This window comes from Rhodococcus sp. NJ-530, assembly GCF_003860625.1.
Classification (GTDB): domain Bacteria; phylum Actinomycetota; class Actinomycetes; order Mycobacteriales; family Mycobacteriaceae; genus Rhodococcus_F; species Rhodococcus_F qingshengii.
Window position 1 is genome coordinate 4,370,001 of record NZ_CP034152.1, and the last position, 115,343, is coordinate 4,485,343.

Sequence of the window (115,343 nt, forward strand, 5' to 3'; positions counted from 1 at the left end):
AGTTCAAGGAGCACCCAATGTCTCGTCTTCTCTTCGTCAACATGCCGGTCAAGGACGTCGTCGCTACCCGTGCATTCTTCAGTGGCCTCGGTTTCGAGTTCAACGACATGTTCAGTGACGAGAACACTGTCTCGATGATCGTCAGCGATTCCGCCACCGTCATGTTCCTGAACGAACCCCGTTTCGGGGACTTCATCGCCGACGACATCTGCGACACGTCGAAAGCTCGTGAAGCACTGATGTGTGTGTCGGCCGACAGCAGGGAGGAAGTCGACACCTTCGTCGACGCGGCGATTGCTGCCGGCGGCAGCAAGTGGATGGAGCCCCAGGATCACGGCTTCATGTACGGACGCGCATTCCGCGACCTCGACAATCACGTCTGGGAGGTCATGTGGATGGACCCGGCTGCGACTGTTCCCCAGCAGTAACGCACAGCAACAGCAGTAACGAGCAGTCGCGCGGGTCCCTCCATACTGGGGGGCTCGCGCAACTCCTTGCCCCTACAACTCGGCAGGGCCCCTACAGCTCGGCAGGCAATCCGAACCGTGCGAACAGACTCAGATCGAAGAAACACGTCACGTGCGAGATCCCGGACTCGGTGACATCGAGAACGTGCAACTGGAAAGCGCGGTGAACACCATCGGGCTCGCGCATGTAGAGGCCGAACGCCGGCTGACCGTTCGCAGCGGTCGGAAGTAGGCGCATCGCTCCTGGTCCGTCGGCCGGGCATTTGGTTCCGATGAGTTGCCCGATTGCCTCGGGGCCCTGGTACCAACCCTCGAACGGAGGCATCTCCCAGATGGCTTCGCGCGTGAACAGTTCGACGATGGCCTCGACGTCGTAGCTCTCGAAGCTGTGCACGTAGTCGCGAAGCAACTTCCGGGCAGCCTCGGTAGTCGGTTCCACGAGATCGTCCTCGGTGGGTCCGATGTGATTGATCTGCGCGCGAGCCCGCTGCAGCAGGCTGTTTACCGCAGTGGTTGTGGTGTCCAGCGCCTCCGCAACTTCCGACGCCTTCCACTGGAGAACGTCACGTAGAACCAGAACCGCACGTTGGCGCGCGGACAAGTGCTGCAAAGCGGCAACAAGGGCGAGCCTGACCGAATCGCGATTGACGACCATGACGGCCGGATCATTGACGTCGCCCAACGCAGAATCGGCAATCGGTTCCAACCAGGCAATCTCGTTGCGCTCGATCAAATCGTCGGCCGGGTCCGAACTAGGTGCGCCGAGGCCGGTCGGGAGGGGACGCCTCGATCTCCCCTCCAGCGCGGTCAGGCAGGTATTCGTCGCGATGCGGTAGAGCCAGGTCCTGAGAGATGACTGGCCCTTGTAACCGTCGAACCCGCGCCAAGCCCGGATGAACGTCTCCTGGACCTGGTCTTCGGCGTCGTGAATCGACCCCATCATGCGATAGCAGTGCGCCAGCAACTCGCGGCGGTACGGATCGGCAAGAGTGAGGAAATCACTGTCCAACGCCTGATCGACTGTCATTTGTTCAGACTAGTGGCCGAGCGCCCGAAACACAGGCGTCGGCGAGAATTCGATCAGGCAGGCGCCTGCACCGCAGTCAACCTGGATCTCTTCCGGAGAACGAACCCCAGTGATTCGTAGAGTCTGATCGCATTCGTATTCGATTGCACTGCATGGAGAAATGGCAGCTCGCCGCGCTCGCGAATCCCGGCAGCGACGGCACGGATCAGCGTCGTACCCAGGCCTCGACCCCGAAAGTCGCTGTCAGTGCACACCGCACTGATTTCCGTCCATCCCGGAGGGTGCAACCGCTCCCCCGCCATGGCAACAAGTCTTCCGTCGACGCGAATGCCGTAGTAACTGCCCATCTCGACGGTACGAGGAAGAAACGGTCCTGGCTTGGTGCGCTCGATCAATGCCAGAATTTCGGGAACGTCGCCCGTTCCGAGAAGTTCGACCGACGGATCAACGGAGACTTCGAGTGCGGATCCGTCCATCTGCACCGAGCCGAACTGATCCACAACGTGCCACCCTTCCGGCGGGCGGTGATCAAATCCTCGCAAACCTACTGTGCCGCCAGGACCTACGAGTGTGAGTAGGTTCTCCCAGTCCTCGGCGTCCAATTCGGGCGGATGACCGACAAACGGCGCGACCGTCGGGTCGTATCGCGCAACTCTCCCTGCCCAGCGAGCGAATTGCGCATGATGTCCGCGAAGTCCTTGTCGCACAGGATCGTCCAGCGGATGGGTGTCGACATCCGTGTCAACTGTCTCGACAAACGACGCCAGGGTCGCCTCCGTGGTCATCGAACCTCTTCCTGCCCTATTTGCCTGTGATGGAGGCGAACGAACCTCCCCGCCCACCTCTATGACAACGCTAGGAACACTTGCTGTCGTAGTCGCCGGATAGAATCAAGATGATTCTGACCTCGACCTGTATTTCCGGCGTCAATCAGGGCTCGATTGCAGATCTGCACCAGGACATTCGTCGCGACGCCTCACCAACCGGAAGGCTATTTGGCATGAGCAACTCCGACCCGATCAGGTCCGCATTCGACCAGTTGCCCCTGAAGGAGATGGACGCTGCAACGCTGGTCTTCGCCATCGAGAGCGCCGTCGACGAGCTGGCGATCTCGGGTGAAACCCTACGGCTCGCCATGGAGGTCGCTACCCTTGCGCACCTCGATCAGTTCAGAAAGAACGGGATCAAGTCCGACGAGGATCCCTACATCGTTCATCCCCTACGAAATGTATTGCGGCTGCTTCGGTACGGGTGCTCCGATGTCGAGATCCTGAGCGCAACCGCGCTTCACGACACGGTCGAGGACCGACCACACGCCGTCATCGCGCTCCTCGGTGGCCAGACTGCAGACGACATGTCCGCATTCGAAGCGCAAGAACGTGCGTCAACACTCATCGCCTCGCGCTTCGGCCACAGAATCTCCGAACTTGTTGAGGCAGTGACCAATCCAATCGACTACCCACACGACAACACCACCGCCGGATATCAGGATCACGTCATCCGCGCGATAGCGGATCCCGCAGTGTTCCTCGTGAAGTTCAGCGACTTCGTCGACAACGCGGGAAGCGTGAAGTACCTGAACGGGACCGACAGACTGAGACTGGTCACGAAATACGAACCACTCGTGGAGCACTTCAAGCGGACTTCACTTGCTCTCGGCAACGCATTGCACCTCCCTCCCTCAGGACTCGACGCGATCGCAAAGCACATCGCAACCATCGAAGGCGATTTCTCGAATACGGTCCGACCGGACATAAAAAATACTCGCCAGTAGTACCGATCAGTAATAATCGAGCAACCCAGAGAATTCTCCGAATATGCGATTTTGTTACCAGCGAGTATTCACTTTCTTGCCGATTTCATTACCATCGTGATCCGTGTCACAAGTCCGAATTCCATTGCACCGCAATGATTTAACGCCATATGTGTAACCGTGGTTCACGTTGACTAATATTCTTCAATTCGCCCAGGTGACATGAGCGTCGACATACTGCATTCTTAGATAAACCAGGGATTCCCTGGAAGCAGACACAATATGTTGCTGATTCGTGATTGGAGCGGTTCTGAGTCCACGCCTGCAGGGTGGCGCACAAGGCACACAGTGTCTCAGCGCACACAGCGCTTCGGTGCACACAGTGCTTCAGCGCAGGGGACTCGACGAACCGGAAGGGCAATCACTTGCCGACGCGCAACCGGGGGAAACACAGCGCATCGCGGCGTAGTTCACGAACCGGGGAATCCGGGTATGTGGGACACGGTCGGCTCATATCGCAACGTACGTGACGAAGAATCTCATCAAGGACGGTGGCAGTGACAATGTTCAAACGAATCGCAGTGGTCAATCGAGGTGAGGCCGCGGTCCGGCTGATCAGGGCTGTACGCGAACTGAACGCCGAACACGACTACGGCATTCGCGTCATTGCACTGCACACCGAGGCCGAGCGCCGCGCCATGTTCGTCCGCCAGGCCGATGAGGGCGTGACCCTGCGCAGCACCGGCACCGGTAGCCCGTACCTCGACTACGCCGAACTCGAGCGAGCACTGCTCGCAGCCAAGGCCGACGCAGTCTGGGTCGGCTGGGGCTTCGTGGCCGAGGATCCCGCCTTCGCGGAGATCGTCGCGAAACTGGGCATCACGTTCATCGGCCCGAGCGCCGACGCGATGCGCCTGCTCGGCGACAAGGTTGCCGCCAAGATCCTGGCCGAGAAGGTCGGCGTACCGGTCGCCCCGTGGAGCGGCGGACCGGTCGAAACGCGCGCCGACGCTCGTCGTCATGCTCAGTCCATCGGATATCCCCTGATCATCAAGGCCCGAAGCGGCGGCGGCGGACGCGGTATCCGCAAGGTCTGGGCCGAAGACGAACTCGAAGTTGCACTCGAGCGCACGCAGGGCGAAGCAGAGCGGTCCTTCGGCGACCCCGTCGTCTTCCTCGAACGCCTTGTCACCGATGCACGCCACGTCGAGGTACAGGTCATCGCCGACAACCACGGCAATGTCTGGGCTCCGGGCGTTCGCGACTGCTCGATTCAGCGTCGCAACCAGAAGGTCATCGAAGAATCCGCCTCTCCCGTCCTGACCGAAGAACAGTCGGACCACCTCAAGAAGGTGTCCGCCGAACTGGTCAAGGCAGCCGGATACCAGGGCGCAGGCACGGTCGAATACCTCTACCAGCCCGAGAACAAGCTCTTCACGTTCCTCGAGGTCAACACCCGCTTGCAGGTCGAGCACCCGATCACCGAGGTCACCACCGGAATCGACCTCGTCAAACTGCAGATCCTGGTCGCCAGTGGTGACGAATTGGTCGGTGACTGCCCGCCCGCATTCGGCCACGCCGTCGAAGCCCGCCTCAACGCCGAAGACGCCGACAACGATTTCGCGCCGGCACCCGGCACCGTTCAGCTCCTCAAGTTCCCGCTCGGCTCCGGCATCCGGGTCGACACCGGCATCGCTGCCGGGGACGTCATTCCGCCCGACTACGACTCGATGGTCGCGAAGGTCATCGCGTGGGGCCGCAACCGCTCCGAAGCGCTTGCGCGTCTGCGCACCGCCCTTCGTGAAACCACTGTCGTACTCGACGGCGGCACTACCACCAAGTCGTTCCTCCTCGATCTACTCGATCGCGACGAGGTCATCTCGGCATCCGCGGATACCGGCTGGCTCGACCGCACGGGCGCCCTCACCGGCACCACTCGCCGCGCGGACGTCGCGCTGATCGCCACCGCCATCGATGCTTACGACGCCGAGGAGTCCCTCGAGCGTGCGGCCTTCCTCGCCTCGGCACGCGGCGGCCGTCCCCGCGCCAATCACGCGATCGGCCGTACCGTCGAGCTCAACTACCAAGGTCAGGCATACAAACTGACCGTCGGGCGTATCGGCCCGCACCGCTACCGCGTCGACGGAGACGCCGGAGACATCGAGGTCGACGTCGATCGTCTCGGTGACTTCGAGTCACGGCTGGTGATCGGTGATCGCCGCTTCCACGTCGTTTCCGTCGTGAGCCCGGCTCGCTATCTCGTCGAGGTCGACGGCATCAGCCACCAGATCAGCCAGGACGACGCCGGCGTAGTCCGCGCGCCGGCTCCCGCCGTAGTGGTAGCAGTACCGGTCGCGGTCGGCGACGACGTCGAAGCCGGATCCACTCTGGTCGTGCTCGAATCCATGAAGATGGAGACCGCGGTTCGCGCTCCGTATGCGGGCAAAGTGCGTGAGGTTCTCGCTACCGTCAACTCCCAGGTCGATGCCGGCGCACCGCTCCTGCGCGTCGACCAGGTCAGTGAGGAAGCTGTCACGGAGAAGGCTCCGCGAGTCCAATTCGATCTTCCCGCAGCAACTTCCGGGTCCGATACCCGCGCAGATGCATTGGCACAGCTGGAAGCACTGACCGCGATGATCAGTGGCTACGACGTCAGCGGCAAGCACGCAAACGCTGTTCTGGCCGAATACGACGCACTTCGCAGCGCACTCGAATCCGAGGACCGCGAACTGGTCCAGGCAGAACTGGCTGTGCTGACCACCTTCGCCGACATCTGCGAACTCTCGCGCAACAAGCCCACCTCGGGCGAGTCCGCGAAGGACGAGTCCGTCCACAGCCCCCGCGAGCACTTCCACACCTTCCTGCACTCACTCGACTCCGAGCGCGAAGGTTTGCCGGCGTCGTTCCGCACGAGACTCGAACGGGCACTTCGCCACTACGACGTCACCGATCTGGAAGATCGCCAGGCCGTCGAGGAAGCGGTGTACCGACTCTTCCTGGCTCTGCAGCGCATGGAAGCCCAGATCCCGGTCATTGCAGCACTTCTCGAAGGCTGGCTCGTCGGCGACAAGGCTCCCGGTTGCTCGGCGCAGGAGCTCAACGAGGTTCTCGATCGACTCATCGTCGCGACGCAGGTCCGCTACCCCGTCATCGGCGACGTCGCCCGCAACCTTCGCTTCCGGTTCTTCGACGAGCCGCGCATCCGCAAAGTTCGCGAAGACGTCTACGACGGAGTACGCGGCAACCTCGCCTACCTCGAAGAGCAGCCGGACGCTGCAGATTTCGACGAGCGAATCGCCAATCTCGTCGCCACTCCCGAACCGCTCCTGGACCTGTTGGGTCGAAAGATCGGCCTCGGCAACCGCGATGGCGGCCCTCTGCTCGAGGTCATCACGCGTCGCTACTACAAGATTCACTCGTTCGAAGACGTCCGCGTTTTCGAGCACGTCGACCGCCGTTTCGTAACCGGTAACTTCGACCTCAAGGGCGACGGGCTGCATCTGGTCTCGACGGTGGCCGAATTCGACGCTCTCGGTACGGCTCTCGACGACGTCGCCACGATCGCGCAGGATGCTCCATCCGGTCGCGGGCTGGTAGTCGACATCTACCTCGACTGGCCTGATCAGCCCGCCGACGGCGACGCGCTCGTCGAGACGCTGCGCACCGAACTCTCGCGCAACGAGACGATCACACGGTCTCGCCGCGCGACGGTGATCATCTGCAACCCGAACGGGGATCCGGTCCGGTGGGTCACCTTCCGCCCCGTCGACGGCGAACTGGTCGAGGACCACATCATCCGCGACATGCATCCGCTCACGGGTCAGCGTCTGGACATGTGGCGCCTGAAGAACTTCAACGGAAAGCGCCTCCCGGCTCCGGAGAACACCTACCTGTTCCACCTCTCGGCCAAGGAGAATCCGAAGGACGAGCGCCTGATCGCTCTGGCCGAAATCCGCGACGTGACACCGCAACTCGACGACGAAGGTCAGATGGTTGCACTCCCGGCCATCGAGCGCACGCTCGCTGCCTGCCTCGACGGTATCCGTCGTGCGCAGTCCCAGCGCGGCGACAAGCGTCGACTGGCAGCCAACCGCGTCGTGCTGTACGTGTGGCCGGTCGCCGACGTTCCCAGCGAACGCTTCTCCGTGATCGCTCAGAACGCAGCCCGACTGACCGTCGGCGCCGGGCTAGAAGAGATCACACTCATCACCCGCCTGAAGGACCGAAAGGGCGGCGCGCCCAAGGAAGTTGCGCTGCGATTCTCCTACCGCGCAGGTGCCGGTGTGGTCATCAACAAGACCACGCCTCCCACTGAACCGCTGCTCCCCCTCGACGCGTACGCCCAGAAGGTCCAGAGTTCGCGGGCACGCGGCACGGTGTACCCGTACGAGCTGATTCCGCTCCTGACCGGCACCAAGGGCACCTTCGTCGAGCACGACTTCGACGAAGCGGGCGTCCTGTCACCTGTCGAGCGTCCGTACGGTCTCAACAAGGCCGGCATCGTCGTCGGCCTCGTGAACACGCCGACGCCGCGCTATCCCGAGGGAATGACTCGTGTCGCGCTATTCGGTGACCCCACCAAGGCGCTCGGTACCGTCGCCGAGGCCGAATGCTCACGCGTCGTCGCTGCCATCGACCTGGCCGAGAAGTTGAACGCTCCGGTCGAGTGGTTCGCACTGTCCTCCGGTGCCACCATCTCGATGGAGAGCGGCACCGAGAACATGGACTGGGTCTCCCGCGGCCTGCGCCGGATCATCACCTTCACCCAGAACGGCGGCGAGATCAACATCGTCGTCACGGGCATCAACGTCGGCGCTCAGCCCTACTGGAACGCCGAAGCCACCATGTTGATGCACACCAAGGGCATTCTGGTGATGACCCCGGACAGCGCGATGGTGCTGACCGGCAAGCAGTCTCTCGACTACTCCGGTGGTGTGTCGGCCGAGGACAACTTCGGTATCGGTGGTTACGACCGCGTCATGGGCCCCAACGGCCAGGCGCAGTACTGGGCCCCCGACCTCACTGCGGCGTGCGAGATCCTGTTCCGTCACTACGCACACTCGTACCTCGCTCCCGGCGAACGGTTCCCGCGCCGCGCAGCGACGACGGACCCCGTCGATCGCGACGTGCGTAGCTTCCCGCACACCCACCCGTCGAGCGACTTCGAGACGGTCGGCGACATCTTCTCCTCGGCGAAGAACCCGGATCGCAAGAAGCCCTTCGACATTCGCACCGTGATGCGTTCGGTGGTCGACCAGGACCACTCTGTTCTCGAGCGTTGGGCCGACATGGCCGGCGCCGACACCTCGGTCGTCCTGGACGCGCACCTCGCCGGACATCCGGTCACAGTGGTGGGCATCGAATCCCGCGCGATCCCACGTAAGGGGCACTTCCCCGCCGACGGTCCCGACACTTGGACGTCGGGAACGCTGTTCCCGAACTCGTCGAAGAAGACTGCTCGCGCGATCAATGCTGCGAGCGGCAACCGTCCGATCGTGGTGCTGGCCAACCTGTCCGGCTTCGACGGTTCCCCGGAGTCGCTGCGCAACATCCAGCTCGAGTACGGCGCCGAGATCGGCCGCGCCATCGTCAACTTCGACGGACCGATCGTGTTCTGCGTCGTCTCCCGCTACCACGGCGGCGCGTTCGTCGTGTTCTCCGGTGCGCTCAACGACAACATGGAAGTTCTTGCTGTCGAAGGCTCGTTCGCGTCGGTACTCGGCGGCGCCCCCGCCGCCGCAGTGGTCTTCACCCGTGAGGTGAACACACGCACCAACAACGACCCGAAGGTGCAGCAACTGGAGGCAGACTTGGCAGCGGCCAAGGATGACACGGAGAAAGCACATCTGCGCGTAGAACTGAACGCTCAGCGCATCGCCGTCCGCTCCGACAAGCTCGGCGAAGTGGCATCCGAATTCGAAGCGATCCACAACATCCAGCGGGCCCGAGAGGTCGGCTCGGTGGATGAGATCGTCCCTGCCGCAGAACTGCGTCCGCAGATCATCGCAGCAGTCGAACGCGGCATGAAGCGCGCACTCGCGCAGTAAGTTTCTCCGCACGTCGAGCGGTCCCGCGAAATGCGGGGCCGCTCGATTTGTGTCCAGGCAGCGCCTGCGTCAGACGCCCTCGAGCGCCTCTCCGATCTCTTCGAGGACGTGATTGTGCTGCTCTGTTGCGAGCAGATGCCCCGCTGCAATGGTGACTGCCACGGGCCACTCGATGATCTCGAAGGCGACCATCAGTCCCATCACCGCAAAGTAGGCGATCTGCTCGGGTCTCGGAACAGGGATGGCACCGACGATCGGTAGCTCCAACTCGAAGCTCCGTGCCGAACGGACGGATTCGACTACCGCGCGGTGATCGACGGGGTTCGTGTGGTCGACGGTGTTCTGGGACATGTCACGATTCCTCAGGATTCATCTCGGGTCGCCCGGGAGTTCGGCGACGTGTCACTTCCAGCAGCGACGCTCACAAGCGTGTCCGATTCACCGGTTTCCGCTTCTTTGATTTCCACGTCGCTGATTTCCACGCTGTCGCGGGCGCTGACTCCCCCGGTTCGGGAGGTGTACGCAGTGCTCGTTCGCGTCGGGATCTTGCGAATCGTCGACTGACCGTTCGCGTTCTCCTCAGTTGCGGCAATCCGCTCCAACGCCCGCGGGGCCAGCGCCGCGAGCAGCGTCGCCGCCGACGCGCAGCCCACCGCTTGGCCCCAGGCGATGGGACCGAGCGGCGTGCAACCGAGAAATTGGCTCACCACGGGTGTGCTGACGAGCGTCGCCAGCGCCGCAGCGGATCCGGCAACGGTTGCGACCACCAGCGGACTGCGTGATTCGAGCAGCGTCTGCCCCAGTTGGGTGCCCACCAGGGCAACCAACGCCACCGTCGACGCTCGCCGCCTCCTACCGCTCGCCCGGGCCAGAAGCCACGCTGCCAGCGCACCGATTGCCGTGGCACCGCCGCGGACAGCGATCGTCTGCCACAACGCATGAGCGTCCATCTGTTCGGACTTCTCGGATCCGTTCTCGGACGGGGTGCTCACCGCAAGCGCGGCAGCGGGCAAGGCGTCCGTCATCAGATTGACCAGTAGCAACTGCCTTGCGTTGAGCGGTGATTCGCCGGACAACGCAGAACCGATCAGCGCGAATGCGACTTCACCCGCGTTGCCTCCGAGCAAAACCCCTACCGCTGATCTGACCCGCCGCCACAATTGACTGCCCTCGTCCAATGCGTCGGTCAGTCCGCCGACACGGCCGTCGAGGAGCACGATGTCTGCGGCGCCGCGCGCCGGATCACTGTCGGTCGACGCCACCCCGATTCCCACGCTGGAAACTCGGATCGCCGCAGCATCGTTCGCGCCGTCACCGACCATGGCGCACACCCGCCCGTCGGTCTCCAACGCTTGCACGATCTCGACCTTCTGCTCGGGTGTCACGCGCGCAAAGACGCTGCTGCCGCGGACCGCATCCCGTCTTTCGGCGCGAGAGAAGTTCTCCCAGTCAGGACCGGTGACAACATCCTCGCGTGCGACGTCCAACCCCAGTTCGGTGGCGACCGCGGCCGCTGTTGTCGGATGATCCCCGGTCAGCACGCGCACTTGCCGTCCGTCGCCTCGAAGTTCTCGAACAAGTTGCGTTGCTTCGGGTCTGAGCGTGTCCGAGAGTCCGAGAAGGCCGACCGCTTCCAACCCCTCGGAGCAACACTGTTCGAGAAATTGCGAGTCTTCGCCTGCGCGTCGCGCGTCGTGTTCCGACAACTCGCGCTGGGCGACGGCAACCACCCGCAGTCCGCGTCCGGCCATGCTTTGAACGTGCTTCGCCGACACAGCATTCGCATCTCGTCCTGCTTCGGTCACGAATTCCGGCGAACCTTTGAGTGCGATCCGCCTGCCGAGCAAAGCTGCCGAGTACGGCCGCCCCGACCTGAACGGAACGAGATTGTTCGCCTCGACGTCACCGAAAACCGAAGCATCGTCCAGAGCTTGCTGGGCTGCATCGACGACGGCAGCATCCGTCGAATGAAACACGCGATCGTCGCGACTTCCCAGGGCACTGCGCGCCGCAACTTCCAGAATCTCGCTTTCGTCCCAGCCGTCGACGCGTTCGACCGCGGCCACCCGTAGCTTGTTCTCGCTGAGGGTTCCGGTCTTGTCGAAGCAGACCACGTCGACACGACCGAGCGCTTCTATCGATCGTGGCGCACGAACCAACACTCCTGCTGCAGTGAGCCTTCGCGCTGCGGCCTGCTGAGCCAGAGTGGCAACCAGAGGCAGCCCCTCCGGCACGGCAGCCACAGCCACGGCCACACCTCCGGTGACGGCGCGGCGCAGACCGGTACCACGAAGCAGACCCGCGACTGTCACCAACGCCCCACCGCCGATACTGGCCGGCAGGGTCGCCCTCGTGAGTTCGCGAAGTCTGTTGGTCAGGCCCACAGCAGGTCCGGATCGGGACACACCGACATCGGCACGCCTGGTCACCGTTCGGGCTCCGATGGCCGTGACCACGCCACGACCAGATCCGGCAAGCACTGTTGTCCCTGCGTAGGCCATGCACCGTCGCTCGGCCAGTGGCATCCCAGGGGTCGGGTCGGTCTGCTTGTCGACGGGCAGGGACTCTCCCGTCAACGACGACTCGTCGACTTCCAGTGATTCGACGCTCAACAGGCGACAATCTGCGGGCACGATGTCCCCGGACTCGATTGCCACGACGTCACCGAGTTCGAGCGCGTCGGCCGCTGTCTCGACCGTGCCGTCGTTGGTTACTCGCCGAGCTACCGGTTCCTGAGTCCGCAAGAGCCGCTGCACCGCCCGCTCCGAATGAAGCCGTTGAACAGCGGACATCGCGGCATTGCCGACCAAGACCGAGCCGACCAGGACGGCGTCTACCGGTGAACCGAGGACTGCACTGGCAGCGGAGCCGGTCGCCAACACAGGCGTCAGTGGATCCGCCAATTCTGTTCGCAACGCCGACAATCCGTCACGGATCAACCTGAACCGTGCGGGCGCTCGCACACGAGCTTCCGCACGGTGCGGTGTATGTCGGATGGATTCGGATAGTTCGCGAACGACAGCATCACCGTCCATCTCATGCCAGGTATCGCTCGGAGTACCGACAGGGACGGGCGCTTCAATCACAGATCGGGACAAGGTGTATCCGGTCCACAGTCCCGCGGCCGAACCAGCTGTGATCGGCCCCGGCCCAGCCCCTCGAACTCCCGGAAGCATGATCAAGGCACCCAATGCCGAAGAACCTGAGGAGAGTTCGACACCGCGCCTCGTCGCTGTTCGAGCAGCCGGGAGCGCATGGACAACCCGCCACGCCCCGGCCAAGTCGGTGTGGATGTCGGCACTCACGTGCTCGCCACTCGGTGGTGAAATCCCGATGCGTAGCACTGCCTGTCCCGATATCGCCCTACTCGACACGATCGCAACTGTCCGACCCTCGGCCACCAACGCCGAGAGAGCCTCGCGCAGGCCGGCTTCGGCAGTCGATTGCGCCGGATAGAGCTCGTCGAATCCACTTCGCAGTGATCCGAGCCCGTCGTCGTCGATCGTGACGGCTGCGACCCCGGCCGCACGTATTTCGCCTATCAGTGTTTCCGCCAGACCTTTTCGCACGGGTCGCACGACCACTTCGGCGCCGCCGATGCGGTGCCTTCCCACTCCGACAGTTCCGTCGTTCAGAGCTTTCCTGGCTTGTTCCCACACTGCGACGCGATCCGACTCGGCCACCTCTCGTATGTCGGAAACCCGGAGCGAGTCGTCGAAGAGGACGCTCGGATCGACGAGGACGGTGTCAATACGATCGAGCATGCGTAGAGCCGCAGAGTCCGAAACGGCGGTGTGGTGCGTCCGACACAGACCGTATGACACACCAGCAGCGAATGATTCGCGCGACATCCGAAGCGGCCGCGGCGCCGAAACCTTGATACTCGTCGCGACGGTGTCACCGCCGGCGGACACGGTAGCCAGTGCAGCCCCGGCCGCCAGCTGAACCCCAGCGATCCTGTCGGCATAACGCTCCCCCGGACCACTCGGGTCAGGCCTCGTGGAAGCACCGCGACCGCCAGGTTCGAATGACCACACCCGCCGAGAGTTTCGCGCCGCCAGAGTTTCGCGCAGCAGCATCGTCCGCAGCCCGAAATCCACGCCCAATGACGCAGGCGCATAGGTCAGAACATCCGCGAACGACGTCGCCGACTCCAATGCGAAGTCGGTGAGCGAACGGCCAAGGCGCTGTTCGATTCGCCGACGCACCCGGGGTTGATAATTGATCGCCGACGCGGCCGCCGAGACATAGGCGGAACCTGGGATTCGCGGGGCACCGAATATCGATCCCGCTGCTGCAGGAATCATCCCCACACCCGCCAACGCGAGGGTGCCGGTCCGCAACGCCACGTCACTGACAGCGGTTCGCGGAATCGTCGAACCGCCCACCAACGCGAGTCCCGACAACGCCAGGCGCGGCGGCAAAGTTGCCACCGACACCGCACGCCGGGCCATCGCTGAGAACATCAGTGAGTGGATCGAGTGTGCGAAGAACTGTGAGTTCGATCCTGTGACCGGCCGGCCGCCTTGTGGGAGTTTCCGCTCGGTTCCTTCTTTACCTGTTCCGGCTTGCTCGTGCGGCCAACCGCCTTGACCTGGCGATCCGGCCGACCGCTCTTGCGATCCCATTCGTGGAGTACCAGGGCCGTGCCGCCGACTGCCAAGAGCACCGGCCATTCCACCAATCCCGCCGCACCCACGGCCGCCATCGTGAGAACCGCCGTCGGCGTCGAGGAACTACCCGCACGAATTCCGTCTCGGACACCCTCCGCCGATCCACGTATCCCGCCCGTCACTCCACCGATCACTCCACCGCCGACGGCTCCGGCCACCGTCGTCGTTGCGTCTGCCACACCACGAACGACGCGGGTGGCTTCGTCCACAATCATCATCGGACGCTCCTATCAGCAGTCCATCGAAGAATTCAGTATTTGAGGCCATACCCAACACGGACGGCGGCAATCACGATCCGATACATTTTTCGGCGAACCTGGCGAGGGCGCGCCATCGCCAGCGCCGTGAGAGGGTACGGTGCGGGATGCAGCGACCACCTTCATCGACGGGAGTTCCACACAGTGGCGATCATCGGAAATTCGGATCTCGACATCTTCCGACTCAGCTTGGGCGGCAACCCTTTCGGATGGACCGCGGACGAGAAGACGTCCTTCGAGATCCTCGACTCGTTCGCCGAAGCCGGTGCAAATTTCATCGACACCTCCGACTCGTACACGGCGTCGGCTCCCGGCAATTCCGGTGGGGAATCCGAAACGATCATCGGGAAATGGATCACCGATCGGGGACTGCAGAACGACATCGTCGTCGCCACCAAGGTGGGTAGCCATCCCGATTTCAAGGGCCTGAAGGCCGACAACATCGCGGCCGCAGCTGAGGCGTCGCTGCAGCGCCTGCAGACGGACTGCATCGATCTGTACTACGCGCATTTCGACGACCCGCAGACTCCGCTCGAGGAAACTCTCGAAGCCTTCAATGCGTTGGTCGTCGCGGGCAAGGTTCGCTATCTCGGAATCTCCAACTACAGCCCCGATCGCGTCCGGGAGTGGCTGCGAATCACCGAAGAGAACGGTTACGCCGCGCCGATCGCCCTGCAACCGCACTACAACCTGGTTCACCGCAAGTCGTACGAACCCGAACTTGCCCAGATCGCCACCGACAACAACATCAGCGTCTTCCCGTACTTCGCTCTCGCTTCCGGCTTCCTGACCGGAAAATACAAGACCCGCGCGGACATCGAAGGCAGCTCCCGCGAACGACTGACCGCCGGATACTTCAGCGACGCCGGACTCGACGTCGTCGCGGAACTGGCGACAATCGCGCAGGCACACGACAGCGAGATCTCGACCGTCGCGCTGGCCTGGCTGCTGACTCGACCAGGCATCACCGCACCGATCGCGAGCGTCAGCCGGCCCGAGCAGCTCCCGGCGCTACTGGACGCCCCGAATCTGGTGCTCTCGTCGAACGAACTGGACACGCTCGAACGGGTGTCGGCGGCAGTCGGAGCCTGAGATCAGGCAGTTTTGAGATGAGCGCCGAGGGCCGTGTTGTTGATCGTCCAGAACGACCAACCGTCATGGCTCTCGGTGTCGCCTGAGATGTGACCGGTGACGGCATTTGCGGCCGCGGTCGGATCAGGGAATCGGCGGCCTTCCATCGGTCCGCGCATGATCTCGACGACCTCGGTGGTTTCGTCGAAGCGCCCGACCCAGCGATATCCGTGGCAATCGGCTGTCATCTCGAGGCGATTGTCGACGACTTCGATCTCCTCGACACCGCTGGCGCGACGCTTCTTCGCGGCGACTGGCGACGTCTTACGCTTGGTCGCAACCGGGGTCTCGACGTAAATGCTCGGATCCTTGACCGCGGCCAAGCCCAGCGCATCCCAACGATCGTGACCGTGCACGACGCGCCCACGCGGAATCGCGTGATGGCCGGTGCGATTACGTCCGGGGCTGTCCATGATCCACAGGTCGACCTCGGCACGGATGTCGTCGGCGACCTCGTTGGAGGGCAACATGTAGAACTCGTGCGGATCTGCTGCCAGATCGACGAACACCCAGAACTCGGAGCGGGTGTCGTCACTCTCGAGCGACTCGTCCTGACGCCTGGCCTGCCAGTCACCGTCGAGCTTGGAACGCACGCGGACGATTCGGCTGACACCGTCAGCGCCCGTCACCTCGACGGGATTACGACGTGAGTGCGTGAGACGGACAGCCTTGCCCCCACGCTGCGTAGCTTCGGAAATGAACGCATTGATGCCGCGGCTTGCGGTGTCTTCCATGATCGACCTGTCTCGAGCGGGTACGCCCGCATCACCGGATCGGCATCGGGGTCGAGCATTGAGCGAAATCCCGGCCTTTACTTCGATCGTGTGGCCGGTCAGTACCCCCGACCTTACAGCTCCGGCGACGGCCTGACTACGGCGCCCGACGCTCGTTCCCAGAGGTCAGCAGTGCAATGTCCCCGTAAAGCGCCGCCCGGTGAGCGAACATCAGCTCTTCCACACCGTCGAATTGATCCCCGACGTAGTGCGTGTTTGCAGCCGAAAGTTCACGTGAGCCGGAGCGCGCAAGTAGGTCGTCGATCCGGCTGTCGAGGCTCGCTGCATGCGCAACCGCGCGCTGCGAACTCAACTGATCCTCGGCCCGTGCGACCAGGTCACCGATCCGCGCGAGGGCCGCCACGCGCTCGACCAGCTGGTCCCAGACCGCGCCGAGCGCTTCCCTGCGCGAAGCGATTCCGGCTCGGGTTCCCTCGTCGCGTGCCAGTGCAGCCGCGTCGTCCAACTCCGCAAGAATCGAACGCAGCGCGACGGTGTCGACCGCGATCTGGGTGATCTCGTCGGCCAGGTCGAGTTGGTTGCGTTGAATGACGAAGTGGTCGGAATGCCACGCGCTGGAGCTTTCGATCCGGTCGAACAGATTCCCGGCGAGGTAAAGCAAGGCGTCGTACTCACCGGCGCGTCCCTCGGGTTCTGAATCGACCAGTCCGTCGAGGACTTCCGCGATGCGCCTTCCGGCATCGGCGATGACACCGGTTCCCTGGACCTTCCCGAACTGGGCGGCGAGTTTGTCGAGTGCTGCGTTTCCACTGCTGGCCACGACACCGAGCCCCACCGGCAGCTTGGCTGGAACCGGTGTACGGGTGAGCCCGGCAAAGAGAGCCTCGCGTTGCTCGACGTCGAGATGCAGGCCGTCGCGCCGGTCCTTGCGGATGGCACGGACACTGCTCGCGAAGTGACGATTGGAATGCACGATCGCCGACCGCATCGACTGAACGCGCTTCTCGAGCGCCTGCACCCGTCGTTCGAGGACAACCTGAACAGGGCCGATGCGAGTCGCGAGCAGTCGACGTCTGGTGCGGGCCAGCTCGTCGGTGAGATACCGCAACTCCGAGAAGCCGCCGATCTCCGGGAACGAACGTCCGACACTGCGCCGGTTCGCCAGGATCGACCGCGTCGACTCGTCCGCATAGCCGCCGGCGATCAGCAGCGCGACATCATCGGACAACTCCGGCCGGTTCGACTCGACTGTCCCCGCCGCACACCACTCCCTCACTCGGGTGGAGATGAGCGTTCGCCGTTCGGTCACCGACGCCACGACAAAGACGTCATCAGTTCCGTCTGTCATCTCACGCCTCCTTGTGGTCGCCGGTTACCACTGTTCCAGAATCTGCCGACACGCGCCCGACCCCTGCGACCCAGCTCGACGCACACCTGCCATACCGTAGGCGGGTGACCTCCCTGCGATCAGACGCGCACGCAGGTCACTCGCGCGCATCGAAGACTGATCCAGCAGTTCAACCGCTGCTTCCCGACCTCGCGATCGAACAACTTCAGTCCTTGTTGCAGGTTCGTTCCTGGACTCTCGCGGAATGGTTCGCGATGGCCGACCAACGCGGATTCCTCGCGCCCGCTGCCAGCGTTCCGCTCTTCATGGAAGCCGCGCTGAAGTATCCCGAGCACCGCGAGGCGCTACTTCGCCTCGCCGGTCGACGCGGGCAGTACCTGGCGGAGCAGAACCCGGATTGGGCCCAGCTACGACGAATCGGATCACGCCGGGACGAGCTGTGGCTTTCGCCCGATCCGGACGACCGTACGGCCTGGTTCGATTACATACGTACGGTCGACCCGGAACTGGCGAGCGAAGAGCTCGAGATCGCTTGGGACGACGAGGCCACGGCAAGCCGGCTGCACTTCCTCGACCATCTCGACGTCGGGCTGGGTGAACACGACTACGCGCTCCTCGAGCGTGCACTCGACGATCCAGCCGTGCGGGTCCGTGAGCGTGCAATTCAACTACTACGGCAACTCCCCCGATCTCCGTTTGCCTCTCGAATGGTCACTCGGGCTCGGTCCTGGGTGCGGCTCGAGACGAAGCCCTTGCGGCCGCGCCTTGCCGTCCGATTGCCCGGCTCGCTCGACGACCTCGCATTTCGTGACGGCATCGAAGACGTCCACTACAAGAACAAGGGCATCCGGCGCTGGTGGTTACGGCAAGTCGTGACCGCCACTCCGCTGACGCTGTGGGAATCTATGGCCGGTTCGCCACGCGAGGCCCTCACCATCCCCATCGAGAAGCAATGGCGCGCAGTGATGATCGAATCATGGACTGCTGCAACCGTTCTCCAGAAGAACACCGCGTGGGCGTCGGCATTTCTGGAGCGGGACGGGCGCACGACCGACCGGAGAATCGTCGCCATCGCGGACCCACGCGAGCGCGTCGAGTACATCGTTGCCGGCCACGCGGACGAGTACCTTCTGGGCGTCGACGGCAGCGCACTACTCGACGGCATCGACCGCCCATGGCCCCTGGCCGTCGCCGAAAAGTTGTTGAACGCCTTGGAGAACGAAGCGATGGAGCATGCTGCGACGGGTGAGGACTTGGGCATCCACTCGCGTCACAGTCACTTTTCCACCCTGCGAAGCGTGCAGGCGCGCTTCCCTTTCGACGCCGTACCGCTTCTGCAGGACGCGGCGGCCCGAACGAGTGACCCCGGGTGGCAACACGCATTCACCGACAGCGCCGTCAACATCGAGCAGCGCCGACTCCGCTTGGACGTCCTGCGCAATCACCGCTGAACGACGAAGGGGCCGCATCCTTGGAACGGAATGCGGCCCCTTCGTCGTTCGTGAAAGATCAGACCACGCTGACCATCTCGTGATCAGCCACACCGGCGGCCAACACCCGAAGGTGATCTTCGGTGCTGCCGAGGGTGTGCTCGATGGCGACGAGTCGGCTCACGTAGTGCCCCACCGGGTACTCTGCGGTCATACCGATACCACCATGCATCTGGATCGCCTCCTGGCCGATGAGCCGAGCCGAACGCCCGATCTGCAACTTCACCCGCGAAGCGATCACTGGATCGACGACGCCGTCGGCAAGGGACATCGTTGCGTACAGACTCATGCTGCGTGCCAACTCGAGCGAGACGTACAGGTCGGCGGCGCGGTGTGTCAGTGTCTGGAACTTTGCGAGGGGAACCCCGAATTGCTTACGCGTCTTGAGGTATTCGGTGGTCAGGCGTAGCGCCTCTTCCATCGCTCCGACAGCCTCGGCGCACAGCGCGGCCTGCTCACGGATCTGCGCGGCCTGGATCAGAGCAGTAGCGTCACCGCCCTCACCGAGTGCTTCGGCCGGCGTATCGGTGAACTCGATCTGCGCCCCGCGCAACCCGTCGTGAGTGGCGTAGGACTTGCGTACCAAACCGGAGGCATCGCTCTTGACGAGGAACAGTCCGACGCCACCGCCGGGGAGCGCAGCGCTCACGACCAAGATGTCCGCCGTCGCGCCGTGGCCGACGGGATTCTTGATACCGGTGATGGTCCAGCCGCCGTCGACCTGGGCCGCCGCGGTGGCCCGTTCGGTTGCCGGCCAACGGATTCCGGGTTCCTGGTCGGCGAACGCGAGGAACGTGGTGCCCTCGGCCACTCCGGGAAGAATCGACGAACGCTGCTCTGCACTGCCACCTTCGGAGATGAGGCCGCCCGGCGTCACGACCGCGTCGAGTAGCGGCTCGGGTGCCAAGCGTCGACCGATCTCGGTCATGACCGCGCCGATTTCCACTGGGCCGGCGTCCATGCCGCCGTCGTCCTCGGAGAATGTCAGGCCGAGCAAGCCGACCTCGGCCAACTGCTTCCAGACCTGCGGGCTCCACCCGGGATCGGAGTCGATGATCGCGTTGCGCTTCTCGGCGTCGTAGCTACGCGCGAGGAGATCCTTGGTGGTGTCGCGGAGAAGTTTTTGTTCGTCGTTGAGTTCGAAGTCCATGCCACGCCTCACAATCCGAGGATCGAGGAGGCGATGATGCTGCGCTGCACTTCGCTCGATCCGCTGTAGATGGATACCTTGCGGTAGTTCAAGTACGTCGGGGCAGTGTGCTGCGCCCAGCTCGCGGAGGCGATGTCGCTGCCCGCGTCGTACGGCAGTGAATCAGGGCCGGCCACGTCCATCAGCAGTTCGACGCTCGCCTGCTGCAATTCGGAGCCACGAAGCTTGAGCAGCGACGACGCCGGGTTCGGCTGGCCGTCAGCGGAACTGGCTACCACCCGGAGCTGAGTGAGCTCGAGGGCAAGCAATTCGTTTTCGAGTTCGGCGAGACGAGCAGCGAAGAGCGGATCTTCGAGCAGTGTTCCGTTGCCGACCTTGACCTCGGCAGCGCGGGCCTTGGCCTGGGCCAGACGAACCTTCGAGAACCCGACGCGGGTGACACCGGTTCGCTCGTTGCCGAGCAGGAACTTGGCGTAGCCCCAGCCCTGGTTCTCTTCACCGACCAGGTTCTCTCCCGGAACGCGGACGTCCTCGAAGAACACTTCGTTGACCTCGTAGCCGCCGTCGATCAGCTTGATCGGGCGGACCGTGACGCCAGGCGTCTTCAGATCGACAAGGATGAACGAGATGCCGGCCTGACGCTTGGGCGCATCGGGATTGGTGCGCACGAGGCAGAAAATCCAGTCGGCGTACTGTCCCAGCGTCGTCCACGTCTTCTGGCCGTTGATGACCCAGTCGTCTCCGTCGCGGACCGCGCGAGTCTTGAGCGAAGCGAGATCGGAACCGGCCTCGGGTTCGGAGAATCCCTGGCACCACCAGATGTCGAGGTTCGCAGTCGCCGGAAGGAACTTCTCCTTCTGCTCCTGCGAGCCGAAGGCCGCGATGACCGGACCGACCATGTTGGCGTTGAACGCCAACGGTTCGGGAACCGACGCAAGCTGCAGTTCGTCGAGCCAGATGTTGTGCTGGACCGGGGTCCAGTCCTTGCCGCCCCACTCGACCGGCCAGTGCGGTACCGCCAGACCGTCAGCGTTGAGGATCTGCTGCGCCTCGACCATACGGTCGCGCCCCAACTCCTCGCCGTGGGCGTACGCCTCCCTGATGTCCGCGGGGATTTGCGTACGGAAGAACGTCCGCATCTCGTCGCGGAACGCTAGTTCCTCGTCGGTCAATGCCAGGTTCATCGGGATTCCTTCGCACTCGAAACCGGATTCATGTTCGGTTCGACCGTACCCCGACAGCTATGGAGGCGGAACAGGTACCGCAAAAGACGGCACTCGGGGCCGACCTCCTACACGGTTTTCAGGACCAACAGGTAACCCCCGCCCGCGGCGTCGATGCTTGTTTCGACATTCAACGCGGGAGCCAGACGCGACAACCGATCGATCAGCCAATCCGACGCTTCCTGGGCGTCGTCCTTGCCGGGGCAGCGAGCGACGGCGACGCGGCCACCCTTTCGCTCGAGCTGCTCCACGACCCCGATGATCGGGGCGGGATCCACGACGAACAGCCGATCCGGCCATTCCACAACAGGTTTGACCGCACCCTTCTTGGTGTTGCATGCGCGGTGCGCCAAGCGTTCGACGCCACCTTTGGTCTTGCCACCCTTTTTTGCGGTGTTGATGCTGTCGATACTCGGGCCGCGCGGATCATTGACGGACATGTCGGGATCGACCGGTTCATCACACAGCCAGCAGCGCCAGGATTCACGTTCGCCGACTTCTTGAAGGGTGCTCATGTGGCAACGGTACCGTGCGCACTTTCGGCTGTTACCGCTACCAAAAGTGCGCACGGGGGCCGAAGGCCCTACATGTCTGCAATCGCCTCCAGCGGCTTTGTCTTGGCCGCTCGGTTGGCCGGCCACAGCGCCGCCAAGACACCCACCACACCCGAGCCGATCAGCATTCCGACCACCTGACCCCACGGGATCGTGATCTTGTCGAGGCCCTGATCCGCGAGAGTGCTCACGAAGGCCCAACCGAACGCGATGCCGAGAACAACTCCGACCGCCGCGCCGTACACCGCGATGAGCACCGACTCGAGGTAGATCGTGCGTCGCATCTGTCCGCGCTGCATGCCGACAGCACGCAGCATTCCGATTTCTCGTCGCCGCTCGACCACCGACAGTGCCAGGGTGTTGATGATGCCCAGGATTGCGATCACGACCGCGAGTGCAAGCAGTCCGTAGAGGATCGCCAACAACGTGTTGATCTGCTGGCCCTGAGTTCCCTTGAACTCCTCACGATCCTGCACCTGGACGACGACGTACTTCTCCGTGGCCGTTTCGAGCTCGGATCGCAGCGTTGTCAGATCCGCGCCAGGCTTCGCCTTCACCAGAACCACGAAGTCCGGCAGACTCTCGGCCGGCATCAGCTTCCTGTACGCCTCGTCCGAGACGATCCACGAGCCGATCAGCTGGTTGTCCTCGAACACTCCCGCGACGACCGTCTGGTACTCGACGCCGCCGGGACCGGTCAACGTCTGGGTCGAGCCCACAGTCCAGCCCTTGTCGTCCGCAGTCGACTTCGAGACGAGCATGTTGTTGCCGGTCAGATCGACCGTGCCCTCGAGGATCTTGTATTCGAGCACGCCTTCGATCGGGCCGTCGAACGAAGCGCCCTGCTCGTCATCACCGTCGACCTTCGCACGCACTCCGTGCAACGACGTTGCGCTCTGCACGTCGGGCACTTGTCGGACCGCGTCGGCCGCACCTCGCGGCACGCCGATCGCGTTGGGACCGGTCAGGATGTAGTCGGCCGAAACACCCACGTCGACAAGAGCATTGATGCTCGCCTTGGCTGAGGAACCGAACACTCCGATGACCGTCACCAGCATCAGACCGAGAGTCAACGCGAATGCCGTTGCGGCCGTGCGACGGGGATTGCGCACCGCATTGGTACGGGCCAATCGCCCGATGGCACCGAACGGCTTGGCGAACACGGCACCGAGCGCGCCGACGATCGGCCGCGACAGCGCGGGAGCCCCGAGAAGCACCGCGATGATCAACGAGAACGCACCGAGCCCGACGATCAGCGCCGCGCCACCACCGGTACCGCGAGAGCCGAACACGAGCAGTGCCACACCGATCACGCCGAGAATCGCACCGATCAACGTCCGCACTCGCAGTGAGTCGCCGGTGGAGGCGAACTCCTCACGCATGGCCGCCACCGGCGGGATCTTCGACGCACGACGAGCCGGGGCGTAAGCGCTGAGCGTCGTGACGACGACGCCGACCACCAACGCGACGATGATCGTGCGGGCACCCACCTGGAGCGGGCCTTCCGGCAGACCGACGTCGAATGTGTTGAGGAGACTGCGCAATCCGTAGGCGAGACCGATACCGCCGAGCAGACCGATGATGCTGCCGATGAGTCCGACCACGAGCGCCTCGGTGACCACCGAACGGCCGACCTGCGCTCGGCTCGCACCGATCGCGCGCAGCAGCGCCAGCTCACGAAGACGCTGCGCCACGATCATCGAGAAGGTGTTGTAGATGATGAACGTTCCGACGAGTAGAGCAATCGCGCCGAACGCCAACAGGAAGTAGTTGATGAAGCTCAGCGCCGAGTCGACCTCGGCCTTGGTCTCCTCACGAACCTGGTCGCCGGTCTGCACCTTGAGATCGGGGAAAACCTGCTCGACGCGTTGCTGCAGTTCCGTCTGCGACACCCCGTCGCCCGCGACGTCGATGTACTCGACGTGTTGGCCGTCGGTGAAGAGTCCACGGGCCTGCTCGTCGGTGAAGAGCGCGCCGATGAACCCGCCGGTGTCACTGCCCGCCCCCTCGTAGATGCCGGACAACGTCACGTCCACGATTCCGCGGGCCGGTGCCAGAACCTTGGCGGAGTCCCCCACCTTCAGTCCGGCTCGCTCGGCGGCGCTGGTGTTCAGCGCGACCTGACCGGTCTGCGTCGGAGGCGCGCCCTCGACGAAGGTGTCGGGTTCGGCAATCGCCTGGCCCGGCGGTAGGTAGGACTGCCCGATACTCGGCGCGCCGCCGGTCTGAACAGCGCCGCCGTCTGCGTTGATCAGGACGATCTGTCCGCTGACAGCCGGCGCCACCGCTCGGACACCGTCGACTGCGGCAAGTTTGTCGACATCCTCGACCGGAACGCCACTGGTGTTGCGCTCTTCCATCGATACCCGGACGTCGACGCCCTGGGCGGTGTTCTCGAAGATCGAATCGAAAGTCTTCTGGAGGGTGTCGGTGAAAACGAACGACCCCGCGACAAAAGCCGTGCCGAGCACCACGGAGAGAACCGTCAGCGCAAGTCGCACCTTGTGTGCCGCCAAGTTGCGCAGGGAAACCTTGCGCATCGGCGAGTTACTTACCGAAGCCATGTGCTCAAGCCCCGGCTTCCACGTTCACGACCGCCTGCGGAGCGTCCAGACGCTTCATCCGGTCGAGGACCGAATCCGCCGTAGGCTCGCGCAATTCGTCGACGATCTTGCCGTCCGCGAGGAACACCACCCGGTCGGCATACGCCGCTGCCCGCGGATCGTGCGTCACGATCACCACGGTCTGGTTGAACTCGTCGACGGCCGCCCGCAGGATCGAGAGCACCTCACCGGAGGACTTCGAATCGAGGTTTCCGGTCGGCTCGTCGCCGAAGATGATCTCCGGCTGACCCGCCAGCGCACGCGCACACGCCACACGCTGCTGCTGACCACCCGAGAGCTCTCCCGGCCGATGATCGAGGCGATCCCCGAGACCCAGCTTGGTCAGGACGCTGTTCAACCAGGTCGGGTCCGCTTTGCGTCCCGCGATGTCGAGCGGCAACGTGATGTTCTCGAGCGCGGTCAGGGTCGGCACCAGGTTGAACGCCTGGAAAACGAAACCGATGCGATCGCGTCGCAATTGGGTCATCTGTTTGTCGGAAAGCGTCGTGAGTTCCGTGTCACCGATGAGAACAGAACCCGAACTGGCGGAATCCAGACCGGCGAGGCAATGCATCAGCGTCGACTTACCGGAACCGGACGGCCCCATGATCGCCGTGAACTCACCGCGGGCGAAATCTGCGGACACCGAACTGAGGGCGTGCACCTGGGTATCTCCGGTGCCGTAGGTCTTGGACAGGCCGACTGCGCGGGCCGCGACATCCTGGGCGTGCGAACTCATGATCGCCTTTCCTGTTCACTTCGGTGCTACTTTGCGGGCGTGACGGGCGCCCGTGAAAACACGGACGCCCGCAATGGTTGGTTCCATCCTGTCGGGTGGCGGGCGCGCCCGCCATCGGGGACCACCCTGATATCTGCGGCCGAGCCGGTCAGGGTCGGGGGAATGCGACCCCTCCTGCTTGTGCGCATTGACTGGAAACAGCGATACGAAGACCGGGCGCACATTAACCTTGTGACACCAATCACACGAGAGAGGCGGCCGAATGTCCGACGCCACCGCTGGAATCATTTTCGATCGGCTAGAGCACTGGGCGACGGTCAAGCCTGATCAAGCAGCGATGACCTTCCAAGGGACCGAATTCACGTGGGCTCAGTGGCGGGACCGCATCTTGCGTATCGCCGCCGCCCTCGCCGAATCAGGCATCGGTGCCGGCGACACTGTCGCGTTCGTCGACAAGAATCATCTGTCCTGTCTCGAAGTCACCTACGCCGCCTCACTACTCGGCGCCGCGAATGTCGTTCCCAACTGGCGACTTTCGAGCGAAGAGCTGGATTACGTTCTCGCGGACTGTGGCGCTCGCATTCTGTTCGTCGGCAGCGAACTACTCCCCCAGGTCGTCGCGATGCGAGACCGCTTGACGGCCGTCGAATCGATCTTCGCCGTCGGCGGTGAACACGACGAATTCGAGCCGTGGATCGACGAGGTCACACCGCTGCACTCCCGCCCCGAGGTGAGCCCCGATGCCACCGCTCTGGTTCTCTACAGTTCCGGGACGACCGGTCGCCCCAAGGGTGTCCAGCTCACGCATCGAAACCTGTTCGCGCACAGCAACAATGTCCTCGAAATCCTGCCGGCCCACGAGGATCACCGATTCTTGATCGCGATGCCGATGTTCCACGTCGGCGGAACGTGCTACGCCATCATGGCAATTCACACCGGTGGCCGCTGTTACTTCACGAGAGAAGCCGACGGACCGTCGATCTTCGCCGGTCTCGCCGCCGGAGCCAACATCGCCTTTCTCGTCCCACCGGTCATTGCCGGAGTCCTGGCCGCAGGCGAGCAGGCGGTCGCCGCCTTCAAAGCATTCAAACGCATCACCTACGGCGCCGCCCCCATGCCGCTCCCACTGTTGCGCGCGGCACTCGCAGCGTGGCCGGACACCGAATTCGTGCAGGTCTACGGCATGACCGAAATGGCAGGCGTCATTACCGCGTTGATGCCGGACGTTCACCGCGACGAGTCGCAGGTCGAGCGCATGGCATCAGCAGGTACGGCGATCCCCGGCGTCGAGATGCGCGTGGTGGACCCCGTCACGCTCGAGGACGTGCCCACCGGAACGACCGGTGAGCTGTGGTGGCGATCCGAACAGTGCACACCCGGATACCTGGGTAAGCCCGAGGCGACGGCCGAAACGATTACCGCAGACGGGTGGCTGCGTAGCGGCGACATGGGCCGCGCCGACTCCGGCGGGTTCGTCTTCATCGAGGACCGCCTCAAGGACATGATCATCACCGGCGGCGAGAACGTCTACTCCCCCGAGATCGAACGAGTACTGGTGGAGCATCCGGCAATCGCCGAGGTCGCGGTCATCGGCGTTCCCGACGACCGTTGGGGTGAAACCGTCAAGGCTGTCGTGGTTCTCACTCCCGAAGCGCAGATCGACGAAGCCGATCTGATCACGTACACCCAGGAACGTCTCGCAAAGTTCAAGTGCCCGACCAGTATCGACGTCGTCGAGATCCTTCCCCGCAATCCCACCGGAAAGATCCTCAAACGCGACCTCCGCAAACCGTACTGGGACAACCGCGAACACAAACTGGTCTGAGTTCGCGTGCTGTAATGGGGCGGTGACTTCGCGCCGCCCCACCACACCCAATCCGACCGATCCGTGCCCGTGCGGCAGCGGCAACGCGTTGGCCGAATGCTGCGGAAAGTACATCAGCGGTGAAGCGCACGCACCGACCGCCGAAACCCTGATGCGTTCGCGTTACACGGCTTTCGCTGCGATGGACGACGAATATCTCACGCGGACTTGGCATCCCGACCATCGCCCAGCCCAACTCGATCTCGACCCCGACCAGAAATGGCTCCGGTTGGAGATCCTGGACACCGAACGGGGCGGGCTGTTCGATTCCGACGGCGTCGTGGAATTTCGCGCTTACTACACATTCGGACGCGAGCGGGGAATGCTCCACGAACGCAGTCGATTTGCGCGAACAGAGGGTAAGTGGCTCTATGTCGACGGCGATATCGGTTAGGTAACTCCGGGCACCGCCGCCGCGGATCCCGATAACGCGAGCCCTACGATCGAGTCATGACAACGAACCGGACGAGATCATTTGCCGCTGTCGCTGCCATCGCAGTGGGCGTGAGCCTGACTGCCTGTTCGCAGGACGCGGAGACCACTCCCACGGCAGCCACCTCGGCCGTCACCTCGACCTCGACCTCGAGTGCAGCAGCGTCGACCACAGAACCAGTCCCGACGGACAGCTCCGACAAGACGTCGGCTGCGGGCACCGAATCCAAGCTCACCGTCGTCGACATCCGAGTGGGCGAGCACGACGGATTCGATCGTGTCGTCTACGAAATGGGCGGAACCGGCACACCCGGTTGGCGCGTCAAGTACGTCGACGCGGCGACGCAGGAAGGCAGCGGTAAGCCCGTGGACATCAAGGGTGCCGCAGTGATCCAGGTCCTGATCGACGGTTCCGCATATCCCTTCGACAGCGGAGTCGAGCAGTACTCCGGCCCCAACCCGGTCCCCGGCGTCGGCGGAGTCGTGACCGAGGTCAACGGGTCCAACGTCTTCGAGGGAGTCACGCAGTCGTTCATCGGCGTGACCGAGAAGCAGCCGTTCACGGTCACGACGCTCAGCAACCCTCCTCGCGTGGTGGTCGACGTGGCCCGCTGAGGCCGCACTTGACCTGAAGTTTGGTTGAGGTTCTACCTTCGTGTCGTACCGGCCACGTAATCTTCGTGGCCGGCGACCGGAGGGGCGAAGTCATGAGTATGGAAGTCACCGCGTGGAACGCGATGTACAACGCGATGCACGCGCAAGAAGATCGGCGCCCGTTCTCGAAGGCGACACTGAAGCGGATCGCGACGTTCGCAGTTCCACAGAAACGCAACCTCAGCTGGTACCTCGTACTGAGTGTCGTCACTGCTGCGCTTGCCGTGGCAACACCTGTCCTGGCCGGGCGCGTGGTCAACGCGATAGTCGGCGGCGACGCCGTCGACGTGGTCGTCAAACTTGCCGCCCTGATCGCACTGGTAGCACTTCTCGAAGCCGCTCTGGGACTGTTGACCCGGTGGCTCTCGGCCAGCATCGGCGAAGACCTGATCCTGCATCTGCGCACCACCGTCTTCGATCACGTCCAGAAGATGCCCATCGCGTTCTTCACCAGAACTCGAACCGGAGCACTGGTCAGCCGTCTCAACAACGACGTCATCGGCGCTCAGCGCGCCTTCAGCGACACCTTGTCCGGAGTGGTCAGCAATCTGGTCACCCTGGTGATCACGCTGATCGTCATGCTCGGGATCTCCTGGCAGATCACCGTCCTCGCGCTGCTACTTCTCCCGATCTTCGTCATCCCCGCACGGCGCATGGGCGCAAAACTTGCAGCACTCAATCGTGAAGCAGCCAACCATAATTCGCTCATGAGCACCCAGATGACGGAGCGGTTCTCCGCTCCCGGCGCGACTCTGGTCAAGCTGTTCGGCCGCCCGTCGCAAGAATCTGCGGAGTTCGCGGTTCGCGCCAGGCGTGTGCGCAACATCGGAGTCCGGACCGCAATGCTGCAGTCCGTCTTCGTCACAGCGCTGACGCTGGTCTCGGCCCTTGCTCTTGCCCTCGTCTACGGACTCGGCGGTTTCTACGCGCTGCGCGGACAGTTGGACGCAGGCGCCGTCGTGGCGATGGCATTGTTGTTGACGCGGCTGTACTCGCCGTTGACCGCACTGGCCAGCGCCCGGGTGGACGTCATGAGCGCCCTGGTCAGCTTCGAGCGGGTATTCGAGATTCTCGATCTGGCGCCGCTCATCACCGAGAAGCCCGATGCACGCACGGTGCCGCAGGGACCGGTGTCCGTCGAGTTCAAGAACGTCACTTTTGCATACCCATCCGCGGACAAGGTGTCTCTCGCGTCCCTGGAGGAAGTCGCGATCCTCGACACCCGCGGCGGCGAGGACGTGTTGCACGACCTGTCGTTCCGCACCGAAGCAGGACAGATGGTCGCCTTGGTCGGCACGTCCGGCGCCGGAAAGTCGACCGTGGCGCAGATGATTCCGCGCCTCTACGACATCGACTCCGGTTCGGTCGAGTTGGGCGGCGTCGACGTCCGAGACCTCAGTACCGATTCCATCCGGGAGACCGTCGGCATGGTCACGCAGGACGGGCACCTGTTCCACGAGAGCCTTCGATCCAACCTGCTCCTTGCGCGACCGGATGCCACCGAAGGGGATCTGCGTGAGGTTCTGGAGCGCGCACGGCTCACCGACCTGGTTGCGTCGCTGCCCGACGGACTGGAGACCGTGGTGGGTGAACGCGGTTACCGCCTCTCGGGCGGCGAGCGTCAACGCCTGACCATCGCACGCCTGCTCCTGGCCCAGCCTCGCGTCGTCATCTTGGACGAGGCCACCGCGCATCTCGACTCGACGTCGGAAGCTGCGGTTCAGGAAGCACTCGGCGAAGCACTCGCCGGGCGGACTGCGGTGGTGATCGCTCACCGATTGTCGACGATCCGTTCCGCGGACCTGATCCTTGTCGTCGAGGCAGGCCAGATCGTCGAGCGCGGCAACCATGAGGAACTGCTCGCGCGCGGCGGCCGCTACGCCGAGTTGTACCGCACGCAGTTCGACACCAACGCCCGGAAGAACGGCGCCCTCGCACCGACGCCGATCTGATACCGCGCAGCGCCTTGCCCCCCACACAGAAAACAGGCGCTGTCCTCCTCGCGGATGGCAGCGCCTGTTTCAGTCTTCATGACAGTCGTTGAAGCTGTAGGTCAGTCGTTGTAGCGATCGCGTCCGCCACCGCGGCGGTCGTCACGTCCACCACGATCGTCCCGGCCACCACGGTCGCCACGGCCACTCGGACGTCCCTGCGGCGGCCCGAAATCAGGCTGCAGCTGGATCAGGACGCCGGAGATGCGTGTGCGACGCAAAGCTTCGAGAGTCTCGTTGGAGAGGTCTGCCGGCAACTCGACGATGCTGTGATCCGGGCGAATGCTGATGTGCCCGAAGTCGCTTCGACGAAGCCCACCCTCGTTGGCGATGGCACCGACGATGGCACCCGGAACGACGCGGTGACGCTTGCCGACTGCAATGCGGTACGCGGCCAGCTCCTGGCCCTCGGGCCCACGCGAGCGCGGGGCCGGGCCATCGTCGAAACGACGGGGAGGACGTGGTTCACGAGGCTCGCGCTCACGACGCGGCGGTGCCGGCGGCTCGGGAGAAAGCAAGAATGCTTCGCCGTCGCGCGACTGCAACGCCAGAGCGGCAGCGATGTCGATGAGCGGAACGTCGTGTTCCTGGTCGTAGTCCTCGATCATCTTGCGGAACATCGCGAGATTCTCCGAGGCCAGGCTCTCGGTGATGGAGTCACCGAACTTGGCCACGCGCTGGGCGTTGACGTCGTCGACACTGGGAAGCTGCATCTCCGCAAGCGGCTGACGGGTCGCCTTCTCGATGGACTTGAGCAGATGACGCTCACGCGGGGCGACGAACAGCAACGCGTCACCCTGACGACCGGCGCGGCCGGTACGACCGATGCGGTGGACGTACGACTCCGTGTCATGAGGGATGTCGTAGTTGACGACGTGGGAGATTCGATCCACGTCGAGGCCTCGAGCAGCAACGTCGGTCGCGACGAGGATGTCGAGGGCGCCGTTCTTGAGCTGACCGATGGTCCGCTCACGCTGGGCCTGGACGATGTCACCGTTGATCGCGGCAGCCGAGTGCCCGCGGGCGCGCAGCTTCTCCGCCAGGTCTTCGGTGGCCTGCTTGGTACGGACGAAGATGATCATCGCCTCGAATGCCTCGACCTCGAGGACTCGGGTCAGTGCATCGAGCTTGCGCTGATGAGCAACCTGAATGTAGCGCTGCGTGATGTTCGAGGCGGTCGACGTCTTGGACTTGACGGTGATCTCGACCGGATTGTTCAGGTACTGCTTCGAGATCCGGCGAATCGAGCCGGGCATCGTTGCGGAGAACAGGGCGACCTGCTTGTCGCCGGGGGTGTCGCGGAGGATGCGCTCGACGTCCTCCTGGAACCCCATCTTGAGCATCTCGTCGGCCTCGTCGAGAACGAGGTACTTGAGATTGGTCAGATCCAGGGTGCCCTTTTCGAGATGGTCGATGACGCGACCCGGGGTACCGACGACGACGTGTGCGCCGCGGCGCAGGCCCGACAGCTGGACGCCGTAGCTCTGGCCACCGTAGATCGGCAGCACGTTGAGTCCGGGGATGTGCGCGGAGTACTTGCCGAATGCCTCGGCAACCTGAAGCGCCAGCTCACGCGTGGGAGCAAGCACCAGCGCCTGGGTCTGCTTGATCGACGTGTCGATCCGCGACAGGACTGGAACTGCGAAGGCTGCGGTCTTGCCGGTACCGGTCTGTGCGAGACCGACGACGTCCTTGCCTTCGAGCAGCGGCGGAATGGTGGCAGCCTGAATGGGCGAGGGCGACTCGTAGCCCACGTCTGACAGTGCCTTCAGTACCCGATCATCGATGTCGAGGTCGGCAAATGTTGGGGGTTCGGGGTCACGCTCAATATCACTCATTTGACCAGCAGTTTAGCGGATAGAGTATAGACACGACGACATACCGGGGGTGCTTTTACGACAGATCCACCCTCCCAGCGGGTTTCGCCTAGCGTAGGAAGCATGACCGAAGCCACCGCAGCCACCCCCTCCCAGACCGTTGTCGCGATTGCCCAATTCGCCCCGGGGACGGACAAGAAAGCCAACCTCGAATCACTGCGATCACTGGCTTCCGATGCAGCAGCACGCGGCGCGAAAGTTGTCGTGGCGCCGGAATACTCGATGTTCACCGCACCGAAGACGGATGAGCGTTTGATCGAGTCCGCGGAGGACCTGGACGGCGAATTCGGTTCGGCGCTGGCGTCGGTCGCCGCGGAGTTCGGAATCTTCCTCGTGGCAGGAATGAACGAGCGGATCGACGACGTGAGCAGAATCTCCAACACCCTCGTCGCGATGGACCCGAACGGCGAACTGGTGGCGACCTACCGGAAACTGCATCTTTACGACGCTTTCGGTTACCAGGAGTCGGCCGTGATCCGCGCGGGCGAGATCACCGAACCGCAGACTTTCGGGTGCGACGGCCTGACCTTCGGCCTCCAGACCTGCTACGACCTGCGCTTCCCGGAAGTCACCCGGCGCATCGTCGACGTCGGCGCAGACATCTTGCTCCTGCCCGCCCAGTGGGTGCCGGGGCCGCTCAAGGAAGACCACTGGACCACTCTCGTGCGCGCCCGGGCCATCGAGAACACGATGTACATCGCAGCGGCAGATCAGAGCGCGCGCGGCGGCGCGGGTGCCAGCATGATCGTGGACCCGATGGGCGTCGTGATGTGTTCACTTGGCGAGCAGGTCGGGGTCGCCACCGCACTCGTTTCGGCTGCTCGCATCGCCGAGGTACGCGAGAAGAATCCCGCTCTCGCGCTGCGGAGGTTCACAGTCTCGTCGCGGTGACCTGCAGCGAGTAGCGTCGAACTGGTCGGGGTTCGAGCTTCTCGAGGACAACGCAGTGACCCAGTATCGGGATCGATCTTCCGCCGGCAAATTTCTGGCCGGGCGGCTCGAGACCTTGCGTATCGACAAGCCCGTCGTTCTCGGACTCCCACGCGGCGGAGTTCCGGTCGCAGCCGAGGTGGCTGCGGCACTGAACGCTCCGCTCGACATCGTGGTGGTGCGCAAGCTCGGCAGTCCGTACAACCCGGAACTGGCGATGGGCGCCATCGGTGAGGGCGGCGTGCGGGTCCTCAACCACGACGTCATCGCAGCGGTTCGCGTCTCGAAAAGAGAACTCGTCGCCGTCGAACGCGACGAGCGAACCGAATTGGAACGGCGGGCGCATCTCCTGCGCGAGGGGCGGACCCCGGTTTCCCTCCACGGACGCACTGCGGTGATCGTCGACGACGGAATGGCTACGGGCGCGAGTGCCGCCGTTGCCTGCCGATGCGCGCGCACCGCGGGTGCTGCCTCCGTGATCGTCGCGGTCCCAGTAGCGTCCCCCGAAGCCATGAGAGTGATCGCGTGCTCCGCCGATCGGGTCGTCTGCCCCTTCGTTCCTGCCCTGTTAGGCGGCGTCGGTGCTGCATTCGAGGACTTTCATCAACTCAGCGACGACGAAGTGCTGTCCTTCCTCGCTTGAGTGCACACCTCTCCAGCCTGAGCACAGTCCAAGAGATCTCTGCGAATTTGTGATGTGTGCAACATTTCGCTCCTCGGTGCCGATAGCCCAAATGGAACAAAAAGAATTCGGCTTTCTGGAGGAACCGTGACCATCTCGACCGATACCGTCGACGCCGTCGCAGCTGCGTGCCGTGACCGCCTGGGCGACCCTTCCGCCTGGGTTGCGTCAGACGCTTATCGACAGAGCCTCGCCCTGTGCATCATCGAATCCGTTCAGTCCACGTCGGGTCACAGCGAAGTGACCGTCGTCGATCGCTACCTGGCGTACCGGAAAGCCCGCGAGGACAAACCCGTCACGGATGGCGCACGCGAACTACTCCGCACCTTCGAGGAAGCCGGCAGTTCGGACCAGTGGGCAGGCAAGATCGGCTCGTACAAGCGTCGCTACACGGCGACGGGTGTCCCGATCGAGGCACGGCACATCCAACAGGTCGCCGAGAAACTCCATCACTTGCGGATCAACAGCGTCGAGGACCTGCTGTCGGCCGCCGATTCCGACAACGCTCTCGACGCCGTTCACCATGCCTGGGTGGACGCGTGCGGAGACGGTTCCGAAGTGACCTGGGCCCACCTGTTGATGTTGGCCGGAATTCCGCACACCGATCTGGGGACCGCTGCCGACACCTTCATCAGCGCGACACTCGGCACCACCGAGTTGCCGGGAGACACCTCGGAGATCCTTGCAGCTACTGCAGAGCAACTCGGAGTGGATCCGGACCGATTGGACTACGCAATTCGGCGGTGGCTGTCCGTGCACGGTCGCACGCTCCAACACGTCGCCTGAGTACCTGTAAACAGGCGGTCACACTAAACTGCAGGTCAGCGCCCGACCAGTTCTACCGAATAGTAACGACAGTGCAAAATGACGACTAATGTGATGCAATGCACATCAGAAATGTCAGTAGTCACTGGAGGGGTCAATAGTGCGCGAGTTCTCAGTTCCACAGTCGTTCTCAATTCCGGAGAACGTATCCATGGCCGACTCCGTGTTCCGTCACGCCGAAGAAGACCCCACATTCGTGCCGTTCAAGAGGCCGTCGAACGGTGGATGGGTCGACGTCACTGCAGCTGAATTCGCGAAGCAGGTCTCCGCAGTTGCCAAGGGCCTGATCGCGTCAGGTGTCGAGCTCGGCGACCGCGTCGCTATCCTGTCAGCGACGCGCTACGAGTGGGTCGTTCTCGACTACGCCATCTGGACTGCGGGCGGATGCACCGTCGCGATCTACGAGACCTCCTCCCCTGATCAGGCGCAGTGGATCCTCGAGGATTCAGCGACAACACTTCTGGTCGTCGAAACGGCCAAGCACGCGGAGACTCACAAGGAAGTCACCGACGGCGCAGAAGCCCTCCGCGAGGTTCTTGTCATCGAGTCGGGTGCGATCGACGAGCTGTCCAGTCGCGGTTCGGCAATCACCGACGAAGAACTGCACACTCGTCGTCACCAGGTCACCGCTGCCTCGCCCGCGACCCTGATCTACACCTCCGGAACCACCGGACGCCCCAAGGGTGTCCAGCTGACGCACTCCAACTTCTACGCCGAGTCCAACGCCTGCCGCCTGGCGATGCCGGAGTCCATGGTCCCCGGCAAGAAGACTCTGATGTTCCTGCCGCTTGCCCACGTATTCGCGCGAGCGATCTCCTTCGGCGCTTTCGACGCCAAGGTCACCGTCGCCCACACGTCGGACCTGACGACGCTGCTCGAGCAATTCGCCGGCTTCAAGCCCAACTTCATCCTCTCGGTGCCCCGCGTGTTCGAGAAGGTGTACAACTCGGCTCGCCAGAAGGCAGTCGACGGCGGTAAGGGCAGCATCTTCGACAAGGCTGCTGCCACCGCCATCGAATACAGCGAATCCCTCGAAAAGGGTGGCCCCGGCCTGGCACTCAAGCTCAAGCACGCGGTATTCGACAAGCTCGTCTACTCGAAGTTGCGTGCAGCTCTGGGTGGCGAGTGCGAGCGTGCAGTCTCCGGTGGCGCAGCCCTCGGCGCGCGCCTCGGCCACTACTTCCGCGGCGTCGGCATCCCGATCTACGAGGGCTACGGACTCACGGAGACCAGCGCCGCAATCACCGTCAACACCTCGAGCGCGCAGCGCGTCGGCACCGTCGGCAAGCCGATCAACGGCCATGCAGCACGGATCGCCGAGGACGGCGAACTCCTCCTGCAGGGCCCGGTCGTGTTCGCCGGCTACTGGCACAACGAGAAGGCCACTGCCGAATCCATCGTCGACGGCTGGTTCCACACCGGCGACCTCGGCTCGATCGACAACGAGGGCTACGTCTCCATCACCGGACGCAAGAAGGAAATCATCGTCACCGCGGGCGGCAAGAACGTCGCACCGGCAGGCCTCGAAGATTCCCTGCGCGCGCACGCTCTGATCAGCCAGTGCCTCGTCGTCGGCGACGGTCAGCCGTTCATCGGTGCACTGATCACCCTCGATCCGGAGACTCTGCCCGGTTGGGTCGAGCGCAACGGCCTGCCCGCCGGCACCCCGATTGCCGATCTGGTGAAGAACGCCGACCTGATCGCCGAGATCGACTCGGCCGTTGCCGACGCGAACAAGAAGGTCTCCAACCCCGAGCAGATCAAGAAGTACACGATCCTCGAGGTCGACTTCACCCAGGAGACCGGTGAATTGACGCCGACGCTCAAGCTCAAGCGCAACATCATTCACGAAGCTCACAAGACCAAGATCAGCGACCTGTACGCCTGATCGATCGTCTTTCACGAGTCTGGCCCGGTTCGAATGCGAACCGGGCCAGACCCGTTTCACTGTCCGGCGGAGAGTAGTTCCTTTTCGATCTCGGATGGAAGGCCGTGCACCGCACGATCCTCCCGCTGAGTCGGCAGAGTTTCCCGCTGCATCCACTCCCAGGTATCGCGCACGGTGTCTTCGACGGGCCGGCACCGCAGCCCTGCTTGCCCCGCCTTGGCGGTGTCGGCTTCGAGGAAGCCCGCGAACTCACCCTCCTGCGGCACCCAACACGGAAGTTGTGTCCACGGCTGCGCTCCAGCGGCCGCCAGCCTGTCCTCGTCGATCCACACGAGTTCAGCGTCCGAACCGGTGGCAACCACGCACGCCTGGAGGAGTCCGGAGGTAGTGGTGTGGCCGGACGGGCTGATGACGTCGTATGCCCCGCTGATCCCGGCGGCCAGTCCGGACAGGACAAAGGTTGCGATGTCGCGGGCATCGACGTACTGCAACGGTCTGGTCGGCACTCCGGGAGCAACGACACGTCCGCCCGCCGCGATACGCTGCAGCCACCACGGCAACCGCCCGATGTCCTCGCGCGGGCCGAGGATCAACCCTGCCCTCGCGAGTAACGCGTCCGGGAAGGATTCCAGGACAGCGAGTTCGGCCCCGCGTTTGGCGGACGCGTAATCGCTGTAGTCATCGGAGGTCGCAGATGCGGCCACCACTGGTGAGGTCTCGTCTACGTGCAAGCCCCATTGGTAGACGGACCCACTGGAGATGTATGCGTACCGGTCGACGTGACCGAGTAAGACGCGCGCATTTTCCCCGATCACTCGGGGGCTACCCGACCAGGTGTCGACGACAAGATCCCATCGACGATCACCGAGCGCATCAACCATCGCACGCTGATCGGTGCGATCCGCGAACAGGACCTCCGCTGTAGGTGGTGGCGCTCCGGTGAGCCCACGATGGAGCACTGTCACCTCCCAGCCCCGGACCAAAGCGTCATCGACGAGAGCGTGGCCGAGGAACCGTGTTCCTCCGAGCATCAACAGCTTCATGAGGGCCATCGTCACTTGAAAAGCGTCGTGCGGCAACACGTTCGTCTGGTAGCGCAATTTCCGGCGACTGAGGCACGGACGAACCGCTCAGATACCTCGTCCGGGATTGAGAATGTTCTTCGGATCGAATGCGGCCTTGACTGCAAGCATCATTTCGCGTTCGGTCTGGCCGACCATGTCCGCCATGTACGGCGCTTTGAGAACCCCGATACCGTGTTCACCGCTGATCGTTCCGCCCAACGCCAGTGCGCCGGCAACGATGTCGTCGAAAGCTCCGCCCGCACGATCCTGCGCACCCGATTCGGCAGCGTCGAACACGATGGTCGGGTGGAGATTGCCGTCGGCGGCGTGACCGAAGGTTCCGATCGTGACGCCGTGGCGATCGGCCGCTTCACGAATGCATTCCAACATGGACGGCAACGCCGGCACCGGCACCGCGACGTCGTCGAGAAGTACCGTGCCCAACGCCTCGAGAGCCGGCAAGGCCATGCGGCGCGCGGCGGTGAACTCTTCACCTTCCACCGGATCGTCGGTGTGGAAAACCTCTCGGGCCCCGGCACTTTCGCACGCCGCGGCGCAGTCCGCTGCCTCGGCGGCCGCCGACCTACCGTCGCACTGGATGAGCAGCATCGCCCCGGCCGATTCGTCCAGCCCCATCTTGGTCAGCCGATTGACGGCGCCGATGGTGACGTCGTCCATCAACTCCATCTGACACGGTTCGGCCACTGCCGACACGGCGAGGACGGCATCAATCGCGGACTCCGCGGAATCGAAGAAGGCGACCACAGTGGTCGCGGCAGTGGGCGCCGTACGCAACCGCATCGTGGCTTCGACGATGACCGCGAGAGTGCCCTCCGACCCGACGAGCAGATGTGTCAAGTCCAGCCCCGCAACGTTTTTGCGCGTCCGTGCACCGGTACGGATCACACGCCCGTCGGCGAGTACCGCCGTCAGGGCCGCAACGTGATCACCGGTGACGCCGTACTTGGCGCAACAGATGCCGCCTGCATTTGTCGCCAGATTGCCGCCGATACTCGAGATGGACCGGCTTCCCGGATCCGGTACGTACCAAAGACCCTGCTGTGCAGCAGCTTCCGCCAGGTCACCGTTGATCACTCCGGGCTCCACCGTGGCGGTGCGCGCGGCAGGATCGATCTCGAGAATTCGATCCATGCCCGCGACGCTCAAGACGATGCACCCGTCGAGCGCATTGGCAGCGCCGGCCAACCCGGTACCCGCCCCTCGTGTCACCACCGGAACGGCGAGTTCGTGGGCCACCGTCATGACCGCAACGACGTCGTCGACCGTCTTCGCCTTGACCAGCGCGGCGGGCCTTCCGGCTGCGGTGAGCAGTGATTGATCCCGGACGTACGCACCCATTCGGTCGGGATCGGTTGTCGCCCTGTCCCCCACCGCTTTCTGCAGACGCTCGCCCAACAGATCGATACTCGTGGTCATTGTGTTCGTCCTTCGTAGAATCCGCGCACATGGCGCTCGACCAAAACGGCAGCCTCGTCAACTGCACCGCGCTCGATCGCGTCGGCGATACCCTCGTGCTCTGCCAGCAGTGCGCCGAGCGTGGCCGCCGAGTTCTCGCGCGAGTCGAGTTCACTCAGCAGGTAGCCGGCGATGCTGTCGCGGAGAACCGTCATGACCAACCCGAACGCCTTGTTCCCGCCGGCTCCGGCCAGCGCAACGTGAAAGTCGACATCGGCGTCGTGGAATGCGACCGAGTCGTCGGCAAGGGTTGCGACGCGCATCCGCTCGATCGCAGCCCGGGCGCCGTTCGGCACCGCGACGACAGTGCGCAGCGCAGCAGCTTCGAGCAGCACTCGCAATTCGACAAGATCGCCCAATGGAACTGCACCCACCTGCAACGCCGTGCTGAGAGCTGTGGCTGCGGAATCGGCCGTATGCTCGTGCGTCACCCGAGGCCTGGCAGTAGAAGTGGTGTCCGCGCCGGTCAACAATCCCTGCGCTTGCAGGACCCGAAGGGCCTCACGGACCGTCGATCGACCCACCGAGAACGTCTGCGCGAGTTCCTGTTCGGTGGGCAATGCCTCGCCGACGGGAAGCGAGCCGTCGAGTATGGCAGCACGGATTCTTCCCGACACGGCAAGGCTGAGCGGCATGCGCGACAACGGAGTCGTATCCATGCCGCGACGCTACCACCCCTTGCCTGCTTGTCTGACAAACTGTTTAATTGAGGAGATTCGTGACCCGGACCACAACAGAGAAGGTGCCGACCATGACCGACAAGCTCGAATTGGATCCCGCGACCACCGCCGTCGTGCTCATCGAGTACCAGAACGACTTCACCACCGAGGGCGGTGTTCTTCACGAGGCCGTCGCACCGGTCATGGAATCGAACGGACTCCTCGCGAACACCGCCGCGCTGGTCGATGCGGCCCGTGCGGCGGGTGTCACCGTGATGCACGCACCGATCACCTTCGCCGAGGGGTACAACGAAATCACCTCGCATCCGTACGGAATCCTCAAGGGCGTCGTCGACGGAAAGGCCTTCGTGAAGGGTTCGTGGGGCGCCGCTATCGTCGACGACCTCACTCCGAAAGACGGCGACATCGTCATCGAGGGCAAGCGTGGACTCGACACTTTTGCCAGCACCAACCTCGATTTCATTCTGCGCAGCAAAGGAATTCGCACGATCCTTCTCGGCGGTTTCCTGACCAACTGCTGCGTCGAATCGACCATGCGCACCGGATACGAGAACGGTTACCGGGTCATCACACTCACCGATTGCGTGGCAGGCACTTCGGTCGCCGAACACGAGAACGCGATCACCTACGACTACCCGATGTTCTCGCACCCCGTCACGTCGAAAGAGGTGCTCGGCGCGCTCTCCTGAGAGGACTACCTGGAATGCGCGAGAAGGAATTCACGGCTGACGTTGGTGACACTGGCGTGAACCTTCTCGTGCAGCAGGTCGTGACCGGCGTCCTCGAACTCGCGCATCTCGACGTTGCGCAGCGTCCGCGCCCAGTCCCGGACGGGATCGACCGGGGCGATCCGGTCGTCGGTACCGTGAACGACCAGGACTGGGATGCCCGCGTCGGAGAGTTCCGCCCACCCGTGTTGCTCGACCGCACTGCGCGGGATGCCGCACAGCACTGCGGAGGCAAAATCGTGATCGCGATGAGCCAGCATCGTCAGCGCCGTCACGGCACCTAACGAATGACCCATCACCGCCTGCGGAACTTCGGGCAGTTCCGCCAAGGCGATGTCAGCCAGCGCGGCTGCATCGGCAGCAAGATCGGAGAGCGGAGCCCCGACTCCCGGATCACCCTCCGACAAACCGTGCCCGGTGTGATCGATCGCCCACACGTCGATCCCCGACGCCGTCATTGCGCCCGCGAAGCGGTGATACTGGCCGCTGTGCTGGCCGAGACCGTGCAGAAAGACCAGTGACACCGTGGGCACCGCACCCCCTGCCGCCGGCCAATGCCGAAAGTGCACCTGACCGGTTCGTCCGTCGAAGAAAGGCATGATCGTCATTCTGCACGCCGCTACCGATATCCGCGGCTCGTGAGCGATTACTGGTGGGTTGCCTTGTCGGTGAGCGATGGCACAATCGCCCTGTGTTCCTACTCGATGATCAGATCGTCTACAGCGCCAGCGACCTCTCGGCTGCGGCCTCGTGCGAGTTCGCACTGCTGCGGCAACTCGACGCCCGAACCGGTCTGATCGCGGCCGAGGCCGCCGAGGCGGATCCGATGCTCGAACGGACGTCGAGCCTCGGCGACTCGCACGAGCGCGAACAGCTTCAGAAGTTCATCGATCACCACGGAGACGGCGTCGTCGTCATGCCGCGACCGGAACACTCACGCGCAGGCCTGACCGCTGCCACGTTGGCCACCGTCGAGGCAGCACGATCGGGCGCGCCAGTCATTTATCAGGGAACCTTTTTCGACGGCCGATTCCTCGGGTTCTGCGATTTCCTCGTCCGCGAAGGCGACACCTACGCGGTCTACGACAGCAAGCTCTCCCGGCACGCCAAGGTGTCGGCACTTCTACAACTCGCCGCATACGCGGATGCGTTGGAGCGCAATGCAATTGCCGCCTCCGATCAAGTTCATCTACTGCTAGGCGACGGCAGCACGTCGTCGCACGACATCGGAGACATCGCGCCGGTATTCGCGGCACGTAGAGCTGAACTCGAACGAGTCCTCGACGAGCACCGCGCCGAGGGGAAACCGACACAGTGGCTCGACGATCGGTACCTGCGTTGTGGTCGATGCGACACCTGCAGCGTCGAGGTCGAAAGCCATCGAGACCTGCTGCTGGTTGCGGGCGTCCGCGGCAATCAGCGTGAACAGCTGATCGTCTCGGGGATCACGACAATCGACGAACTCGCCGCGAGCACCGGCCCAATCGAGGGCATCCGCCGGGAAACACTCGACAAACTCCGTGCACAGGCCGCGGTTCAACTACGCCAGGAACTGTCCGGCGACGCCGAATTCGAGGTCTACGAACCCTCGGCGCTCGGCGGACTCCCCATCCCCGACGACGGCGACATCTTCTTCGACTTCGAGGGCGATCCGCTCTGGGCCGAGGACGGGTCCACCGATTGGGGGTTGGAGTATCTGTTCGGTGTGGTCGAAGGGCCTGCGGACGACTACGTGTTCAAGCCGTTCTGGGCACACGATCGCGAGGGTGAGCGCCAGGCGCTCCTCGACTTCCTCGATTACGTCACCGCGCGTCGAGAAGCTCATCCAGGCATGCACATCTACCACTACGCCGCGTACGAGAAATCGGCGCTGTTGCGCTTGGCCGCACGTCACGGTGTCGGCGAGCAGACCGTGGACACCCTGCTCAGCGAGAACGTGCTCGTCGACCTGTACCCGATCGTCCGCGCGTGCCTGCGGATCGGACAACGCTCGTACAGCATCAAGAAACTCGAGCCGCTCTACATGGGTGAGCACGGCCGCGACGGCGACGTGACCAATGCCGCCGCTTCGGTTGTCGCTTATGCCGACTACTGCGAATTGCGCGACGGCGGACAAGCCGACCAGGCCCGGGAACTTCTTCAGGGCATCTCCGACTACAACGAATACGACTGCGAATCCACTCTGCGCCTGCGCGATTGGCTTGCCGAGCGCGCCGCAGAACACGGCGTCGAACTTCGTGAGCCGACCGGGCAGATCAAGATTCCACTCGAGGAGCTCACCGAATCGGAGATCGCGCTCCGCGAATTCGCAGGACACAAGGCAGGTTCGGCGCGTACCCCCGATCAGCAGGCAGCTGCTCTACTGGCTGCTGCGGTGGGGTACCACAATCGCGAGCGGAAGCCGTACTGGTGGGCCCACTTCGACCGATTGGTCACACCGATCGAAGACCTGGTGGACATCCGCGACGTCATGGTGGTCGAACAGTCCGAAATCGAAGCGGACTGGCACAAGAGCACCGCGCGGCAGAAGAAGTTTCGTCGCCACATCCAATTGACCGGAAGTTTCGGCACCGGAACATCTTTGAGTCCGGGCAGTGATTTGTTCGCTCTCTACGCAACCCCCTCCCCCGATGCCGTTGCAAGCGAGAACCCCACCCAACGCGGCACCAGCAGCGTCAAGGTCACCGCCGTGGTCAAGTCCGAAGGGCTCGACGTGGTCACCGTGGAAGAACTGCTCAGCGGTGACGAATACCTCGATTCCCCGGTCGCGTTGGCACCTGGTCGTCCGATTCCCACCGGACGCATGGAGAAGTCCATCGCCGCTGCCGCGTCCGACGCCAGCGAGAGCCTGCCCGAACTGCCACACATCGCGGCAGTCGACATTCTCAGGCGCAGCACCCCGAGAACCCTCTCGGGTTCACCGCTGCCACCTGTCGGCACCGACAACAACTACGCCGACGCCATCACCGCCGCACTTCTCGACCTCGACGATTCCTACGTGGCGGTGCAAGGTCCTCCCGGTACCGGCAAAACCTACACGGGCGCTCGTGTCGTCAAGACACTGATCGAACAACACCATTGGCGAATCGGCGTGGTGGCACAATCACATTCGGTGGTCGAGAACATGCTTGGCGGCATTCTGAAGGCCGGCGTGGACCCCGCACTGGTCGCAAAGAAGGGCAGCCGCAGCAAGACCGCGGAATGGCAGGACATCGCGTCCGAGGAATACGCCGGATTCATCGCCGAAGCGGAAGGCGTCGGCTGCGTCATCGGCGGCACTGCATGGGACTTCGCGAATACCGATCGTGTTCCCGCCGGCAGTTTGGACTTGCTCGTGGTCGACGAGGCAGGTCAATTCGCGCTGGCGAACACCATTGCCGTCGCGATTTCCGCGCGAAACCTGTTGCTGCTGGGCGACCCGCAGCAGTTGCCGCAGGTGAGCCAAGGTACTCACCCCGAACCTGTCGACGAATCGGCACTCGGTTGGCTCGCCGAGGGACACGGCGCACTGCCACCCGAACTCGGCTACTTCCTCGAGAAAACGTGGCGGATGCACCCGGATCTGTGTGCGCCCGTGTCCGCATTGTCGTACGAGGGCAAGCTGCGTTCCCAGGAAACCGTCAGTGCGGCAAGGAAGCTCGACGGACTCGCTGCCGGAGTACACACGGTGTTCGTCGATCACCGCGGCAATTCCACCTACTCCCCGGAAGAGTCCCAGGAAATCGTTCGCCAGATCCAGGGCCTTCTCGGCACGCCTTGGACCGACCCGAGCGAGTTCGAGGGAACCAGGCCGCTGGAGCAGTCGGACATTCTCGTGGTCGCGGCGTACAACGCCCAGGTGGGCACCGTCGAGCGCGATCTCACCGAGGCCGGTCTCACGGAGGTCGAGGTCGGGACCGTCGACAAGTTCCAGGGCCGCGAGGCTGCGGTGGCAATCGTGTCGATGGCCGCATCTGCCGTCGAGGACGTCCCGCGAGGGATGTCGTTCCTGCTGTCGCGAAACCGTCTCAATGTTGCCGTCTCACGCGGCAAGTGGTGCGCGATCATCGTTCGATCGCACGCGTTGACGCAGTACATGCCCAGTACGCCTGCGGGATTGGTCGAACTGGGTGCATTCATGAGGCTGACGAGCTAGCCGAAGCCTGTCTTACCTGAAGCACTGCCCTACCCGAAGCACTGCCCTTCGCCGCGATAGGTGGGAACCGAGGTTCGGGTGCCGTCGGCTTCGACCACGTACACGCGGTCGAAGCGCTCGCACAGCTCGCCGGCCTTGGCGTGACGGAACCACACGCGGTCGCCGATCGCGATGTTTCCGGCTTCCTTCCCGGTGACCGGCGTCTGGACTTCGCCGGCTCCTTCGTTGCGGAGCAGTTTGAGACCAGCGGGCCAGACCGGTGACGGAACGCGGGTGGCTCCGGCAGGTCCCGACGCGATGTATCCGCCGCCGAAAAGGGTCGTGACCGACGGCGTCGGTTTGCGCACGGCCGACAGCGCGAAGAACAGCGCCGGATCGGGACGGAAGGCACGGTAGCGGTCGAACAGGGTCGGTACGTACAGTCCGGAGCCTGCTGTTACCTCGGTCACCACAGGATCGGCCGAGCTGACCTCCAGCGACCCCGTACCGCCGCTGTTGACGATCTCGAGTGCACCCACGGCATCGGTGACGGCCGCGACCACAGCGCCCCTTCTGGACGCCAATTCGCGGGCAGAGGCTTTCTTGACCCAACCGATCGGAGCACTGGTGTCAGGAAGGCCGGCAATCTGGGCTTCGTAGAACATCACTCCGACGACGGAGAATCCGCGTTGGCGCGCACGCGCCGCGAGTGCGGCGACCGCGCCAGGTTCGCGCAGTGGCGAGCGTCGTACGCCCAGATGGATCGGGCCGATCCGCAGTGACGCGTCGACGTCGAGACACACGCGGACAGGCGCATCCCCCGTCGACGCCGAACGAATGAGGTCCAACTGCGCATCGTCGTCGACCATCAAGGTGATCGATGCGAGAGCGGTGTCGTCGGCAGCGAGATCCGCGATGGCGCCACGATCGGCGGTCGGGTACCCCATCAGGATGTCCCGTGCGCCGAGCCCGACCAGCCACAGAGCCTCGCGCAGTGAGTACGCCATGATTCCGCGGAATCCGCCGGACGCGGTCAGTGTGTCGCCGAGAGTTTCAGCCAGAACCGTCCGACAACGAACCGATTTGCTCGCCACTCGCACCGGGGTTCCACCGGCGCGGCGCACCAGGTCGGCTGCATTACTGCGCAGTGTGGTCAGATCCAGAGCAGCCAGAGGCGGGTCGAGTTCTCGCGTGGCAGCAGTGAGTCGATCAAGGGTCCTGGTCACAGATGATCCAATCGTCGCGGCGTGCGACCAGTCAATCACCCATCCTGGACGTATGTCCAGGATGGCGGTTCTACTGAGGCGCGACCACGGCTTTGTTGGCGATTACCTGAACCATTTCTCCGAACTCGGCAATAGTCGCGTCGGAGTCACGATCGACCAGCCATCGCAGAACAAGGCCGTCGATCATTGCAAGACTCAGTCGCGCAATCGAACTCAACGGCTCCGTCCACACCGTGCCCGATATCTTGGCGCACTCTTCGAGAAACGACACCGCGAGCTCATCCATGATTCGGTACTGCTCAAATGCAACCGCCCCAGCACGTTCGGCTCCGAGATTGCGACTACGCAGTGCCTGCGCGGTAATTTCGTAGGTCAACAACTGGCGATCCGGGGTTGCCTCGATGGTCGGCCACATTCCGGTCAGGCCGATGTGCAGCAATTCCCTGAGCCCCTGCACGCCACTGAGATCCGGCGCATGGCGGACCTGCGCGAACGCATACTGCATCGACGCACTGAGCTGCAGAATGAGCGTTTCACCCATTGCCGCGATCAGCGCTTCCTTGCTCTCGAAGCAGTAATGAACGACGCCGAGCGATACCCCGGCCTCCTCTGCCACCGCCCTTACCGTCACAGAACTGACACCGCGCTGTTCCGCAATAGACAAGGCGGACTCGACCAATTGTGTGCGGCGTTCGTCCGCCGGGAGCCTGTTCAGCATCCAATGATCGTAGAACGCAAATGACAAAATCTTCGCGCAATACTTGCCTGGACGACCGTCCAAGTACATTATTGCGTAATGGCTTCGGACACTTGGCAGAACTGGGCGGGCACTCAAAGCGCCGCGCCGCGTCGCTTTGCGACGCCGACAAATACCCGTGAACTTTCGTCGTTGGTCGCCGAGGCCGCTTCGCGTGGCCAACGTGTGAAGGCCGTCGGCGCCGGCCACTCGTTCACCGGTGTCGCGGTCACTGACGGTGTCCTCGTCAGCCTGGACAACTTGAGCGGAATCGACTCGATCACACCGACCGACGACGGTGCGCTGGTCACTGTTTTTGCAGGCACTCGCCTTCATGCTCTCAACGACGCCTTGTGGCAACGCGGATATGCGATGGCCAATCTCGGTGACATCGACGTCCAGTCACTGGCCGGCGCGACGTCCACCGGCACACACGGCACCGGCGCACGATTCGGCGGTATCGCCACGCAGATTCGCGGAATCGAGATCGTTCTCGCCGACGGATCCGTCGTTACCGCAAGCGCCGACGAAAACGTCGAATTGTTCGAAGCGGGCCGCCTCGGGTTGGGCGCAATCGGCATCATTTCGAAGATCACTCTCGCCTGCGTTCCGCGATTCACACTTCGCGCAATCGAGGAACCCGACACGCTGTCTCACATACTGGACACCCTCGAGGGCGATCGCCTGGGCCTGGATCACTTCGAGTTCTATTGGTTCCCGCACACCGATCGTGTCCTGACGAAGAGCAATACGCGACTCCCCGGAGATACCGAACCCGATCCGGTGGGCAAGGTCCGCGCGTTCGTCGACGACGAACTCCTCTCGAACACACTCTTCGAAGGTGTCAACCGCGTTGCCACCCTGGCACCGGCCGCGATCCCGAGAATCAACAACGTGTCGTCCCGATTGCTCGGCGCCCGCGAGTTCACAGATCGCAGCTACCGGGTATTCGCGTCTTCGCGCCGGGTGAAGTTCAAGGAGATGGAATACGCGATTCCCCGCGAACACGTCACCGAGACACTTCACGAAATCGATCGCTGGATGAAGAAGTCCGGAACCAACGTCGCTTTCCCCGTCGAAGTACGTTTCGCTGCCGCCGACGACCTCTGGCTCTCCACTGCTCACGGACGCGACACCGCATACATCGCGGTACACCAGTACCACCGCCGACCCGAAACGGAGTACTTCGCCGCGGTGGAAGCCATCGCGCGCGCCGTCGACGGCCGGCCGCATTGGGGAAAAATGCACAACCGGACCGTCGACGACCTGCGTCCGACGTACGACCGACTCGACGACTTTGTCGCCGTTCGAGACAAGTACGACGCGAATCGTGTGTTCGACAACGAATACTTGCGTCAGGTGCTGGGCGACTGACGGTCAGCGCCGCAGCAGTTCCGCTTTTCGCGCATCGCTCGCAAACGAGGCTTTGATCGAGTTCCGGGCGAGGGTGTCTCGCTCGGCCTCGGTCAGACCCAGGGCTCGGCCCAGTTCGGTGAAATTGTCGTCGACGTATCCCCCGAAGTAGGCCGGGTCGTCGGAGTTGACCGTGACGATCAAACCCATCTCGAGCATCGATCGAAGCGGATGATCCGACAGCGAATCGAACACCCGCAGACGAACGTTCGACAACGGGCAGACCGTCAGTGGAATCTCCTCGTCGACCAGACGCTCGATCAGGGCAGGATCCTCGAGTGCCCGGACTCCGTGGTCGATCCGCTCGGCGCCGAGAATGTCGAGCGCCTGCCAGATGTACTCGGGCGGTCCCTCTTCACCGGCGTGAGCCACAACGTGCAAACCCTCGGCACGCGCGCGGGCGAACACGTCCTCGAACAGTGACGGCGGGTTGCCGACCTCCGCGGAGTCGAGTCCGAGCCCGACGATTGGAGCCTGCAGGCGAATTATCTCGGAGAAGATCTCCTCGGCGTCTTTGACGGGCTGATCTCGGAGGATGGCGGCGATTGCCGCGCTGCTGAGCCCGAACTCGCGCTCACTCGATGCCACCGCATCCATGATCCCGTCCAGGACCTCGGTCAGCGGAACACCACGGACCACGTGCGCCTGTGGATTGAAGAAGAACTCGGCATGCGCGACGCCGGCGGCAGCCGCGCGGCGGAAGTACGCTCGCGTCAGGTCGGCAAAATCCTCCGCGGTGCGCAGGACGGCCATGTTGGCGAAGTAGAGATCGAGGAACGACTGCAGATCGGTGAACTCGTACCTCGACTTCAGATCGTCGATATCCTTGTACGGCAAGTCCATTCGATTGCGCTCGGCAAGTCGGTAAATCTGTTCGGGTTCCAGAGAACCCTCGATGTGCATGTGCAGCTCTGCGACAGGTGTAGCCATGTCGGTGTTACCGCCCCTTCCAGACCGGGGCGCGCTTCTCGGCGAACGCCGTCGCGCCCTCGCGTGCATCTTCGGACGCGAACACCGGCGCCATGACCTGCAACTGCTTCGCGAAAGCTTCGTCGTCGGACCAACCGCCGGCCTTGACGATGATCTCCTTGGTGACCGCAACCGCGAGCGGTCCGTTGCGGGTGATGCGATCAGCCAGCTCCAGCGCGCCTTCGAGCGCCTTACCCGGCTCGGTCACCGTGTTCACGAAGCCGTAGCGGTAGGCCTCCTCGGCTGTGAAACTGTCACCGGTCAGGGCCAGTTCCAATGCCTTCTGGTACGGAATCCGCTTGGGCAGGCGCAACAATCCGCCTCCACCTGCGACCAGCCCTCGCTTGACCTCCGGGATACCGAACTTCGCTTCGGACGACGCGACCACCAGGTCGGTGGCAAGCACGAGTTCCGTGCCGCCTGCCAACGCGAAGCCCTCGACCGCCGAAATGATCGGCTTACGCGGCGGCCCTTCCGTGAATCCGAGACCGCGTCCCGGCACGAGTACGTTCTCGCCGGCCACGAATGCCTTCAGATCCATACCGGCACAGAAGTTTCCGCCGGCTCCTGTCAGCACCGCCAAGGACAGATCGTCGTCCGCATCGAGCTCTTCGACCGCAGCGGCCAATGCGTGACTGACCGCCGAGTTGATGGCGTTACGCGCCTCGGGCCGGTTGATGGTGATGATCAGTGTCCGCCCGCGCCGCTCGGTGAGAACCTCGTCCGCCATGATGTCCCTCTCGTTTGTCGACCACGCTCGCGTGACTACGCGACGTTGCGTTCGACAATACGGACGAAGCCATCGGGGTCGATCTGCGCGGTGTCGTGAGTGCAGAACCACCCCTGGGTGAACCTCGTCGAGGTCGCTTGCGGCGAGTTCCAATACCGACGCGTGACACTCGGTCCACGGCACAACAACTCGCCGAAACCACCCGGCGCATCCGGGCCGTACAACGCCACTTCCATTCCACCGAAAGCGATTCCGACGCTTCCGAGGTGGGTGGGCGCCGACTCGGTTGGCAGAATGAGACCAGCCCCACAGGTCTCGGTTTTGCCCCACCCGATCACATGCCGAGCGGCCGGGAACAGGGTCAGCAGCTTGGATTCCTGTTCGGCCGTGATCGGCGACCCGCTGCAATCGATCCACTGCACCGACCTCGAACCGGCACGCGCCGCCGGTCCAAGGGTGAGCAACCGCGGCTCGAGCAGGTCCTCGGGCCGCCCGGTCACGATGTCGACGGTATGCACACTCTCACGCCAGAAGTCGCCGGCGAGGACCACCGTTCCACCGACCACCAACGTCGCGAGCACGTGCACGAATTGCCGTACCGACTTGAAGTCATTGTCCACCAACAGATTGCGCACACCTTCGACGCCGTAATCGCGCGAGTGCAGAATGCCGACGATGGCGGAGAGCACGTTCTCGTTGCTCAACTCGACGCCCAGCATTTCGCCCGAAGAATCGGCGGTGTACGCGAGGATCGCCATCTCCTCCGGGGCGGCACCGTCGTCGATGAACGGAACACCGTGTGGGAGTTCCCCGTCGAGCACCAACACCGAGCCACTGTCCGCGATGACGAAGTCCGCCGCGTCGTCGCTCAGATGAACACCCACGGAGACTGGAACACCGCCGGCGAGAATGACGCCGAGGCACGCCTCCATCCACCTCACCCCGGCGGCGACGCGAATGGCCACACGGTCACCGATCTCGACGCCTCGCGACTTCAGCCCGCCTGCGACCCGCGACGCCTCGGCCCACAACTCCGCGAAGGTGACCTGCTCGCCGTCGACCTCCTCCACCGCGATGCGTGAGGAGAATCGATGAACGGCGATATCGAGGAGTTCGGACAGCGACGGGTCGAGTTGGCTGTACCGAAGCACCCCGTCACCCGCACGGGTGACACGGGCGTCGGCGAGGAGCTGAGTCGAACACGGGTATTCCACAAGCGTCGACCGCATCGATACCTCCACGTCACTGACAACCCACCGGCCATTCGACTATATGACGTGGATCACAGTTCGTGGAGGTCTCTGGCGATAATCGTCGCAAACTTACTTTCCGGAGTAGACCGCTTTGCCCGGTCCGACCTCGAGGAAACTGCGGACAGCGCCGCGTAGGTCATCGGTGGCGAACAGCGCACCGGACACCCCGGGAGTCACCGCATCCGCGTGGGCGATCCCGCCGGAACGCCAGGCCGCCACGATCTGCTTGGTGGCGTCGTGGGCTCGCGTGGGCCCGTCCGCCAACCGGGCCGCCAGGGCACGCGCCGCAGCATCGACATCGTCGTGAACGGCATTGACGACGCCCCACGAGTGCAGGGTTGCGGCGTCGTAGAGATCGCCGGTCATGACCAACTCCCGAGCCCGTCCGGAACCGGCGCGCTCGGCCAAACGCTGCGGTCCACCCATGGACGGCGTCAGACCGACCACTGTCTCGACCAGTCCGAACTTCGCCTTCGGCGCCGCGAGGATGATGTCGCAGGCCAAAGAGATCTCGAAGGCAGCAGTCAGCGTCAGCCCGTGCGCCGCGTAGATGACCGGGCACGGCAACGCCTCGAGCGGATGGCAGATCTGGGCGAACAGTTCGCGCCACAATTCCGCTCCCTGCTCCGGGTTCAGTCCGTCGAACACATGGACGTCGACGCCGGCCGAGTTGACCTTGCCCTCGGCGCGCAGAAGCACAGCGCGCGGTGGGTTTTCGGTCAGCGCTGCAACATCGGCGATGACGGCGTCGAACATGGCCTGATCGAACAGATTGAGTGGTCCGTGCGCGAACGTCAGGACAGCCACCTCGGCACCACCATCGGTGGTGAAGCGCTCGAGGCGGGTGGGATGCGATTCGGGAGCAGTCATGCCGCCACACTGCCACATCGAACCGGCCTACGATCGTCGGGTGGACGGTCTGAGAAATGCACTCGCGGACGTTGTGGGACACCGGTTCGTCGTCGACGACGCCGACGTATTGGCGACCCGTTCCACCGACCAGACAGGGCGCTACAGCGGGCGCGCCAGCGCTCTGGTCCGACCCGGAAATACCGCCGAAGTCTCGGCAGTGCTGAACGTGTGCCGCTCGCGCGGCGTACCGGTCACCATTCAGGGCGGGCGAACCGGTCTGGTCGCCGGGACGGTGCCCGAGCACGACGACGTCCTGCTCTCCACCGAACGCCTCCAGGCGATCGGCGAAGTCGATGTTGCCGCCGGTCGGATCACCGTCGGTGCGGGAGCGACACTCGCGCAGGTACATTCGGCGGCCGCCGCCGCCAGCCTGAAATTCGGCGTGGACATAGCTTCACGGGATACGGCGACGATCGGCGGCATGGTCTCCACCAATGCCGGTGGCCTGCACACGGTTCGATACGGGAACATGGCCGAACAGATGCTCGGACTCGAGGTGGTACTCCCCGACGGAACTCCTGTGCGCCGGTCACCGAAAGTGCTGTCGGACAACTCCGGATACAACCTGCCCGCGCTGTGGGTCGGTAGCGAAGGAACTCTAGGGGTGGTCACTTCCGTCGACCTGAAATTACGGAAGATACCGACCTACCGCGTGACGTCGCTGATCGGTTTCGACGCACTGCAAGACGTCGTCGAGGCAGGGCGAGTGTTGCGCACTCTCGACGGCGTCGACGCACTCGAGTTGTTGGACGGGCGCGGTCTCGAACTGGCCGCCCACCATTTGAACGCCGCGGTTCCGACGGGGCGACCGTGGTACCTCCTCGCCGAGGTGTCCGCGGCCCACGATCCGCTGGAAGACCTGGCCGAGCTGCTCGAACGCATCGGCCCACCGCAGACCCCGGCCGTGGCGATCGACGCCCCCGGCTCGACGCGCTTGTGGGCGGCACGCGAATGCTTCGCCGAAGTGGTCGGACTGTTCGGTCCCCCACTGAAATTCGACGCGGCGCTGCCGCTGGACTCGCTTGCCACCTTCGCCGAGGACGCCGCGGTGGTGATCGCGAGTCGTGCCCCCGAGGCAATTCCGATCCTCTTCGGACATGTCGCCGAGGGAAACATCCACCTCAACGTCCTGAACTGCCCGAACGCCGACACCGTGTACCGCAGCGTCCTCGAACTGGTTCGCGATCACGGCGGAAACGTCAGTTCCGAGCACGGGGTGGGCTCGCTCAAACGCAACTATCTGGACCTGGCCCTCTCTGCGGAGGACATAGCCACGATGTGGGCGATCAAGCGAGCCCTGGACCCGAGCGACTATCTCAATCGTGCAGTGATGTTTCCCGACGCGCTTCGGCACTGACGGCCATCGCGTCGTCGTGTGCGTCGCCGCGCAGAGGCCGAGCGAAGCACACCGAAGCGACGAAGCCGATGAGCAGCACGCCTGCGGGCAGCCAGATCGACTCCGACATCGCCGTGCTGAACGGTTCACGGACGAACTCGGGTAGGTGACCCACTCCGGCTTCGGAACTGCCGCCGGTCAGACCCTGAGCCGCCAATCGTGCGGTGATCAGTGCTCCGATCGCGGCACTGCCGAGAACCGCACCCACCTGCCGGGTGGTGTTGTAGACGCCGGCGCCGGCGCCGGCCTGCATCGGAGGCAGGTTGTGTGTGGCGGTGGCCGCGAGCGGCGACCAGATGCATGCGTTGGCGAAGCCGATCAGGCCGATCGGCAGGAGCAGTTCCCAGATCGCGACGTCGGGAGACATAACCAATGCCAGCCAGCCCAGGGCGATCGCGAACAGCAGGAAGCCGGTGCCCGCAATGTAGCGCGGATGCGTCTTGTCGACGAGCTTGCCGATGATCGGCGCAAAAATGCCGGTCAGCACGGCCATCGGAACGAGGAGGAGCGCCGACTGCGTCGGGGAGAGTCCGCGAACTGCCTGGGTGTAGAACATCAGCGGAAGGACCATCGACGTGATCGCGAAGCCCATCGCGGTGATGGCGACGTTGGCGAGCGAGAAGTTGCGGTCCTTGAAGAGTTCGAGTGGGAGCAAGGGCTCGTTCTTGTTGCGCGACTGGTAGAACACGAACACCGCGAGCAACACCACACCGGCGCCGATCAGGCTCCAGACGAATCCGTTCCAGTCGTACGAACTGCCTTCCTGGATTCCGAACACGAGCAGGAACATGCCTGCGGCGCTGAGAATCACGCCGGGGATGTCGAACTTGTGCTCGCTGGTCGGCAACGACGGAACAAGCTTCCACGCGAGGAGGAATGCGATGACACCGACCGGGACGTTGACGATGAAGATCCATTCCCAGCCGAGATTGTCGACCAACACACCACCGGCAAGCGGACCGACCAGCGTCGCAACACCGGCAACCGCGCCCCACAGGCCCATTGCGGCGCCACGCTTGTTCGGCGCGAACGTGCGTGTGATGACGGCCATCGTCTGAGGCGTCATCATTGCGGCGCCCAGACCCTGGAAAGCTCTTGCCACGATGAGCATCTCGACGCTGCCGGACAGACCACACCACAGTGAAGCGCCGGTGAACAGTACGAGGCCGATCATGTACAGGTTCTTCGGTCCGAACCTGTCACCGAGCCGGCCGGTGACGAGCAGCGGCACCGCGTACGCCAGCAGGTACGCGCTGGTGACCCAGACGACCTTGTTGATGTCGGTGCCGAGGTCCTCCATGATCGCAGGGTTGGCGACAGCGACGATGGTGCTGTCCACCAGAATCATGAAGAACCCGATACACAGCGCCCACAGCGCGTGCCAGGGATTGACCTGCTTTTCCATCTTCAGTCCTTAGGTAGTGCGGACGAGCCTGCGGAGCCGGCCAGCCGGTCGAGAAGTTCTTGTGAGAGCCAGGGCATTTCGCCGCTCTCGATGTCTGTCACCAACGCGCCGATCCACTCTCTTTCGGCGACGGTCAGTGCGTGGGCGTAGTCCGCGCCCACCGTGAAGATTCGTGGTTTTTCCGCCGCCTTCAGCGCTTCGTAGTCGGCCTCGAATTTCGCGATCGTCTTGTCGAGGTGCGCGAGACGAATTCGAAGCATCTGACACGCGGTGGACGCGGAGAGGTTGTGCATTTCGGCGAGCGCGAGCGGCAACCGCGGATACTCCCGCACCGGAACCGCCAACATCTCACGTAGTTGATGCTCGAGGGCCTCACGGCCCCGGGCGGTGATCTCGTACGTCGTCCGTTCGGGCCGGTTGCCCTCACGATCGGTCCCGATCGAAGCCAGAAGTTCCTGCTTCTCCAACCGGGAAACCGTGTGATAGAGCGATCCCGGCTTGATCTTCACCAACTGATCGCCCCGGCGAACCGAGGCCAGTTGATACATCTCGTACGGATGCATCGAACGCTCGGACAGCAGGCCCAGAACGGTGATTCCCAGAGGCGTCAGTGACACGTCACCCATGAGTCCCCCTCCCTGACAAGCCGCAATTGACTATTTCTTGACTATTCCACCTGAAATAGTCCACATGGAATATACGACCTCTGTCCATCTCGATCAACCCGTTCGAATCGGACTAGCCTGTAGCGAGTGGACGAACATCACCTCGACATCATCCGACTCGCTTGGGCACGTGAACTGGGCCTCGGCGACTCGGCACTTCGGCCGGCACACACGGCCCGCGTCGTCGGCGACGACATCCACGTTCTCGATCTGGCAGGCTCAGGTGCGATCGTCGGGCCGCAGTGGTTCATCGAGCGCACCGAGGACATCTCCGTCGACGCCCTGCTGCAACCGGCGCGTCTGCTCGAGATCGCCGGCGATCACGGCGGCAGAATCACCGGCCCCGTCGATCTCGCTTTCCTCGGCGACTACACGGACGCGCCGCCCGACGAGCAACTACTGATTTCCCACGACATCGACGATGCCCTCGCCGTCGCTGCGCTGTGCCCACCCGACGACAGCACCACAGCCGACCTCGGGAACCGGACGCGGTGGTTCACCGCCCTCACCGATTCCGCCGAGGTGCTCGGATGCGCGGCGTACTCCGAATTTCAGGGATTCGTGGCAGATCTCACGACCCTGACTGCTCCAGCGCATCGCCGTCACGGGATCGGCTGCGCAGTAACGCTTCTCGCTGCGGAGGACGCTCTCGATTCCGGATTGATCCCGCAGCTACGCACAAGTCGCGGCAGTGCGATCGGAGCGACGCTTCCACGTAAAGCCAAATTCGACGTTCTGGGGGCATACGCTCGGGTACACGTGCACCTGCCCAGTTGACACTCGAACGAGAGGGACCGCAGATGAGTACGGAAGACGGCGCGAGCGAACCGACATTCGTCGAAGAGGGTCGTGAATTCAAACGCGACACCAACTACATCCCGACCCGGATCACCGAGGACGGCCGCGACGGGTACCCCGTCGAACCCGGGCGATACCGGTTGATCGTGGCACGTGCCTGCCCGTGGGCAAACCGCGCCATCATCGTCCGCCGCCTACTCGGCCTCGAAGACGTACTGTCGATGGGCATCTGCGGTCCGGTTCACGACAAGCGAAGCTGGACTTTCGATCTCGACCCGGGCGGCGTCGATCCCGTACTGAAGATCCCGCGACTGCAGGACGCATACTTCGCCCGAGATCCCCACTACCCCAGGGGAATCACGGTGCCCGCCATGGTGGAGATCGCCACGGGCAAGGTGATCACGAACGACTACCCACAGATCACCCTCGACTTCTCGACGCAATGGAAGAAGTACCACCGCGAAGGCGCACCGGATCTGTACCCGGAGCCCTTGCGAAACGAAATCGACGAAGTGGCCGAGTACGTTTTTCGCGACGTCAACAACGGCGTCTACCGCTGCGGTTTCGCCGGTTCACAGCAGGCGTACGACGAGGCATACGACACGCTGTTCGCTCGCCTCGACTGGCTCACCGAACGTCTTGCCCGGCAACGTTTCCTGGTGGGCGACACCATCACCGAAGCCGATGTGCGCCTGTTCACCACGCTGGCGCGGTTCGATCCCGTCTATCACGGCCACTTCAAGTGCAACAGAAGCAAACTCAGCGAGATGCCGGTGCTGTGGGACTACGCGCGCGATCTGTTCCAAACCCCCGGATTCGGTGACACCATCGACTTCACACAGATCAAAGCGCACTACTACATCGTGCATTCCGAGATCAATCCCTCCGGAATCGTGCCCAAGGGACCGGAATTGACACACTGGCTCGAACCGCACGGACGCGAACAGTTGGGTGGCCGACCGTTCGGGGACGGCACACCACCTCATCCGCCCATCCCGTCGGAAGTGGTTCCGGCAGAGCACTGGGCCACCAGGTAGGTCGCGGGGGGCTACTCCCCTGCGTACGTGCCGAAACTCCAGTACACACCTTCGGGATCACGGCAGGTGAACCCCCGCGAACCGTAGTCCTCGTCGCGCAATCCCTGCGTGATCGTGGCGCCCGCCGCGACAGCGCGTTCGTGGAGTGCATCGGCGGCGTCCGCGTCGTCCACGACGATGTACACCGAACCGATTCCAGGCGGCAGGCCGGCGATCGCAGAATCGGTGCGCGGCGAACCCAACATGATGCCGCCACCGCCCGGCCAGTCGAGTTGGGCGTGGTCCACCACGTCTCCCTCTCCGTAGACGGCCTTCTCCACGAAACCGAAGGTGCTCACCAGAAAGTGGATTGCCGCACGGGCGTCGAGGTAGCGCAGCGTCGGCCAGATGGTCGTCGAACGAGATTCCGAAGTGGCGGTCATAACACTCGAACTCCTGCCTGGGAAAACTCACGAAGAAAACCGAGTCTCGTACGAGCCTATGGCCCCGGTGATCACCGCCGCCAGCGAAAACTTCACCTATTCTCGAGATACGGTCCACCTCGCTTCAGAGGAGGACAACTGTGGAGGGGCAGCAATGAGCAAGTCGACGAACAACGACAGCGGGCGTATCGAGAAGGTCCTCGTTTCCGTTCTCGACAACGGAAGCCGCCTGCAAGCGCCCGCAGTGGCCAAATACGTCAACCATGTCCGTAAGGCCCACCCCGACGAGTCACCTGCTCAGATCGTCGAGCGGATGGAGAAGATGTTCATTCTCGCCGTGACCGGAAGCGGCAGTGCCGTCGGCGCCACCGCCGCCGTGCCGGGCGTCGGAACGGTCGCGTCCATCGCTGCCGTCGGTGCGGAATCGGCTTTCTTCCTCGAGGCGTCAGCGCTGCTGACGTTGGCAATTGCGTCAGTGCATGGAATCTCCGTACAGGATCACCAGCAACGACGTGCCCTGGTCCTGGCAGTCGCCCTCGGCGAATCCGGTATGGAGATCGTGCAGAAGGCCACCGGAATCACAGCCAAGAATTGGGGAACGGCAATCACGAGCAAGATTCCCGGACCCACGATGAGGGGAATGAACAGCACCCTCGTGCGGAAATTCGTGACCAAGTACGCCGCGAAGCGCAGCGCACTGATCCTCGGCAAGCTCGTTCCGGCCGGAATCGGTGCGGTCATCGGCGGTGCGGGCAACCGTGCAATCGGCAAGGGCGTCGTCAAGAATGCGCGCGAAGCCTTCGGACCGGCACCGGCCAGGTGGACCGACCACCTGATCGTGATGCCTGCCGACGATGCCGCAGTGCTTCCCCAGACGGAGACACGCCGGGCCATCCGCAGATAGCTGTCCGGGCCGTAGGCTCGCATCACGTATTCGCCGCCGACCCGGGAGCAGCATTGACGAACACCGCAATGGGATCCTTCTCTGCCCCCATCGAGATTCGTGGGTTGACGAAGACGTTCAAGGCGGCGCGCGCGGTCAACGACCTGAGCTTCGACGTTCAGGCGGGCTCGATCACCGGGTTTCTCGGTCCGAACGGTTCGGGCAAGACGACCACGTTGCGGATGCTCCTCGGACTGGTGTCACCGACGTCGGGATCGGCCACGATCAACGGCACCCCGATGCGTTTGCTGCCCAACCCGGCTCGGACCGTCGGCGCAGTACTCGACGTCGGCAGTCTCCATCCGAAACGAACGGCGCTCGGACACCTCGAGATCTACGCGGCCGCTATCGGCATGCCGACTCAGCGCGCGGCGCAGGTGCTGGACATGGTCGGTCTGAGATCGGTCGGAGTCCACAAGACCGGCACCTTCTCGCTCGGAATGCGCCAACGCCTGATCCTTGCCACCGCGATGCTCGGTGATCCCGAGATCCTCGTGCTCGACGAACCCGCGAACGGACTCGACCCCGAGGGCATGGCGTGGCTTCGTCAGTTCCTGCAGACCTTCGCCGGTTCCGGCCGAACGGTTCTGATCTCGAGTCACGCGCTTCGTGAAGTGGAAGCGACCGTCGACAGCGTGGTCATCGTCAGCGCCGGCTCACTCGTCTACCAAGGGACCATGGACGAACTTCGCCGCTCGCAGCGCAGTCGACTGCTCGTCTCGTGTTCCAACCCAGCGCTCCTCGCCACGGCATTGGCCGCTCGCGGAATCATCGACGCCCAGATCACGCAGGACGGACGGCTCGCCGTGGGCGGCACCGACACGTCGGTGCTCCCACCGGTGGCATCCGCCGCCGGTGTCACGATCTTCGGCGTCGCAACCGAAGGCGCAGATCTCGAGCAACTGTTCCTCGCGATGACAACACCGCAGTACGCGGTTCCCCAGGTCGGATACCACCGCCCACCCGGTCCCGGTTCCGGACCGGGCTATTACGGCCCTGCCGCATACGGACCTACCGGAGGACACCGATGACCACGCTCGTGCGCGCGGAGACACTCAAAGTTCTCACCCTGCGCTACTGGTGGGCACTGGCCATCGCACCGGTCGTCGTGGCCGTGCTGATTGCTGCCTCCACCAGGACGTTCGTCGAAGCCGTGGCCGATTCGGCAGACACCACCTTCGACGTCGATGTCGTGTCCACCGGCGTCAGCCTCGGTGTCTCCAACACGCTTGTCCTGGTGTTCGCGGCTGTCTTCGGAGCACTCACCGCCGGATCCGAATTCGGCTACAAAACTCTCACCACGACGTTCCTCACAGCTCGCGGCCGTGACGGAGTTCTCGGCGCAAAACTTGCCGTCGTCGCGGTATTCGCCGTCGGCTACGCGTTGGCGGTCGAAGTAGTCAGCATCGGCGCGATGTTGCTCTTCGGCCGGGACTTCAGCTTCACCACCGATCTCTTCGCCATCTGCGCCGCAGGCATTCTGGCGTGCGCTCTGTGGGCACTGCTCGGCGCCGGGGTGGCACTGCTCACCGGTTCGTCGATGGCCGGTGCCCTCTCGGTCATCCTGTGGTTCGTCTTCGGTGAATGGATCGTCCGCGCAGTGCTGCTCGCGATGGATCTCGGCGGGGTCGGGGCCGCGCTTCCGGTGTCGGCCACGATCGGCACGATCATCAATGCGGCCCCGTCGATCGACGTCGACGCGTTTGCGTCCTGGCCGAGCGGCCCGATGATGCTGGCAGCTTGGGTGGTTCTGTTCTGCGGGCTCGGTTGGCTGCGGACCAGGACCCGCGACATCACCTGAAAAGGCTGTCTGGGGCCGGGTCTACCGTGGATCTCGATGAACACGATCAACACGGACAGTCCGGTAGCTGGAGAGGTCGATCGAGCTCCGGGCTGGATCCGCCGCTTGGCGCACGCATGCTGGTTGCACCGAAGAGTTGCCATCGGCGCGCTTCTGGTGACCGTCATCGCTTCGGCGATCGACATCTCGTTTCCTCTTCTGACCCGCTATGCGCTCGACGCCGCAAGCCAGGAGAACCCAGGCAAGGTGATCGGGTTCGTCGCGCTGGCGATCGCGCTGCTCGCGGTCGTGCGCTTCGCGTGCCAGTACGGCCGACGGATGCTTGCCGGCCGACTCTCGCTCGATGTTCAACACGACTTGCGGCTCGCCCTGCTCGGCTCGCTGCAACGCCTCGACGGACGCGGGCAGGATCAGATCCGCACAGGCCAGGTGGTATCCCGGTCCATCACCGATCTACAACTCGTCCAGGGTTTGCTCGCGATGGTGCCCATGTCCGCGGGTGCGCTCCTGCAATTCGTGCTCGCGATCGGCATCATGGCGTGGCTCTCGCCGCTGTTGACTCTCGTCGCTGTCGCCGTCATCCCCGCAGTCGGGCTGGTGGTGTTCCTGATGCGACCGATGCTCTTCGCCGCAACATGGTCCGCGCAGCAGCGGGCCGCCGACCTCGCCCAACATGTCGAGGAAACCGTCACGGGCGTGCGCGTCGTCAAGGGATTCGGGCAGGAACAACGAGCCGTCGACCAACTCGAAAAGCACAGCCGCACGCTGTATTCGGAGCGTCTTCGCGCCGCGTGGTTGAACGCGAAATTCGCGCCGACCATGGCCGCCTTGCCCCAGCTGGGGCAGGTGGGAGTGATCGCCCTCGGCGGGTATCTCGCACTGCACGACAAGATCACCGTGGGAACGTTTCTCGCGTTCGCCACCTACATCGTGACGATGACCGGCGTCACCCGAACTCTGTCGTCGGTCATCGTCATGGCGCAGCTTGCGCGCGCCGCTGTCGAGCGTGTCTACGACGTCATCAACGCTCAGCCGGACATCGCCGATCCTGACCATCCGGTGGACCTGCCCGACGGTCCGCTCGGCGTCACTTTCGAAGACGTCGCATTCGGGTTCGACACCGAACGCGACGTCCTGACCGGGCTGAACCTCCGCATAGAACCGGGCGAGACCGTCGCCGTCGTGGGGCCGGCCGCGTCGGGCAAGACCGCGTTGTCCTTGCTTCTCCCCCGGTTCTACGCCCCGACTTCGGGTGTAGTCACCGTCGATACCGCGGGCGAGACGTTCCCCATCGGCGAACTGCGCAGTGAGCAGCTTCGTGCCGCCGTCAGCCTGGTCTTCGACGAACCTTTCCTGTTCTCGGACACCATTGCCGCCAACATCGCACTGGGTCGCGAGGACGCCTCCGACGAGGACATCCGCGACGCAGCAGCACTGGCACAGGCAGATTCGTTCATCGAGGCACTCCCGGACGGATACGACACCGTTGTCGGTGAACGAGGTCTGACGCTGTCGGGCGGCCAGCGTCAGCGCATCGCACTTGCCAGGGCACTGCTCGTCGACCCACGGATCCTGGTCCTCGACGACGCGACCTCCGCAGTCGATGCGGCTACCGAAGCCGCGATCTTCGACGCGTTCCGGGCCAGACGGCGCCAGACCACGCTCATCCTCGCGCACCGGCGATCCACCTTGACGCTGGCAGATCGCGTCGCGGTTCTCGACGGCGGACGGATCATCGACTCCGGAACCGTGGACGAGCTGGAAGCGCGATGTCCGCTCTTTCGCGCCCTGTTCTCCTCGCCGCCGGAACTATCCGCCGAAATCGACGAGGCCGGCCCTGACGCTTTCGGACATCAACGCCGCGAGCCCACAACCGAGCAGCTGTGGCCGCAGGCTCCGGAATCCGAAGCCGACAGCACTACCGCTTCGGCGCAGAGTGCCGGCGGACCGATGGCCGGAGCGCTCAGCGGAATCGCGGTGACTCCGTCTCTGCGGGCAGCAGTCGACGCTCTCCCACCCGCACGCGAAGACCCCGGAATTGCTCCTGAGAGCCTGCGCGAATCGAATCCACAGTTCTCACTCCGACAGATCTTGAGGCCGGTCCGCTGGGTTCTACTGGCGGTTGTCGTGTGCCTTGCCCTGGACTCCGCCGCGGCGATCGCATTTCCCTCCCTCGTCAGATATGCGATCGACCACGGAGTCGTGACCGCAGACAGCACCACACTCTGGATCGCGACGGCATTCGGCGCGCTCCTGGTCGCAGCGGACTGGGTCATCGTGGCGGTCATGACGGTGCTCACGGCCCGAGCCGGTGAACGCGTGTTGTTCGGGCTCCGCGTACGCAGCTATGCACACCTGCAGCGCCTGGGTCTGGACTACTACGAACGGGAATTGTCCGGCCGCATCATGACGCGTATGACCACCGACGTCGACGCGCTCTCGTCGTTCATCCAAACCGGTATGTCGACGGCGATCGTGAGCGTCCTGACCGTCGGCGGAATTTCGATCGCCCTCCTGGCGACCGACGTGACGCTCGGCCTGGTGGCGCTGGCCGTCATCCCACCGCTCGTGGTTGCGACCGTGATCTTCCGCAAGATCTCCTCGGTTGCCTACAGCCAGTCCCGCGAACGGATCTCGCTCGTCAATGCCGACTTCCAGGAGAACATCGCCGGTCTGCGAGCAGCTCAGGCCTACCGCCGCGAAGAAGGTGCGGCGCGTAGGTTCGCAGAACGCTCCGAGAGCTACCGCCAATCGCGGATGCGGTCGCAGCGAGCCATTTCGATCTACTTCCCTTTCATTTCGTTCCTGTCCGACCTCGCGTTGGCCGCGGTCGTGTTCGTCGGTGCGCACCAGATCGCCAACGGATCGACTTCGCCCGGCGTACTGATCGCTTTCGTGCTCTACCTCGGTCTGCTGTTCGGACCGATTCAGCAACTCTCACAAGTGTTCGATGGTTACCAACAGGCAAACGTCGGATTGCAACGAATCGGCGACCTGCTGCGCACTCGCAGTTCGATCGAGACTGCCGACAGCGAGGATTTGATCGCGATCTCCGGACGACTCGACGGCGCCGTCCATCTCGACGGGGTCGGGTTCCGGTACTCGGGTGCGGACGTCGACGCCCTCTCCGATTTCGATCTGCAAATCCCGCCGGGCACGACCGTCGCTCTGGTCGGCCGAACCGGTGCCGGGAAGTCGACGGTCGTGAAGTTGCTCGCCCGCTTCTACGACCCGACGTCCGGATCGGTCGACGTGGACGGAACCGACATCCGGAACTTCCACCTCTCGCAGTACCGACGTCGCCTCGGCGTGGTCCCACAAGAAGCCCATCTGTTCACCGGCACGGTCGCCGACAACATCGCGTACGGCAGGCCGTCGGCGTCGCACGCGGAGATCGAGGAAGCGGCACGTTCCGTCGGCGCACTGAATTCGATAGCCGACATGCGTGGAGGCATGAATCATCCCGTCGGCGAGCGCGGCCAGGGGCTCTCGGCGGGCCAACGCCAACTGATCGCATTGGCCCGTGCCGAACTCGTCGACCCGGACCTTCTGCTCCTCGACGAGGCGACCGCGACGCTCGATCCCGCGACCGAACGAATGGTGCTCGAAGCAAGTCGGTCGGTCACCCGGAAACGGACTTCCGTCGTCGTAGCTCACCGCCTCGCGACAGCTGCCCGAGCGGACCTCGTTGTCGTAGTTGACCGGGGACGTATCGTTGAATACGGCCCGCACGATGTTCTGCGGTATGCCGGTGGTCACTACTCGGGACTCTGGGATGCATCGCAGGCGCGTGAGGGGAATAATCTGACGTCGAGAACTGTCATCGAAGGCAACCCCGTCGCGTGACAGTCGGCACGGATTTGTACCGCCGAGAGGTAGTGCGCGATCGCAAGATCACGGACTTCCGTGAGACAGCTCACAAATTGTGTGCCGCACAATTGCTCGTCACACGCTCGGGCTAATCTCATGTATATAGGCGCTCTGATCGGGTACCGAAATAGAAACGAGGCGAACACCTGCCGTGAGCAGCAGTTCTACATCCCAATTCGGACAGAACCAGTGGCTGGTTGACGAGATGTACCAACGCTTCCAGGACGATCCGTCGTCCGTGGATCCCAGTTGGCACGAATTCTTGACCGATTACTCGCCGGACTCGGCGAACACGGGAGGTGGAAACGGGACTGCCTCGAACGGCAACGCGGCTGCACCCGCCGCTGTTGTAGCTCCGCCTGCTGCTCCCAAGGCCACGCCTCCCGCCCCCAAGACCGCACCTCCTGCGCCGGCTGCCAAGGCTGCCGCTCCGGCCCCCGCGAAGACGGCAGCGCCCGCCGCCAAGGCCGCCCCGGCCCAGCCCGCAGCAGCCAAGCCCGCGGCCGCTACTGCGAAGCCCGCCCCTGCCGGCGGAGCCGAGGAAACCAAGGTTCTCCGCGGCGCCGCAGCCGCAGTCGTCAAGAACATGTCGCTCTCGCTCGAGATCCCGACTGCAACCAGCGTGCGTGCCATCCCCGCGAAGCTGATGTTCGACAACCGCATCGTCATCAACAACCACCTCGCGCGTACCCGCGGCGGCAAGATCTCGTTCACCCACCTCTTGGGTTACGCGATCGTCCAGGCAGTCAACGCGTTCCCCAACATGAACCGGCACTTCGCCGAAATCGACGGCAAGCCGAACGCGGTCACGCCCGAGCACACCAATCTCGGACTCGCGATCGACCTTCCCGGAAAGGACGGCAACCGCTCACTGGTAGTTGCCGCCATCCGGAACACCGAGTCGATGAACTTCGTCCAGTTCCACGCGGCATACGAGGACATCGTCCGACGCGCCCGTGAAGGCAAGCTCACCGGCGAAGACTTCACCGGCGTCACCATTTCGCTGACCAACCCGGGCGGTATCGGCACGGTTCACTCCGTTCCTCGCCTGATGAAGGGCCAGGGCGCCATCATCGGTGCCGGCGCGATGGAATACCCCGCCGAGTTCCAGGGCGCCAGCGACGAGAAGCTGGCCGAGATGGGCGTCGGCAAGTTGATGACTCTCACCTCGACCTACGATCACCGCATCATCCAGGGTGCCGAGTCGGGCGATTTCCTGCGCACGATCCACAACCTGCTGATCAGCGACGAGTTCTACGACGAGATCTTCCACGCGCTCGGCAACCCGTACGAGCCGGTGCGGTGGCGCAAGGACGTGCCGGAAGGCGCTGTCGACAAGAACACCCGCGTTCTCGAACTGATCGCTGCATACCGTGACCGCGGCCACCTCATGGCCGACACGGACCCGTTGCAGTTCGTCAAGGACAAGTTCCACAGCCACCCCGACCTCGACGTCATCAGCCACGGCCTGACGCTGTGGGATCTGGACCGTGAGTTCAAGGTCGGCGGCTTCCACGGTCAAGAGAAGATGAAGCTGCGCGACGTGTTGAGCGTGCTGCGCGACGCGTACTGCCGCCACGTCGGCGTCGAGTACACGCACATCCTCGAGACGGATCAGCGTCAGTGGATCCAGGACCGCGTCGAGGGCCATCACGCCAAGCCTTCGGTCGCTCAGCAGAAGTACATCCTGAGCAAGCTCAACGCCGCCGAGGCCTTCGAGACGTTCCTGCAGACCAAGTACGTCGGCCAGAAGCGCTTCTCGCTCGAAGGCGCCGAAGCCGTCATCCCGATGATGGACGCCGTGATCGACCAGGCCGCCGAGCACCAGCTCGACGAGGTCGTCATCGGCATGCCGCACCGTGGCCGTCTCAACGTGCTTGCCAACATCGTCGGCAAGCCGTACTCCAAGATCTTCACGGAGTTCGAGGGCAACATGAACCCGGCAGCCGCTCACGGCTCCGGCGACGTGAAGTACCACTTGGGTGCCAGCGGAACGTACATCCAGATGTTCGGTGACAACGACATCGCTGTCTCCTTGACCGCAAACCCATCGCACCTCGAGGCCGTCGACCCGGTTCTCGAAGGCCTGGTCCGCGCCAAGCAGGACATCCTCGACAAGGGTGAAGAAGGCTTCACCGTCCTGCCGCTCATGCTGCACGGTGACGCTGCATTCGCCGGTCAGGGCGTTGTCGCCGAGACGCTCAACCTCTCGCTGCTTCGCGGTTACCGCACCGGTGGCACCGTGCACATCGTCGTGAACAACCAGGTCGGCTTCACCACCGCTCCGGAACATTCACGCTCGTCCGAGTACTGCACCGACGTCGCGAAGATGATCGCCGCACCGGTCTTCCACGTCAACGGCGACGACCCCGAGGCTTGCGTCTGGGTTGCTCAGCTGGCCGTCGACTTCCGTGAGAAGTTCGGCAAGGACGTTGTCATCGACCTCATCTGCTACCGCCGTCGCGGTCACAACGAGGGCGACGACCCGTCGATGACCCAGCCGGCCATGTACGACGTCATCGACACCAAGCGCAGCGTTCGTAAGAGCTACACCGAGTCCCTCATCGGCCGCGGTGACATCTCGCTCAAGGAAGCCGAAGACGCACTTCGCGACTACCAGGGCCAGCTCGAACGGGTCTTCAACGAGGTCCGTGAACTCGAGAAGTTCCAGCCCGAACCGTCCGAGTCCGTCGAACTCGACCAGACTCCCCCGGCTCGCCTGACCACGGCTGTCGCTCCCGAGGTCCTCGAGCGCATCGGTGATGCGTTCGTCAACGTCCCCGACGGCTTCACCGTTCACCCGCGCGTCAAGCCGGTTGCCGAGAAGCGCCGCGAGATGGCCCGTGAGGGACATGTCGACTGGGCGTTCGCAGAATTGCTTGCGTTCGGCTCGTTGGCCGAGCAGGGTGCCTTGATCCGCCTCGCGGGTCAGGACTCCAAGCGAGGAACGTTCACGCAGCGTCACTCGGTCCTCATCGACCGCAAGACCGGCAACGAGTACAGCCCGATCGCCAAGATCGCTGCCGACGCCGAAAACGGCGGCAAGTTCATGGTCTACGACTCCGCACTCACCGAGTACGCAGGTCTGGGCTTCGAGTACGGCTACTCGGTCGGTAACCCCGACGCTCTGGTCCTGTGGGAAGCGCAGTTCGGTGACTTCGTCAACGGCGCGCAGACCATCATCGACGAGTTCATCTCTTCGGGTGAGGCCAAGTGGGGTCAGCTCTCCGACGTCGTGCTGCTCCTGCCGCACGGTCACGAGGGTCAGGGTCCGGACCACACCTCCGGTCGCATCGAGCGTTTCCTTCAGCTGTGTGCAGAAGGCTCGATGACCGTTGCGGTTCCGTCGACTCCGGCCAGCTACTTCCACCTGCTGCGTCGCCATCACCTCGACGGCATCCGCCGTCCGCTGGTGGTTTTCACGCCCAAGTCGATGCTGCGTAACAAGGCTGCCGTCAGCAACGTCGAGGACTTCACGACGGGCAAGTTCCGTTCGGTCTTCGAGGAGCCGGCATACGAGAGCGGCGAAAGCGCACGCGAATCGGTCAAGCGGGTTCTGCTGGTCAGCGGCAAGCTGTACTGGGAACTCCTGGCGAAGAAGCACAAGGACGAGCGTGACGACATCGCCATCGTGCGCATGGAGCAGCTCTACCCCGTGCCGAAGCGTCGCCTCAAGGAGACCCTGGACCGTTACCCGAATGCGGATCAGTTCCGTTGGGTCCAGGAAGAGCCCGCAAACCAGGGTGCGTGGCCGTTCCTCGGGCTGGCTCTGCCGGACCTTCTGCCGGAGACCTTGACCGGTATCAAGCGCATCTCGCGTCGTCCGATGTCCGCTCCCTCTTCGGGATCGAGCAAGGTCCACGCGGTGGAGCAGCAGGAGATCTTGGACGAGGCGTTCCTGCCGACCAACTGATCTCAGTAATTTGACAAGGGCCGGGCCCCACATTCCGCAAGGAGTGTGGGGCCCGGCCTTTCTGCGTTCACGTCAATTCGATTGCAGCAGACCCAGATCCGGCCCGGCATCGAAGCCGACGGCCGCCAGTGCCAACGCGGGCAACGACTGAACCGTCAGGTCGATCAGTTCCTCGCGGGTGATGGCGGGCGCTCGGAGCCAACTGATGGTGGCTTCCTCGACGAACGCGATCCAACCGCGAACGGCCAACTCCACCTGAGGTGTTCGAGTCAGGCCGATCTTCGGGAGCTGATCGAGGGTTCTCTTGGCCATGATGTCGCGAGTCTGCTCGAACACCTCACGCATCTGCGGATCCCCGCTGGCGGTCCCCCGGAGCAGCGAGACGTAGGTATTGCGGTTCTCGGTCACGTAGTCGACGTACGACGCCAGCACCGAGCGGAGGGTGAGCATCGGATCGTCCGACTCGCTCGGCTCGGTGCGCTGGAGCATCTGTTCACTGCTGTGTCGGACGATCGCCAGATGGAACTCGCTTTTCGACGCGAAGTAGTGGAACAGAAGCCCCCGCGAGACACCAGCCTGATCGGCGATGTCCTCGACGGAAATCTGTTCGAGCGGCCGTTCGGCCAGCATCCGCGCCCCGAGGTCGATGAGTTGCGCTCGGCGTTGCGCAGGGTCGAGCCGCGTTCGCTTTACTGCGTCCATGCCCAATAGACTACTGAATATTCGTCAATAAGCTATTGACCGTGACTCAATAAAGGCATATCGTTCCCTACATGAGTCTTCCAGTTACAGATACCTCAGCACCTGCCGCGGATACTCGCCACGTCGGCACACTGATCATCGGCAGTGGTTTCGCCGGTCTCGGTGCGGCGATCAAACTGGCACAGGCCGGCATCACCGACTACGTCGTTCTCGAGCGCGGCAACGACGTCGGCGGGACCTGGCGTGACAACAGCTACCCGGGCGCCGCGTGTGACGTGCCGTCGCATTTGTACTCGTACTCTTTTGCACTCAATCCGGAGTGGACGCGCTCCTTCTCCACTCAGCCCGAGATCTACAAGTACATCCAGTCGGTGGCCAACCGCCACAAGGTGCTCGACAAGCACATCTTCGACTGCGACGTTCTCTCCGCACGCTGGGACGAGGCGTCTGCTCGGTGGCACGTCAGCACCAACAAGGGCGAATTCGTCGCAAAGATCGTCGTCTCGGCCGTCGGCGCATTGTGTGAGCCTTCACTTCCGGACATCAAGGGCATCGACGGCTTCAAGGGCGAGATCTTCCACTCCTCGCGTTGGAACCACGACGCCGATCTGACCGGCAAGCGTGTGGCCGTCATCGGAACCGGCGCCTCGGCCATCCAGATCGTGCCGGCCATCGGCAAGAAGGTCTCGCATCTCGACGTGTACCAGCGCACGGCGCCGTGGATCCTGCCCCGCGCAGACCGCGAGTACACCAAGATCGAGCACCTCGCGTTCAAGTACCTCCCCGGCTTCCAGAAGTTGTGCCGCACCGGTATCTACTGGATGCGAGAGACGCAGGTCGTCGGCCTGGCCAAGGCGCCGGTCTTCATGAAGCCGTTGCAGTTCGCCGCCGAGCGTCACCTGAAGGCCCAGATCAAGGACAAGGATCTTCGCAAGAAGGTCATGCCCAACTTCCAGATCGGCTGCAAGCGCATGCTGATCTCGAACAACTACTTCCCCACCCTCGCCCAGGACAATGTCGACCTGGTGACCGAAGGCATCGAGGAGGTCACCGCCAACGGGATCGTCTCGAAGACCGGCACCACCCGTGAGATCGATGCCATCGTCGTGGCGACCGGATTCCACGTCACCGACTCCCCCACCTTCGCGGGAATCTTCGGCAAGGACGGACGCTCGCTCGCCGAGGTCTTCGAAGAGACCGGCATGCAGGGATACAAGGGCGCGGCAGTTGCCAACTTCCCCAACATGTTCTTCCTCGTCGGACCCAACACCGGCCTCGGACATTCGTCGATGGTCTTCATGATCGAGTCGCAGATCAACTACCTGGTCGACGCGATCACCACCATCGACAAGTACGACATCGGCACCATCGAGGTGCGCAAGGACAAGCAGGACAAGTACAACAAGGACCTGCAGGCAGCTATGTCCAAGAGCGTGTGGAACAACGGCGGTTGCGCCAGCTGGTACATGGACAAGCACGGAAACAACACCACCCTGTGGCCTGGCTTCACCTTCCAGTTCCGCAACGCCACCAAGCATTTCGACCTCGCGGCATACCGCAGCGTCGCCACCTCGGATCTCGGCGCCGTCGGCACCGCGACCACTTCACAGATCGACCTCGACGACGAGAAGGCAGTAGCACAATGAGTGATTTTGCAGGCAAGGTCGTAGTCATCACCGGAGCGGGATCGGGCATCGGTCGCGCACTAGCACTGAACCTGGCCGGCCAGGGCGCCAAGTTGGCAATCTCCGACGTGGACACCATCGGGCTCGCCGAGACAACGCGTCTGGTGGAAGCCATCGGCGCCGAGGTGAAGTCGGACCATCTCGACGTCACCCAGCGCGAAGCGGTTCTCGAGTACGCCGACGCGGTTGTCGCCCATTTCGGCAAGGTCAACCAGATCTACAACAACGCCGGAATCGCCTACCACGGCACTTTCGAGAAGTCCGAATTCAAGGACTTCGAACGTGTCATGGACGTCGACTTCTGGGGAGTTGTCAACGGCACCAAGGCATTCCTCCCCCACGTCATCGCATCCGGCGACGGGCACATCGTAAACGTGTCGAGCCTCTTCGGTCTGCTGTCGATGCCGGGTCAGAGCGCATACAACTCGGCCAAGTTCGCCGTTCGCGGTTTCACCGAGTCGCTTCGCCAGGAAATGCTGATCGCCAAGCACCCGGTGAAGGTGACCTGTGTGCACCCGGGCGGAATCAAGACCGCCATCGCACGCAACGCCACCGCAGGCCCGGGTGAAGATCTTGCGGTCTTCTCCGAGTTCTTCGACCGCAAGCTCGCGCGCACCACACCGGAAGACGCCGCCAAGACGATCGTCAACGGTGTTCGGAAGAGCAAGCCGCGAGTTCTCATCGGGATGGACGCAATCGCACTCGACGCCTGGGTTCGCCTCGTAGGATCGGGCTACCAGCGCATCGTCGCGATCGTCGCCGGCCGAATGATGCCCAAGTCCAGCTGAGTTCGTTTCACAGCGCAGTTCGCACAAAGAGTCAGGAGCCCTGCCGGTGAGCACGTTCACCCTTCCGCTGCCCGTGGTCGCATTCTTGTTGAAGCCGTACTTCCGTCTGGCTTTCAACTCGCGGCTGCCGTATCGGATTCAACGTCTGTTGCTCGAGGCCGGGGCACCGCTACAGCAGGTTCCAGCGGGCGCCGTCGTGCGCCCGCTGGAGCTGGCTTGCCGACCGGCAGAGAAGATCACCGTCGGCGCAACCGAGCGCCCCACCGCAGTTCTCTACCTGCATGGCGGGGCGTACACGCTGGGTTCGCTGTCCACACACCGTTCTCTCGCAGCTCATCTCGCCCGTGAGTCGTCCAGTGCGGTCTTCACCTTGGACTACCGTCTCGCGCCGGAGAATCCGTATCCCGCCGCTCTCGACGACGCGGTCTCAGCCTTCATGCAGTTGGTCACCGAGTTCGACTATTCGGAAGACCGCGTTGCCATCGCCGGCGATTCGGCCGGTGGCGGCCTGGCCGCGGCGACCGCTATCCGTCTGATCGAGCGTCACGGCGTGACCCCCGGCGCGCTTGCCCTGATCTCACCGTGGGTCGATCCCGGCGATCGGAGTGCTACCAAAAAGGCCGACCTGGTGGTCAACACAGCGTGGTCCTTCGACGCCGCCGACGCCTACCTTGCCGGAGGCGACCGTACTGATCCCGGCTACGCACCGATGCATGGCAAGCTCGACGGGTTGCCACCCACCAGGATTCACGTCGGTTCCGAGGAAGTCCTCTACCCGCAGATCATGACGTTCACCGACAAGCTCTCCGCTGCCGGCGTCGACGTGTCCCTGGTGGAGTACGCGCGACTGTGGCACGTGGCTCACGCACAGGCGTCACTGGTGAAGGAAGCAGCAGACGCCGTTTCCGACCTCGGCCAGTTCATCGCATCGAAACTGATTCGTGCCAAGGATGATTCGAGTTCAGCAGTGGGCTCGAACAGTCACTGACGGCTGGGACACCCGTCCATGTCACTGACGGGTGTCCCACCAGGTGCGGGCGACTTCCGAGGCTGACGCCTTGCCGGTCCGCACCTGCTCGATCATTGCGGCGAGATCGGTGGTGGACAGTTCACCGGCAACGACGCTGAGCGCCTTGACAGCCGAATCTCCCAGTGCGCCCGCTCGAAAGAGCGGAACGACATTCTGCGCAGCCAGAACGTGATTCGAATCAGCGAGCACTGTGACGGCATCGGATTGTGCCAACGCCGACAGCGTCGTGGTTCCGAATACTTGTGCACCGGGTACGTCTGCCAGCGTTGCCTGATCGACACCGGCGAAGACACACTCGGCGCCCTCGGCCAACTGTTCCACTGCCCCGTCCTCGACGAATCTCGCGGAGACGAGCGGCCTCGCCGCGGCACACGAAGGAGCAAAGGCTTCTATCGTCTTCGCTCCCAACGACTGTGCGTATCCGGTGTCGAGTGCGAGGACCGCACGATCTTCGGCCATCGCATAGTCGGAGACCGAAAGACCCTCCGGCAGAGAGCGACTCAAGGCTTCGAAGACGTCGTCGGCCTTGCGGGCCGGGGATGACGGGTCGTAGTGATCGAGCAGCGCGCCGGTGAACTCGGGCACCAAAGTGACTCGCGCTGCGTCCAGAGCCTCGAGTGATTGGTTTCGGCCACCACCCACCGATTCGACGCGAGCCGACAGGCCGGAGGAGGAGAGCACCGTCGAATACACCTCGGCCAACACCGAACTCTCCACCGATGCGTCAGCAGCCACCACGATCTGGTCACGAGACTCCGCTTCGGCACCCTCTACCACCGAATCACCGTTTGCGCATCCGCTGAGAATCGGCAGGACCATCAGTGCTGCAACAACAGTCGAATACTTCGTGCGTGTGCTCTTCACCGAAATCCTCACATCCAATCCCATGGATCGAAAACCGTGCCATGTCGGTACCTATCGTTACACTTGTCGGGCGATGCGCGGTAACCAGTCCTGACGCAGCCACTCGGTGGCGGCGCCGTCGAAGTCACTCGGGTGGCTTCGCCACAAGGGAATGGTTTCCGACGCCCGAAACACGGGACGCCCGAAAAACCGGAAGGACGCTCATGCGCACCTCACGATTTCGTTCCAACCGTTGGCTCGTAGCCGCGGCAACCGTTGTCTCTCTGACTGCACTGACAGCGTGCGGTAGCAGCGACGGTGACTCCAACAGCGATCCCAACGCGATCGTTGTCGGCTCCGCCAACTTCACCGAATCCGAGACGATCGCCAACATCTACGCCGAAGCACTGCGTGTCAACGGGTTCGATGTGTCCACGTCGTTCAACGTCGGCAGCCGCGAGGCGTACATTCCGGCACTCAAGGACGGGTCCATCAGTGTCATTCCGGATTACACGGGAAACCTCCTGCAGTACTTGGATCCCGACAGCACGGCCACCAGCTCCGCTGACGTCCTCGCTGCTCTTCCCGCAGCTCTCGGGTCGGAATTGGCAATTGCGACGCCTGCATCCGCCGAGGACAAGGACGCCGTCGTTGTCACGAAGGAAACCGCTGACAAGTGGAACCTGAAGACGATCGCCGATCTGGCTCCGCATTCCGCCGAGGTCAAGTTCGGTGCTCCGGCCGAGTTCCAGGAACGTCCAGCCGGATTGCCCGGTTTGAAGTCCAATTACGGCCTCGACATCTCGGCAGCCAACTTCGTTCCGATCGCCGACGGCGGTGGACCGGCAACCGTGAAGGCTCTCTCCTCCGGTGACATCACCGCGGCAAACATCTTCACGACGTCGGCCTCCATCCCGGAGAACAACTTCGTGGTTCTCGAAGACCCGAAGAACAATTTCCCGGCTCAGAACGTGGTGCCGGTGCTGCGCGCGTCGAAGTCTTCCGACAAGTTGAAGACAGTCCTCGATGCGGTGTCCGCCAAGCTCACCACCGAAGAGTTGTTGGCACTCAACGTCCAGGTGTCCGGCGACACCAAGACGGAGCCGGCAGCGGCGGCCAAGGCGTGGGTGACGGCGCAGGGCCTCGACAAGCCGGTCTCGTAGTCACGTGATCACCTTCGAGGGCGTCACCAAGCAGTATCCGGACGGCACCACCGCCGTCGACCGTCTCGATCTCACCATCGAGGCCGAGTCGTTCACGGTGTTCGTGGGGCCGTCCGGGTGCGGCAAGACGACGTCGATGCGCATGATCAACCGGATGATCACACCGACGTCGGGCAAGATCTTCGTCGACGGTCGTGACATCGCCCAGACCGACGCGGTGAAGCTGCGTCTCGGCATCGGGTACGTCATCCAGAACGCCGGCTTGCTTCCGCATCGCACCGTGATCGACAACGTCGCAACAGTTCCGGTACTGCGCGGTGAGTCCCGCCGCGCAGCGCGCAAAGCCGCGTTGGGGGTACTCGAACGAGTCGGTCTGGACATCTCCCTTGCCACCCGCTATCCCGGGCAACTCTCGGGTGGGCAGCAACAACGTGTGGGAGTTGCGCGAGCATTGGCTGCCGATCCGCCGATCCTGTTGATGGACGAGCCCTTCAGCGCCGTCGACCCGGTGGTGCGTGAGGATCTGCAGACCGAAATGCTCCGTCTTCAAAGCGAACTGAAGAAGACGATCGTCTTTGTCACCCACGACATCGACGAGGCAGTCAAACTCGGTGATCACATTGCCGTCTTCGGTCCCGGCGGGCGGCTTCAGCAGGTGGCGGCACCTCGCGACGTGTTGGCCGCTCCGGCAACGGATTTTGTCGCCGGATTCGTCGGACGCGATCGCGGCTATCGGGGATTGTCGTTCCGCGCTGCCGACGAGGTTCCGTTGCACCCCATACGCACGGCCGTCGAGAACGAATTGAAGGCTCTACGTCTCGAATTGGGCGAATGGGTTCTCGTGGTCACGGACAACGGAACCCCGCAGGGATGGATCGACGTGACCGGCGTCGAAGGCCTGCGCTCGGGACGAACCCTTGCTCAGTCGACGTCTGCCGGTGGTTCGCTGTTCTCCCCCGGCGGCGATCTCCGCCAAGCACTCGATGCGGCAATCTCGTCGCCTTCCGGTATCGGTGTTGCCGTCGACGGCGAGGGCGCGGTCATCGGCGGGATCCTCGGTTCCGAAGTCGTTGCGAAATTGGCAGATCAGCGTCGACGCGAGGACGAGGAACGCAACCGAGTCGCCTTCACCGAGGGATTCGGGTCGTAGCGGCATGCGCTGGCTCATCGACAATTTCTCGACGGTCGTGGATTACTCGAAGACCCATCTGTATCTGGCACTGCTTCCTTTGCTGATCGGTCTCCTGATTGCCGTTCCGGTCGGAACAGCGATCCGCAACGTCAGATGGCTGCGCCGAATCACGTTGACCCTGGCGAGCATTGCGTTCACGATTCCGTCGCTCGCGCTGTTCGTCACCATCCCCCAGTTGTTCGGACTCAAGACCCTTGATCCTCTCAACGTCGTGATCGCACTCAGCGTGTATGCGACGGCACTGCTCATCCGGGCAGTACCCGAAGCACTCGACTCGGTGCCGGACAACGTCATCGACGCCTCCACCGCCGTCGGTTTCACACCACTACGACGCGCTCTGACGGTCGAGTTGCCATTGGCGCTGCCGGTGATGATCGCGAACATCAGAGTTATTGCCGTTACCAATATTTCGCTGGTGTCAGTCGGATCTCTGATCGGAATCGGCGGGCTTGGAGTCCTGTTCAAACAAGGCTACGACCGCGACTATCCCGACCAGATCGTTGCGGGCATCATCGCGATCGTCGTGCTGGCACTGGCGCTCGATCTGATCCTGTATCTGATCGGCCGATTCCTGACCCCGTGGACCAGAACGTCGACCTCGTCGAAGGTTCCCGCCGTCCTGTCAGCCGAGGGGGAACCCGTATGAGCATCTTCACCGGGGCCTGGGACTTCATCGTCGATCCCGGAAATTGGAGCGGCGACACCGGAATCGGCACCCGCATCCTCCAGCACCTCTGGTACAGCGTTCTGGCCGTGGCACTTTCGGCTGTGATCGCGGTGCCCATCGGATTACTCATCGGCCATCTGCGTCGCGGTGAGATCGTGGTCGTCAGTCTGGTCAACGCACTGCGATCACTGCCTACTCTCGGCCTGCTGACCTTCCTCGTTCTTCTCATGGGTCTGGGAGTGATGCCGCCGATTCTCGCCCTCGTCATTCTTGGTATTCCCCCACTACTCGCCGGCACGTACGCCGGAATCGCCAGCGTCGACCGCGGCGTCGTCGAGGCCGCACGGGCGATGGGTATGACCGAACTCCAAGTGCTCTTCCGCGTCGAGATACCCAATGCGCTGCCATTGATTCTCGGCGGACTGCGTAATGCGACACTGCAGGTGATTGCCACGGCAACGGTCGCCGCCTACGTCAACCTCGGCGGCCTCGGCCGGTACATCTTCGACGGTCTCGCGCTCTACAAGTACGACCGAGTGGTCGTCGGCGCAATCCTGGTCGCGGTTGTGGCTCTCGTCGTGGACGGCTTACTGGCGCTGGTGGTCTGGGCATCGGTTCCCGGGACCGGCAGGCTACGCCGAACACCCGACCTCACTCGTCTGTAGCTCTCGGTACACACGAAAAAGCCCCGATCGGAACCTTGTGTGCGGGTTCCGATCGGGGCTTTCGTAGTCCCTCTTAGCTGGTCACGCCCTCAGCATGCGCTGCGGCCGCGACGGCTTCCGCTACTGCGGGTGCCACGCGAGGGTCGAGTGGGCTGGGGACGATTTTGTCCGCCGCCAACTCGTCGCCGACCACCGACAGGATTGCCTCGGCGGCAGCGAGCTTCATACCTTCGGTGATGCGACGGGCGCCGGCGTCGAGCGCGCCCTTGAAGACACCGGGGAAGGCAAGAACGTTGTTGATCTGGTTCGGGAAATCACTACGGCCCGTCGCCACGATCGCCGCGTACTTCGACGCGGTTTCGGGGTGAATCTCCGGGTCCGGGTTGGAGAGTGCGAACACGATCGACTCGGGAGCCATCGAAGCGATGAGCTCCTCGGGGATCTTGCCCGCCGAGACACCGAGGAACACATCGGCACCTTCGAGAGCCTCGATGGCACCACCATGCAGGTCACGGGGATTGGTGCGGGCCGCGAGTTCTGCCTTCACGTCGTTGAGGTCGCTGCGCTCACCCGAGATGATGCCCTTCGAGTCCAGCACGATGACGTCGCTGATTCCGGCGGCGAGCAGGATGTTCGCGCAGGCAACACCCGCAGCGCCGGCGCCGGAGATGACGACCTTGAGTGTGGTGATGTCGCGGCTCTGGACCTTCACGGCGCCCTTGAGTGCCGCGAGGACCACGATGGCGGTTCCGTGCTGATCGTCGTGCATGACGGGGCAGTCGAGAGCTTCGATGACGCGCTTCTCGATCTCGAAGCAACGCGGCGCCGAGATGTCCTCGAGGTTGACCGCGCCGAAGCTCGGACGCAGTCGGATGAGTGTCTCGACGATCTCGTCGGGGTCCTTGGTGTCGAGAACCAGCGGAATGGAGTTCAGTCCGGCAAAGTTCTTGAACAGTGCCGACTTGCCCTCCATGACGGGCAGCGACGCGCGGGGGCCGATGTCGCCGAGTCCGAGAACCGCGGTGCCGTCGCTGACCACGACGACGAGTCGGTTGGTCCACGTGTATCGATCGGCGAGGGTTTCGTCTGCAGCGATGGCGCGGCTCACCTGAGCAACACCCGGCGTGTAGGCGATCGAGAGGGCCCGCTGCGTATCGAGCGGTGCTGTGGTCTCGACCGAGAGCTTGCCACCGACGTGAGCGGCAAAGATTTCTTCGTCGGTCAACTCGACCTTGGGTACGTTGATGGCTTCAGTCACGAGGGACACGATGACACTCCTGATTAGTCCAGCCTCAAGCGGGGCTGGGTTACTGGGAAGTAATCCTTCAGACCGCTGCGAAACTACGTTCACAACGGTCAGAGATCATTTCTTCCGCGAACGACTACTGAGAAGAAGAGCATTCGGCGTGCGCGAGAAAGTGGGCCGCAATACATCCGAAGCGTCATGGTGTGGGGCGGGTGAGCCCTGGCGTATCCATGCAATCTAGGTTTCGGGAGAAATTCTGACGAAACCTGCACTTCGGGGCCGGGCTGTGGCGCCGCCTCGAAGTAACTCCAGTTTGCCACCAGAGTCGGATCACAATCAAATCCTCCAAGCGGTCGGATTCCTCACCACACTCGAAACCGAACCGTCATCCCCACCCAGTCATCCCCACCACTGCGTCACCAACAACAGCCCCGCCACCACGAGCACGACCACCGATCCGGCAACCGCCGCGATACCCCGCCTGCGGTCGCACCAGATCTGCGCGGCCAGAGCAACCACCGAGGCCGCAATGTGCGCGGTGATCGACGTTGTTCCCGGACCCGGGAATCCGCGGTTGCCGCCCAGATATGCCGAACCGATGATCACGAGTGTCAAGACCACGATTCCGGCCGCCACGGTGCCACTCAGGGCGCGTAGAGCGCGGACCAGCAGCCATTGTCGTTTGTCGGCGGGATAGTCGTAATCGTCTTCATACTGATAGTCCTGATATTCCTGGTACTGGTAGTCGTCCTCGTACCTGTCGTTCCGGTCGTACCTGTCGTCGTATGTCATCTCTTACGCTCCCGCGACGAATCCGCGGACTGATTCCGCAATGAGTTGAACCGCGATGGCGGCGAGCAGAAGACCGGCGATGCGTGCCAGCAGACTGATGCCGCCCTCGCCCAGTATCCGGATCAGTGCGGTCGAGAAGCGCAGGACCACGAACAGCACGAGGTGGATGGACAGAATCGCCAACGCGATCGCCAGATACGACGCCGCTTCACCGTCGGCCTGGGCGACAAAGACGATGACGGCTGCTATCGCACCGGGACCGGCCATCATCGGCGTTCCCAGAGGAACGAGTGCGACGTTGACGTCGTCGGCTCCCTGCGGACGGTTGGAGGCCTTGCCGGTCAGCAGTTCGAGTGCGATGAGAAGCAGGAGTAGTCCGCCGGCGCCCTGCAACGCCGGAATGCCGATGTGGAGGTAGTTGAGGATCGCCTGACCCCCGATGGCAAAGACCGAGATGACCGCCAGGGAGACGGCGGGGGCCTGCCATGCCGCTCGATTGCGATCTTCACGGCTTTTACGTCCGACGAGTGACAAGAACACCGGGATGACTCCGGGCGGGTCCATGATCACGAACAGCGTGATGAACACGGTGAGGTAGAGCGTGGTGTCGAGCATCAGCGCCCCAGTACCTCCACGCCGGTGGCGGCCGAGACGAGTTTGTCGAACTCGGCTTCGTCCGTGAGCTCGTCGCCGAGTCCGATCGTCTTGTTCTCGCCGTGGTAGTCAGAGGATCCGGTGACTGCCAAACCGAGGTCGACAGCCAGGCGGCGCAGGACGTCACGATCGTCGCTGCGATGGTCCGGGTGATCGACTTCGAGACCCCCGAGACCCAGATCGGCCAGATCGCGGATGTGGTCGAGCGCAAGCAATCCGCCGCGCGAACGGGCCCGTCCATGCGCCAGGACGGTCACTCCCCCGGCGGCTGCCACCAGTTCGACGGCGTACTCGAGCGGAGTGTCGTACTTGGGAACGTCGTATCGTCCTCGACTGGACAACAGGTCGGAGAAAGCCTCACTGATGCTCGACACCACTCCCGCTCGCATCAGGGCCGCTGCGACGTGCGGGCGTCCGACGGACGGACCGGCGTCGGCGAGGATCTGATCGGGATCGACGGGCAGACCGTCACGCGCCATCATGGTCGTCATCACCCGGATACGTTCGACGCGTTCGGCGCGCAGTCGCTCACGTTCTTTTGCGAATTCGGGGTGCGTCGGATCGAACAGGTACGCAAGCAGATGTACAGCGACCGGCCAGCCACGCTCACCCCGACCTTCACACGACATCTCCATTCCACGAACCAGGCTGACGCCGGCCGGCAAGGCCTGCGCCGCCTCGGCCCAGCCCGAAGTCGTGTCGTGATCGGTGATGGCGACGACGTCGAGTCCGGCGTCGGCTGCGGCGCGCATGAGGGCAGCCGGGGTGTCGGTGCCGTCCGATGCGTTGGAGTGGGTGTGAAGGTCTATTCGCACTGTTCCAGTGTGTCAGCAATCGGCAACTTCATCGCGCTCCGGTGGGCGAGCCGGAAGCTGACGTACGATTACGCCGCAGCGGCAGCGCAATTCGATCAGGTGTCGCTGTAGTGCCGTTCCCCTGCATTACAGACCGAGAAGGAGCGAGCGTGCCAACCATGCCGTCACTGCCGAATTGGTCGAACGGCAAATCGACGCAAGCCGATGCGCCCAAGATCCCCGTTCCGGCAGCCCGCGCGATCGTCGACTGCGCGGTCTACGTGGACGGCGTGCGGTTGCCGGGCAAGTACACGCACCGCGCTGCGTTGGCCGAGGTTCGTAGTCGCGACAACGCGTTCGTCTGGGTGGGCATGCACGCTCCCGACGAAGGTCAGATGCAAGATGTCGCAGCAACTTTCGGACTCCACGAGCTGATGGTCGAGGATGCCGTCCATGCACACGAGCGCCCGAAACTCGAACGCTACGACGACGTCATGTTCCTGGTGCTGCGCACGGTCGTCTACGTGCCGCACGAGTCCGTCGCGACGGCGAGCGAGATCGTCGAAACCGGCGAGATCATGGTGTTCGTCGGCCCCGACTTCGTGGTGACCGTCCGGCACGGGGATCACTCCGAACTGGCAAGCGTGCGCAAGTCACTCGAGCAGAACCCCGAGCGCCTCACCATGGGCCCGTTCGCGGTGTTGCACGCGATCACCGACCACGTCGTAGACAGCTATCTCTCCGTCATCCAACTCGTCGAACAGGACGTCGACAGCATGGAAGAGTTGGTGTTCAACCCGCGGAACACCGTTGCCGTCGAGCACATCTACCTGCTCAAACGTGAAATCGTCGAACTACGACGCTCGGTCACTCCACTCGGATTGCCACTGCTCCAGCTGACCCAGCCCGCGGGCGGCCTCGTCCCGAAGGAGATCCGGCGATACTTCCGTGACGTACGAGATCACCACACGATCGTGGCCGAACGTATCTCGGAATACGACGAGGTGTTGAGTTCGCTGGTCGACGCCGCACTCGCGAAGATCGCGGTGCAGCAAAACACCGACATGCGCAAGATCTCCGCGTGGGTCGCTATCGCCGCCGTGCCGACCGGCGTTGCCGGTATCTACGGGATGAACTTCGAGAACATGCCGGAACTCGGTTACAAGTACGGCTATCAGTCCATCCTGTTCCTCATCGCGTCGGTGTGTGTCGGCTTGTTCTTTCTCTTCCGTCGCAACAACTGGCTGTGAACCTCGCACGCTGACTCCCTGTACTTGCCACCGTCGCAGGCGGACAATGGATACGGGTACGCATTTTCATTCCGTTCCCGAAATCCATTTTGCGACAAGCAAATTCAGATCCAAGGAGAAGTGGAGGAGCAACCATGCCTACAGTCGAGCAATCCGTGGAGATCGCGTTGCCACCCAAGGACGTCTGGGAGTACATCGCCGTCGCCGAGAACTGGCCCAACTGGGAGAATTCGATGGTCGAGTGCAAACAGATCACCGACGGCCCGATGGGCGTGGGAAGCCGCTGGCACGGTGTCTCGCGAATCCTGGGCAAGCGTCTCGAGTGGACATCCGAATTCACCGAGTACGACCCACCGAGATCGTCGAAATCGACGTCCGTCGAAAGTCCGGTCAGCTTCTCGCAGACCACGACCTGCGAAGAAGTCGGTGACGGCACTCGGGTCACCTACCGACTCGACAGCGAAAGCGGCCTGGGAGGAGTATTCGGCAAGATGGCCGACCCGATCGTCACGAAAGCATTTTCACGGACGGTTCGGGTAAGTCTCGAGAACTTGGCGGACATCCTCGTGCACGCCGAATGATCTGACGGACAAAGCGCCAGCGCAGCTAGAGCGAGGCAGCGGAACGGTGCGGATCGCGGATGTCGATCCCCGCCTCGGTCCACGCTTCCCTCAGTGCCTCCGCGCCGCGCAGACGCACCCAGGCGGCTTCGGTACCGGTCAGGGGGACCACACCAAGGAAGCGCACCGGGTCGAACGGCTCCGGCAGCGTCAGGTCTTCGATCCCGCTGTCACCGAGAAGCACCGCCGTGAACGCAGTGTCCTTCCACAGCGGCTCGCCCAGGTCCAACAGTGCGTCCTCGAGCAGCACGACGCCTTCGACGGACGGCGCCGCGGCCAGCACCGCGAGCGTCCTGGCCACACCTGACGCCACACCGGTGCCACCGCGCAGCGTGAGTACCAACTCGGCGCGGGGTCCGCGTGTGGGGTCTGCGACCAGTTCGTTGGGGTCGCCCATCGGATGACGCGAGCACCCCAGTGTGACGTAGCGGACCAGGCCGTCGGGTGATTCGAAACGCAGCACGTCCAGCGGTTCGACACCAAGGAACGTCACTGAGGCCGCGGTGGGGTCCGGCCCCTCGATGCTGCTGACGAGATGGGCCCGGACGGAAGATACGACGCTGTCTGACACTCGTCCATCTAAACACCGTGCCCGCGAGGTTCGCAGCGCAGATACCTCGCGGTGGCGGTAGCGTCGTCGAAATGGTCTCCGTTCTCGCTGTCAGCGACGAGACCGTCGAATTCCTGTGGAGCAGTCAAGTTCGTTCACTCGGAGTCGACGTGATCCTGGGCGCGGGCGATCTGCCGTTTGCGTATCTGGAGTACCTGTCTGACCAACTGAATGCGCCTTGCGTGTTCGTTCCCGGAAACCACGACGCCGATCTGTCCGGATATTCGAACAAGAGATCGGGTTGGACGCGGGCCGGGATGCCTGCGCAGTGGCCGGGGCCTACCGGCGCAGTCAACGCCGACGGACGCATCGTGACCGTCGCCGGTCTGCGGATCGCGGGCCTCGGTGGTTCCATCCGATACAACACGGGTCCCAATCAATGGTCCGAGCGCCAGCAGAGCCGACGCGCTCGCTCGCTCGCCTGGCGAAACGCCTGGCAATCGCGGCTTCCCGGCGGCCGGGCGGGCGTGGATGTGCTGCTCACCCACAGTCCCGCTCGCGGTGTCGGCGACGCCGAGGATCGGCCACATCGAGGGTTCGAATGCTTCACGCCTTTGATTCACAACCTCGATCCGACGGTGATGGTCCACGGGCACATCCACCCGCACGGGCGAACCCCTCTCGATCTGGAGGTAGGCCGGACTATCGTGCTCAATACCGTCGGCTTCACGCTGATGGAGATTTCCCCAGGTACTCCGCCGACGATCGTGAGGCGCCGACATGGCTCGTGACACCGGATTTCCCACAGCCGACGCGGAAAACGACTTCGCTCGTCAGCGTCGACGTGCCGACGTGGCACGTCTGGTCAGTTGGCTACGACGCGAACCCGACGACGTCAACGCGATCCTGCCGTTCGACGAGGTTGTCGCAGCTCTGGGCAAGGTCGGCGAGAAGTCTCTGGGGCTGCAGGTCGTCACCATCGAATCGATCGTCGGAAGTGTCGACCGCACAGGTGATTTCGACAGGTACTTCCGTCCGACGTCCACTCACTCGCGCGCTCGTTGGGAGCGACTTGCGGTGGCGCAACGACGCGGCGAATCGGTACCACCTGTTCAGTTGTATCGCGTCGGCTCCATGCATTTCGTGATCGACGGGCACCACCGAGTGTCCATTGCGTGTGCGATGCACCAGCAGACAATCGACGCGTACGTCACCGAGATCATCACGCGTATCTCGCCGGAAGGCATCACTCAGCGCGCTGATCTGCTCATCAAGGATCATCGTCGACTCTTCCTCACCCGCGTTCCGCTGCAGGGTTCACAACGCGAAGCCGTCCAGGTCACCGACCCGTGGGAGTACGCCGAACTCAGTGAGTGTGTGGAGGCGTGGGGTTTTCGGCTCATGCAGGAGAAGGGTGAGTTCCTCGGCCGAGACACCGTCGCCCGCCGCTGGTTCGGCGAGGAGTTTCTGCCCGTCGTGCGAATGCTGCGGGGTGCTGACATGTTGCCCGAGCACACCGACGCCGAGGCCTACTTGTGGATCGCCCGGGAGCGGTACCGACTGGTGCGGCGTCACATGTGGAACGACGAGATCGTGGCCGAACTGCGCGATCGAGCACCCCGAAAGCACAAGCCCGCTACGTAGATGCAGTGAAGCGCACCTCTCGGTTCGGGATCTTCGGGTGCATGAATTTCAGCAACGCACGCGCTTCCTTCTCGATGGATGCGAGCGCGGTCTTCGGTTGCTGCGCAAACAGAGTCGCGCCCAATTCGACTGTCTCCTTGTCCGGCGTCACCGTCGCGAATCCCACCACCTTTCCGCGCACCAGGATGGCGGGCTTGATGATGCCGTTGACGGTGAAGACGCGAGTTCGGTACTGCTCGTCCATGATTCGCGAGCGGTCGGCGTGCGAGAGCAGGATGTTGTCGAACGGAGCAAGGATTCTGACCGGCGGTGTTCCGGAGGTCGGTCGTGGCGCGTCCGGCAGGTCGAACACCTCGGCCCCTTTCGCGTTGACAAAGGTGATCAAGCCGGGACGTAGCCTCTCGAAGACTTCGGCGAGTCTCGTGAGCCCTGACCACGCTTGCGCATCTTTCACACTGGCGGGCCCGAAGGCCGCCAGATAACGAAGCACCATCGCATCCGGATCCGGCGATGAACTCACTTCCGTGCCAAGCCAATTCTCCAAGGTCGTCAGTGCCGGTACTCCGGATCGTCCCCACAGGCCTCGCGGTGGGACCTGCACCATCGGCAGAAGTCCTCGAACTCCGTGCGCCAGTCCCTCGGCCGCGTGACCGGGAAAGCGCTCTGCCAGTATCGGTCTCATCTGCATCTGAGTGAGCGGCCCGTCCGCTACCAATTCGCGCCCCGCCCGCGCCAGCGCGTCGAGATCCAACCCGGTGAGCGCAGCACGCTGAGTGCTGTTGGTGTGGAGATCGCGTTCCATGATCGTCTGAACCGTGGCCCGGAATGGGCCCGCATCCGCAGCCGAGAGGGCAAAGACCGTGCCCCGCATGGCAACCAGCCGCACCACCTGGCGCTTCTCGACAAGGGTGGAGAAGTCTTCTGCCGCAAAGTTCTTCAGCCGCGCCCACAGCGCCAGGTAGGGCGGGTTCGGCGCCTGGGCCTGCAGACCTGCCAGGTGCTCGATCGCATCCAACGCACTGACCTCGGCCCTCCGCAGCAGGAACTGCCGCGCCAGAGTCGCCAGGTTGAGCTCGCGATCGGTGATCAGTGCAGCCATCGACAACTCCTCAACGATCGTGGTCAGTGGCGGTGACGATCTCGAACGGTATCTCGACTCGCGCGAGGGTTCCGGACTCTTCACCCGGTCCGACCGAGAACGAGCCACCCGCGGCAACCACACGCAGTTCGTGCGAGAGCAGTCCGATGTGCCCGGCAGCCCGTCGTTCGGCAATCCGATCGGCGCTGATCCCCCGGCCGTCGTCCGAGACCACCAGCACCGCACGGTGGTCCAGCCGTGCGAGCTCGATCCGAACATTGTGCGCGCCGGCATGTTTGACGACATTGCCAAGGAGCTCTCGGGCGGCGCCGAACAGGACGTCGTCCGCGGACGTGCGCAGATCGTCGTTCCAGCCCGAAGTGTCGACGTCGACCACCACTCCGCCGCGTCCCTGCGCCGATCGCGCGAGGTCCCCGATTGCGCGGGCAAGACCCACGTGAACAAGGACAGTGGGATGCAACTCCGAGACGGAGGATCTCAACAGCGTTGTCGCTTCACCGAGCGCTTTCCCAGCTCGCGCCAGGGCGACAGGCTCCGCGCTGTCTGCCAATTCGTCGAGATCCATCCGCGCCGCGAGGACGTACTGCAGCGCCCCGTCGTGTAATTGCTCCGACAGTTCCGTGCGCTCACGCTGCTCGAGCCCCATGAGCTCGGCAAGAAGGCTCGTGCGATGCCCGACGAGGTGCCCGATGGTCAGCACGCGTGATCTTTGAATCCGAGTCAGTCCGATTGCGCCCGCGCCTACTCCGGCCAAGGCCATGGTGCTCAGCAGGATCGACGGCCACGGCTCGGAGTTCGAAGTCATCGTTGCCCAACTGGAAACGAAGAACACCCCGATCGTGCAGGCAACGACGCCGACACACACGTCCGTCCGCAGTTGCGTACACGCAAGAACCGGAATGACGAAGAGCCCGTTGCTCAAGATGTCGGCGGTCCAACTCTGCTCGGCCGCGAGACCGGTCAGCAATGTCAGAGTTGCGAGCACGGCAAGGTCGACGAACAAGCCGAGCCAGATCATCGTCACCGGGCCGGTGCCGCCTTTGCGGATCCACAGAGCGACGGCTGCCGACCAGAGGGCATAGGTGCCCAGAATCGCGAAACACCATCCCGCGTCGTTCATCGGCGGGACGAAAATCAGTGTCAGGGCGATGAACAGCACCAGAGCGCCGCGCACCGTCAGTTGGAGGTACGCACCGCGGTAGGCGTGTTCGCGCAGGATCCGTTCGAGGTCCGGGCCGCCGGGCAGGTGCTCGGTTCGTACCGAGGATTCGTTCATCTGTCCTCCTGTGCCGCCCATCCCAGTTCCCTGTGAATGAGCTTCGCACACGAGATTTCACAATCAACCCGCAATACCGTGAATGGCACAGCATTCACCGAACCTCGAAACCACGCAGGAGTGCTCATGATCTCGACCCGAGCAAGCAAGCGCCGCATCGCCACTCGATTTGCCGTCGCCGGCGCCCTGGCAGCGGCGCCGATCGCCGTGGTGGCCGGGACAGCGCAAGCAACCCCGGCCTCCACCCATCACGAACAATTCGGCCGCCTGGTCCCCCTACCCGAACCAGCCGATGCAGCGCCCGGCCCCGAACAGGTACCGCTCCCCTGGGGCGCGACGTATTCGGTCACCTTGCCCGGGTAAAGGTCACAGCAGCAGATTGGCTCCCGTACCGCCGTCGAACACCGCGATCTTGGCGGGATCGAACCAGAGATCGACAGACCTGCCCTGGGCCACCGTGGACTCGGACGAGAGCCTGGCAACCAGTTGACCTCCACCAGCGACGGCCGTTCCCGAATCGGCAGCGAGTTCCTCGAGTTCACGAGAGTTGACGGCGGGGCCACCAGCGAGGAAATACGCGTACTTGTCCGAACCCATCGATTCCAGCACGTCGACGTCGACGGTGAACGTCCCGCCGTGCGGCTTCTGCGCTGCATCGACCAGCGCCACGTCCTCGAAATGCTCCGGTCTGATACCGACCACCACGTCCTTGCCCGAACCGCTGCCCGAGATCTTCGACTGCGCCGCCGCGGGCAGGCGAACATCGCCGATCGGCGTGCTCACACCGTCCGCCGTCAACTGTCCGGGGAAGAAGTTCATGGACGGGGACCCGATGAATCCCGCCACGAACAGATTGTTCGGACGATCGTAGAGTTCCTGCGGCGCACCGATCTGTTGCACGATTCCGCCGCGCAGCACGACTACCCGATCGCCGAGCGTCATCGCCTCGGTCTGGTCGTGGGTCACGTAAATCGTTGTCGTACCGAGTCGCTGCTGCAGACGGGCGATCTCCGTCCTCATCTGCACGCGCAGTTTGGCGTCCAGGTTGGAAAGCGGCTCGTCCATGAGAAACGCCTTCGGGCTGCGCACGATTGCGCGTCCCATCGCGACACGCTGACGCTGACCGCCCGACAGGTTCGCCGGTTTGCGATCGAGATGCTGGGTGAGGTCGAGGACCCGCGCAGCGTCGTCGACCTTGGCGTTGATCTCGTCCTTGGACATCTTCGCCAATGTCAGTGGGAAAGCGATGTTCTGACGCACCGTCATGTGCGGATACAGCGCATACGACTGGAAGACCATCGCGATGTCGCGGTCCTTGGGGGCGCGTTCGTTGACGCGTTCACCCGCGATCCGCAACTCACCGGTCGAAATGTCTTCCAGCCCGGCAATCATGTTGAGAGTCGTGGATTTTCCACAACCGGACGGGCCCACGAGAATGATGAATTCTCCGTCGGCGATGGTGATGTCGACATCACTGACCGCCTTGGCTCCGTCCGGGTACAGCTTGGTCACCTTGTCCAGCACGATCTCGGCCACAGGCTTATCCCTTCACTGCGCCGGAAGTAAGCCCGGCCACGATACGACGTTGGAAGAACAGAACAAAGATGATGATCGGAATGGTGATGACCATGGCGGCCGCGGCGATCGACCCGGTGGGCTCCTCGAATTGTGAAGCGCCGGTGAAGTTTGCGATGGCCGCAGGGGCGGTGATGGAGCGTTCGGTCGACGTCAGCGAAATCGCGAACAACAGATCGTTCCAGCAGAAGATGAACACCAGAATGCCCGCCGTGACGATGCCGGGCGCGGCCAGTGGAGCCACCACCTTCCGGAACGCCTGCCCCGGCGTCGCGCCGTCCATCTGCGCCGCCTTCTCGAGTTCCCAAGGAATCTCTTTGAAGAATGCCGAGAGCGTGTAGATCGCCAACGGCAACGCAAAGGTGATGTACGGCAGGATGAGTCCGGCCCAGGTGTCGAAGAGTCCGAGCCGTCGTTCGATGTCGAACAGCGGGCTCACCAATGAAATCTGCGGGAACATCGCGATCAGCAGGGCAACAGCCACCAGCAGCTTCTTGCCCGGAAAATCCAGGCGCGCAATCGCGTAAGCAGCCATGGTTCCGATCACCACGGCGATGACCGTCGAGATGAGTCCGATGCCGATGGAGTTGATCAGAGCACTGGTGAAGGCGCTGGTGTCGAAGATTCCTCGGTAGTTGTCCAGGGTCCACTTCTCCGGAATGAACTTGCCGTCCTTGATCGTTCCGGCCGGTTTGAATGACAGGCTCGCAATCCACAGGACGGGAACCAGCGCGTACAGCAAGACCAGAAGGTTGACGACGGACCAGCTGATCTTGAGTCTGGGAGTCACGGTCATGTCAGCGTCCTTCCGTATCGGATCCGGGAGCCGAAGCACCGAAAAGTTTGATGAAGATGAACGCGATCACGGCCACACACACGAAGATCAACACGCTGATCGCGGATCCGATGCCCAAGTTGAATGCCTTGAACAGATTGTCGTAACCCAGAATCGACACCGACCCGGTGTCGTTCGCTCCCTTCGTGAGCACGTAGATGTTGTCGAAGATGCGGAATGCGTCGAGTGTGCGGAACAGCAGAGCGACGAGGATGGCGGGCTTCATCAGCGGAAGGATGATGCGTACCAACCGGGTCCACGCGCCGGCGCCGTCCACCTGAGCCGCCTTGAGAAGGTCATCGGGCACGAGCGCCAAGCCGGCGAGCAGGAGCAGCGCCATGAACGGCGTCGTCTTCCAGACCTCGGCAAGGACGATGATCGCGAGCGACGGGATCTGGTCGGTGAGCGGCGCACTGCCGTCGGGCAGGAGATTGGCGAGGTAGCCGGTCCCCGGCGTCCACGCGTAGTACCAGCTGTATGCCGCCGCGACGGTGACGATGCCGTACGGGATGAGCACAACGGTGCGGACGAGCCCCTTACCCACGATCGTTCGGTGCATCACCAGTGCGATGGTCAGTCCGAGAACGAACTCGATGACGACCGAGACAACCGTGATCGACGTCGTCACCGCGAACGCTTGCCACCAGTAACCGTCGGTCAGCACCGACACGTAGTTGTCGAACCACACGAACTTTCGTTGATCCGGGAAGCGCAGGTCGTAGCGCTGCAAACTCAGCCAGACGGCGTAGACCACCGGATATGCGGTCACCGCGATCATGAGAATCGCGGCCGGGGCCACCAGCCAGAGACCGAGGCGACGCTCGGCCGCCTTTCCGTCGGATATCTTCGTTTTCGCGGAGTGCTTCGGCTCCGGCGACGCCGTCGCGACTGTTGGTGCAGCTCCCGAATTTTCGCTGTCGATCGTCACGGAATCAGCCCCTCGGAATTGACTGCCTTGCGTACCTGCTCGGCAAGATCGTTCACGGTCGATTCCGGATCGATGTTTCCCACAGGGTTCAGCGTGGCAGTGATGAGCGTCGAAATACTCTGATAGGCAGGAGAAACCGGCCGAACCGAAGCGGTGTCCAGGCTGTCGCGAACCTCACGCCACGCCGGGTACGCCTCCTGGAACGCCGGGTCGTCGTACAGGCTCTCGAGAGTCGGCGGAACGCCACCGGCTACCGCGTTGTTGCGCTGATTCTCCTCGTTACGCAGACAGGTGAGCGCCTCGAAAGCGAGGTCCGGATGCTGACTGGTCTTGGCCACCGCTACGTTGAAGCCGCCGATCGTGACCTCGGCCGGCTTACCCTCGATCACCGAGGGATACGGAGCGGCAAGGAAATTCCGTTCTCCGTTCACCGTGAGCACCGTGTTTCCGGTGTTCTCACTGGTGACGTTGCCCTTGTCGTCGATGTACGGCAGATCGCCCTTCTCGGCATTCTCCATGATGCCGGGCAGCACGAACGGCCAGTTGACCTGGAAGGCAGATTTGCCGCTCTCCATACCCAGTCGCGACGACGCTTCATCCCCCTGCGAGATCGAGGGATCCGCACCCTTGGCGGTAGCGACGCGCTTCATGACGGTCAGCGCCTGCTGGGCAGCATCACCGTCGGCCACCGTCACGGTTGTTCCGTCCGGCCCCACCACCGATCCGCCGGCACTGGCGAGAAGGGTGTTGAACCAGACCATCAATCCTTCGTACTGCTTGCCCTGCACACCGATCCAGCTGGGGCGCCCCTCCGCGGCCAGGCCTTCGGAGATGTCGATCATCTGATCCCAGGTTTGGGGTGGTTGCCCGTCCGGCATCAAATCCTTTCGATACCAGAGCAATTGGGTGTTGGTGTTCAATGGCGCCGCATAGAGCTGGTCCTGCCACTTCGCCGACTCCAGCGGACCCTCGAGCGTCCCGTTGCTGACCTCGGCCGCCACGTCGTCAGGAAGCGGCAATGCCCATCCCGCTTCGGCGAATTCGGCAGTCCACACCACGTCGAGCGTCATCAGATCGAGTGACTTGTCATTGCCGGTCAGACGCCGGGCCAACTGAAGTCGCTGGTCGTCGGCACCCTTGGGCAGAGTTTTCTGCTCGACCCGGTACGCGCCGTTCGACGCCGCCGAACAATTGGCGGCGGCCTCCGCATACTGCTCGGCGCCGTCGGCGGCGGTGTAGAAGGACAGCACCACGCCGTCGTCATTGTCCGATCCGCACGCACTGAGCAAGGGCGCCAACAACAATGTTGCCGCGCCGAGCAGCCCCGCCCGCAATTTCTTCTTCTGTCCCGCCCGCGATCTCTCGTTCTGCCCCGCCCGCGATCTCTTGTTCTGCACAGCCGTCCTCCTCGGGCGGCGAGACGGCGCAGTCGTTACGGCTGGCCGACGCACCACACATCGGCACTTTTGCCGGAGAAGGGACCTATTTCCTTGTCCGGCAAACGGTCACGGGAAGCGAGTACTACCTCGCCCGCGTGTACATAAAGTAACCGAGATCACACAAGTTGGCAGCCCGAGCGAGAATGTCAGATGGCGAGCTTGGCGAGCAGGTCGCGCGCCGACTCCGCCGTCTTGGGCTCACACAGTACGTCGTAACGTCCGGCGACCAACTGCATCGTCGAGGCGAAGTCCCGCTGCCCACGCGTCGCGGCGTACGGAATCGTCGTGGAGATGACACCGAAGATGATGCCGCCCACGATGCCCGCGATCAGCGGAGCGAGGAAACCACCGGTGACGATTCCGAGCACCAGGCCGAAGAAGACACCGAGCCAAGCACCGGAGACGATGCCGCCACCGATCACCTTGGCCCACGTCAACCGACCGAGAACTCGCTCGACCTGCATCAGGTTCACGCCGACGATCGTGACGTCCTGAACCGGGAATTCCTGATCGGAGAGGTAATCGACTGCGCGCTGCGCCTCGGCGTAGGTGGGGTACGACCCGATGGGCCATCCCGAAGGCGGTGTCGGCAACGCTCCACGGCGCGACCCATTCGACGATTGACCGAGCGGATTGGACATGGCTGGCTGCGCTCCTCTTTTCGGGCACGTCATCCACGCGGATGACGCAAGTACATCTACCCCCTATTGTGCCCTTTACAGACCTGATTCGTTCGGCTATGCGAGCGTCAGGCGTGTTCGGGCGGCGTGAATTCCGAGGTGCGCGTCATCCCCGCGGCGCGGCCCTTGGCCGAAATCACCAGTGCCATCTTGCGACTCGCCTCGTCGATCATCTCGTCGCCGAGCATGACGGCGCCCCGCCCTCCCCCGGCAGCCGAGGTGTGGAACGCGTACGCGTCCAAGATGAGTTCCGCACGGTCGTAGTCGGATTGGCGCGGACTGAACACCTCGTTGGCCGCCTCGATCTGCGTGGGGTGCAGAACCCACTTGCCGTCGAAACCGAGCGCTGCCGTTCGCGCAGCCGACCGAGTGAAAGCCTCGACGTCGCGGATCTGCAGGTACGGCCCGTCGATGGCCTGGACGCCGTGCGCCCGCGCGGCCATCAAGATGGTCATCAGGATGTGATGATACGCGTCACCGCGGTCGTAGCCGTCCGGTTGCTCACCGACGACCAGAGTTCTCATGTTCAAGCTCGCCATGAAGTCGGCCGGGCCGAACACGAGCGCCTCGACGCGGGGACTCGCGGTGGCGATCGCGTCGATGTTGGTCAAGCCGATCGCGTTCTCGATCTGCGGTTCGATCCCGATCCTGCCGACCTCGAGACCGTTGGCCTTCTCGACCTGCGTCAACAACAAATCGAGCGCCTGGACGTGACTCGCATCGGGAACCTTGGGCAGCAAAATGGCGTCCAGATGCGCTCCGGCGCGGCCCACCACCTCCACGACGTCGGCATACGTCCATTCGGTGGTCCAGTCGTTGACCCGGACGACCTTGACCTGTTTGCCCCACCCGTCCTCGGCCAACGCGTCGCCGATCGACTCCCTGGCCGCCTGCTTCGCCAGCGGCGCCACCGCATCTTCGAGGTCGAGAAAGATCTCGTCGGCGGGCAATCCCTTCGCCTTGTCGATCATCTTCCGACTGCTGCCGGGAACTGCCAATACCGATCGACGGGAACGGTTGCGTGAAGTCATTGCGGACTGCCCTTCTCGATTTTCGGTGGCGCCGTTGCAGATTTTGGCGCTGGACGAATTAGCCTTGCAATCATGGCAGCAGCAGGCAAGGTATTTGCAGCCAGGCTTGCCGGCCTGGTTGTACTCGGCCCGGACGGCGAATCGATCGGTCGTGTGCGCGACGTCGTCATCACGGTCCGCATCGGACGCCAGCAACCGCGGGTTCTCGGTCTGGTGATCGAAATGTTCACGCGCAAACGCATTTTCGTTCCGATGTTGCGTGTGACAGCCATCGAACCGAGTGCAGTCACCCTCACCACCGGTAACGTCAGTCTGCGGCGCTTCAACCAGCGCCCGGGCGAAGTACTCGCTCTGGCGCAGGTACTCGATTCGCATGTGCGCGTGGACGACCCGGAACTCGAGGAGCTTCACGGCGTCGACACGATAGTCGTCGATCTCGGAATCGAATCGACGCGGACGCGAGACTGGGTGGTCTCCAAGGTCGCGGTTCGCGGCCATCGCGGACGCCTCGGTCGACGCGCGGCTATTCACATCGTCGACTGGCAGCACGTCGCCGGCCTCACCCAGAGCGATCTCTCACTCCCCGGCCAGGGCGTAGCTCACCTGCTTCTCCAGTACGAAGGCATGCGACCCGCCGATGTGGCCAACGCCATGCGCGAACTGCCGGAGAAGCGCCGCCACGAACTGGCCGTGGCGCTCGACGACGAACGCCTCGCCGACGTCGTGCAGGAGCTGCCGGCGGACGACCAGACCGATCTGCTGATGCACCTGGAAGTCGAACGCGCCGCCGATCTACTCGAAGCGATGGATCCCGACGACGCCGCCGACCTGTTGGGCGAGCTGCCCGAAACCGAGGCCGAGTCACTGCTTCAGTTGATGGACCCGCAGGATTCCGAACCTGTTCGACGCCTGCTCGAGCATTCCCCGGACACTGCCGGTGGTCTGATGACGCCCGAACCGGTGGTACTGACGGCCTCGACGACGGTCGCGGAGGCCCTTGCCCGCGCCCGCAACTACGACGTGACCCCGGCGCTGTCGAGCATGGTCTTCGTCGTACGTCCGCCGACGGCGACTCCGACCGGGCGGTATCTCGGCTGCGTCCACTTGCAGAAGCTTCTCCGCGAGCCTCCCGCCAGCCTGGTAGGCGGACTACTCGACACCGACATGCCCCGGTTGGCCCCGGACGACTCGTTGGCGTCGGTCACCCGATATTTCGCGACGTACAACTTGGTATGCGGGCCGGTCGTGGACGACGAGAACCACCTGATCGGGGCCGTGACGGTCGACGACGTGCTCGATCACCTCCTGCCGGAAGACTGGCGTGAGGATTACTCCGACGACGAGGAACTACTCCGATGAGCGAACGGGCGTCGAGCACGACTGCACGGCAACGACTGGAAACGCCTCGCGGAAGCCGCCGGTTCAATCTCGATTTCGACGTCGAAGCTGTCGGGCGCGTCAGTGAACGCATCGCCCGCTTCCTCGGCACCGGGCGTTATCTCGCAATCCAGACGATCATCGTGATCGTCTGGATCCTGATCAACGTGTTCGCGGTGGCCCTGCAGTGGGACCCGTACCCGTTCATCCTGCTCAACCTGGCCTTCTCCACCCAGGCCGCCTACGCGGCGCCGCTGATCCTGCTGGCCCAGAACCGTCAGGAGAACCGCGACCGGGTCTCGCTCGAGGAGGACCGCTCACGCGCCGAGCAAACCAAGGCGGATACCGAATTCCTCGCCCGAGAACTCGCAGCTCTGCGTATCGCCGTCGGCGAGGTTGCCACCCGCGACTACCTGCGACGGGAGCTCGAGGAGATCAAGTCGATCCTTGCTGCCGACGGCGAACCGACCCCGAAGAAGAAGCACCGTGACTCGAATACTGCGAAACAAAGTCACAACTAGCTGAGCGTTCGCTGAGTTTTGCTGCACGCACCGTGACCGATATGTAACGTAAGTCACAGCAATATGGATATCACGGTGGGTACTCCGGAGCGGGAGCGCCAGCAAAGGGGAATCGTGCGAGTACGCGGAATGATTGCAGCATCCACACTGGTGGGGGGACTGCTCGTCGTCACAGGTCCAGCGGCCCTCACTGCCGGAAGCGCACCGACCGGAGGGTCACAGGTTCCGATCGCACTGGCGGGCTCCGCCTCGATTGCGCAGCCGGACTCTGTCGACTTCCTCCCGACGCCCCGCACGGTCCGAACGCAAAGATCGGCCCCGCCCAGCGATACGGTCGCCGGCGCCCCGGCAGCGCCTAACGCTGCGGCCGTCGTCCTCACCTCTCTGGGCATCCCCGAGATCGTCCTGAACGCGTACCGCTCCGCGGAGCTGGTGATGATGACCGAGGCACCGGGATGCGGAATCCCCTGGCATCTTCTGGCCGGCATCGGACGCATCGAATCCGGTCACGCCAACGGCGGCAAGACGACCTCGGTGGGTACGACGGTCACCCCGATCCTCGGCCCCGTCCTCGACGGACGGCTGGCAGGCAACGAAGTCATTCGGGACACCGACAAGGGCGCAATCGACGGCGACCCCACTCACGACCGCGCCGTCGGGCCGATGCAGTTCATTCCGGCCACCTGGGCCGGATATGCCAGCGACGGCAACGGGGACGGAATCAAGGACCCCAACAACGTCTTCGATGCGGCACTCTCGGCAGCGAAGTACCTCTGCAGCGGCGGACTCAACCTGCGCGATGTCGCCCAGGAGACCAAAGCTGTTCTGCGATACAACAACTCGGCCGCTTACGCAGCAAACGTGATCATGTGGTCGACGGCATACAAGAACGGTGTCATTCCTTCCGGTCAGCTGCCGTACACCTCGGGCATCAACACCGGAAGCTCCGCGATCAACGCCGCCGCCTCGGCAGACTCCGCCGCTTCGGCCGTACTCGCCGCGGCTGCGGCTACCGATCCGGCGGCCGGCGACAAGGAATCAGCGTCGACGACGCCGACCCCGACCACCACTCCCCTCTTCCCGGGTCTGCCGGACATGCCTGCACTCTCACCCGAGATCCAGGCACTGATCCCGCCGGGCGTCATGCCGACCAGCCCCGCTCCGGGACCCAACGCCGCCCGGAACGCAGCTCCCGGTCCGATCATCCCGCTCCCCGTCCTCACCTCACGGGGTCTCGTGTGGCCGATTCTGACGGCCGAGGGATGGCGCTGGCCCGACGACATGTGTGTGATCCTTCCGGACCCCGCAGCCCTCGACGCCTTGCAGGACGGCATCCTTCTGCCGTGCACGATCCCGGGCATGGCAGTGGCCGCCACGGCACCCGCCACCACCGACGCGGCTCCCGCGGAATCCTCTCCACCCGCCGCCCCCTCTCCGGAGCCCGCACCGGCACCGGCACCCGCACCCGCACCGGAGCCCGCTCCGGCCCCGGCTCCGGCATTCGTGCCGTTCTTCCCAGGCCTGCCCGGCATGCCCGCTCTGTAACCGAAAAATCACGAAAGAACAGTGCATATGCCCCAAACTGCCCTTCTAGATCACGGTTGAATAACGGAAACGCAACAAATCAGGTAGCCTCGACTCCGTCAGTTGAACGGAAAACCTCCTCGCGGAGGTTCAGGAGGCATAAACAGTGGGTCGGCACAGCAAGAAGACAGATTCGCACATCCGTCGAAATTCGGTCATCGCGCTCACCGGACTCATCCCTATCGGACTCGTCACCGCAGCCAACACGGCCGGCGCCGCTCCCAAGGTCCCGTTCTTCAACACCAGCTCCGCCGAAACGGTGGACACCGCCGCACAAGCCACGCAGGAGCCGCAGGCGCAGATTCTGCCCGCCGTCGAAGCAATCGCCGAGCCGGCTCCCGCCCCCGCGCCGGAACCCGCGCCGCTGGCTCCCGTGCAGGCCACTCCCCCGCTCCCCGCGTCCATGGCCGAGGGAGCACTCGGAATCCCGAGCGTGAGCGTCGCCGCCTACCAGAACGCCGAGCGGATCCTCGCCGTCGAGAAGCCCAACTGCAACATGCACTGGACGCTCCTCGCCGGTATCGGCCGCGTCGAATCCGGCCACGCCAACGACGGCAAGGACGCCGACGCGAACGGCAACCTCTACAAGCCCGTGATCGGCCTGCCACTCAACGGCAGCCTCCCCGGCCAGGCCGTCATCATGGACACCGACGGCGGCGCCCTCGACGGCGACACCGTCTACGACCGCGCAGTCGGCCCGATGCAGTTCATCCCGTCCACGTGGAACCAATACGCCGGTGACGGCAACGGTGACGGAATCGCCGACCCGCAGAACCTTTTCGACTCCGCACTGACCACCGGCAAGTACCTGTGCGACGGCGGACTCAACATGCAGGACGTCACCCAGGTTGCCTCCGCGATCCACCGCTACAACAACTCGGCCGCCTACGTCGCCAACGTTCTGGCCTGGTCGCTCGGGTACTCCACCGGCATCGTGCCCGCCGCATCGGACCTGCCGCGCATCCACTGACCTACCTGGACTTACCATGGAGTCATGTCTGTACTGACCGAGTCCGACGTTCGCTCCGCGCTCGCGCGAGTTCTGGACCCAGAGATCCGCAAACCCATCACCGAACTGGGGATGGTCAAGGGGATCTCCCTCTCCAGTGACAACAGCGTCGACATCGGCATCTATCTCACGACCGCCGGCTGCCCGATGCGCACCGAGATCACCGAACGCGTCACCAAGGCCGTCGCCGACGTCGCCGGGGTCGGTGCGATTCGCGTCGAACTCGACGTCATGGACGACGCTCAGCGAACCGAGCTTCGCAAGTCGCTTCGCGGCGATTCCGCCGAGCCCGTCATCCCGTTCGCCCAGCCAGGTTCACTCACCCGCGTCTACGCCGTGGCCTCCGGTAAGGGCGGAGTCGGAAAGTCCAGCGTGACAGTCAATCTCGCGGCAGCAATGGCCGCGCGCGGACTGTCCGTGGGTGTACTCGACGCGGATATCTACGGCCACTCGATCCCCCGCATGCTCGGCACCGACGCCAAGCCCACTCAGGTCGAGCGCATGATCATGCCGCCCGTCGCCCACGACGTGAAGATGATCTCCATCGCGCAGTTCACCCAGGGCAACACACCTGTCGTCTGGCGCGGACCGATGCTGCACCGCGCGCTCCAGCAGTTCCTCGCCGACGTGTTCTGGGGCGATCTGGACGTGCTGCTGCTCGATCTGCCGCCCGGCACCGGTGACATCGCCATCTCGGTGGCTCAGCTCATCCCGAGCGCCGAGATCCTGGTCGTCACCACACCGCAGCAGGCTGCTGCCGAGGTCGCCGAGCGCGCGGGCGCGATCGCCCTGCAGACCCGCCAGCGCGTCGCCGGCGTCGTCGAGAACATGTCCTGGCTCGAACTTCCCGACGGCACCCGTATGGACGTCTTCGGCGAAGGCGGCGGGCAGACCGTCTCCGATCGCCTCACGAAGGCCGTCGGCGCCAAGGTTCCGCTTCTCGGACAGATCCCGCTGGATCCGTCCGTCCGCGAGGCAGGCGACGCCGGGACGCCGATCGTCCTCAGCGCTCCCGATTCACCCGCAGCCATCGCACTCAAGGACATCGCCGACAAGTTGGCCGTCCGTCAGCGCGGGCTGGCCGGAATGTCGCTCGGTATCAACACGGTTCGCAACCTGTAGAACCCCCTCATACGGAAGGGCGCCTGTCACCGATCGGTGACGGGCGCCCTTGCGTATGTCGAATCTAGGTGGCGTCGAAGTCCACCGGAGGACGTTCGCCGGCGGTGAGTGGCTTGTCCTTCGACAGCGTCTTCGGCTCCTGCACTCCGCTCTGCGGCTTCTTGTCGAAGTTGCCCGTGAAGATGGAGTCGTCGCCGTCGAGGAGGTGCTGGGTGATCACTGCGCGCGGCGTCATTCCGCGCAGCTTGTTCAGATCTGCGAGCGGTTTACGCAGATCCTCGAAATCGGTGCCCAGTTCTTCCTTGAGCTGATTGGAAGCGCCCGAAGCATATTCGCGCACCTGCCTCAGGGATTTCGTGACCCAGGAGACCGCACCAGGAAGCCGCTCAGGTCCCAAGATGACCAGAGCCGCTACGAGGAGGATCATGAACTCGCCCCAACCGATGTTGCCAAACACAGGGTCAGCCTACTGTGTGCTCGCTCGGTGCGTGCATGTCCGGATCAACCTCACAGGAAGATCGCAGGGTCCGATCAGTCCGACACCGGCGTGACCGAAATGTCGACCTGCCGTCCGTCGCGGATCAACTGAACGTTGACAGGCTGATCGACGGTCGTCGCGTTGACCGCAACCACCAATTCGTCGGCGCTTGTCACCGGTCGGTCACCGACCTTGACGATGACGTCACCCTCGACGATCCCCGCACGTTGAGCGGGGCTGCCGTCGCGCACGTTGGCCACCGCAGCACCACTGGTCGCGTCATTGACCGCGGTGCGGGCATTCACGCCGATGTCGGGGTGATGAACCTTGCCGTCACGGATGATGGTCTGAGCCACCTCGGTGACCGTGTCGATCGGAATCGCGAAGCCGAGCCCGACCGAACCACCGGACTCACTGAGCATTGCGGTGTTGATGCCGATGACGCGGGCTTCATCGTCGACGAGCGCACCACCGGAGTTGCCGTGATTGATCGCCGCGTCGGTCTGGACGGCGTCGATGACGGCGTTGGTGTCGGTGCCTTCACCCGACAACCGCAGAGGCCGGTTCAGTGCACTGACGATTCCGCGGGTGACGGTCTTGCTCAATCCGAGCGGTGAGCCGACGGCGACGACGTCGTCGCCCACCTGAACATCCTCGGATTTTCCGAGCTGAGCGACCGTCAGATTGTTCGCCGACACCTTGAGCACTGCGAGGTCTGTCTTGACGTCACGTCCAACGATCTGGGCGTCGGTCTTGGTTCCGTCGGAGAAGATCACCTGGATCTTCGCGTCCTGAGCGGGCGGAACGGCCGAGGAGATCACGTGGTTGTTGGTGACGATGTATCCCTCACCCGAGATGACCACACCGGAACCCGTGCTGCCCTGGTCACCGACGGCGACCTGAATCGACACCACGGATGGCAGTACCGCGTCGGCGACCTTCGCCACCTGAGACTCCGGCTGTTCCCCACCGCCGGATTGAACGAGCGTGACACGTGAACTGGTGAGTGAACTGCGATCGGCAGTGATGACAGTGGCAAGCAACCCACCGACGAGAGCGATGACAAGCGCAATGCCCGCAAGCGCGGCCAGCGCCGAGGGGGCGACCTTGCGACCGAACAACAGCTCACGCACGTCGAGTTTCTGGGCGGGAGGCAACTGCACCGGCGCCTCGGACTCTGCGGGCTTGCCCAGCGAGACGGCGGATTCAGGATCACGCCACGGATCACGCGGCGGTTCTTCGTCGGGCGTGTTGTTCGCCGTCGCCTCGGGATCGCGACCGATCGACTCGGTGGCGTCTGCGGGTCGACCGAACGCTTCGGCCAGAACCGGGTCCGGAGTCCCGATCACGACATCGGAGGACGGAGTCGATCGCGCGGCCACCGGAGTGAACGAGCCCTCGACTCCACTCGGCCGACCGAACACCTGGCGCGAGGCCGGATCGATCTGGGGTCGATAGACCGGACGGGGGTCGAGAACCGGCGCATCTGCCGGTCTGTCCACCGAACCGTTTGCCGAAGAATCCGAACTCACTCCGGAGTGCCCCCTTTTTCCGTCAGTCACATGGTCCAGTATCACTGATCCGCGCCGGGAAGCTGGCGCGCGGCGTCATTTGCGCCAGCGACGGGACAACCTCTTGCTGATGGTGGAGAAGCCGGCGGGTTGATTACCGACGGAACTGTCGGCGTTTTCCGAATTCGGCCCGGTAGTCGGACTGTTGCACGAAGGAATCTGGCTGAGAAGTCCCACCAGGGACAACGGCATCGTCATCTCGCCGCTTCGACGCAGCGCACCACGTGCCTGCTGCTGAGCATCGACGGCCGCAGCGCACTCGGCGCAGATCGAGATGTGATGCGAGGCCCGCAAGTAGGCCTGCATTCGGAGTTCTCCGTCGACGTAGGCAGCGATTGCCTCGCTGGCCAGATGTTCGGTCGAACCGAACTGGCGATGTGCCCGCGCCTCCGTCATTCGTCCCTCCAGGTGATTGACCACGTCCCGCTCTGTAGCTCGAACCCGACCGTCAGAAACCGACGAGTTCGGATTCGGCTGCGCGCTGCGCTGCCAGATGATCACGAATCGCCTGTCGCCCACGATGGATACGGCTACGAACCGTTCCGAGCTTCACTCCCAGTGTGGCACCGATTTCCTCGTACGACAGACCTTCGATGTCACAGAGCACGACAGCGGCACGAAATTCAGGTGCGAGTGAGTCCAGTGCGGCCTGCAGACCTGCGTCGAGGCGCGCGTCGTGGTAGATCTGCTCGGGGTCCGGACCGGGCGAGGGAACGCGGTCGTAGTCCTCGGGCAGCGCTTCCATACGGATGCGATTGCGTCGGCGAACCATGTCGAGGAACAGGTTTGTGGTGATGCGGTGCAACCAGCCCTCGAAAGTTCCGGGCTGATAATCGGAGAGCGAGCGGAACACCCGGATGAAGGTGTCCTGCGTCAAGTCCTCGGCGTCCTGGGCATCGCCTGACAACCGGTAGGCCAGGCGGTACACCCGGTCACCGTGCTGACGCACGAGTTCGTCCCAAGACGGCATGGAGGACTTCTCACCAGTTGCATCGAACACAGCAGTGCCGATCAATTCGGAATCCACAGCCGATTCCGTCGTCAAAACTTCCGACTCTCGAGGGCGAGGCTCGTCGTTGACCTGGTAAATAAGTTGATCCTCCTGCTCGGGATCGCGTAGTTCGATCACCGCGTTGTCCGAATCACGTGATGCGCGATATTCGGGAGAACCAGCCGTTGCTGTGATTTGTTCCCGATCACCGAGCTGCGAAAGACCAACTTGGTAGAAATCGATACCGCCGTGCGATCTTCGATCCGGCGATGTATATACCTTTTCTCATCGCGGTGTGCACGCCATATGAGGAGCCTGAGGGATTCCTGAGAATCCTGGTGACTGCGCGCCTTGCAGCGACAATCCGAACCGCCCGATAACCTCATGAGCGTGACCCACGCCGAACAGATACTCCGCCACGTCGAGGACGTAGTTTCCGAGGACGAGATTTTGACCGCGGCGCGAGATCGAGCGCTGGATCTCGGAGCCCATCCGGTGACGCCCGCCGTCGGCGCGACCCTCGCGATGTTCGCGAGAATGCTCGACGCGAAGACGGCCGTCGAGGTAGGTACCGGAGCCGGCGTGAGCAGCCTGTGGCTTCTGCACGGCATGCGCGACGACGGCGTCCTGACCACGATCGACAGCGAACCCGAACATCAACGAGCAGCCAAGCTGACCTTCCGCGAAAGCGGAATCGCTCCGGCACGCACTCGCCTCATCAACGGACGGGCTCTCGACGTGCTTCCCCGGCTCGCGGACGGCGGCTACGACCTGGTGTTCGTCGACTGCGCCGCGATCGACCACCCGCACTACGTCCGCGAAGGTGTCCGCCTGCTGCGCTCCGGCGGTGTCATCGTTCTGCACAACGCCCTGGCCGACGGCCGCGTTGCCGACAGCTCCGCACGCGACGCGACAACGGTTGCGGTCCGAGAAGCGGCAAAGGCCGTGACCGAGGACGAGCGACTCATTCGAGTCCTCCTCCCCTCGGTGACGGCCTCCTCTGCGCGAGCAAGCTCTAGATCCAGACGCCCTTACCGATGGCGACGACGCCACCCTGACTGACGGCAAATCGTTCGCGGTCACGTTCGAGATCGACGCCGATGATTTCGCCGTCACCGACGACGACGTTCTTGTCGAGGATCGCTCGCCGTACGACGGCACCCTTGCCGATGCGCACACCCGGCATCAGCACGCTGCCCTCGACGGTCGCACCGTCCTCGATCATCACGTTGGAACTGAGTACCGAATTGCGCACGGTCGCCGCGGACAGGATCGACCCCGCACCGACGACCGATTCCTGCGCGAGTCCGCCCTTCACGAACTTTGCGGGCGCGAGATTCTCGGTGGCGCCGCGGATGGGCCAGCGACGGTTGTAGAGATTGAAGATCGGGTGCACCGACACCAGGTCCATGTGAGCGTCGTAGAAGGCGTCGAGGGTACCGACGTCACGCCAGTAGCCGCGGTCTCGATCGGTGGCGCCGGGAACGACGTTGTCCTTGAAGTCGTAGACCGACGCCTCACCCGCGGCGACCAAGGCGGGAATGATGTCTCCGCCCATGTCGTGGTCGGAATCGGAGTTCTCGGAATCAGCGCGGATGGCGTCCACGAGCACCTTGGTGGTGAACACATAGTTACCCATGGACGCGAACGTGGAATTTGGGTCGTCCGGTGTGCCGGGAGGATGGGCGGGCTTTTCCAGGAACTGGGTGATGCGTCCGGACTCGTCACTGTCGATGCAGCCGAAAGCAAAAGCCTCACTTCGCGGTACACGAATACCCGCGACCGTCACGCCTGCCCCGGATTCGATGTGGTGCTGAACCATCTGTTCCGGATCCATCCGGTACACGTGGTCGGCACCGAAAACCACGATGTACTCGGGGTCCTCGTCGTAAACGAGATTGAGCGACTGCAGGATTGCGTCGGCGCTGCCGGTGTACCAGCGCGGCCCGAGCCGCTGCTGGGCCGGGACCGGGGTGATGTACTCACCCGCGAACCCGGACAACCGCCACGTCTGCGAAATGTGGCGGTCGAGTGAATGTGACTTGTATTGCGTCAACACACAAATACGCAGATATCCCGCGTTGACAAGGTTGCTCAACACGAAGTCGATAAGTCGATATGCACCTCCGAAGGGCACTGCGGGCTTCGCTCTGTCCGCGGTCAGCGGATACAAGCGTTTGCCCTCGCCCCCGGCGAGCACGATTCCAAGCACATGCGGCTGGCTTCTCACACCGCTAACCTATCCGCACTGGTGAACTCCCGCTAGCGAAGCAGTCCGAGAGGTCCGATCGTGTCCCCCTCCGAACGGTCGGGGATAACGTGATCGGTAGCCGGATCGACCACGGGCGGTTAGGTTTAGCGCGTGCGAGTCGCGATGATGACCAAGGAATACCCGCCGGAGATCTACGGCGGCGCAGGAGTACACGTAACCGAGCTCGTCGCTCAGATGAAACGGCTGTGCGAGGTCGACGTGCACTGCATGGGCGCCCCGCGCGAAGGCGCGATCGTCCACTCTCCCGACCCCGCTCTCGCCGGATCCAACCCGGCCCTGACGACGCTCTCCACCGAACTGCGCATGGCGGACGCCGCGGCCGGTGTCGACATCGTCCACTCCCACACCTGGTACACCGGACTGGCCGGGCATCTCGCGTCGGCTCTCTACGACGTGCCGCACATCCTCACCGCGCACTCACTCGAGCCCAGACGCCCGTGGAAGGCCGAACAGCTAGGCGGCGGCTATCGGATCTCGTCGTGGTCCGAACGCAACGCCGTCGAGCACGCAGACGCGATCATCGCCGTCAGTTCCGGTATGCGACTCGACGTCCTCGACGCGTACCCCGCTGTCGATCCGAGTCGCGTTCACGTAGTCCGCAACGGAATCGACACCGAGGTATGGCATCCCGGGGGATCTGCGCCGGGAGCACAGTCCGCACTCGCGTCGATCGGCGTCGACCCGGCAAAACCCATCGTGGCCTTTGTCGGACGCATCACGAGGCAGAAGGGCGTCGGGCACCTCGTCGCGGCAGCCCACCACTTCGACCCGGAGATTCAGCTCGTGCTTTGCGCCGGCGCTCCCGATACGCCGGAGATCGCCGCCGAGACGGAGAAGGCGGTGGCCGAACTCGCCCGGCACCGGGGCAATGTCTACTGGGTGCGCGAGATGCTCCCGACCGAGCAGATCAGGGAAATACTTTCGGCAGCAACGGTATTCGTCTGCCCTTCGGTGTACGAACCCCTCGGGATCGTCAATCTCGAAGCCATGGCGTGTGAGACCGCCGTGGTCGCTTCCGACGTCGGCGGCATCCCCGAGGTGGTCGCCGACGGCGTCACCGGTCGACTCGTGCACTACAACGCCTACGAGCCGAACGCATTCGAGGAATCGCTCGCGGCCACCGTCAATGCCGTTGTCGCCGACCGAGAAGGCGCCGACGCGATGGGTCGTGCGGGCAGGATCCGTGCGATCGACGAGTTCTCCTGGGCCGAAATCGCCAAGCAGACGCTCGAGGTCTACGCGGACGCCGTCACGAGACGCTGATCCGCGTCAGATCTTGCGATAGGTCGAGACCGTCGCCGACGCGGTGACGGTGCTCGGCTGCGGCAGCTTCGCCACGGCGGCAGCCAGATCGGCGGGCGTCAGGTGTCTCGCCGACGGTCCCATCCCCACCAAGTCGAGGACGTCCTGGTGTGAGAGTGACATCGTGAACTCGACCTCGTCGCTACTCACACGCTCGAAGTATCCGGCCATCGACGATTCGAGACGTTCCACTTTGCGGTCGTCGACCCGGACCATCGCGAGAATGTCGATGAGCTCGCGCAGATGCCTGTCGGTGGGCGTCAGGACCACCAGAACGCCGTCTTCGGCGAGAACTCGATGGGACTGCGGACCGTTACGAGGAGCGAACACACAGAGCACGTGAGAGAGCGCTCCGTCGCGAATGGGTAGTGGTTGCCAGACGTCTGCGACGATCGAACCGATTCTTTCGTGGACCTTCGCGGCACGCCGGGCCGCGAACTTGGACACGTCCAAGGCTATCGCCCGAGAATCAGGCAGCGAATCCACGACGTGTGCGAGGTATTGTCCTGTGCCTGCGCCGATTTCGACGATCCGCGCGGGATCCGACCTCGCCGTCGTCGCGCAGGCTCGGGTGACGGCATCCATCAGCGGGCCGAAGTGGCCGGCGCCGAGCAATCGTGCACGCGCGGCAATCATCTCGGCACTGTCGCCGGTGAACTTCGTGGCACCGCCACTGATCAGGCTCACGTAACCCTGGCGAGCGATATCGAATCGATGTCCGCGGTCGCACTCGGCGGCGCCGTCCACCAATTCCAGATCAGCAGCACACTGCGGGCAGGACAGAAGATCGATCACGGCGGCAAGCATTGATCCGTCCTTTCGGCTACCGGCGGTGCGCACACACTTCAGGCCCCGTACCGAAACGGATACGGAGCCTGCGTGCAATCACGTGCTGTTGTTCGTACTGCTACAACCTGGACCCGACTAGCTGGTGACGTTCGTGAGTTCCACACCGAGCGCTGCAGCTTCATCCGGGGTCAGCTCGACGACGAGGCGTCCGCCACCCTCGAGTGGAACCCGCATGACGATTCCTCGTCCCTCTTTGGTTGCTTCGAGGGGACCGTCCCCGGTCCGGGGCTTCATGGCCGCCATCCTCTGCTCCCTCCAGATCTGCGCTGCATTGCTCTGCGCCTCGACTAACGGTGCGCCCCGCCAACAATCAGCGAGGCTCGTACCCTCCATTGTTCCCTATGGATGCGGGAACCGGGAATCTGAGTCACATTTAGGGGTGTTCAGTCGACCGTCACACCTGCACCGGAACCCAGCAATCAGCCACGTGATCATCGACCATTCCGGTAGCCTGCATGAGCGCATAAGCCGTGGTAGGACCCACAAACTTGAACCCGCGCCGCTTGAGTTCCTTAGCCATGGCAGTCGACTCGGGAGTGACCGCGGGAACCTCTGCAATTGATGTCAGTCTTCTGGTGCGTCGAGGCGGCGAGAACGACCAGAGTAACGAATCGAGGTCCAGATCGGGCGAATTCACGAGCACTCGGGCGTTGGAAATCGTCGCCTCGATCTTCGCGCGATTGCGGACGATCGCGGCATCGGAGAGCAATCTCTCGACATCCGCAACTCCGTACGCTGCGACCTTGTCCGGATCGAACCCGTCGAAGGCTTCGCGGAACGCCTCGCGTTTGCGCAGAATCGTGATCCACGAAAGTCCCGATTGGAATGCTTCGAGGGCGAGTCGTTCGAACAGTTCGTCGCGCCCGTGCAGCGGACGCCCCCACTCCTCGTCGTGATAGTCGCGGTAGAGCGTGTCGCCGGGCGTCTCGACCACCCAGCCGCACCGAACGAGTCCGTCGGCCATCAGCCCTGGGAATCCTTCGATTCGGATACGGTCTCAGGCTCCTCCTGCGATGCTTCGGCCTTGGCCGGAGCATCCGCTTTCACCAGGACCTCAGACCGCTCGTCACGGCCCAGTTGTGCACGCAGAGAATCGATTTCCAACCCGAGGCGATGCAGGGCCCAATCCACTTCACTCGCCTTGTAGCCACGCAGCACCTGCTGAAAACGCAGCGCGTCGACATCCGCCCCGGTGACGTCCTCTGCCGGGAGTACGGTCGCCGTCGTGCCAGGAGGCAGCGGCGGCAGCTCTTCCGAGCGCCCGAACACAGCGCTGGCGGCGAGGAAGATCATCGCGCCGACCAGTGCCATGACAATCAGGTACAGGAGGATCGTCATCATGGACCGATACTCCCATACCCGAGTGTGAGCGGTCAGACCCCCGCGGTGCGCACTATCGAATTCATCGGGGGTCGATCGAGTAGCGAAACCTCGGTGGTCTCGGGCACGAAAGAATCGCCGTCGACCAGGAATTGGGTCAACCCGGCACCCGAATCCTCGATCCCGCACCGCCGGAGCATCGTTCCGATGATCTGCCGGCTCATCACACCGAGGTCGGCGAGCGGCCGGTTGCGATGCTTGCGCACACCGAGATTGACCTGACCGATCGCCGCCAGCCCCAACGTGTCGTACGTGTCGAGCAGAAGGCCGATCTCGACGCCGTAGCCGGGCGCGAACGGGACAGCGGACAGCAGCTCACGGGTGCCCGCGTATTCACCGCCAAGCGGTTGCAGTACCGACGTGAGTTCCGGCCGCAGCGCGGCCAACATGGGCCGCGCAACCAATTCCGTGACTCGCCCGCCGCCGTTGGCATCCTCCGTGCCGCTCACGCGCAGCGGACGGCGGTAGTAGCCCTTCACCAGATGGATGCCGTCAACCGTGAGCAGCGGCCCCAGCAGTTTGGGCACGAACGCCGGATCGGGATTGATGAGATCGGAGTCGACGAATGCGATCAGATCGCCGGTCGTTGCGGCGACCGAACGCCACAGCACCTCGCCCTTGCCCGCGGTCGGCGGGATGGACGGGACTGCGCTCTCACGACTGATCACCGTCGCCCCCGCCGCGCGAGCACGCTCGGCGGTACGGTCGGTCGAACCGGAATCGAGAACGATCAACTCGTCGACCAAACCACCGAGCAACGGATGAATGGTGTCGACCACCGCAGCAACGGTGTCCTCTTCGTTGAGCGCGGGCAACACCACCGAGACGGTTCGGCCACCCTTCGCCCGTTCGAGCTCGGCGACCGTCCAACTCGGATGGTCCCAACTGTTGGCGTCTGCCCATACGCGGGTCGGGCCCGCACCGGTGATGCTCATGCCAGACCTCGAACCGTACGTACCGGGGCACGGCGTCCCTGGATCGCGGCCACCATGTCGACGACTCGACGGGTGGACGCCACCTCGTGAACACGGAACACCCGGGCGCCGCCCGCCGCGGCCATTGCTGTCGCTGCCAATGTTCCCTCCAACCTCTCGGAAAGCTCCACACCAAGAGTCTCCCCGATGAAGTCCTTATTACTCAGCGCCATCAGCACTGGCCACCCGGTGTTTACAAGAACGTCCACTTTCCGCAACAACTCGAGCCCGTGGAAGGTGTTCTTACCGAAATCGTGGGTGGGATCGATCAGGATCGCGTCACGCGGAACCCCGAGTGCCAGGGCGCGCTCTGCCGCCGACACGACCTCGGTGACCACATCTGCGACGACGTCGTCGTAGCGGACACGATGCGGGCGGGTGCGCGGAACCGCGCCACCCGTGTGCGAGCAGACGATCCCGGCACCAGTCTCGGCAGCAACCAGGACGAGGTCGGGATCCGCACCCGCCCACGTGTCGTTGATCAGGTCGGCGCCTTCGGCGCGTGCCAACCGCGCGACGCCGCTCCGCCAGGTGTCGACGCTGATGATCAGCTCGGGGTACTTGGCTCTGATCGCGGCGACGAACGGAACGACTCGCCTGACCTCTTCGTCGGCGTCGACGAGGTCACCGGGCCCAGCTTTCACTCCCCCGATGTCCACCAGATCGGCGCCCTCGTCGACGGCCCTGTCGACGGCAGCCATCGCTGCCGAATCCGAGAACGTCGCGCCTTGGTCGTAGAAGGAATCGGGAGTGCGGTTGACGATGGCCATCACCAGTGCACGGTCGACCGCGACTCGACGCCCACACAGGGTGGGCGCCGGACCTGGCTGCGCGGTAGAACCGGGGAGTGAAGACATGCCACTCATACTGGCATGACGGAACTCGGTCTAGCCCTTGGGTACCGAGCCCGCCGCGACCTTTCCGACGTATTCGTCGTACGAGTCCACGTAACCACCCTCGCGGCCTTCGAGAACATGCAGAGTGTCGGCGCCGACGTCGTAGCCCTCGTTGCGCAATTCCACCTTGCGCGACTTGAAAGTGCTGGTGTGTTCGAGTGAGTCGACGATGCGGATGAACAGCGGGACCGCGTAGTTGGGGAGCTTGCCGTAGAGGTGTGCCGCGACTTCACTTCCCTCCAAGCTTTGACCGTCCCGCAGCTTGACCGCCGCCATGCCCGCGCGACCGTCGGTGCCCGGAATCTCGACGCCGTAGACAACTGCTTCCTCGACGGCCGGGTGCGAACTCAGCGCGCCCTCGACCTCCGTGGTGGCGACGTTCTCTCCCTTCCAACGGAAGGTGTCGCCGAGACGGTCGACGAAGGCGACGTGGCCCCATCCCTGCTTGCGCACCAGGTCTCCGGTGTCGAACCAGGTGTCGTCGTCCTTGAATCCGCCGCGCACCAGCTTGCTGTTGCTCGCAGCTTCGTCGGTGTAACCGTCGAAAGGCGCTCGGTCGGTGACCTTCGACAGCAGGAGCCCGACTTGACCCGTGGAAACCTTGCGGAGTCGACCGTCGGCTCCACGCAACGCTTTTCCGGTGTCCTCGTCGAACTCCACGACGGCGTGCGGCAACGGGCAGATGCCGGCCGTCTTGTCGACGTTGAGTGCGTTGACGAACGCAATGTTGCATTCGCTCGCACCGTAGAACTCGGCGACGCGGGGTATGCCGAACCGCTGGGTGAATTCGGCCCAGATCTCAGGGCGCAGACCGTTACCCACCATCAGCCGAACAGCATTGTCGCTGTCGGTCGGCTTGACCGGCTGGTTGAGCAGATAGCGGCACAGTTCGCCGATGTAGGTGAACGCGGTCGCCTTGTTGAGTGCGATGTCGTCCCAGAACCGCGAGGCCGAGAACTGACGTCCGATCGCGATTGTCGCACCGGACGCGAGCACCGAGGACAGCGAGACCGTCAACGCGTTGTTGTGGTAGAGCGGCAGGCAGCAGTACAGGGTGTCCGAGCCGCGCAAGCGCACGCCCATCAACCCGAGCCCCGACATCGACTTCAACCAACGGAAGTGAGTCATCAAGCTGGCCTTGGGCATTCCGGTGGTACCCGAGGTGAAGATGTAGAACGCCTTCTCCTTTGCCAGCACCTCGGCGGTGACCGCGGGGTTGGACGGATCAGCCGTCTTCGCCAGATCCGCGAGTTCGCTGACGAGAAGTTGGTTCGGTCCGCTAAATCCGGCGGGCAACGATTCGAGGGCTTCTTCGCACTCGTCGGCGACCACCAGGACGCGCGCATCGAGAAGCGTAAGGCTGTGTGCCAGAACGTCGTCGCGCTGGTTGTAGTTCAGCATGCCCGCTGCCGCGCCGAGTTTTACCGCGGCCAAGGCGATCAGCAGCGCTTCGGGAGTGTTCTTTGCCAGCACTCCGACGACGTCTCCGCGGTCGACTCCTCGACCACGGAGAACGTCCGCGTAGCGGTTCACCAGTTCGTTGGCTTCCGCGTAACTGGTCGCGTGGCCCTCGAACCGGATGAACGGGCGCGACGGGTGCGCGTGCGCGGCCTTCTGGAAGATCAACCCGATCGATTCCTTGGCCGAAGGCTTACGGGTGAGCCCGGCGGCCCCCCGCGCCAGGATCGGCACCTCGGTGATCATCGACGGCAGTTTTGCCGCCAGATCGAGCAGGCCGACGGTCGAACGGGCTTCCGAACTCATGGCTCCCCTAACACGTATCCGGCGCCCATTCGGCCGCCCAGTCTGCGGCCACCTTACTGCACGGTAATAAAGCCCGCCATGCCCCAGGTCAGGGTTTCACGCACGCGTCTGATCAGGATTTGACGCACGCGTCGAGCGCGGCCTCGACGTCCGTCCTCACCAGCAGAGTGTCCAGCGCCTGACGCCCGACGAAGCCGGTACCGTCGAGCTTGTTCAACCACTCGAGCAGGCCGGTGAAGTGGCCGACGGGATCGAGCATCACGACAGGTTTCTCGTGCATTCCCAGGTAGCCGGCTGTCCACGTCTCGAACAACTCTTCCAGCGTCCCGATTCCGCCGGGCAGCGTGATGAACGCGTCGGCGTGGTCTTCCATCAGCTTCTTGCGTTCGCGCATGGTGTCCGTGACGATCAGTTCGTCGGCGTCAACGTCGGCAACTTCCTTGTGCACCAAGGCTTTCGGAATGACGCCGACGGTCCAGGCACCCGCCGCGCGAGCGGACTCGGCGACAGCGCCCATCATCGACACGTTGCCACCGCCCGAGACCAACTGCCATCCGCGTCGACCGATCGCGGTTCCCACCTCGGCAGCCAACGCCAGGAACGATTCGTCCACCGGCCCCGACGCGCAGTAGACGCAGATCGAGTACTTTTTGTCGGAATCGGTCACCATTCTTCTTCTTTCCCCAGATCTGCGGCCTCGTCGACGCCCTTGTCGGCGTTGAGGACGATTCGTACTGCTTCTTCCACGCTGTCGGTGACGTGCAGCAGATTCACGTCACCTTCGGAAATCTTGCCGTCCCGCTCGAGGGTGCCGCGAATCCAGTCGACGAGTCCGGACCAGTACTCGGTACCGAACAGGACGATCGGGAAGCGCGTGACCTTGTGGGTCTGGACCAGGGTGAGTGCCTCGAACAGCTCGTCGAGTGTTCCGAAGCCGCCGGGCAGGCAGATGAATGCCTGGGAGTACTTCACGAACATCGTCTTGCGTGCGAAGAAGTACCGGAAGTTGATTCCGAGATCCACCCACTCGTTGAGTCCCTGCTCGAACGGCAACTCGATGCCGAGGCCGATCGAGTATCCGCCGGCCTCGCTGCAACCGCGGTTGGCAGCTTCCATCACCCCTGGCCCACCACCGGTGATGACGGCGTACCCGGCCTCGGCCAACGCCGTTCCCAGCTCGCGCCCGGATTGGTACTCGGGATGATCGACCGTGGTGCGGGCCGAACCGAACACCGTCACCGCACGCGGGACCTCGGCGAGTGCGCCGAAACCTTCGATGAATTCGCTCTGGATACGCAGCACACGCCACGGATCGGTGTGTACCCAATCCGTGGGTCCGCGCTTGTCGAGCAAGCGCTGATCCGTCGTGGTCTTCTCGTCCTTGCGCTTGCGTCGAAGCTGAACCGGCCCGCGGTGCTTGATCGACGAGCTCTGCTTCTTCGAAGCCGAATTCTTCTCTGGTGCCATGCGGCAAGGCTAACGGTCAGGCCGACAGATACTTCCTCAGCACGGCCGCGACGTCGGTGATCTGCTGCACCGGAACGTGCTCGTCGCGCTTGTGCGCGAGGTTCGGATCACCCGGTCCGTAGTTCACGGCAGGAATGCCGAGCGCCGAGAACCTGGACACGTCGGTCCACCCGTACTTCGCACGGAACTGACCACCGGCCGCCTCGATCAGGGCGGCAGCGGACGGGTTCGCCAAGCCGGGCAGCGCGCCAGGCGAGGAGTCGGTGACCTCGAATCCGAGGCCCAGACCGTCGAACACTTCGCGCACGTGCGCCTCGGCTTGTGCCTCGCTGCGATCGGGTGCGAATCGGAAGTTGACGTCCATCTCGGCTTCGTCCGGGACGACGTTTCCGGCGACGCCACCGGAGATCCGCACCGCCGACAAGCCCTCGCGGTAGCCGCAACCGTCGATGTCGACCGAGCGCGGCTGGTAACTCGACAACCGCTCCAACGCTCCGCTGAACTTGTGAATGGCATTGTCCCCCAGCCAGGACCTGGCCGAATGGGCGCGAGTTCCCGAAGCCGTCAACCGCACCCGCATCGTGCCCTGACACCCGGCCTCGATGAAACCGGCCGTCGGCTCACCGAGAATTGCGACGTCCGCCGCGAGCCATTGCGGGATCTCGCGTTCGATCCGTCCCAGGCCGTTGTACGTTGCGGCGATCTCTTCGCAGTCGTAGAAGACGAGGGTCAGATCGTGGGCCAGGTTCTCGATGGTGGCCGCAAGGTGTAGGAAGACCGCGTCGCCCGACTTCATGTCCACGGTCCCGCAGCCGTGCAGGATGTCGCCGTCACGCCGCGAAGGAACGTTGTCCGCGATCGGCACCGTATCCAGATGTCCGGCGAGCATGACCCGACTGGGCAAACCACGCGACGTACGCGCCAACACGGCATTGCCGTTGCGGATGATCTCGAAGCCCGAAGTCTGCTCACGCAGCGCATCCTCGACAGCCTGCGCAATGACGGATTCGTCGTGCGAGACGCTGGGGATGTCGACCAGGGCGGCCGTCAAGTCGATGGGGTCCGAAGCAAGATCGAGGATGCTCACACGCACCAGCCTAGGCCGGTGCACCCACCACCCAGTAATCTCTAGTCCCGTGAGCGCACAGGGAGCAACAGCAGTAGGTATCGCCAACGTGACCGCGGACGGAACCGTCCTCGACACCTGGTTCCCGGCACCGGAGCTGGGAACATTCGACAAGACCGGTACCGAGAACGTCGAGGGAACAGATATTCCTTCCGATCTTGCACTGCTGGCAGGCACTGACGACGCTCGCGAGGTATCGCAGGTCGTCGTGCGCACCACCATCGCCGATCTCTCCAAGGCGCCGGTCGACGCACATGACGTCTACCTGCGCCTCCATCTCCTCTCGCACCGTCTCGTCGCACCCCACGGTGTCAACCTCGACGGCCAGTTCGGCCTGCTCAGCAACGTCGTGTGGACCAACTTCGGCCCGTGCGCCGTCGAAGGTTTCGAGCAGGTTCGCTCGCGTCTGCGCATCCGCGGCGTCGTGACCGTGTTCAGCGTCGACAAGTTCCCCCGCATGGTCGACTACGTCGTGCCGTCCGGAGTTCGCATCGGTGACGCGGACCGTGTCCGACTCGGTGCACACCTCGCCAGCGGAACGACCGTCATGCACGAGGGCTTCGTCAACTTCAACGCCGGCACCCTCGGCAACTCGATGGTCGAAGGCCGGATCTCCGCGGGCGTCGTCGTCGACGACGGATCCGACGTGGGCGGCGGCGCCTCGATCATGGGCACCCTCTCCGGTGGAGGCAAGGAAACGATCTCCCTCGGCAAGCGCTGCCTCCTCGGCGCAAACGCCGGCCTCGGCATTTCGCTCGGCGACGACTGCGTCCTCGAAGCGGGCCTCTACGTCACCGCCGGCACCAAGGTCACCGGCCCGGACGGAACCGTCGTCAAGGCCAAGGAACTGAGCGGCAAGTCGAACCTTCTCTTCCGTCGTAACTCGGTCTCGGGTGCCGTCGAGGTCGTGCCGTGGAAGGGCACCGGCGTCGAACTGAACGCTGCTTTGCACGCCAACGACTGATGAGTAGCACCGACGTCTCCGACGGAACAACCACTGCTCTCGGCCACGGTCTCAAGGTCCGCCATCTGACGATGATGGGCCTGGGCTCGGCCATCGGCGCCGGCCTGTTCCTCGGAACCGGCGTCGGTATCGCCAAGGCCGGGCCGGCCGTCCTGATCTCCTACATCCTTGCGGGCGCCGTCGTGGTGTTCGTGATGCGCATGCTCGGCGAGATGGGCGCCGCGATCCCGGCCAGCGGTTCCTTCTCTCACTACGCGCGCCTGGGGATCGGCGAGTGGGCCGGCTTCGTGATGGGCTGGCTCTACTGGTTCATGCTGATCATGGTGCTGGGCGCCGAGATCACCGGGGCTTCGGCGATCGTGAACGACTGGGTGCCGTCGATCCCGCAATGGGTTGTCGCCCTGGTTTTCGTGGTGTTCTTCGCCGTGGTGAACCTGGCGAAAGTCAGCAACTTCGGTGAGTTCGAGTTCTGGTTCGCCGCAATCAAAGTCACCGTCATCATCGGCTTCCTGATCATCGGTGTCCTGCTGGTGTTCGGCATCCTCCCCGATACCGACCCGGTCGGTACGAGCAATCTGTTCGGGCAGGGCGGCTTCATGCCCAATGGATTGTCCGGCATAGCCGCAGGACTTCTCGTCGTGGCATTCGCCTTCGGTGG

100 protein-coding genes and 1 pseudogene (1 of these 101 only partly in view) are annotated in these 115,343 nt (G+C 63.6%); 45 read left to right on the top strand and 56 right to left on the bottom strand.

What is annotated here, in order from left to right:
• Positions 1-17 precede the first annotated feature (17 nt).
• Complete coding sequence (locus EHW12_RS20220; protein WP_042923411.1) at positions 18-428, top strand: VOC family protein; 411 nt, start codon at positions 18-20, stop codon at positions 426-428.
• Between the two features lie 91 nt (positions 429-519).
• On the opposite strand, the gene EHW12_RS20225 is transcribed toward EHW12_RS20220, so the two are convergent.
• Complete coding sequence (locus EHW12_RS20225; RefSeq protein ID WP_003945115.1) at positions 520-1,494, bottom strand: sigma-70 family RNA polymerase sigma factor; 975 nt, start codon at positions 1,492-1,494, stop codon at positions 520-522.
• Positions 1,495-1,547: 53 nt separating this feature from the next.
• Positions 1,548-2,279, bottom strand: coding sequence for a GNAT family N-acetyltransferase (locus EHW12_RS20230; RefSeq protein WP_125051589.1), 732 nt, complete (start codon positions 2,277-2,279; stop codon positions 1,548-1,550).
• Positions 2,280-2,494: 215 nt separating this feature from the next.
• On the opposite strand from EHW12_RS20230, the gene EHW12_RS20235 reads away from it, so the two are divergent.
• Both EHW12_RS20235 and EHW12_RS20240 read left to right on the top strand, forming a co-directional pair.
• A complete protein-coding gene (locus EHW12_RS20235) occupies positions 2,495-3,268 on the top strand; it encodes a hypothetical protein (RefSeq protein ID WP_241199013.1) in 774 nt (257 codons plus the stop codon).
• Positions 3,269-3,810: 542 nt separating this feature from the next.
• Positions 3,811-9,294 carry a carboxyl transferase domain-containing protein gene (locus EHW12_RS20240; RefSeq protein ID WP_030536903.1) on the top strand — a complete coding sequence of 1,828 codons (5,484 nt, stop codon included), beginning with the start codon at positions 3,811-3,813 and terminating at the stop codon, positions 9,292-9,294.
• Between the two features lie 69 nt (positions 9,295-9,363).
• Here the strand turns inward: EHW12_RS20240 and EHW12_RS20245 are convergent, their stop codons facing one another.
• From EHW12_RS20245 to EHW12_RS20255, 3 genes are read right to left on the bottom strand one after another with little or no spacing between them, the layout of a single operon-like run.
• Entirely contained in the window at positions 9,364-9,645 is a 282-nt protein-coding gene (locus EHW12_RS20245) for a hypothetical protein (RefSeq protein ID WP_030536904.1), read from the bottom strand.
• An 11-nt stretch (positions 9,646-9,656) separates the two neighbouring features.
• Entirely contained in the window at positions 9,657-13,760 is a 4,104-nt protein-coding gene (locus tag EHW12_RS20250; protein ID WP_125051593.1) for a cation-translocating P-type ATPase, read from the bottom strand.
• Positions 13,760-14,185, bottom strand: coding sequence for a hypothetical protein (locus EHW12_RS20255; protein ID WP_125051595.1), 426 nt, complete (start codon positions 14,183-14,185; stop codon positions 13,760-13,762). The genes EHW12_RS20250 and EHW12_RS20255 overlap by 1 nt, the downstream gene beginning before the upstream one ends.
• Before the next feature lie 183 nt (positions 14,186-14,368).
• On the opposite strand from EHW12_RS20255, the gene EHW12_RS20260 reads away from it, so the two are divergent.
• Positions 14,369-15,316, top strand: coding sequence for an aldo/keto reductase (locus EHW12_RS20260; protein ID WP_007732210.1), 948 nt, complete (start codon positions 14,369-14,371; stop codon positions 15,314-15,316).
• Positions 15,317-15,318: 2 nt separating this feature from the next.
• Here the strand turns inward: EHW12_RS20260 and EHW12_RS20265 are convergent, their stop codons facing one another.
• Positions 15,319-16,089, bottom strand: a complete 771-nt coding sequence (locus EHW12_RS20265) for a hypothetical protein (protein ID WP_003945109.1) — start codon at positions 16,087-16,089, stop codon at positions 15,319-15,321.
• 136 nt (positions 16,090-16,225) lie between these two features.
• On the bottom strand, positions 16,226-17,437 hold the full coding sequence (locus EHW12_RS20270) for a hypothetical protein (protein WP_003945149.1): 1,212 nt from the start codon (positions 17,435-17,437) through the stop codon (positions 16,226-16,228).
• Positions 17,438-17,541: 104 nt separating this feature from the next.
• On the opposite strand from EHW12_RS20270, the gene EHW12_RS20275 reads away from it, so the two are divergent.
• Entirely contained in the window at positions 17,542-18,888 is a 1,347-nt protein-coding gene (locus tag EHW12_RS20275) for a DUF5691 domain-containing protein (protein ID WP_021344957.1), read from the top strand.
• Between the two features lie 58 nt (positions 18,889-18,946).
• On the opposite strand, the gene EHW12_RS20280 is transcribed toward EHW12_RS20275, so the two are convergent.
• The 5 genes from EHW12_RS20280 to EHW12_RS20300 all read right to left on the bottom strand — a co-directional run bounded on the left by EHW12_RS20280 (position 18,947) and on the right by EHW12_RS20300 (position 25,196).
• The gene (locus EHW12_RS20280; protein WP_030536908.1) at positions 18,947-20,077 is read right to left on the bottom strand and encodes an acyl-CoA dehydrogenase family protein; all 1,131 of its coding nucleotides are present in this window, start codon (positions 20,075-20,077) and stop codon (positions 18,947-18,949) included.
• A gap of 8 nt (positions 20,078-20,085) precedes the next feature.
• Entirely contained in the window at positions 20,086-21,261 is a 1,176-nt protein-coding gene (locus EHW12_RS20285) for an acyl-CoA dehydrogenase family protein (RefSeq protein ID WP_125051597.1), read from the bottom strand.
• A gap of 107 nt (positions 21,262-21,368) precedes the next feature.
• Positions 21,369-21,815 (bottom strand): hypothetical protein, encoded by a 447-nt coding sequence (locus tag EHW12_RS20290; protein ID WP_007736175.1) that lies wholly within the window; start codon positions 21,813-21,815, stop codon positions 21,369-21,371.
• Positions 21,816-21,883: 68 nt separating this feature from the next.
• Positions 21,884-24,418 (bottom strand): FtsX-like permease family protein, encoded by a 2,535-nt coding sequence (locus EHW12_RS20295; RefSeq protein WP_058228428.1) that lies wholly within the window; start codon positions 24,416-24,418, stop codon positions 21,884-21,886.
• A 4-nt stretch (positions 24,419-24,422) separates the two neighbouring features.
• Positions 24,423-25,196 carry an ABC transporter ATP-binding protein gene (locus EHW12_RS20300; protein WP_003945134.1) on the bottom strand — a complete coding sequence of 258 codons (774 nt, stop codon included), beginning with the start codon at positions 25,194-25,196 and terminating at the stop codon, positions 24,423-24,425.
• 262 nt (positions 25,197-25,458) lie between these two features.
• Between EHW12_RS20300 and EHW12_RS20305 the strand changes: the two genes are divergently transcribed.
• From EHW12_RS20305 to EHW12_RS20320, 4 genes are all read left to right on the top strand, one after another.
• Entirely contained in the window at positions 25,459-27,021 is a 1,563-nt protein-coding gene (locus tag EHW12_RS20305) for a long-chain-fatty-acid--CoA ligase (RefSeq protein WP_047268989.1), read from the top strand.
• A 22-nt stretch (positions 27,022-27,043) separates the two neighbouring features.
• Positions 27,044-27,454: a YchJ family metal-binding protein gene (locus EHW12_RS20310; protein ID WP_047268988.1), complete on the top strand. Its 411-nt coding sequence runs from the start codon at positions 27,044-27,046 to the stop codon at positions 27,452-27,454.
• Positions 27,455-27,510: 56 nt separating this feature from the next.
• On the top strand, positions 27,511-28,107 hold the full coding sequence (locus EHW12_RS20315; RefSeq protein WP_125051599.1) for a hypothetical protein: 597 nt from the start codon (positions 27,511-27,513) through the stop codon (positions 28,105-28,107).
• A gap of 92 nt (positions 28,108-28,199) precedes the next feature.
• The gene (locus EHW12_RS20320) at positions 28,200-30,098 is read left to right on the top strand and encodes an ABC transporter ATP-binding protein (RefSeq protein ID WP_125051601.1); all 1,899 of its coding nucleotides are present in this window, start codon (positions 28,200-28,202) and stop codon (positions 30,096-30,098) included.
• A 101-nt stretch (positions 30,099-30,199) separates the two neighbouring features.
• Here the strand turns inward: EHW12_RS20320 and EHW12_RS20325 are convergent, their stop codons facing one another.
• A complete protein-coding gene (locus tag EHW12_RS20325) occupies positions 30,200-31,975 on the bottom strand; it encodes a DEAD/DEAH box helicase (RefSeq protein ID WP_003945121.1) in 1,776 nt (591 codons plus the stop codon).
• A gap of 102 nt (positions 31,976-32,077) precedes the next feature.
• Between EHW12_RS20325 and EHW12_RS20330 the strand changes: the two genes are divergently transcribed.
• The 4 genes from EHW12_RS20330 (at position 32,078) to EHW12_RS20345 (ending at position 36,339) form a co-directional block, all read left to right on the top strand.
• Entirely contained in the window at positions 32,078-32,905 is an 828-nt protein-coding gene (locus EHW12_RS20330) for a carbon-nitrogen hydrolase family protein (RefSeq protein ID WP_050656184.1), read from the top strand.
• Positions 32,906-32,960: 55 nt separating this feature from the next.
• Positions 32,961-33,587 (top strand): phosphoribosyltransferase family protein, encoded by a 627-nt coding sequence (locus tag EHW12_RS20335; protein WP_064075775.1) that lies wholly within the window; start codon positions 32,961-32,963, stop codon positions 33,585-33,587.
• Positions 33,588-33,713: 126 nt separating this feature from the next.
• Positions 33,714-34,412 (top strand): hypothetical protein, encoded by a 699-nt coding sequence (locus EHW12_RS20340; protein ID WP_058228429.1) that lies wholly within the window; start codon positions 33,714-33,716, stop codon positions 34,410-34,412.
• A 139-nt stretch (positions 34,413-34,551) separates the two neighbouring features.
• Entirely contained in the window at positions 34,552-36,339 is a 1,788-nt protein-coding gene (locus EHW12_RS20345; RefSeq protein WP_042450345.1) for a long-chain fatty acid--CoA ligase, read from the top strand.
• A 56-nt stretch (positions 36,340-36,395) separates the two neighbouring features.
• Here the strand turns inward: EHW12_RS20345 and EHW12_RS20350 are convergent, their stop codons facing one another.
• The 3 genes from EHW12_RS20350 to EHW12_RS20360 form a co-directional block, all read right to left on the bottom strand.
• Positions 36,396-37,382, bottom strand: coding sequence for an NAD-dependent epimerase/dehydratase family protein (locus EHW12_RS20350; RefSeq protein WP_241199014.1), 987 nt, complete (start codon positions 37,380-37,382; stop codon positions 36,396-36,398).
• Positions 37,383-37,469: 87 nt separating this feature from the next.
• Positions 37,470-38,840 carry an FAD-linked oxidase C-terminal domain-containing protein gene (locus EHW12_RS20355; protein ID WP_125051603.1) on the bottom strand — a complete coding sequence of 457 codons (1,371 nt, stop codon included), beginning with the start codon at positions 38,838-38,840 and terminating at the stop codon, positions 37,470-37,472.
• Positions 38,837-39,538, bottom strand: coding sequence for an FCD domain-containing protein (locus EHW12_RS20360; RefSeq protein WP_073513009.1), 702 nt, complete (start codon positions 39,536-39,538; stop codon positions 38,837-38,839). Before EHW12_RS20360 ends, EHW12_RS20355 begins: the two co-directional genes overlap by 4 nt.
• A 92-nt stretch (positions 39,539-39,630) precedes the next feature.
• Between EHW12_RS20360 and EHW12_RS20365 the strand changes: the two genes are divergently transcribed.
• Positions 39,631-40,248: a cysteine hydrolase gene (locus EHW12_RS20365; RefSeq protein ID WP_030536921.1), complete on the top strand. Its 618-nt coding sequence runs from the start codon at positions 39,631-39,633 to the stop codon at positions 40,246-40,248.
• A 5-nt stretch (positions 40,249-40,253) separates the two neighbouring features.
• On the opposite strand, the gene EHW12_RS20370 is transcribed toward EHW12_RS20365, so the two are convergent.
• Positions 40,254-40,895, bottom strand: a complete 642-nt coding sequence (locus EHW12_RS20370; RefSeq protein WP_003945142.1) for an alpha/beta fold hydrolase — start codon at positions 40,893-40,895, stop codon at positions 40,254-40,256.
• 83 nt (positions 40,896-40,978) lie between these two features.
• Here EHW12_RS20370 and EHW12_RS20375 point away from each other — a divergent pair, with 83 nt between their 5' ends.
• Positions 40,979-44,422, top strand: a complete 3,444-nt coding sequence (locus tag EHW12_RS20375; protein WP_125051605.1) for a bifunctional RecB family nuclease/DEAD/DEAH box helicase — start codon at positions 40,979-40,981, stop codon at positions 44,420-44,422.
• Positions 44,423-44,451: 29 nt separating this feature from the next.
• On the opposite strand, the gene EHW12_RS20380 is transcribed toward EHW12_RS20375, so the two are convergent.
• Together EHW12_RS20380 and EHW12_RS20385 are read right to left on the bottom strand one after the other, a co-directional pair.
• Complete coding sequence (locus tag EHW12_RS20380) at positions 44,452-45,627, bottom strand: amino acid deaminase/aldolase (protein WP_007736155.1); 1,176 nt, start codon at positions 45,625-45,627, stop codon at positions 44,452-44,454.
• Between the two features lie 70 nt (positions 45,628-45,697).
• Complete coding sequence (locus EHW12_RS20385; RefSeq protein ID WP_020908434.1) at positions 45,698-46,345, bottom strand: TetR/AcrR family transcriptional regulator; 648 nt, start codon at positions 46,343-46,345, stop codon at positions 45,698-45,700.
• A 78-nt stretch (positions 46,346-46,423) separates the two neighbouring features.
• Between EHW12_RS20385 and EHW12_RS20390 the strand changes: the two genes are divergently transcribed.
• On the top strand, positions 46,424-47,737 hold the full coding sequence (locus EHW12_RS20390) for a D-arabinono-1,4-lactone oxidase (protein WP_042450351.1): 1,314 nt from the start codon (positions 46,424-46,426) through the stop codon (positions 47,735-47,737).
• A 3-nt stretch (positions 47,738-47,740) separates the two neighbouring features.
• Here EHW12_RS20390 and EHW12_RS20395 read toward each other — a convergent pair whose 3' ends face one another.
• The 4 genes from EHW12_RS20395 to EHW12_RS20410 form a co-directional block, all read right to left on the bottom strand.
• Positions 47,741-48,706: an adenosine deaminase gene (locus tag EHW12_RS20395; protein WP_019749316.1), complete on the bottom strand. Its 966-nt coding sequence runs from the start codon at positions 48,704-48,706 to the stop codon at positions 47,741-47,743.
• 7 nt (positions 48,707-48,713) lie between these two features.
• Positions 48,714-49,475, bottom strand: coding sequence for a crotonase/enoyl-CoA hydratase family protein (locus EHW12_RS20400; RefSeq protein ID WP_042450356.1), 762 nt, complete (start codon positions 49,473-49,475; stop codon positions 48,714-48,716).
• Between the two features lie 35 nt (positions 49,476-49,510).
• Positions 49,511-50,704, bottom strand: a complete 1,194-nt coding sequence (locus tag EHW12_RS20405; RefSeq protein ID WP_030536925.1) for an AMP-binding protein — start codon at positions 50,702-50,704, stop codon at positions 49,511-49,513.
• Positions 50,705-50,797: 93 nt separating this feature from the next.
• Entirely contained in the window at positions 50,798-51,598 is an 801-nt protein-coding gene (locus EHW12_RS20410) for an enoyl-CoA hydratase/isomerase family protein (RefSeq protein WP_125051607.1), read from the bottom strand.
• Between EHW12_RS20410 and EHW12_RS20415 the strand changes: the two genes are divergently transcribed.
• Positions 51,597-52,997 (top strand): FAD-binding oxidoreductase, encoded by a 1,401-nt coding sequence (locus EHW12_RS20415; RefSeq protein WP_125051609.1) that lies wholly within the window; start codon positions 51,597-51,599, stop codon positions 52,995-52,997. The genes EHW12_RS20410 and EHW12_RS20415 overlap by 2 nt on opposite strands.
• On the opposite strand, the gene EHW12_RS20420 is transcribed toward EHW12_RS20415, so the two are convergent.
• Together EHW12_RS20420 and EHW12_RS20425 are read right to left on the bottom strand one after the other, a co-directional pair.
• Positions 52,957-54,441 carry a DHA2 family efflux MFS transporter permease subunit gene (locus EHW12_RS20420; protein ID WP_003945132.1) on the bottom strand — a complete coding sequence of 495 codons (1,485 nt, stop codon included), beginning with the start codon at positions 54,439-54,441 and terminating at the stop codon, positions 52,957-52,959. The two genes, EHW12_RS20415 and EHW12_RS20420, sit on opposite strands and share 41 nt — an antisense overlap.
• A gap of 2 nt (positions 54,442-54,443) precedes the next feature.
• Positions 54,444-55,067 carry a PadR family transcriptional regulator gene (locus EHW12_RS20425; protein ID WP_007736146.1) on the bottom strand — a complete coding sequence of 208 codons (624 nt, stop codon included), beginning with the start codon at positions 55,065-55,067 and terminating at the stop codon, positions 54,444-54,446.
• A 126-nt stretch (positions 55,068-55,193) separates the two neighbouring features.
• Here EHW12_RS20425 and EHW12_RS20430 point away from each other — a divergent pair, with 126 nt between their 5' ends.
• Both EHW12_RS20430 and EHW12_RS20435 read left to right on the top strand, forming a co-directional pair.
• Positions 55,194-55,883 carry a hypothetical protein gene (locus EHW12_RS20430; protein ID WP_007736143.1) on the top strand — a complete coding sequence of 230 codons (690 nt, stop codon included), beginning with the start codon at positions 55,194-55,196 and terminating at the stop codon, positions 55,881-55,883.
• A gap of 23 nt (positions 55,884-55,906) precedes the next feature.
• Entirely contained in the window at positions 55,907-56,941 is a 1,035-nt protein-coding gene (locus tag EHW12_RS20435) for a glutathione S-transferase C-terminal domain-containing protein (RefSeq protein WP_042450363.1), read from the top strand.
• Positions 56,942-56,952: 11 nt separating this feature from the next.
• On the opposite strand, the gene EHW12_RS20440 is transcribed toward EHW12_RS20435, so the two are convergent.
• Positions 56,953-57,363: a VOC family protein gene (locus EHW12_RS20440; RefSeq protein WP_003945129.1), complete on the bottom strand. Its 411-nt coding sequence runs from the start codon at positions 57,361-57,363 to the stop codon at positions 56,953-56,955.
• Positions 57,364-57,517: 154 nt separating this feature from the next.
• Between EHW12_RS20440 and EHW12_RS20445 the strand changes: the two genes are divergently transcribed.
• The 5 genes from EHW12_RS20445 (at position 57,518) to EHW12_RS20465 (ending at position 67,890) form a co-directional block, all read left to right on the top strand.
• Positions 57,518-58,267, top strand: coding sequence for a hypothetical protein (locus tag EHW12_RS20445; RefSeq protein WP_003945111.1), 750 nt, complete (start codon positions 57,518-57,520; stop codon positions 58,265-58,267).
• Positions 58,268-58,335: 68 nt separating this feature from the next.
• Positions 58,336-59,337, top strand: coding sequence for an ATP-binding cassette domain-containing protein (locus tag EHW12_RS20450; protein WP_081558150.1), 1,002 nt, complete (start codon positions 58,336-58,338; stop codon positions 59,335-59,337).
• Positions 59,334-60,107 (top strand): ABC transporter permease, encoded by a 774-nt coding sequence (locus tag EHW12_RS20455; RefSeq protein WP_007736136.1) that lies wholly within the window; start codon positions 59,334-59,336, stop codon positions 60,105-60,107. The genes EHW12_RS20450 and EHW12_RS20455 overlap by 4 nt, the downstream gene beginning before the upstream one ends.
• Before the next feature lie 36 nt (positions 60,108-60,143).
• Positions 60,144-63,953, top strand: a complete 3,810-nt coding sequence (locus EHW12_RS20460) for an ABC transporter ATP-binding protein (RefSeq protein ID WP_125051611.1) — start codon at positions 60,144-60,146, stop codon at positions 63,951-63,953.
• Positions 63,954-64,128: 175 nt separating this feature from the next.
• Positions 64,129-67,890 (top strand): multifunctional oxoglutarate decarboxylase/oxoglutarate dehydrogenase thiamine pyrophosphate-binding subunit/dihydrolipoyllysine-residue succinyltransferase subunit, encoded by a 3,762-nt coding sequence (locus EHW12_RS20465; protein WP_047268983.1) that lies wholly within the window; start codon positions 64,129-64,131, stop codon positions 67,888-67,890.
• A 72-nt stretch (positions 67,891-67,962) separates the two neighbouring features.
• On the opposite strand, the gene EHW12_RS20470 is transcribed toward EHW12_RS20465, so the two are convergent.
• Complete coding sequence (locus tag EHW12_RS20470) at positions 67,963-68,592, bottom strand: TetR/AcrR family transcriptional regulator (protein WP_007736130.1); 630 nt, start codon at positions 68,590-68,592, stop codon at positions 67,963-67,965.
• A 71-nt stretch (positions 68,593-68,663) separates the two neighbouring features.
• Here EHW12_RS20470 and EHW12_RS20475 point away from each other — a divergent pair, with 71 nt between their 5' ends.
• Genes EHW12_RS20475 through EHW12_RS20485 form a run of 3 tightly spaced genes read left to right on the top strand, consistent with a single transcriptional unit; the run spans position 68,664 to position 72,053 of the window.
• Positions 68,664-70,238: an NAD(P)/FAD-dependent oxidoreductase gene (locus tag EHW12_RS20475; RefSeq protein WP_125051612.1), complete on the top strand. Its 1,575-nt coding sequence runs from the start codon at positions 68,664-68,666 to the stop codon at positions 70,236-70,238.
• Positions 70,235-71,065 (top strand): SDR family NAD(P)-dependent oxidoreductase, encoded by an 831-nt coding sequence (locus EHW12_RS20480; RefSeq protein WP_007736128.1) that lies wholly within the window; start codon positions 70,235-70,237, stop codon positions 71,063-71,065. The genes EHW12_RS20475 and EHW12_RS20480 overlap by 4 nt, the downstream gene beginning before the upstream one ends.
• Positions 71,066-71,111: 46 nt before the next feature.
• Complete coding sequence (locus EHW12_RS20485; protein WP_063316844.1) at positions 71,112-72,053, top strand: alpha/beta hydrolase fold domain-containing protein; 942 nt, start codon at positions 71,112-71,114, stop codon at positions 72,051-72,053.
• 21 nt (positions 72,054-72,074) lie between these two features.
• On the opposite strand, the gene EHW12_RS20490 is transcribed toward EHW12_RS20485, so the two are convergent.
• Complete coding sequence (locus EHW12_RS20490) at positions 72,075-72,959, bottom strand: ABC transporter substrate-binding protein (RefSeq protein ID WP_125051614.1); 885 nt, start codon at positions 72,957-72,959, stop codon at positions 72,075-72,077.
• A 203-nt stretch (positions 72,960-73,162) separates the two neighbouring features.
• Between EHW12_RS20490 and EHW12_RS20495 the strand changes: the two genes are divergently transcribed.
• From EHW12_RS20495 to EHW12_RS20510, 4 genes are read left to right on the top strand one after another with little or no spacing between them, the layout of a single operon-like run.
• The gene (locus tag EHW12_RS20495; protein WP_003945094.1) at positions 73,163-74,101 is read left to right on the top strand and encodes an ABC transporter substrate-binding protein; all 939 of its coding nucleotides are present in this window, start codon (positions 73,163-73,165) and stop codon (positions 74,099-74,101) included.
• Between the two features lie 4 nt (positions 74,102-74,105).
• Positions 74,106-75,251 carry an ATP-binding cassette domain-containing protein gene (locus tag EHW12_RS20500; protein ID WP_030536933.1) on the top strand — a complete coding sequence of 382 codons (1,146 nt, stop codon included), beginning with the start codon at positions 74,106-74,108 and terminating at the stop codon, positions 75,249-75,251.
• 4 nt (positions 75,252-75,255) lie between these two features.
• Entirely contained in the window at positions 75,256-75,939 is a 684-nt protein-coding gene (locus EHW12_RS20505) for an ABC transporter permease subunit (RefSeq protein ID WP_007736121.1), read from the top strand.
• The gene (locus EHW12_RS20510) at positions 75,936-76,625 is read left to right on the top strand and encodes an ABC transporter permease (protein WP_003945081.1); all 690 of its coding nucleotides are present in this window, start codon (positions 75,936-75,938) and stop codon (positions 76,623-76,625) included. Before EHW12_RS20505 ends, EHW12_RS20510 begins: the two co-directional genes overlap by 4 nt.
• Before the next feature lie 73 nt (positions 76,626-76,698).
• On the opposite strand, the gene EHW12_RS20515 is transcribed toward EHW12_RS20510, so the two are convergent.
• The 4 genes from EHW12_RS20515 to EHW12_RS20530 form a co-directional block, all read right to left on the bottom strand.
• Positions 76,699-77,892: an NADP-dependent malic enzyme gene (locus EHW12_RS20515; protein ID WP_003945072.1), complete on the bottom strand. Its 1,194-nt coding sequence runs from the start codon at positions 77,890-77,892 to the stop codon at positions 76,699-76,701.
• A gap of 378 nt (positions 77,893-78,270) precedes the next feature.
• Complete coding sequence (locus EHW12_RS20520) at positions 78,271-78,663, bottom strand: hypothetical protein (protein ID WP_007736120.1); 393 nt, start codon at positions 78,661-78,663, stop codon at positions 78,271-78,273.
• A 3-nt stretch (positions 78,664-78,666) separates the two neighbouring features.
• Positions 78,667-79,278 carry a MarC family protein gene (locus EHW12_RS20525; protein WP_003945093.1) on the bottom strand — a complete coding sequence of 204 codons (612 nt, stop codon included), beginning with the start codon at positions 79,276-79,278 and terminating at the stop codon, positions 78,667-78,669.
• Positions 79,278-80,132 carry a PHP domain-containing protein gene (locus EHW12_RS20530; RefSeq protein ID WP_042923377.1) on the bottom strand — a complete coding sequence of 285 codons (855 nt, stop codon included), beginning with the start codon at positions 80,130-80,132 and terminating at the stop codon, positions 79,278-79,280. The genes EHW12_RS20525 and EHW12_RS20530 overlap by 1 nt, the downstream gene beginning before the upstream one ends.
• A 158-nt stretch (positions 80,133-80,290) precedes the next feature.
• Here EHW12_RS20530 and EHW12_RS20535 point away from each other — a divergent pair, with 158 nt between their 5' ends.
• Complete coding sequence (locus EHW12_RS20535) at positions 80,291-81,361, top strand: magnesium and cobalt transport protein CorA (protein WP_007736118.1); 1,071 nt, start codon at positions 80,291-80,293, stop codon at positions 81,359-81,361.
• 134 nt (positions 81,362-81,495) lie between these two features.
• Positions 81,496-81,942, top strand: a complete 447-nt coding sequence (locus EHW12_RS20540) for an SRPBCC family protein (RefSeq protein ID WP_007736117.1) — start codon at positions 81,496-81,498, stop codon at positions 81,940-81,942.
• A 25-nt stretch (positions 81,943-81,967) separates the two neighbouring features.
• Here the strand turns inward: EHW12_RS20540 and EHW12_RS20545 are convergent, their stop codons facing one another.
• Positions 81,968-82,552, bottom strand: coding sequence for a suppressor of fused domain protein (locus tag EHW12_RS20545; protein ID WP_007736116.1), 585 nt, complete (start codon positions 82,550-82,552; stop codon positions 81,968-81,970).
• A 71-nt stretch (positions 82,553-82,623) separates the two neighbouring features.
• On the opposite strand from EHW12_RS20545, the gene EHW12_RS20550 reads away from it, so the two are divergent.
• Both EHW12_RS20550 and EHW12_RS20555 read left to right on the top strand, forming a co-directional pair.
• Positions 82,624-83,322, top strand: coding sequence for a metallophosphoesterase (locus EHW12_RS20550; RefSeq protein ID WP_042450375.1), 699 nt, complete (start codon positions 82,624-82,626; stop codon positions 83,320-83,322).
• Positions 83,312-84,175 (top strand): chromosome partitioning protein ParB, encoded by an 864-nt coding sequence (locus EHW12_RS20555; RefSeq protein WP_125051616.1) that lies wholly within the window; start codon positions 83,312-83,314, stop codon positions 84,173-84,175. The genes EHW12_RS20550 and EHW12_RS20555 overlap by 11 nt, the downstream gene beginning before the upstream one ends.
• Here EHW12_RS20555 and EHW12_RS20560 read toward each other — a convergent pair.
• Together EHW12_RS20560 and EHW12_RS20565 are read right to left on the bottom strand one after the other, a co-directional pair.
• Positions 84,168-85,274, bottom strand: a complete 1,107-nt coding sequence (locus EHW12_RS20560; protein ID WP_125051618.1) for a winged helix DNA-binding domain-containing protein — start codon at positions 85,272-85,274, stop codon at positions 84,168-84,170. The genes EHW12_RS20555 and EHW12_RS20560 overlap by 8 nt on opposite strands.
• 10 nt (positions 85,275-85,284) lie before the next feature.
• Positions 85,285-86,550, bottom strand: a complete 1,266-nt coding sequence (locus EHW12_RS20565) for an ATP-binding protein (RefSeq protein WP_125051620.1) — start codon at positions 86,548-86,550, stop codon at positions 85,285-85,287.
• A 126-nt stretch (positions 86,551-86,676) separates the two neighbouring features.
• Between EHW12_RS20565 and EHW12_RS20570 the strand changes: the two genes are divergently transcribed.
• A complete protein-coding gene (locus tag EHW12_RS20570) occupies positions 86,677-86,913 on the top strand; it encodes a hypothetical protein (protein ID WP_207624637.1) in 237 nt (78 codons plus the stop codon).
• A gap of 3 nt (positions 86,914-86,916) precedes the next feature.
• On the opposite strand, the gene ugpC is transcribed toward EHW12_RS20570, so the two are convergent.
• The 6 genes from ugpC to EHW12_RS20600 all read right to left on the bottom strand — a co-directional run bounded on the left by ugpC (position 86,917) and on the right by EHW12_RS20600 (position 93,038).
• On the bottom strand, positions 86,917-88,086 hold the full coding sequence (gene ugpC, locus EHW12_RS20575) for a sn-glycerol-3-phosphate ABC transporter ATP-binding protein UgpC (protein ID WP_003945069.1): 1,170 nt from the start codon (positions 88,084-88,086) through the stop codon (positions 86,917-86,919).
• Between the two features lie 4 nt (positions 88,087-88,090).
• Positions 88,091-88,921 (bottom strand): carbohydrate ABC transporter permease, encoded by an 831-nt coding sequence (locus EHW12_RS20580; RefSeq protein WP_003945075.1) that lies wholly within the window; start codon positions 88,919-88,921, stop codon positions 88,091-88,093.
• A 1-nt stretch (position 88,922) separates the two neighbouring features.
• A complete protein-coding gene (locus EHW12_RS20585; RefSeq protein ID WP_058037429.1) occupies positions 88,923-89,888 on the bottom strand; it encodes a sugar ABC transporter permease in 966 nt (321 codons plus the stop codon).
• A complete protein-coding gene (locus EHW12_RS20590; RefSeq protein ID WP_037131899.1) occupies positions 89,885-91,222 on the bottom strand; it encodes an ABC transporter substrate-binding protein in 1,338 nt (445 codons plus the stop codon). The genes EHW12_RS20585 and EHW12_RS20590 overlap by 4 nt, the downstream gene beginning before the upstream one ends.
• A 251-nt stretch (positions 91,223-91,473) precedes the next feature.
• A complete protein-coding gene (locus EHW12_RS20595) occupies positions 91,474-91,968 on the bottom strand; it encodes a general stress protein (RefSeq protein ID WP_003945065.1) in 495 nt (164 codons plus the stop codon).
• Between the two features lie 107 nt (positions 91,969-92,075).
• Positions 92,076-93,038: a CoA ester lyase gene (locus EHW12_RS20600; RefSeq protein WP_003945087.1), complete on the bottom strand. Its 963-nt coding sequence runs from the start codon at positions 93,036-93,038 to the stop codon at positions 92,076-92,078.
• Between the two features lie 72 nt (positions 93,039-93,110).
• Here EHW12_RS20600 and EHW12_RS20605 point away from each other — a divergent pair, with 72 nt between their 5' ends.
• The 5 genes from EHW12_RS20605 (at position 93,111) to EHW12_RS20625 (ending at position 98,651) form a co-directional block, all read left to right on the top strand.
• A complete protein-coding gene (locus tag EHW12_RS20605; RefSeq protein WP_003945077.1) occupies positions 93,111-94,397 on the top strand; it encodes a CBS domain-containing protein in 1,287 nt (428 codons plus the stop codon).
• Complete coding sequence (locus EHW12_RS20610) at positions 94,394-94,936, top strand: DUF1003 domain-containing protein (RefSeq protein ID WP_003945067.1); 543 nt, start codon at positions 94,394-94,396, stop codon at positions 94,934-94,936. Before EHW12_RS20605 ends, EHW12_RS20610 begins: the two co-directional genes overlap by 4 nt.
• A 75-nt stretch (positions 94,937-95,011) precedes the next feature.
• Complete coding sequence (locus EHW12_RS20615; RefSeq protein ID WP_223304678.1) at positions 95,012-96,481, top strand: lytic murein transglycosylase; 1,470 nt, start codon at positions 95,012-95,014, stop codon at positions 96,479-96,481.
• A gap of 145 nt (positions 96,482-96,626) precedes the next feature.
• Positions 96,627-97,490, top strand: a complete 864-nt coding sequence (locus EHW12_RS20620) for a lytic murein transglycosylase (protein ID WP_003945171.1) — start codon at positions 96,627-96,629, stop codon at positions 97,488-97,490.
• Between the two features lie 24 nt (positions 97,491-97,514).
• On the top strand, positions 97,515-98,651 hold the full coding sequence (locus EHW12_RS20625; protein ID WP_003945178.1) for an Mrp/NBP35 family ATP-binding protein: 1,137 nt from the start codon (positions 97,515-97,517) through the stop codon (positions 98,649-98,651).
• A gap of 64 nt (positions 98,652-98,715) precedes the next feature.
• On the opposite strand, the gene tatB is transcribed toward EHW12_RS20625, so the two are convergent.
• From tatB to sigE, 4 genes are all read right to left on the bottom strand, one after another.
• On the bottom strand, positions 98,716-99,108 hold the full coding sequence (gene tatB, locus EHW12_RS20630; RefSeq protein ID WP_003945177.1) for a Sec-independent protein translocase protein TatB: 393 nt from the start codon (positions 99,106-99,108) through the stop codon (positions 98,716-98,718).
• A 74-nt stretch (positions 99,109-99,182) separates the two neighbouring features.
• Positions 99,183-100,661 carry a trypsin-like peptidase domain-containing protein gene (locus EHW12_RS20635; RefSeq protein ID WP_125051622.1) on the bottom strand — a complete coding sequence of 493 codons (1,479 nt, stop codon included), beginning with the start codon at positions 100,659-100,661 and terminating at the stop codon, positions 99,183-99,185.
• 75 nt (positions 100,662-100,736) lie between these two features.
• Positions 100,737-101,096 (bottom strand): hypothetical protein, encoded by a 360-nt coding sequence (locus tag EHW12_RS20640; RefSeq protein ID WP_003945180.1) that lies wholly within the window; start codon positions 101,094-101,096, stop codon positions 100,737-100,739.
• Between the two features lie 52 nt (positions 101,097-101,148).
• On the bottom strand, positions 101,149-101,745 hold the full coding sequence (sigE, locus tag EHW12_RS20645) for an RNA polymerase sigma factor SigE (RefSeq protein ID WP_029255812.1): 597 nt from the start codon (positions 101,743-101,745) through the stop codon (positions 101,149-101,151).
• 330 nt (positions 101,746-102,075) lie between these two features.
• On the opposite strand from sigE, the pseudogene EHW12_RS20650 reads away from it, so the two are divergent.
• Positions 102,076-102,710 (top strand): annotated as a pseudogene (locus tag EHW12_RS20650) (O-methyltransferase).
• Here the strand turns inward: EHW12_RS20650 and glgC are convergent.
• Entirely contained in the window at positions 102,707-103,921 is a 1,215-nt protein-coding gene (glgC, locus tag EHW12_RS20655; RefSeq protein ID WP_003945185.1) for a glucose-1-phosphate adenylyltransferase, read from the bottom strand. The pseudogene EHW12_RS20650 and the gene glgC sit on opposite strands and share 4 nt — an antisense overlap.
• 132 nt (positions 103,922-104,053) lie before the next feature.
• On the opposite strand from glgC, the gene glgA reads away from it, so the two are divergent.
• A complete protein-coding gene (glgA, locus tag EHW12_RS20660; protein ID WP_003945186.1) occupies positions 104,054-105,226 on the top strand; it encodes a glycogen synthase in 1,173 nt (390 codons plus the stop codon).
• A 6-nt stretch (positions 105,227-105,232) separates the two neighbouring features.
• Here the strand turns inward: glgA and EHW12_RS20665 are convergent, their stop codons facing one another.
• From EHW12_RS20665 to dapE, 10 genes are all read right to left on the bottom strand, one after another.
• Positions 105,233-106,072 carry a putative RNA methyltransferase gene (locus EHW12_RS20665; RefSeq protein WP_054832111.1) on the bottom strand — a complete coding sequence of 280 codons (840 nt, stop codon included), beginning with the start codon at positions 106,070-106,072 and terminating at the stop codon, positions 105,233-105,235.
• Between the two features lie 117 nt (positions 106,073-106,189).
• Positions 106,190-106,357, bottom strand: a complete 168-nt coding sequence (locus EHW12_RS20670) for a DUF3117 domain-containing protein (protein ID WP_003945169.1) — start codon at positions 106,355-106,357, stop codon at positions 106,190-106,192.
• Between the two features lie 151 nt (positions 106,358-106,508).
• Complete coding sequence (locus EHW12_RS20675) at positions 106,509-107,078, bottom strand: DNA-3-methyladenine glycosylase I (RefSeq protein WP_030536943.1); 570 nt, start codon at positions 107,076-107,078, stop codon at positions 106,509-106,511.
• Positions 107,078-107,455: a DivIVA domain-containing protein gene (locus EHW12_RS20680; protein ID WP_003945181.1), complete on the bottom strand. Its 378-nt coding sequence runs from the start codon at positions 107,453-107,455 to the stop codon at positions 107,078-107,080. Before EHW12_RS20680 ends, EHW12_RS20675 begins: the two co-directional genes overlap by 1 nt.
• A 32-nt stretch (positions 107,456-107,487) precedes the next feature.
• Complete coding sequence (locus tag EHW12_RS20685; protein ID WP_003945188.1) at positions 107,488-108,429, bottom strand: glucosyl-3-phosphoglycerate synthase; 942 nt, start codon at positions 108,427-108,429, stop codon at positions 107,488-107,490.
• Positions 108,426-109,325, bottom strand: a complete 900-nt coding sequence (folP, locus tag EHW12_RS20690; RefSeq protein WP_070161742.1) for a dihydropteroate synthase — start codon at positions 109,323-109,325, stop codon at positions 108,426-108,428. Before folP ends, EHW12_RS20685 begins: the two co-directional genes overlap by 4 nt.
• 30 nt (positions 109,326-109,355) lie before the next feature.
• Complete coding sequence (locus EHW12_RS20695) at positions 109,356-111,128, bottom strand: long-chain-acyl-CoA synthetase (RefSeq protein WP_003945170.1); 1,773 nt, start codon at positions 111,126-111,128, stop codon at positions 109,356-109,358.
• A 112-nt stretch (positions 111,129-111,240) separates the two neighbouring features.
• Positions 111,241-111,798, bottom strand: coding sequence for a TIGR00730 family Rossman fold protein (locus EHW12_RS20700; RefSeq protein WP_003945191.1), 558 nt, complete (start codon positions 111,796-111,798; stop codon positions 111,241-111,243).
• Positions 111,792-112,595, bottom strand: coding sequence for a TIGR00730 family Rossman fold protein (locus tag EHW12_RS20705; RefSeq protein ID WP_003945176.1), 804 nt, complete (start codon positions 112,593-112,595; stop codon positions 111,792-111,794). Before EHW12_RS20705 ends, EHW12_RS20700 begins: the two co-directional genes overlap by 7 nt.
• Before the next feature lie 16 nt (positions 112,596-112,611).
• Positions 112,612-113,682: a succinyl-diaminopimelate desuccinylase gene (gene dapE, locus EHW12_RS20710; RefSeq protein WP_172403543.1), complete on the bottom strand. Its 1,071-nt coding sequence runs from the start codon at positions 113,680-113,682 to the stop codon at positions 112,612-112,614.
• Between the two features lie 49 nt (positions 113,683-113,731).
• Between dapE and dapD the strand changes: the two genes are divergently transcribed.
• Together dapD and EHW12_RS20720 are read left to right on the top strand one after the other, a co-directional pair.
• The gene (dapD, locus tag EHW12_RS20715; RefSeq protein ID WP_019749368.1) at positions 113,732-114,685 is read left to right on the top strand and encodes a 2,3,4,5-tetrahydropyridine-2,6-dicarboxylate N-succinyltransferase; all 954 of its coding nucleotides are present in this window, start codon (positions 113,732-113,734) and stop codon (positions 114,683-114,685) included.
• Positions 114,685-115,343: the 5' end (the start) of an amino acid permease gene (locus EHW12_RS20720; protein ID WP_003945184.1), read on the top strand. 724 nt of this gene lie beyond the right edge of the window; the window shows 659 of its 1,383 coding nt (coding positions 1-659); the start codon lies at positions 114,685-114,687; its stop codon lies off the right edge, out of view. Before dapD ends, EHW12_RS20720 begins: the two co-directional genes overlap by 1 nt.

What these genes read in the sequence shown, in the direction of transcription:
- EHW12_RS20315 (WP_125051599.1), top strand. Translation starts at nt 27,511, where the DNA reads ATGACAACGAACCGGACGAGATCATTTGCCGCTGTCGCTGCCATCGCA.
- EHW12_RS20440 (WP_003945129.1), bottom strand. Translation starts at nt 57,363, where the DNA reads ATGACCGCCACTTCGGAATCTCGTTCGACGACCATCTGGCCGACGCTG.
- EHW12_RS20350 (WP_241199014.1), bottom strand. Translation starts at nt 37,382, where the DNA reads ATGAAGCTGTTGATGCTCGGAGGAACACGGTTCCTCGGCCACGCTCTC.
- EHW12_RS20610 (WP_003945067.1), top strand. Translation starts at nt 94,394, where the DNA reads ATGAGCGAACGGGCGTCGAGCACGACTGCACGGCAACGACTGGAAACG.
- EHW12_RS20505 (WP_007736121.1), top strand. Translation starts at nt 75,256, where the DNA reads ATGCGCTGGCTCATCGACAATTTCTCGACGGTCGTGGATTACTCGAAG.
- EHW12_RS20510 (WP_003945081.1), top strand. Translation starts at nt 75,936, where the DNA reads ATGAGCATCTTCACCGGGGCCTGGGACTTCATCGTCGATCCCGGAAAT.
- EHW12_RS20290 (WP_007736175.1), bottom strand. Translation starts at nt 21,815, where the DNA reads ATGAGCACCCTTCAAGAAGTCGGCGAACGTGAATCCTGGCGCTGCTGG.
- EHW12_RS20365 (WP_030536921.1), top strand. Translation starts at nt 39,631, where the DNA reads ATGACCGACAAGCTCGAATTGGATCCCGCGACCACCGCCGTCGTGCTC.
- EHW12_RS20455 (WP_007736136.1), top strand. Translation starts at nt 59,334, where the DNA reads ATGACCACGCTCGTGCGCGCGGAGACACTCAAAGTTCTCACCCTGCGC.
- EHW12_RS20700 (WP_003945191.1), bottom strand. Translation starts at nt 111,798, where the DNA reads ATGGTGACCGATTCCGACAAAAAGTACTCGATCTGCGTCTACTGCGCG.
- EHW12_RS20330 (WP_050656184.1), top strand. Translation starts at nt 32,078, where the DNA reads ATGACCGAAGCCACCGCAGCCACCCCCTCCCAGACCGTTGTCGCGATT.
- EHW12_RS20300 (WP_003945134.1), bottom strand. Translation starts at nt 25,196, where the DNA reads ATGAGTTCGCACGCCCAGGATGTCGCGGCCCGCGCAGTCGGCCTGTCC.
- EHW12_RS20435 (WP_042450363.1), top strand. Translation starts at nt 55,907, where the DNA reads ATGAGTACGGAAGACGGCGCGAGCGAACCGACATTCGTCGAAGAGGGT.
- EHW12_RS20320 (WP_125051601.1), top strand. Translation starts at nt 28,200, where the DNA reads ATGAGTATGGAAGTCACCGCGTGGAACGCGATGTACAACGCGATGCAC.
- EHW12_RS20355 (WP_125051603.1), bottom strand. Translation starts at nt 38,840, where the DNA reads ATGACCACGAGTATCGATCTGTTGGGCGAGCGTCTGCAGAAAGCGGTG.
- EHW12_RS20580 (WP_003945075.1), bottom strand. Translation starts at nt 88,921, where the DNA reads ATGACCGTGACTCCCAGACTCAAGATCAGCTGGTCCGTCGTCAACCTT.
- EHW12_RS20680 (WP_003945181.1), bottom strand. Translation starts at nt 107,455, where the DNA reads ATGATGACGATCCTCCTGTACCTGATTGTCATGGCACTGGTCGGCGCG.
- EHW12_RS20295 (WP_058228428.1), bottom strand. Translation starts at nt 24,418, where the DNA reads ATGGCTTCGGTAAGTAACTCGCCGATGCGCAAGGTTTCCCTGCGCAAC.
- EHW12_RS20695 (WP_003945170.1), bottom strand. Translation starts at nt 111,128, where the DNA reads ATGAGTTCGGAAGCCCGTTCGACCGTCGGCCTGCTCGATCTGGCGGCA.
- EHW12_RS20220 (WP_042923411.1), top strand. Translation starts at nt 18, where the DNA reads ATGTCTCGTCTTCTCTTCGTCAACATGCCGGTCAAGGACGTCGTCGCT.
- folP (WP_070161742.1), bottom strand. Translation starts at nt 109,325, where the DNA reads ATGTCTTCACTCCCCGGTTCTACCGCGCAGCCAGGTCCGGCGCCCACC.
- EHW12_RS20230 (WP_125051589.1), bottom strand. Translation starts at nt 2,279, where the DNA reads ATGACCACGGAGGCGACCCTGGCGTCGTTTGTCGAGACAGTTGACACG.
- EHW12_RS20555 (WP_125051616.1), top strand. Translation starts at nt 83,312, where the DNA reads ATGGCTCGTGACACCGGATTTCCCACAGCCGACGCGGAAAACGACTTC.
- EHW12_RS20395 (WP_019749316.1), bottom strand. Translation starts at nt 48,706, where the DNA reads ATGGCTACACCTGTCGCAGAGCTGCACATGCACATCGAGGGTTCTCTG.
- EHW12_RS20280 (WP_030536908.1), bottom strand. Translation starts at nt 20,077, where the DNA reads ATGGACTTCGAACTCAACGACGAACAAAAACTTCTCCGCGACACCACC.
- EHW12_RS20245 (WP_030536904.1), bottom strand. Translation starts at nt 9,645, where the DNA reads ATGTCCCAGAACACCGTCGACCACACGAACCCCGTCGATCACCGCGCG.
- EHW12_RS20270 (WP_003945149.1), bottom strand. Translation starts at nt 17,437, where the DNA reads ATGACAGACGGAACTGATGACGTCTTTGTCGTGGCGTCGGTGACCGAA.
- EHW12_RS20305 (WP_047268989.1), top strand. Translation starts at nt 25,459, where the DNA reads ATGTCCGACGCCACCGCTGGAATCATTTTCGATCGGCTAGAGCACTGG.
- EHW12_RS20235 (WP_241199013.1), top strand. Translation starts at nt 2,495, where the DNA reads ATGAGCAACTCCGACCCGATCAGGTCCGCATTCGACCAGTTGCCCCTG.
- EHW12_RS20450 (WP_081558150.1), top strand. Translation starts at nt 58,336, where the DNA reads ATGGGATCCTTCTCTGCCCCCATCGAGATTCGTGGGTTGACGAAGACG.
- EHW12_RS20685 (WP_003945188.1), bottom strand. Translation starts at nt 108,429, where the DNA reads ATGAGCATCACCGGTGCGGGCCCGACCCGCGTATGGGCAGACGCCAAC.
- EHW12_RS20625 (WP_003945178.1), top strand. Translation starts at nt 97,515, where the DNA reads ATGTCTGTACTGACCGAGTCCGACGTTCGCTCCGCGCTCGCGCGAGTT.
- EHW12_RS20570 (WP_207624637.1), top strand. Translation starts at nt 86,677, where the DNA reads ATGATCTCGACCCGAGCAAGCAAGCGCCGCATCGCCACTCGATTTGCC.
- EHW12_RS20525 (WP_003945093.1), bottom strand. Translation starts at nt 79,278, where the DNA reads ATGCTCGACACCACGCTCTACCTCACCGTGTTCATCACGCTGTTCGTG.
- EHW12_RS20640 (WP_003945180.1), bottom strand. Translation starts at nt 101,096, where the DNA reads ATGACGGAGGCGCGGGCACATCGCCAGTTCGGTTCGACCGAACATCTG.
- EHW12_RS20670 (WP_003945169.1), bottom strand. Translation starts at nt 106,357, where the DNA reads ATGGCGGCCATGAAGCCCCGGACCGGGGACGGTCCCCTCGAAGCAACC.
- EHW12_RS20565 (WP_125051620.1), bottom strand. Translation starts at nt 86,550, where the DNA reads ATGAACGAATCCTCGGTACGAACCGAGCACCTGCCCGGCGGCCCGGAC.
- EHW12_RS20285 (WP_125051597.1), bottom strand. Translation starts at nt 21,261, where the DNA reads ATGAACCTGGCATTGACCGACGAGGAACTAGCGTTCCGCGACGAGATG.
- EHW12_RS20420 (WP_003945132.1), bottom strand. Translation starts at nt 54,441, where the DNA reads ATGGAAAAGCAGGTCAATCCCTGGCACGCGCTGTGGGCGCTGTGTATC.
- EHW12_RS20265 (WP_003945109.1), bottom strand. Translation starts at nt 16,089, where the DNA reads ATGGAAGACACCGCAAGCCGCGGCATCAATGCGTTCATTTCCGAAGCT.
- EHW12_RS20250 (WP_125051593.1), bottom strand. Translation starts at nt 13,760, where the DNA reads ATGTTCTCAGCGATGGCCCGGCGTGCGGTGTCGGTGGCAACTTTGCCG.
- EHW12_RS20480 (WP_007736128.1), top strand. Translation starts at nt 70,235, where the DNA reads ATGAGTGATTTTGCAGGCAAGGTCGTAGTCATCACCGGAGCGGGATCG.
- EHW12_RS20595 (WP_003945065.1), bottom strand. Translation starts at nt 91,968, where the DNA reads ATGTCCAATCCGCTCGGTCAATCGTCGAATGGGTCGCGCCGTGGAGCG.
- EHW12_RS20540 (WP_007736117.1), top strand. Translation starts at nt 81,496, where the DNA reads ATGCCTACAGTCGAGCAATCCGTGGAGATCGCGTTGCCACCCAAGGAC.
- EHW12_RS20475 (WP_125051612.1), top strand. Translation starts at nt 68,664, where the DNA reads ATGAGTCTTCCAGTTACAGATACCTCAGCACCTGCCGCGGATACTCGC.
- EHW12_RS20400 (WP_042450356.1), bottom strand. Translation starts at nt 49,475, where the DNA reads ATGGCGGACGAGGTTCTCACCGAGCGGCGCGGGCGGACACTGATCATC.
- EHW12_RS20560 (WP_125051618.1), bottom strand. Translation starts at nt 85,274, where the DNA reads ATGGCTGCACTGATCACCGATCGCGAGCTCAACCTGGCGACTCTGGCG.
- EHW12_RS20360 (WP_073513009.1), bottom strand. Translation starts at nt 39,538, where the DNA reads ATGGATACGACTCCGTTGTCGCGCATGCCGCTCAGCCTTGCCGTGTCG.
- EHW12_RS20425 (WP_007736146.1), bottom strand. Translation starts at nt 55,067, where the DNA reads ATGGGTGACGTGTCACTGACGCCTCTGGGAATCACCGTTCTGGGCCTG.
- EHW12_RS20495 (WP_003945094.1), top strand. Translation starts at nt 73,163, where the DNA reads ATGCGCACCTCACGATTTCGTTCCAACCGTTGGCTCGTAGCCGCGGCA.
- EHW12_RS20390 (WP_042450351.1), top strand. Translation starts at nt 46,424, where the DNA reads ATGGCTTCGGACACTTGGCAGAACTGGGCGGGCACTCAAAGCGCCGCG.
- EHW12_RS20445 (WP_003945111.1), top strand. Translation starts at nt 57,518, where the DNA reads ATGAGCAAGTCGACGAACAACGACAGCGGGCGTATCGAGAAGGTCCTC.
- EHW12_RS20415 (WP_125051609.1), top strand. Translation starts at nt 51,597, where the DNA reads ATGCCGCCACACTGCCACATCGAACCGGCCTACGATCGTCGGGTGGAC.
- EHW12_RS20520 (WP_007736120.1), bottom strand. Translation starts at nt 78,663, where the DNA reads ATGACATACGACGACAGGTACGACCGGAACGACAGGTACGAGGACGAC.
- EHW12_RS20240 (WP_030536903.1), top strand. Translation starts at nt 3,811, where the DNA reads ATGTTCAAACGAATCGCAGTGGTCAATCGAGGTGAGGCCGCGGTCCGG.
- EHW12_RS20665 (WP_054832111.1), bottom strand. Translation starts at nt 106,072, where the DNA reads ATGCTTGCCGCCGTGATCGATCTTCTGTCCTGCCCGCAGTGTGCTGCT.
- EHW12_RS20410 (WP_125051607.1), bottom strand. Translation starts at nt 51,598, where the DNA reads ATGACTGCTCCCGAATCGCATCCCACCCGCCTCGAGCGCTTCACCACC.
- EHW12_RS20705 (WP_003945176.1), bottom strand. Translation starts at nt 112,595, where the DNA reads ATGGCACCAGAGAAGAATTCGGCTTCGAAGAAGCAGAGCTCGTCGATC.
- EHW12_RS20605 (WP_003945077.1), top strand. Translation starts at nt 93,111, where the DNA reads ATGGCAGCAGCAGGCAAGGTATTTGCAGCCAGGCTTGCCGGCCTGGTT.
- EHW12_RS20600 (WP_003945087.1), bottom strand. Translation starts at nt 93,038, where the DNA reads ATGACTTCACGCAACCGTTCCCGTCGATCGGTATTGGCAGTTCCCGGC.
- EHW12_RS20550 (WP_042450375.1), top strand. Translation starts at nt 82,624, where the DNA reads ATGGTCTCCGTTCTCGCTGTCAGCGACGAGACCGTCGAATTCCTGTGG.
- EHW12_RS20225 (WP_003945115.1), bottom strand. Translation starts at nt 1,494, where the DNA reads ATGACAGTCGATCAGGCGTTGGACAGTGATTTCCTCACTCTTGCCGAT.
- EHW12_RS20460 (WP_125051611.1), top strand. Translation starts at nt 60,144, where the DNA reads ATGAACACGATCAACACGGACAGTCCGGTAGCTGGAGAGGTCGATCGA.
- EHW12_RS20370 (WP_003945142.1), bottom strand. Translation starts at nt 40,895, where the DNA reads ATGACGATCATGCCTTTCTTCGACGGACGAACCGGTCAGGTGCACTTT.
- EHW12_RS20675 (WP_030536943.1), bottom strand. Translation starts at nt 107,078, where the DNA reads ATGGCCGACGGACTCGTTCGGTGCGGCTGGGTGGTCGAGACGCCCGGC.
- EHW12_RS20255 (WP_125051595.1), bottom strand. Translation starts at nt 14,185, where the DNA reads ATGATGATTGTGGACGAAGCCACCCGCGTCGTTCGTGGTGTGGCAGAC.
- EHW12_RS20405 (WP_030536925.1), bottom strand. Translation starts at nt 50,704, where the DNA reads ATGCGGTCGACGCTTGTGGAATACCCGTGTTCGACTCAGCTCCTCGCC.
- EHW12_RS20325 (WP_003945121.1), bottom strand. Translation starts at nt 31,975, where the DNA reads ATGAGTGATATTGAGCGTGACCCCGAACCCCCAACATTTGCCGACCTC.
- EHW12_RS20470 (WP_007736130.1), bottom strand. Translation starts at nt 68,592, where the DNA reads ATGGACGCAGTAAAGCGAACGCGGCTCGACCCTGCGCAACGCCGAGCG.
- EHW12_RS20385 (WP_020908434.1), bottom strand. Translation starts at nt 46,345, where the DNA reads ATGCTGAACAGGCTCCCGGCGGACGAACGCCGCACACAATTGGTCGAG.
- EHW12_RS20535 (WP_007736118.1), top strand. Translation starts at nt 80,291, where the DNA reads ATGCCGTCACTGCCGAATTGGTCGAACGGCAAATCGACGCAAGCCGAT.